General features: G+C 72.6%; 108 protein-coding genes, 1 tRNA gene and 3 pseudogenes (3 of these 112 cut by a window edge). 74 read left to right on the top strand and 38 right to left on the bottom strand.

Going from position 1 to position 112,679, the window contains the following annotated elements; translation table 11 throughout:
- Positions 1-312 carry the 5' end (the start) of a fibronectin type III domain-containing protein gene (locus AQJ30_RS32415; RefSeq protein WP_067241019.1) on the bottom strand. The gene continues 1,725 nt to the left of window position 1, outside the view, so only the first 312 of its 2,037 coding nucleotides appear in the window; it begins with the start codon at positions 310-312; the stop codon falls past the left edge of the window.
- Between the two features lie 296 nt (positions 313-608).
- Between AQJ30_RS32415 and AQJ30_RS32410 the strand changes: the two genes are divergently transcribed.
- Positions 609-1,712, top strand: a complete 1,104-nt coding sequence (locus AQJ30_RS32410; RefSeq protein ID WP_067241017.1) for a sugar ABC transporter substrate-binding protein — start codon at positions 609-611, stop codon at positions 1,710-1,712.
- Positions 1,713-1,859: 147 nt separating this feature from the next.
- Here AQJ30_RS32410 and AQJ30_RS32405 read toward each other — a convergent pair whose 3' ends face one another.
- Entirely contained in the window at positions 1,860-2,441 is a 582-nt protein-coding gene (locus AQJ30_RS32405; RefSeq protein ID WP_159052406.1) for a hypothetical protein, read from the bottom strand.
- Between the two features lie 230 nt (positions 2,442-2,671).
- Here AQJ30_RS32405 and AQJ30_RS32400 point away from each other — a divergent pair, with 230 nt between their 5' ends.
- The gene (locus AQJ30_RS32400) at positions 2,672-3,703 is read left to right on the top strand and encodes a helix-turn-helix transcriptional regulator (protein WP_067241012.1); all 1,032 of its coding nucleotides are present in this window, start codon (positions 2,672-2,674) and stop codon (positions 3,701-3,703) included.
- Positions 3,704-3,892: 189 nt separating this feature from the next.
- Here AQJ30_RS32400 and AQJ30_RS32395 read toward each other — a convergent pair whose 3' ends face one another.
- Positions 3,893-4,903, bottom strand: coding sequence for a helix-turn-helix transcriptional regulator (locus AQJ30_RS32395; protein WP_425424175.1), 1,011 nt, complete (start codon positions 4,901-4,903; stop codon positions 3,893-3,895).
- A gap of 304 nt (positions 4,904-5,207) precedes the next feature.
- Between AQJ30_RS32395 and AQJ30_RS32385 the strand changes: the two genes are divergently transcribed.
- Positions 5,208-5,546, top strand: a complete 339-nt coding sequence (locus AQJ30_RS32385; protein WP_067241006.1) for a Rieske (2Fe-2S) protein — start codon at positions 5,208-5,210, stop codon at positions 5,544-5,546.
- Positions 5,547-5,700: 154 nt separating this feature from the next.
- Here AQJ30_RS32385 and AQJ30_RS32380 read toward each other — a convergent pair whose 3' ends face one another.
- Positions 5,701-6,111 carry a pyridoxamine 5'-phosphate oxidase family protein gene (locus AQJ30_RS32380; protein ID WP_067241005.1) on the bottom strand — a complete coding sequence of 137 codons (411 nt, stop codon included), beginning with the start codon at positions 6,109-6,111 and terminating at the stop codon, positions 5,701-5,703.
- A 157-nt stretch (positions 6,112-6,268) separates the two neighbouring features.
- Here AQJ30_RS32380 and clpB point away from each other — a divergent pair, with 157 nt between their 5' ends.
- Complete coding sequence (clpB, locus tag AQJ30_RS32375) at positions 6,269-8,878, top strand: ATP-dependent chaperone ClpB (protein ID WP_067241001.1); 2,610 nt, start codon at positions 6,269-6,271, stop codon at positions 8,876-8,878.
- 183 nt (positions 8,879-9,061) lie between these two features.
- Entirely contained in the window at positions 9,062-9,595 is a 534-nt protein-coding gene (locus AQJ30_RS32370) for a type III secretion system chaperone family protein (protein ID WP_067240999.1), read from the top strand.
- A 28-nt stretch (positions 9,596-9,623) separates the two neighbouring features.
- On the opposite strand, the gene AQJ30_RS32365 is transcribed toward AQJ30_RS32370, so the two are convergent.
- Positions 9,624-10,811, bottom strand: a complete 1,188-nt coding sequence (locus tag AQJ30_RS32365) for a glycosyltransferase family protein (RefSeq protein ID WP_211279143.1) — start codon at positions 10,809-10,811, stop codon at positions 9,624-9,626.
- A 616-nt stretch (positions 10,812-11,427) separates the two neighbouring features.
- Between AQJ30_RS32365 and AQJ30_RS32360 the strand changes: the two genes are divergently transcribed.
- Positions 11,428-13,182: a cation:proton antiporter gene (locus AQJ30_RS32360; RefSeq protein ID WP_067240995.1), complete on the top strand. Its 1,755-nt coding sequence runs from the start codon at positions 11,428-11,430 to the stop codon at positions 13,180-13,182.
- Between the two features lie 106 nt (positions 13,183-13,288).
- Positions 13,289-13,633 (top strand): hypothetical protein, encoded by a 345-nt coding sequence (locus AQJ30_RS32355; protein WP_067240993.1) that lies wholly within the window; start codon positions 13,289-13,291, stop codon positions 13,631-13,633.
- 29 nt (positions 13,634-13,662) lie between these two features.
- Here AQJ30_RS32355 and AQJ30_RS32350 read toward each other — a convergent pair whose 3' ends face one another.
- Positions 13,663-14,856 (bottom strand): pyridoxal phosphate-dependent aminotransferase, encoded by a 1,194-nt coding sequence (locus tag AQJ30_RS32350; protein ID WP_067240991.1) that lies wholly within the window; start codon positions 14,854-14,856, stop codon positions 13,663-13,665.
- A gap of 140 nt (positions 14,857-14,996) precedes the next feature.
- On the opposite strand from AQJ30_RS32350, the gene AQJ30_RS32345 reads away from it, so the two are divergent.
- The 19 genes from AQJ30_RS32345 to AQJ30_RS32255 all read left to right on the top strand — a co-directional run bounded on the left by AQJ30_RS32345 (position 14,997) and on the right by AQJ30_RS32255 (position 35,155).
- Positions 14,997-15,269, top strand: coding sequence for a hypothetical protein (locus tag AQJ30_RS32345; RefSeq protein WP_067240989.1), 273 nt, complete (start codon positions 14,997-14,999; stop codon positions 15,267-15,269).
- Positions 15,270-15,471: 202 nt separating this feature from the next.
- On the top strand, positions 15,472-16,041 hold the full coding sequence (locus tag AQJ30_RS32340) for a DUF2617 family protein (protein ID WP_067240987.1): 570 nt from the start codon (positions 15,472-15,474) through the stop codon (positions 16,039-16,041).
- Between the two features lie 79 nt (positions 16,042-16,120).
- On the top strand, positions 16,121-17,755 hold the full coding sequence (locus AQJ30_RS32335; RefSeq protein WP_067240986.1) for a polyamine aminopropyltransferase: 1,635 nt from the start codon (positions 16,121-16,123) through the stop codon (positions 17,753-17,755).
- A 52-nt stretch (positions 17,756-17,807) separates the two neighbouring features.
- Entirely contained in the window at positions 17,808-18,632 is an 825-nt protein-coding gene (locus AQJ30_RS32330; RefSeq protein ID WP_079084442.1) for an SRPBCC family protein, read from the top strand.
- Positions 18,633-18,860: 228 nt separating this feature from the next.
- Positions 18,861-19,649, top strand: coding sequence for an aldose epimerase family protein (locus AQJ30_RS32325; protein ID WP_067240982.1), 789 nt, complete (start codon positions 18,861-18,863; stop codon positions 19,647-19,649).
- A 10-nt stretch (positions 19,650-19,659) separates the two neighbouring features.
- On the top strand, positions 19,660-20,232 hold the full coding sequence (gene pyrE, locus AQJ30_RS32320; RefSeq protein WP_067240981.1) for an orotate phosphoribosyltransferase: 573 nt from the start codon (positions 19,660-19,662) through the stop codon (positions 20,230-20,232).
- 146 nt (positions 20,233-20,378) lie between these two features.
- Complete coding sequence (gene fbaA / locus AQJ30_RS32315) at positions 20,379-21,401, top strand: class II fructose-bisphosphate aldolase (protein WP_067240979.1); 1,023 nt, start codon at positions 20,379-20,381, stop codon at positions 21,399-21,401.
- Positions 21,402-21,474: 73 nt separating this feature from the next.
- Complete coding sequence (locus AQJ30_RS32310) at positions 21,475-22,968, top strand: MFS transporter (protein ID WP_067240977.1); 1,494 nt, start codon at positions 21,475-21,477, stop codon at positions 22,966-22,968.
- Positions 22,969-23,248: 280 nt separating this feature from the next.
- Positions 23,249-23,662: a DUF3151 domain-containing protein gene (locus AQJ30_RS32305; protein ID WP_067240975.1), complete on the top strand. Its 414-nt coding sequence runs from the start codon at positions 23,249-23,251 to the stop codon at positions 23,660-23,662.
- Positions 23,663-23,813: 151 nt separating this feature from the next.
- The gene (locus AQJ30_RS32300; protein WP_067240973.1) at positions 23,814-24,653 is read left to right on the top strand and encodes a tryptophan 2,3-dioxygenase family protein; all 840 of its coding nucleotides are present in this window, start codon (positions 23,814-23,816) and stop codon (positions 24,651-24,653) included.
- The gene (kynU, locus tag AQJ30_RS32295) at positions 24,646-25,848 is read left to right on the top strand and encodes a kynureninase (protein ID WP_067240971.1); all 1,203 of its coding nucleotides are present in this window, start codon (positions 24,646-24,648) and stop codon (positions 25,846-25,848) included. Before AQJ30_RS32300 ends, kynU begins: the two co-directional genes overlap by 8 nt.
- 257 nt (positions 25,849-26,105) lie before the next feature.
- On the top strand, positions 26,106-27,038 hold the full coding sequence (locus tag AQJ30_RS32290; RefSeq protein ID WP_067240969.1) for an alpha/beta hydrolase: 933 nt from the start codon (positions 26,106-26,108) through the stop codon (positions 27,036-27,038).
- 333 nt (positions 27,039-27,371) lie between these two features.
- On the top strand, positions 27,372-28,331 hold the full coding sequence (locus tag AQJ30_RS32285; RefSeq protein WP_245727224.1) for an alpha/beta hydrolase: 960 nt from the start codon (positions 27,372-27,374) through the stop codon (positions 28,329-28,331).
- Positions 28,324-29,556, top strand: a complete 1,233-nt coding sequence (locus AQJ30_RS32280; protein ID WP_067240967.1) for an acyltransferase family protein — start codon at positions 28,324-28,326, stop codon at positions 29,554-29,556. Before AQJ30_RS32285 ends, AQJ30_RS32280 begins: the two co-directional genes overlap by 8 nt.
- Positions 29,557-29,566: 10 nt before the next feature.
- Positions 29,567-30,994, top strand: coding sequence for a sensor histidine kinase (locus AQJ30_RS32275; protein ID WP_079084448.1), 1,428 nt, complete (start codon positions 29,567-29,569; stop codon positions 30,992-30,994).
- Positions 30,991-31,761 carry a response regulator gene (locus tag AQJ30_RS32270; protein WP_079084440.1) on the top strand — a complete coding sequence of 257 codons (771 nt, stop codon included), beginning with the start codon at positions 30,991-30,993 and terminating at the stop codon, positions 31,759-31,761. Before AQJ30_RS32275 ends, AQJ30_RS32270 begins: the two co-directional genes overlap by 4 nt.
- A gap of 106 nt (positions 31,762-31,867) precedes the next feature.
- Positions 31,868-33,214, top strand: a complete 1,347-nt coding sequence (locus tag AQJ30_RS32265) for a sensor histidine kinase (RefSeq protein ID WP_067240965.1) — start codon at positions 31,868-31,870, stop codon at positions 33,212-33,214.
- Positions 33,211-33,876, top strand: coding sequence for a response regulator (locus AQJ30_RS32260; protein WP_067240963.1), 666 nt, complete (start codon positions 33,211-33,213; stop codon positions 33,874-33,876). Before AQJ30_RS32265 ends, AQJ30_RS32260 begins: the two co-directional genes overlap by 4 nt.
- Before the next feature lie 73 nt (positions 33,877-33,949).
- Complete coding sequence (locus tag AQJ30_RS32255) at positions 33,950-35,155, top strand: cytochrome P450 (RefSeq protein WP_067240961.1); 1,206 nt, start codon at positions 33,950-33,952, stop codon at positions 35,153-35,155.
- A 58-nt stretch (positions 35,156-35,213) separates the two neighbouring features.
- Here AQJ30_RS32255 and AQJ30_RS32250 read toward each other — a convergent pair whose 3' ends face one another.
- A complete protein-coding gene (locus AQJ30_RS32250; protein ID WP_067240959.1) occupies positions 35,214-36,047 on the bottom strand; it encodes a diacylglycerol kinase family protein in 834 nt (277 codons plus the stop codon).
- A 212-nt stretch (positions 36,048-36,259) separates the two neighbouring features.
- Between AQJ30_RS32250 and AQJ30_RS32245 the strand changes: the two genes are divergently transcribed.
- The 3 genes and pseudogenes from AQJ30_RS32245 (at position 36,260) to AQJ30_RS32235 (ending at position 38,222) form a co-directional block, all read left to right on the top strand.
- The gene (locus AQJ30_RS32245; RefSeq protein WP_067240957.1) at positions 36,260-37,543 is read left to right on the top strand and encodes an adenylosuccinate synthase; all 1,284 of its coding nucleotides are present in this window, start codon (positions 36,260-36,262) and stop codon (positions 37,541-37,543) included.
- Positions 37,544-37,610: 67 nt separating this feature from the next.
- The gene (locus tag AQJ30_RS32240; protein WP_067240955.1) at positions 37,611-37,823 is read left to right on the top strand and encodes a hypothetical protein; all 213 of its coding nucleotides are present in this window, start codon (positions 37,611-37,613) and stop codon (positions 37,821-37,823) included.
- 110 nt (positions 37,824-37,933) lie between these two features.
- Positions 37,934-38,222: pseudogene (locus AQJ30_RS32235) on the top strand (hypothetical protein).
- Between the two features lie 12 nt (positions 38,223-38,234).
- Here AQJ30_RS32235 and AQJ30_RS32230 read toward each other — a convergent pair.
- The 3 genes from AQJ30_RS32230 to AQJ30_RS32220 form a co-directional block, all read right to left on the bottom strand.
- Complete coding sequence (locus AQJ30_RS32230) at positions 38,235-38,885, bottom strand: hypothetical protein (RefSeq protein ID WP_067240954.1); 651 nt, start codon at positions 38,883-38,885, stop codon at positions 38,235-38,237.
- A gap of 129 nt (positions 38,886-39,014) precedes the next feature.
- Positions 39,015-39,716, bottom strand: a complete 702-nt coding sequence (locus AQJ30_RS32225) for a GntR family transcriptional regulator (protein WP_067240952.1) — start codon at positions 39,714-39,716, stop codon at positions 39,015-39,017.
- 124 nt (positions 39,717-39,840) lie between these two features.
- Positions 39,841-41,196, bottom strand: a complete 1,356-nt coding sequence (locus tag AQJ30_RS32220) for an aspartate aminotransferase family protein (protein ID WP_067240950.1) — start codon at positions 41,194-41,196, stop codon at positions 39,841-39,843.
- A gap of 217 nt (positions 41,197-41,413) precedes the next feature.
- On the opposite strand from AQJ30_RS32220, the gene AQJ30_RS32215 reads away from it, so the two are divergent.
- Complete coding sequence (locus AQJ30_RS32215) at positions 41,414-43,231, top strand: serine/threonine-protein kinase (protein WP_067240948.1); 1,818 nt, start codon at positions 41,414-41,416, stop codon at positions 43,229-43,231.
- 13 nt (positions 43,232-43,244) lie between these two features.
- On the opposite strand, the gene AQJ30_RS32210 is transcribed toward AQJ30_RS32215, so the two are convergent.
- Positions 43,245-43,991, bottom strand: coding sequence for an SLATT domain-containing protein (locus AQJ30_RS32210; RefSeq protein ID WP_067240946.1), 747 nt, complete (start codon positions 43,989-43,991; stop codon positions 43,245-43,247).
- A gap of 224 nt (positions 43,992-44,215) precedes the next feature.
- Here AQJ30_RS32210 and AQJ30_RS32205 point away from each other — a divergent pair, with 224 nt between their 5' ends.
- The 7 genes from AQJ30_RS32205 (at position 44,216) to AQJ30_RS32175 (ending at position 50,732) form a co-directional block, all read left to right on the top strand.
- On the top strand, positions 44,216-44,557 hold the full coding sequence (locus AQJ30_RS32205) for a YbaB/EbfC family nucleoid-associated protein (protein ID WP_079084446.1): 342 nt from the start codon (positions 44,216-44,218) through the stop codon (positions 44,555-44,557).
- Positions 44,558-44,668: 111 nt separating this feature from the next.
- Complete coding sequence (gene recR, locus AQJ30_RS32200) at positions 44,669-45,268, top strand: recombination mediator RecR (protein WP_067240942.1); 600 nt, start codon at positions 44,669-44,671, stop codon at positions 45,266-45,268.
- On the top strand, positions 45,261-45,926 hold the full coding sequence (locus AQJ30_RS32195) for a DUF5063 domain-containing protein (protein ID WP_067240941.1): 666 nt from the start codon (positions 45,261-45,263) through the stop codon (positions 45,924-45,926). The genes recR and AQJ30_RS32195 overlap by 8 nt, the downstream gene beginning before the upstream one ends.
- Positions 45,927-46,162: 236 nt before the next feature.
- Positions 46,163-47,434 carry an aspartate kinase gene (locus tag AQJ30_RS32190; RefSeq protein ID WP_067240939.1) on the top strand — a complete coding sequence of 424 codons (1,272 nt, stop codon included), beginning with the start codon at positions 46,163-46,165 and terminating at the stop codon, positions 47,432-47,434.
- A 15-nt stretch (positions 47,435-47,449) separates the two neighbouring features.
- A complete protein-coding gene (locus tag AQJ30_RS32185; protein WP_067240937.1) occupies positions 47,450-48,508 on the top strand; it encodes an aspartate-semialdehyde dehydrogenase in 1,059 nt (352 codons plus the stop codon).
- Positions 48,509-48,894: 386 nt separating this feature from the next.
- A complete protein-coding gene (locus tag AQJ30_RS32180) occupies positions 48,895-49,569 on the top strand; it encodes a SigE family RNA polymerase sigma factor (RefSeq protein ID WP_211279142.1) in 675 nt (224 codons plus the stop codon).
- Between the two features lie 110 nt (positions 49,570-49,679).
- Positions 49,680-50,732 carry a hypothetical protein gene (locus AQJ30_RS32175; RefSeq protein WP_067241072.1) on the top strand — a complete coding sequence of 351 codons (1,053 nt, stop codon included), beginning with the start codon at positions 49,680-49,682 and terminating at the stop codon, positions 50,730-50,732.
- On the opposite strand, the gene AQJ30_RS32170 is transcribed toward AQJ30_RS32175, so the two are convergent.
- On the bottom strand, positions 50,702-51,544 hold the full coding sequence (locus tag AQJ30_RS32170) for an SURF1 family protein (protein WP_067240934.1): 843 nt from the start codon (positions 51,542-51,544) through the stop codon (positions 50,702-50,704). The two genes, AQJ30_RS32175 and AQJ30_RS32170, sit on opposite strands and share 31 nt — an antisense overlap.
- A gap of 268 nt (positions 51,545-51,812) precedes the next feature.
- On the opposite strand from AQJ30_RS32170, the gene AQJ30_RS32165 reads away from it, so the two are divergent.
- Positions 51,813-53,630: a S9 family peptidase gene (locus AQJ30_RS32165; protein WP_067240932.1), complete on the top strand. Its 1,818-nt coding sequence runs from the start codon at positions 51,813-51,815 to the stop codon at positions 53,628-53,630.
- Between the two features lie 73 nt (positions 53,631-53,703).
- Here AQJ30_RS32165 and AQJ30_RS32160 read toward each other — a convergent pair whose 3' ends face one another.
- A complete protein-coding gene (locus AQJ30_RS32160) occupies positions 53,704-55,701 on the bottom strand; it encodes an NAD-binding protein (protein ID WP_067241069.1) in 1,998 nt (665 codons plus the stop codon).
- Between the two features lie 180 nt (positions 55,702-55,881).
- Between AQJ30_RS32160 and AQJ30_RS32155 the strand changes: the two genes are divergently transcribed.
- The gene (locus AQJ30_RS32155) at positions 55,882-56,907 is read left to right on the top strand and encodes a permease (RefSeq protein WP_067240930.1); all 1,026 of its coding nucleotides are present in this window, start codon (positions 55,882-55,884) and stop codon (positions 56,905-56,907) included.
- The gene (locus AQJ30_RS32150; RefSeq protein WP_067240928.1) at positions 56,904-57,680 is read left to right on the top strand and encodes a TIGR03943 family putative permease subunit; all 777 of its coding nucleotides are present in this window, start codon (positions 56,904-56,906) and stop codon (positions 57,678-57,680) included. The genes AQJ30_RS32155 and AQJ30_RS32150 overlap by 4 nt, the downstream gene beginning before the upstream one ends.
- Positions 57,681-57,729: 49 nt before the next feature.
- On the opposite strand, the gene AQJ30_RS32145 is transcribed toward AQJ30_RS32150, so the two are convergent.
- Positions 57,730-58,110, bottom strand: coding sequence for a hypothetical protein (locus AQJ30_RS32145; protein WP_067240926.1), 381 nt, complete (start codon positions 58,108-58,110; stop codon positions 57,730-57,732).
- Between the two features lie 302 nt (positions 58,111-58,412).
- Here AQJ30_RS32145 and AQJ30_RS32140 point away from each other — a divergent pair, with 302 nt between their 5' ends.
- Positions 58,413-59,552, top strand: coding sequence for an MFS transporter (locus AQJ30_RS32140; RefSeq protein ID WP_067241068.1), 1,140 nt, complete (start codon positions 58,413-58,415; stop codon positions 59,550-59,552).
- 22 nt (positions 59,553-59,574) lie between these two features.
- Here AQJ30_RS32140 and AQJ30_RS32135 read toward each other — a convergent pair whose 3' ends face one another.
- Positions 59,575-60,006 carry a VOC family protein gene (locus AQJ30_RS32135; RefSeq protein ID WP_067240924.1) on the bottom strand — a complete coding sequence of 144 codons (432 nt, stop codon included), beginning with the start codon at positions 60,004-60,006 and terminating at the stop codon, positions 59,575-59,577.
- Between the two features lie 119 nt (positions 60,007-60,125).
- Between AQJ30_RS32135 and AQJ30_RS32130 the strand changes: the two genes are divergently transcribed.
- Positions 60,126-61,214 carry a hypothetical protein gene (locus AQJ30_RS32130; RefSeq protein WP_067240922.1) on the top strand — a complete coding sequence of 363 codons (1,089 nt, stop codon included), beginning with the start codon at positions 60,126-60,128 and terminating at the stop codon, positions 61,212-61,214.
- Between the two features lie 186 nt (positions 61,215-61,400).
- Here AQJ30_RS32130 and AQJ30_RS32125 read toward each other — a convergent pair whose 3' ends face one another.
- The 4 genes from AQJ30_RS32125 to AQJ30_RS32110 all read right to left on the bottom strand — a co-directional run bounded on the left by AQJ30_RS32125 (position 61,401) and on the right by AQJ30_RS32110 (position 64,878).
- A complete protein-coding gene (locus AQJ30_RS32125; RefSeq protein WP_067240920.1) occupies positions 61,401-62,234 on the bottom strand; it encodes a PIG-L family deacetylase in 834 nt (277 codons plus the stop codon).
- Positions 62,235-62,441: 207 nt separating this feature from the next.
- Positions 62,442-62,915, bottom strand: coding sequence for a hypothetical protein (locus tag AQJ30_RS32120; protein WP_159052405.1), 474 nt, complete (start codon positions 62,913-62,915; stop codon positions 62,442-62,444).
- A 137-nt stretch (positions 62,916-63,052) separates the two neighbouring features.
- Positions 63,053-63,883: an alpha/beta fold hydrolase gene (locus AQJ30_RS32115; protein WP_067240916.1), complete on the bottom strand. Its 831-nt coding sequence runs from the start codon at positions 63,881-63,883 to the stop codon at positions 63,053-63,055.
- A gap of 575 nt (positions 63,884-64,458) precedes the next feature.
- The gene (locus AQJ30_RS32110) at positions 64,459-64,878 is read right to left on the bottom strand and encodes a DUF6578 domain-containing protein (RefSeq protein ID WP_067240914.1); all 420 of its coding nucleotides are present in this window, start codon (positions 64,876-64,878) and stop codon (positions 64,459-64,461) included.
- 783 nt (positions 64,879-65,661) lie between these two features.
- Here AQJ30_RS32110 and AQJ30_RS32105 point away from each other — a divergent pair.
- Together AQJ30_RS32105 and AQJ30_RS39645 are read left to right on the top strand one after the other, a co-directional pair.
- Positions 65,662-66,924 carry a TerD family protein gene (locus AQJ30_RS32105; RefSeq protein WP_067240912.1) on the top strand — a complete coding sequence of 421 codons (1,263 nt, stop codon included), beginning with the start codon at positions 65,662-65,664 and terminating at the stop codon, positions 66,922-66,924.
- Between the two features lie 548 nt (positions 66,925-67,472).
- On the top strand, positions 67,473-68,459 hold the full coding sequence (locus tag AQJ30_RS39645) for an HNH endonuclease signature motif containing protein (protein ID WP_245727222.1): 987 nt from the start codon (positions 67,473-67,475) through the stop codon (positions 68,457-68,459).
- A gap of 328 nt (positions 68,460-68,787) precedes the next feature.
- On the opposite strand, the gene AQJ30_RS32100 is transcribed toward AQJ30_RS39645, so the two are convergent.
- Positions 68,788-69,165 (bottom strand): hypothetical protein, encoded by a 378-nt coding sequence (locus AQJ30_RS32100; protein ID WP_067241066.1) that lies wholly within the window; start codon positions 69,163-69,165, stop codon positions 68,788-68,790.
- Positions 69,166-69,259: 94 nt separating this feature from the next.
- Positions 69,260-69,673, bottom strand: a complete 414-nt coding sequence (locus tag AQJ30_RS32095) for an ATP-binding protein (RefSeq protein ID WP_245727220.1) — start codon at positions 69,671-69,673, stop codon at positions 69,260-69,262.
- A 213-nt stretch (positions 69,674-69,886) separates the two neighbouring features.
- Between AQJ30_RS32095 and AQJ30_RS32090 the strand changes: the two genes are divergently transcribed.
- The 11 genes from AQJ30_RS32090 (at position 69,887) to AQJ30_RS32035 (ending at position 77,604) form a co-directional block, all read left to right on the top strand.
- Positions 69,887-70,201 carry a putative quinol monooxygenase gene (locus tag AQJ30_RS32090; protein ID WP_067240907.1) on the top strand — a complete coding sequence of 105 codons (315 nt, stop codon included), beginning with the start codon at positions 69,887-69,889 and terminating at the stop codon, positions 70,199-70,201.
- A complete protein-coding gene (locus tag AQJ30_RS32085; RefSeq protein WP_067240905.1) occupies positions 70,191-71,420 on the top strand; it encodes a helix-turn-helix domain-containing protein in 1,230 nt (409 codons plus the stop codon). Before AQJ30_RS32090 ends, AQJ30_RS32085 begins: the two co-directional genes overlap by 11 nt.
- 315 nt (positions 71,421-71,735) lie before the next feature.
- Positions 71,736-72,092 (top strand): SCO3933 family regulatory protein, encoded by a 357-nt coding sequence (locus tag AQJ30_RS32080; protein ID WP_067240903.1) that lies wholly within the window; start codon positions 71,736-71,738, stop codon positions 72,090-72,092.
- Positions 72,092-73,468 carry an FtsK/SpoIIIE domain-containing protein gene (locus AQJ30_RS32075; RefSeq protein WP_067240902.1) on the top strand — a complete coding sequence of 459 codons (1,377 nt, stop codon included), beginning with the start codon at positions 72,092-72,094 and terminating at the stop codon, positions 73,466-73,468. The genes AQJ30_RS32080 and AQJ30_RS32075 overlap by 1 nt, the downstream gene beginning before the upstream one ends.
- A gap of 83 nt (positions 73,469-73,551) precedes the next feature.
- Positions 73,552-74,148 (top strand): DUF2637 domain-containing protein, encoded by a 597-nt coding sequence (locus AQJ30_RS32070; protein WP_067240900.1) that lies wholly within the window; start codon positions 73,552-73,554, stop codon positions 74,146-74,148.
- An 11-nt stretch (positions 74,149-74,159) separates the two neighbouring features.
- Complete coding sequence (locus tag AQJ30_RS32065) at positions 74,160-74,351, top strand: mobile element transfer protein (protein WP_067240898.1); 192 nt, start codon at positions 74,160-74,162, stop codon at positions 74,349-74,351.
- Positions 74,352-74,368: 17 nt separating this feature from the next.
- Positions 74,369-74,563, top strand: coding sequence for a hypothetical protein (locus AQJ30_RS32060; protein WP_067240896.1), 195 nt, complete (start codon positions 74,369-74,371; stop codon positions 74,561-74,563).
- Positions 74,564-74,577: 14 nt separating this feature from the next.
- A complete protein-coding gene (locus AQJ30_RS32055; RefSeq protein ID WP_067240894.1) occupies positions 74,578-74,823 on the top strand; it encodes a SpdD protein in 246 nt (81 codons plus the stop codon).
- A gap of 117 nt (positions 74,824-74,940) precedes the next feature.
- Positions 74,941-76,260, top strand: a complete 1,320-nt coding sequence (locus tag AQJ30_RS37510; protein ID WP_079084437.1) for a replication initiator — start codon at positions 74,941-74,943, stop codon at positions 76,258-76,260.
- Positions 76,253-76,435: a helix-turn-helix domain-containing protein gene (locus AQJ30_RS32040; protein WP_067241065.1), complete on the top strand. Its 183-nt coding sequence runs from the start codon at positions 76,253-76,255 to the stop codon at positions 76,433-76,435. The genes AQJ30_RS37510 and AQJ30_RS32040 overlap by 8 nt, the downstream gene beginning before the upstream one ends.
- Positions 76,435-77,604: a site-specific integrase gene (locus AQJ30_RS32035; RefSeq protein WP_067240888.1), complete on the top strand. Its 1,170-nt coding sequence runs from the start codon at positions 76,435-76,437 to the stop codon at positions 77,602-77,604. Before AQJ30_RS32040 ends, AQJ30_RS32035 begins: the two co-directional genes overlap by 1 nt.
- 96 nt (positions 77,605-77,700) lie before the next feature.
- Here the strand turns inward: AQJ30_RS32035 and AQJ30_RS32030 are convergent.
- From AQJ30_RS32030 to AQJ30_RS32020, 3 genes are all read right to left on the bottom strand, one after another.
- A tRNA-Pro gene (locus tag AQJ30_RS32030) sits at positions 77,701-77,774 on the bottom strand.
- A 33-nt stretch (positions 77,775-77,807) separates the two neighbouring features.
- Positions 77,808-78,614 carry a Pr6Pr family membrane protein gene (locus AQJ30_RS32025; protein ID WP_067240886.1) on the bottom strand — a complete coding sequence of 269 codons (807 nt, stop codon included), beginning with the start codon at positions 78,612-78,614 and terminating at the stop codon, positions 77,808-77,810.
- A gap of 88 nt (positions 78,615-78,702) precedes the next feature.
- Entirely contained in the window at positions 78,703-79,629 is a 927-nt protein-coding gene (locus tag AQJ30_RS32020; protein ID WP_067240885.1) for a metallophosphoesterase, read from the bottom strand.
- Positions 79,630-79,861: 232 nt separating this feature from the next.
- Between AQJ30_RS32020 and AQJ30_RS32015 the strand changes: the two genes are divergently transcribed.
- Entirely contained in the window at positions 79,862-80,326 is a 465-nt protein-coding gene (locus tag AQJ30_RS32015) for a GatB/YqeY domain-containing protein (RefSeq protein ID WP_067240883.1), read from the top strand.
- Positions 80,327-80,540: 214 nt separating this feature from the next.
- Here the strand turns inward: AQJ30_RS32015 and AQJ30_RS32010 are convergent, their stop codons facing one another.
- Complete coding sequence (locus AQJ30_RS32010) at positions 80,541-82,832, bottom strand: transglycosylase domain-containing protein (protein WP_067240882.1); 2,292 nt, start codon at positions 82,830-82,832, stop codon at positions 80,541-80,543.
- A 408-nt stretch (positions 82,833-83,240) separates the two neighbouring features.
- Here AQJ30_RS32010 and wblA point away from each other — a divergent pair, with 408 nt between their 5' ends.
- Entirely contained in the window at positions 83,241-83,579 is a 339-nt protein-coding gene (gene wblA / locus AQJ30_RS32005; RefSeq protein ID WP_067240880.1) for a transcriptional regulator WblA, read from the top strand.
- A 278-nt stretch (positions 83,580-83,857) separates the two neighbouring features.
- On the opposite strand, the gene bagB is transcribed toward wblA, so the two are convergent.
- Positions 83,858-85,249, bottom strand: coding sequence for an ATPase BagB (bagB, locus tag AQJ30_RS32000; protein ID WP_067240878.1), 1,392 nt, complete (start codon positions 85,247-85,249; stop codon positions 83,858-83,860).
- Positions 85,246-86,223 carry an ATPase BagA gene (bagA, locus tag AQJ30_RS31995; protein WP_067240876.1) on the bottom strand — a complete coding sequence of 326 codons (978 nt, stop codon included), beginning with the start codon at positions 86,221-86,223 and terminating at the stop codon, positions 85,246-85,248. Before bagA ends, bagB begins: the two co-directional genes overlap by 4 nt.
- Positions 86,224-86,350: 127 nt before the next feature.
- On the opposite strand from bagA, the gene sp36 reads away from it, so the two are divergent.
- The 5 genes and pseudogenes from sp36 to AQJ30_RS31970 form a co-directional block, all read left to right on the top strand.
- Positions 86,351-86,512 (top strand): Sp36 family protein, encoded by a 162-nt coding sequence (gene sp36, locus AQJ30_RS31990; protein ID WP_003975360.1) that lies wholly within the window; start codon positions 86,351-86,353, stop codon positions 86,510-86,512.
- On the top strand, positions 86,509-86,970 hold the full coding sequence (locus AQJ30_RS31985) for a RidA family protein (RefSeq protein ID WP_067240872.1): 462 nt from the start codon (positions 86,509-86,511) through the stop codon (positions 86,968-86,970). The genes sp36 and AQJ30_RS31985 overlap by 4 nt, the downstream gene beginning before the upstream one ends.
- A gap of 167 nt (positions 86,971-87,137) precedes the next feature.
- Entirely contained in the window at positions 87,138-88,016 is an 879-nt protein-coding gene (locus AQJ30_RS31980; protein WP_067240870.1) for an NUDIX hydrolase, read from the top strand.
- An 85-nt stretch (positions 88,017-88,101) separates the two neighbouring features.
- Positions 88,102-88,932 carry an MBL fold metallo-hydrolase gene (locus tag AQJ30_RS31975; protein ID WP_067240869.1) on the top strand — a complete coding sequence of 277 codons (831 nt, stop codon included), beginning with the start codon at positions 88,102-88,104 and terminating at the stop codon, positions 88,930-88,932.
- A gap of 137 nt (positions 88,933-89,069) precedes the next feature.
- Positions 89,070-89,375, top strand: a pseudogene (locus AQJ30_RS31970) (nucleotidyltransferase); the annotation flags it as partial.
- A 1-nt stretch (position 89,376) separates the two neighbouring features.
- On the opposite strand, the pseudogene AQJ30_RS39635 reads toward AQJ30_RS31970, so the two are convergent.
- Positions 89,377-89,568, bottom strand: a pseudogene (locus AQJ30_RS39635) (nucleotidyltransferase); the annotation flags it as partial.
- A gap of 35 nt (positions 89,569-89,603) precedes the next feature.
- Positions 89,604-90,278: a Crp/Fnr family transcriptional regulator gene (locus AQJ30_RS31965; protein WP_029382547.1), complete on the bottom strand. Its 675-nt coding sequence runs from the start codon at positions 90,276-90,278 to the stop codon at positions 89,604-89,606.
- Between the two features lie 282 nt (positions 90,279-90,560).
- Between AQJ30_RS31965 and nth the strand changes: the two genes are divergently transcribed.
- From nth to AQJ30_RS31950, 3 genes are all read left to right on the top strand, one after another.
- On the top strand, positions 90,561-91,544 hold the full coding sequence (nth, locus tag AQJ30_RS31960; protein ID WP_245727219.1) for an endonuclease III: 984 nt from the start codon (positions 90,561-90,563) through the stop codon (positions 91,542-91,544).
- 56 nt (positions 91,545-91,600) lie between these two features.
- Positions 91,601-92,290 carry an NUDIX hydrolase gene (locus AQJ30_RS31955; protein ID WP_067240866.1) on the top strand — a complete coding sequence of 230 codons (690 nt, stop codon included), beginning with the start codon at positions 91,601-91,603 and terminating at the stop codon, positions 92,288-92,290.
- A gap of 96 nt (positions 92,291-92,386) precedes the next feature.
- A complete protein-coding gene (locus tag AQJ30_RS31950; protein ID WP_067240864.1) occupies positions 92,387-93,586 on the top strand; it encodes a MarP family serine protease in 1,200 nt (399 codons plus the stop codon).
- Between the two features lie 25 nt (positions 93,587-93,611).
- Here AQJ30_RS31950 and AQJ30_RS39630 read toward each other — a convergent pair whose 3' ends face one another.
- The 6 genes from AQJ30_RS39630 to AQJ30_RS31925 all read right to left on the bottom strand — a co-directional run bounded on the left by AQJ30_RS39630 (position 93,612) and on the right by AQJ30_RS31925 (position 102,089).
- Positions 93,612-93,791 (bottom strand): hypothetical protein, encoded by a 180-nt coding sequence (locus AQJ30_RS39630; RefSeq protein ID WP_079084434.1) that lies wholly within the window; start codon positions 93,789-93,791, stop codon positions 93,612-93,614.
- A 128-nt stretch (positions 93,792-93,919) separates the two neighbouring features.
- Entirely contained in the window at positions 93,920-94,861 is a 942-nt protein-coding gene (locus AQJ30_RS31945; RefSeq protein WP_067240862.1) for an alpha/beta fold hydrolase, read from the bottom strand.
- A complete protein-coding gene (locus AQJ30_RS31940) occupies positions 94,858-95,346 on the bottom strand; it encodes a phage holin family protein (protein WP_067240860.1) in 489 nt (162 codons plus the stop codon). The genes AQJ30_RS31945 and AQJ30_RS31940 overlap by 4 nt, the downstream gene beginning before the upstream one ends.
- An 89-nt stretch (positions 95,347-95,435) precedes the next feature.
- Positions 95,436-96,887, bottom strand: a complete 1,452-nt coding sequence (gene nhaA / locus AQJ30_RS31935) for a Na+/H+ antiporter NhaA (RefSeq protein WP_067240859.1) — start codon at positions 96,885-96,887, stop codon at positions 95,436-95,438.
- A 252-nt stretch (positions 96,888-97,139) separates the two neighbouring features.
- Positions 97,140-99,095 (bottom strand): acetate--CoA ligase, encoded by a 1,956-nt coding sequence (gene acs, locus AQJ30_RS31930; RefSeq protein ID WP_067240857.1) that lies wholly within the window; start codon positions 99,093-99,095, stop codon positions 97,140-97,142.
- A 297-nt stretch (positions 99,096-99,392) separates the two neighbouring features.
- Complete coding sequence (locus AQJ30_RS31925; RefSeq protein WP_067240855.1) at positions 99,393-102,089, bottom strand: bifunctional SulP family inorganic anion transporter/carbonic anhydrase; 2,697 nt, start codon at positions 102,087-102,089, stop codon at positions 99,393-99,395.
- Between the two features lie 333 nt (positions 102,090-102,422).
- Here AQJ30_RS31925 and AQJ30_RS31920 point away from each other — a divergent pair, with 333 nt between their 5' ends.
- Positions 102,423-103,703, top strand: coding sequence for a polysaccharide deacetylase family protein (locus AQJ30_RS31920; RefSeq protein ID WP_067240853.1), 1,281 nt, complete (start codon positions 102,423-102,425; stop codon positions 103,701-103,703).
- Here AQJ30_RS31920 and AQJ30_RS31915 read toward each other — a convergent pair whose 3' ends face one another.
- Complete coding sequence (locus tag AQJ30_RS31915; protein ID WP_067240851.1) at positions 103,704-104,684, bottom strand: ATP-binding protein; 981 nt, start codon at positions 104,682-104,684, stop codon at positions 103,704-103,706. It lies immediately after the preceding gene.
- A gap of 101 nt (positions 104,685-104,785) precedes the next feature.
- Between AQJ30_RS31915 and AQJ30_RS31910 the strand changes: the two genes are divergently transcribed.
- Positions 104,786-105,610, top strand: a complete 825-nt coding sequence (locus tag AQJ30_RS31910; protein ID WP_067240850.1) for a Fic family protein — start codon at positions 104,786-104,788, stop codon at positions 105,608-105,610.
- Between the two features lie 365 nt (positions 105,611-105,975).
- Here the strand turns inward: AQJ30_RS31910 and AQJ30_RS31905 are convergent, their stop codons facing one another.
- Positions 105,976-106,812 carry an HAD family hydrolase gene (locus AQJ30_RS31905; RefSeq protein WP_067240848.1) on the bottom strand — a complete coding sequence of 279 codons (837 nt, stop codon included), beginning with the start codon at positions 106,810-106,812 and terminating at the stop codon, positions 105,976-105,978.
- A gap of 606 nt (positions 106,813-107,418) precedes the next feature.
- On the opposite strand from AQJ30_RS31905, the gene ssd reads away from it, so the two are divergent.
- From ssd to AQJ30_RS37480, 7 genes are all read left to right on the top strand, one after another.
- Complete coding sequence (gene ssd / locus AQJ30_RS31900; protein ID WP_067240846.1) at positions 107,419-108,522, top strand: septum site-determining protein Ssd; 1,104 nt, start codon at positions 107,419-107,421, stop codon at positions 108,520-108,522.
- Complete coding sequence (locus AQJ30_RS31895; RefSeq protein ID WP_079084433.1) at positions 108,519-109,838, top strand: TadA family conjugal transfer-associated ATPase; 1,320 nt, start codon at positions 108,519-108,521, stop codon at positions 109,836-109,838. The genes ssd and AQJ30_RS31895 overlap by 4 nt, the downstream gene beginning before the upstream one ends.
- 46 nt (positions 109,839-109,884) lie before the next feature.
- Positions 109,885-110,691 (top strand): type II secretion system F family protein, encoded by an 807-nt coding sequence (locus tag AQJ30_RS31890; RefSeq protein WP_079084445.1) that lies wholly within the window; start codon positions 109,885-109,887, stop codon positions 110,689-110,691.
- Between the two features lie 25 nt (positions 110,692-110,716).
- On the top strand, positions 110,717-111,505 hold the full coding sequence (locus tag AQJ30_RS31885; protein WP_067240842.1) for a type II secretion system F family protein: 789 nt from the start codon (positions 110,717-110,719) through the stop codon (positions 111,503-111,505).
- Between the two features lie 146 nt (positions 111,506-111,651).
- Complete coding sequence (locus tag AQJ30_RS31880) at positions 111,652-111,861, top strand: DUF4244 domain-containing protein (RefSeq protein WP_067240840.1); 210 nt, start codon at positions 111,652-111,654, stop codon at positions 111,859-111,861.
- Positions 111,848-112,225 carry a TadE family type IV pilus minor pilin gene (locus AQJ30_RS38185; protein WP_107119748.1) on the top strand — a complete coding sequence of 126 codons (378 nt, stop codon included), beginning with the start codon at positions 111,848-111,850 and terminating at the stop codon, positions 112,223-112,225. The genes AQJ30_RS31880 and AQJ30_RS38185 overlap by 14 nt, the downstream gene beginning before the upstream one ends.
- A protein-coding gene (locus AQJ30_RS37480) for an Rv3654c family TadE-like protein (protein WP_107119747.1) crosses the window boundary here: on the top strand, positions 112,222-112,679 show its 5' portion. 10 nt of this gene lie beyond the right edge of the window; 458 of the gene's 468 nt are visible here — the first part of the coding sequence; the start codon lies at positions 112,222-112,224; its stop codon lies off the right edge, out of view. Before AQJ30_RS38185 ends, AQJ30_RS37480 begins: the two co-directional genes overlap by 4 nt.
- On the bottom strand, positions 112,577-112,679 hold the end of the coding sequence (locus AQJ30_RS31870) for a DEAD/DEAH box helicase (protein WP_079084431.1). It continues 2,429 nt past the right edge of the window; 103 of the gene's 2,532 nt are visible here — the last part of the coding sequence; its start codon lies off the right edge, out of view; the stop codon is at positions 112,577-112,579. The genes AQJ30_RS37480 and AQJ30_RS31870 overlap by 113 nt on opposite strands.

Genomic DNA, 112,679 nt, shown 5'->3' with positions numbered 1-112,679 from the left:
GCCGTCCAGCCCGGACGCGGACAGGGCGAAGGGGCCGCCGGAGCCGAAGTCGCGGGTGACGGACCAGCGGACGGAGAAGTTGTCCTTCGGCACGCCCGAAGCGGGCGCGCCCGTGCCCCAGTTCTCACTGATCGCGGCATCGCAGCCGGTCTGCTTGGCGGTGCCCGAGAAGGTCGTGTTGGCGTAGATCTGCCGCTTGTAGACCGGTGCGGTGCAGGTCGTGGCGGCGGACGCCGGGCTCGCGGCCACGGAGGTGAGCAGGCCGCCGGCCGTGGCGAGCACCACGGCCGTCGCGAGGCTGACTGGCTTCATTCGTTCCCCTGTCGGACGGTCGGCGGCGGGAACCGCCGTGATCATGACGCGCCGGGAAGGGAATTGGTTGCACGGATTTCTGCCGGGTCGTGAAGTCCCGTCGGTGAAGGGCCCGTAAAGACCGTCAGGAGGCGGTTCCGCTTCGTCTCCATGCGTCTTCACCCGCTGAGCGGAGCGTGATGTTGTCATCTCGTTAAGTAGTTCCGCTTGACGCCGGTACGGCTGGCCGCGTTGTCTTTTCAGACACCTGGGTCGACTTGCCCCATGCCCCGAACGCACTCGAAGTGAGCCCCTTAATGCGTCGAATAGCCATCGCTGTGGTCGCCGCCACGATGACCCTCTCGCTCGCCGGCTGCGGCGTGCTGAACGCGACGGAGGACGGGGCCGACGCAAGTCCCACCAAGGGCAACGGCATCACCGTCGGCGTGCTGATGCCGGAAACGACGAACACCCGTTACGAGCGGTTCGACTACCCCATCATCCAGGCCAAGGTGAAGTCCCTGACCCGGGACGAGGGCAAGACCGTCTACGCCAACGGTGAGGCGGATCCGGACAAGCAGGCCCAGCAGATGGAGAAGATGATCGACGACAAGGTCGACGTCATCCTGCTGGACGCGGTCGACGCCGAGGCGATCGCCGACACCGTCAAGAAGGCCAAGGACGCGGGCATCCCGGTCATCGCCTACGACCGCCTCGCGCAGGGGCCGATCGACGCCTACGTCTCCTTCGACAACGAACTCGTCGGCGAGGTGCAGGGGCGCACCCTGGTCGAGGGCATGGGCTCGCCCGACGCCACCGACAAGATCGTCATGATCAACGGCTCGCCCACCGACCCCAACGCCGGTCAGTTCAAGCAGGGTGCGCTGTCCGAGCTCAACGGCCGCGTGACCATCGCCGCGACCTACGACACGGACAAGTGGAAGCCGGAGCTGGCGAAGAAGGAGATGGCCGAGGCGATCGCCAAGATCGGCAAGGGCAGCATCGCCGGTGTCTACTCCGCCAACGACGCCATGGCGGGCGCGGCCATCGAGGCCCTGAAGGAGGCCGGCGTCAGCGAACTCCCGCCGGTCACCGGCCAGGACGCCGAACTGGAGGCCGTGCAGCGGATCATCTCCGGCGAGCAGTACATGAGCGTGTACAAGCCCTACCCGCAGGAGGCGGAGGCCGCCGCGGAGATGGCCGTCGCCAAGGTCCAGGGCCGTGACATCCAGTTCGACGCGCTCACCCGCGACAAGGTCGACAGCCCGACCGACAAGAACATCCCGGCGCAGCTGGTGACCGTGGTCGCGCTGACCAAGAGCAACATCAAGGACACCGTGGTCGCCGACGGCATCTTCAAGGTGTCCGACATCTGCACCGGCAAGTACAAGACGGCCTGCCAGACCGTCGGCCTGAAGTAGCCGCTCCGGCGGCCGCGAGGGTGCTGGATCCGGACGGCCGACGGCCGACCGGATCCGGACAGCCGTCGAACGGCCGGAAGGTGACGTTCCGGCATTCGGCCGGAACTCGTCGGTCCGCACTCGCCCCCGGGCCCCTCCCCGGTCGCGTCACGGGCCGCTCCGCGGCTCCCGGCGGATCAGCACGCCGTCCGGCGCGTGGTCCGCGGGGCGGGTGCTGAGGTAGCCCGACGGGTCGCGGTCGCCCGTCACCCGCAGGCCCGTGACCCGGGCGTCGCGCGGGACGTCGTACCAGAGCTCGACCTCGACGAGGTCGTGGCCGCCGATCTCGACCTCCTCGTGCTGGCGGCGCACGGCCATGGCGAAGGCGTCGGGCCGGGCGCGGGGGCCGGTCACGCCCGCCAGGCGCTGCCGCGCGGTGACGTAGGTGTGGAAGTTCGGGTCCTGGTTGTCGACCCGCAGCCGCGCCGAGCAGAACTGCCCGTCCGGCTGGGCCTCGCTGTGCGACCCGGCCACCGCGGTCAGCCCGCAGCGCAGGTCGAGCAGGGTGAACGTCAGGTGCCCGTCCCGGTAGGGGCGGGAGGGCCGCTGCGAGGCCGACGCGGACGCCCGCGCCGACTCCCCCTCGGTCCCCGCCCCCGCGGGTCCGTCGCCGCCGCAGCCCGCCGTGCCGGCCAGGACGCCCAGCACGACCGCGCACGTCAACCCCGCCACCACCGGCCTCGTCGCCATGTGCCGATTGTCCGCCGGACCGGGGCGGAAGGGGAGGGGCCGACGCCCCCGGAGCGCCCGGACGACAGCTTGTTGCACGGCGGCGCGCAGGGGTGGGTACGAGGCGGTGCGAAAACCTGTCAAAGCGGCGGTTTCCCCTGGGGCCGCCGGGGGCAGCCGTGTTGCGGAGCTGGTCCGGGCCGCGCATAGTGGCGTCGCGGAACAGGCGCGCAGCGGGGGTGGTATGGGCGATGGCCGGGACCGGGACGGAGGAGCATCCTCACGGTGCCGACCGACTGTGCGAGGCCGGGGATCGCGTGTATTCCCGGGCCGTACGGCGCGGCCGGGTGCCGCGCCGTGACGCCGACCAGGTGCCCTGCCTGCTGGACCTGGCCCTGCTGCACCCCGACCCCGACGACATGGACTGGCTGGTCCCGACCTCCCCGCAGGAGGTCATGACCCGGCTGCTGCGCGGGCTCTACGAGGACGTCAGCGCGAGCCAGCGCCGGGTGGGCACGGCGGTGGCGGCCTACGAGTGGTACGCGGGCCTGGGCGGTTCCGCACCGTCCGGCGAGGGCTCGGCGATCCGCGTCCTGGAGGGGCTGTCCCGGATCCAGGCCGCGATGGACGAGGCCACGGAGGCGTGCACCCGCGAGGTGCTGACCGTCCAGCCCGGCGGCATCCGGCGCGAGGACGAGCTGGCGGAGGGCCTGCACCGGGCGCTCACCCTGCGCGGCCGGGGCGTGCACATGCGCGACCTCTACACCCACGTGGCCCGGCACGGGCAGGGCCTGCTCAACTACCTGGAGCTGATGGGCGACGCGGTCGAGGCGCGCTCGCTGGACGAGGTGATCGACCGGCTGATCCTCTTCGACCGCACGGTCGCCTTCATCCCCGCCAACACCGACCGCACGGTGGCGCTGGAGCTGCGCCACCCGGCGCTGGTCGGCTACCTGGTCACGGTGTTCGAGCGGCTGTGGCGACTGGCGATCCCGCTGACCGCGCCGCTGCCCGACACCCGCATCGAGGGCATCTCCCACCGCGAGCAGTCCATCGCGGCGCTGCTGGCGGAGGGCCACCAGGACGCGGTGATCGCCGAGCGCCTCGGCATCAGCGTCCGCACCTGCCGGGCGCACATCGCCCGGCTCTCGGAGACCCTCGGCGCGGCCAGCCGTACCCAGCTCGGCGTGCGCATCGCCCAGGTGGGCCTGGACGGCCCCCAGGAGCCCGTGGACCTCACCCAGGTCACCGTGCCGGGCCAGGGCTCCCGCACGGGCCGCTAGGGGCCCGTGTGGCCCCTGTGGTCCGGTCCGGCCCCCGTGGCCCGTCCCGCCGTGTGTCAAAAGCTGGCCCCGGGCCCGGTCCGGCACCCGTCACCCGCGGCCCCCGTGTCCCGGTCCGGCACCTGTCACACGCCGGCCGCCGGGGCCCGGTCCGCCGCGTGTCAAAAGCTGGCCCCCCTGGCCCCGCTCCTAGGTGTCCTGCTCCAGGATCCCCGACTGCGCTATCAGGTACCCCAGTTGGGCCCTGCTGCCGCTGCCCAGCGCCGTCGCGAGCTTGGCGATGTGGGCGCGGCAGGTGCGGACGTTCATGCCCAGGCGGCGGGCGATGGCCTCGTCGACGTGGCCCTCGACCAGGAGCTTGGCGATGGAGTGCTGGATCTCCGTGATGCCGTCGGGGGCGGTCTCGTAGGGGGCGCCGGCGCTCAGCGGGACCGCGCGGTTCCACATGAACTCGAAGACCTTGGCCAGGTACTGCACCAGCCCGGGGTGCCGCAGTTCGAGGGCGACCTGACGGTCGTCGCGTATGGGGATGAAGGCGACCGTCTCGTCGCAGATGATCAGCCGCTCGACCAGCTCGTCGATGGTGCGGTACTCCGCCTTGCCGTTGGCGAAGCGGTCGACGTAGGCCAGCCGTTCGGGGCTGTAGCGGGCGGTGTGCTGGTACAGGGTGCGGATGCGCACGCCGCGGTCGATCAGGGTCTGGTCGCGCTCCAGGCCCTCGATGACCCGGCGTTCGGGGTGGCGGGCGCTGGGCTGCACGGTGAGCATCTCGTTGCGGCACTGGTCGGCGGCCAGGTCCAGGGCCGCGTTGATGCGGTCCAGCCCCTCCAGCACGGTGATGGCGTGGGTGGGGGCCGTGTCCTGGGCGCTGAGCGCCATGAACGGCTCGAAGACCCCGGCCAGCTCGATGGAGGTGCGCCGGCGCTCGGTGATCTCCCGTTCGATCGGATTCAGCCGTTGGGCCAGTGCCACCGTCGGGGGAACCGGGCGCAGCCAGCCCGCGTCGTCCGGGTCGGGGTGGAGCAGGGCGAACTCCATGAGACAGGGGGCCGTCTCCACCTCCGCACGGGCGATTCGTCCGGTGCGCAGCGCGTGGGCGTACAGGCGCCCACCCTCCTCGCACAGTTCAGTGATGGCGTGGGGATGTGTCGCTTTAGCCGGATTTGTTGTCAAATCTCCACCCCCCAGGGTCCTGAACATGCAGGAACATGATGCACCGATTGTGTGGTCATGACGTGCCTGAATGAGCCATCGTCTAACGCGACGGGGGAATGAGGGGACCTTCAAGTGAGGACGAAGCCGACTATGCGTAAGAGAATGCTTCGCTCGGTGCTTGTCGCCGCCTTCTCCGCCGTTGTGGCCTTCGGGACTCTGAATGGCCTCTCCACTGCGAAGGGCGACGCACAAGCGGACAGCCGGTGGTCCGTGGTGGTCCAGTCCGCCGGCCCCACCGACGAGGCCGACGGGGTCGTGGCCACCCCCAACGACAGTATTTGGTCCTGACATGACGACACCTCCCGACGACCGCAGCTTCCGCCGCGAGATGGCCACCGCCTACCGCTCCGGCTGGCACTTCATCGACCTGGTCACCGCCATCCCCCACAGCGGCGACTCGTTGATGGTCACCGTGTTCGGCGAGCCGGTCGTCGTCACGCGGGACGAGGACGACGACGTACGGGCGTACCGGTGTCTGCGGCGGCCTCGGGGGGCGCCGCAGCCGGTCCGGTGCGCGATCCGGTACGGCATGATCTTCGTCAACCTCGACCAGCGCGACCACGAGCTGGACGAGCCGGCGGCCCCCACCGCCCCGCGCACCATCTCAGCCACCCCCCGCAGTGCCTGACGCGATTCCCCCGTCGTAACAGATCGCCTCAGGTGCTTCCCCCCGCAGCGGCGTCACCGTGACCTGAACACGGTGACGCCGCTGTGTTGTGCGGGGAAATGTCCCGCTGTCCGCCGATCCCGTCAGTGGCCGGAAAACGACGGGTCGTATCGGGTCAGCCCTGTCCCATCGCCCGGGTCAGGGCGATCTCGATCACCGCGCGGGTGGGGTTGGGGCGCGGGGTGCGCCCGTAGCGCTCGGCGTAGCGCCGTACCGCCTCCGCCACCCGCTCCGGGTCCTCGCTGACCGTCGCGCGGCCCTCCAGCGTCGCCCAGCGGCGCCCGTCGACCTGGCACACCGCGACGCGTGCGCCGTCCGGGCCGGCCGCCAGCACGTTGCGCACCTTCCGGCTCGCCCGGTCCGCGATCACGCGGGCCAGCCGCCGCTCCGGGTCGTAGGTCACGCCCACCGGCACCACGTGCGGGCTGCCGTCGGGGCGCGGGGTCGTCAGCGTGCACAGGTGCCGCTCGCGCCAGAAGGTGAGGTACGGCTCGTCCGGCGCACCCGGGTCCCGTTGGTTCGTCATGACCGCCGAACTTAGCCGCCCCGGCCCTCCCGCATCGACCCTTGAGTGGAATAGACTCAACTTTGTGTACGTTGACTGAGTCAGTACGGGGAACCCGGACGACGTGGCACCCGGACGACGTGGCACCGACCGCTGACGCAAGGAGGAGAAGCAGACCGTGGACGCCGAGCTGACCAACCGGAGCCGGGACGCGATCAACGCGGCCAGCAACCGGGCCGTGACCGAGGGGAACCCGGACCTCACCCCCGCCCACCTGCTGCTGGCCCTGCTCCAGGGTCAAGGCCGCCAGGCAGCAAACGAGAACATCGTCGATCTGCTCGCCGCCGTGGAGGCCGACCAGGCCGCCGTGCGCGCCGGTGCCGAGAAGGTGCTCGACACGCTGCCCCGGGTCGCCGGGTCCACCGTCGCGCCGCCCCAGCCCAACCGCGAGCTGCTCGCCGTGGTCGCCGACGCGCAGAGCCGGGCCCGTGACCTCGGCGACGAGTACCTCTCCACCGAGCACCTGCTCATCGGCCTGGCCGCCAAGGGCGGAGCCGCCGGTGACGTGCTCGTCCAGCAGGGTGCGACCGCCAGGAAGCTGCTGGACGCCTTCCGCAAGGCCCGCGGCGGCCGGCGCGTCACCACCGCCGACCCCGAGGGCTCGTACAAGGCGCTGGAGAAGTTCGGCACCGACTTCACCGAAGCCGCCCGCGAGGGCAAGCTCGACCCCGTCATCGGGCGGGACACCGAGATCCGGCGGGTCGTGCAGGTGCTGTCCCGGCGCACCAAGAACAACCCGGTGCTGATCGGCGAGCCCGGCGTCGGCAAGACCGCCGTCGTGGAGGGCCTCGCCCAGCGCATCGTCAAGGGCGACGTGCCCGAGTCGCTGAAGGACAAGCGGCTGGTGGCGCTCGACCTGGGCGCGATGGTCGCCGGGGCCAAGTACCGCGGCGAGTTCGAGGAGCGGCTGAAGACCGTCCTGGCCGAGATCAAGGACTCGGACGGGCAGGTCATCACCTTCATCGACGAGCTGCACACCGTCGTCGGCGCGGGCGCCGGCGGCGACTCCGCGATGGACGCCGGCAACATGCTCAAGCCGATGCTGGCCCGCGGCGAGCTGCGCATGGTGGGCGCCACCACCCTCGACGAGTACCGCGAGCGGATCGAGAAGGACCCCGCCCTGGAGCGGCGCTTCCAGCAGGTGCTGGTCGCCGAGCCGAGCGTCGAGGACAGCATCGCCATCCTGCGCGGGCTCAAGGGCCGCTACGAAGCCCACCACAAGGTCCAGATCGCCGACAGCGCGCTGGTCGCGGCCGCGACCCTGTCCGACCGCTACATCACCTCCCGCTTCCTGCCGGACAAGGCCATCGACCTGGTCGACGAGGCCGCCTCCCGGCTGCGCATGGAGATCGACTCCTCGCCGGTCGAGATCGACGAGCTCCAGCGCGCCGTCGACCGGCTGAGGATGGAGGAGCTGGCCATCGGCAAGGAGACCGACGCGGCTTCCCGGGAGCGCCTGGAGAAGCTGCGCCGCGACCTCGCCGACAAGGAGGAGGAGCTGCGCGGCCTGACCGCCCGCTGGGAGAAGGAGAAGCAGTCCCTCAACCGGGTCGGTGAGCTCAAGGAGAAGCTGGACGAGCTGCGCGGCCAGGCCGAGCGCGCCCAGCGCGACGGCGACTTCGACACCGCCTCCAAGCTGCTGTACGGCGAGATCCCCACCCTGGAGCGCGACCTGGAGGCCGCCTCCGCCGCCGAGGAGGAGGTCGCCAAGGACACCATGGTCAAGGAGGAGGTCGGCGCCGACGACATCGCCGACGTGGTCGCCTCCTGGACCGGCATCCCGGCCGGCCGCCTCATGGAGGGCGAGACGCAGAAGCTGCTGCGCATGGAGGACGAGATCGGCCGGCGCCTGATCGGCCAGGGCGAGGCCGTGCGGGCGGTGTCGGACGCGGTGCGCCGCTCCCGGGCCGGGATCTCCGACCCCGACCGGCCCACCGGCTCGTTCCTCTTCCTCGGCCCCACGGGCGTGGGCAAGACCGAGCTGGCCAAGGCGCTCGCCGACTTCCTCTTCGACGACGAGCGGGCGATGGTCCGCATCGACATGTCGGAGTACGGCGAGAAGCACAGCGTGGCCCGGCTGGTCGGCGCCCCGCCCGGCTACGTCGGCTACGAGGAGGGCGGCCAGCTCACCGAGGCGGTACGCAGGCGGCCGTACTCCGTGGTGCTGCTGGACGAGGTGGAGAAGGCGCACCCCGAGGTCTTCGACGTCCTGCTCCAGGTGCTCGACGACGGGCGCCTGACGGACGGGCAGGGCCGCACGGTCGACTTCCGCAACACCATCCTGGTGCTGACCTCCAACCTGGGCAGCCAGTTCCTGATGGACCCGCTGACCAGCGAGGAGGAGAAGAAGGAGCAGGTGCTGGAGGTCGTGCGGGCGTCCTTCAAGCCCGAGTTCCTCAACCGGCTCGACGACCTGGTCGTCTTCTCGGCGCTCACCAAGGAGGAGCTGAGCCGCATCGCCCGGCTCCAGATCGACCGGCTCGCCCGGCGCCTCGCCGAGCGCCGGCTCACCCTGGACGTCACGCCGGACGCGCTGGCCTGGCTCGCCGCCGAGGGCATGGACCCGGCGTACGGGGCGCGCCCGCTGCGCCGTCTGGTCCAGTCCGCGATCGGCGACCGGCTGGCCAAGGAGATCCTGTCCGGCGAGGTCAAGGACGGCGACACGGTCCGGGTGGACGCCTTCGGCGACGGCCTGATCGTGGGCCCGGCCACCGGGAAGACCCTCTGACCCGAGCCGCTCCGCACGGGCCCGTCTTCCCCCGGGTGGCGGGCCCGTCGCGCGTCCCGGGCCGCCCCGCGAACGCTCTGAGCTGAATTACGCCAAGCACAGGTGAACCATGGGAGGCGGGGCTTGCCACCCCCCTCCCCGCATGGGGGAGGATGGCGGAATCCGTACGAAGGGAAAATCACGGTGACCATCGACCCGTCCTCGATTCCGAACTTCGGGGGCCAGCCCGAGCCGCAGCCTGAAGGACCGGCGGGCCCCGTCGTCCCGGATCAGGATCTCGTGAAGCAGTTGCTCGACCAGATGGAGCTGAAGTACGTCGTCGACGAAGAGGGTGACCTCGCGGCGCCGTGGGAGGAATTCCGCACGTACTTCATGTTCCGCGGCGACCAGCCCGAACAGATGGTCTACTCGGTGCGGACGTTCTACGACCGGCCCCACCCGATCGAGGACAAGGCGCAGCTGCTGGAGTCCATCGACGACTGGAACCGGCGCACCCTGTGGCCCAAGGTCTACACCCACACCCACGACGACGGCACCGTCCGCCTGATCGGTGAGGCGCAGATGCTGATCGGCGCCGGGGTGAACATCGAGTTCTTCGTCTCCTCCACGGTCAGCTGGGTCCGCGCGGCCATCGAGTTCGACAAGTGGCTCGTCGAGCAGCTGGGCCTGGAGCAGGACGTCAACGACGCCGACGAGCCCGGGGAGGGCGACGCGTAACCGGGGCGCACCCCGGACCCACAGGCATTCACAGCGGTGTGCGGGCGAGGACGACCAGGTACGCGCCGTACGCGTAGGAGAGCCCGGCCAGCGCCGCGACCACCACGGTGGCGTGGACGGGCCGGGCTCTCGCCGTGCGCACCAGCGCCCCCGCGAGCGGCAGCAGCAGCGGGAACGCCGGCAGCAGGAACCGCGGCTTGGACTCGAAGAACCCCGAGCCGCCCAGCGCGATGAGCAGCAGCACCCCGGCGTAGACCTGCAGGGGCAGCGGTGCGCGGTCGGCGAGCAGCAGCGCGTACAGCACGACCGCCGCCGCGACGATCACCAGCACCATCGGGAAGACCATCCGGTCGCCGTGCAGCAGCAGGCGGCGCACGAACCCCAGTGAGCCCCGCCCGAAGTCGAAGCGCGAGCCCCACAGGCGCTGCACCGCGAAGTAGCCGCGCAGCGGGTCACCCGTGCGCGCCCCCACCCACAGCACGTACGACACCCAGCCCAGCGGGGCGAGCGCCACGCCCGTCCACAGCCTGTGGGAAACCCGGCCGCGCGCCCGCCACACCGTCCACGCGGCCGTGACCAGGACGGCGGCGGCCACCGCGAAGCCGTTGGGCCGCGACAGCCCCGCGAGGGCCGCGAGCGCCCCCGCCCACCGCCAGTGGCCGCGCAGCACCGCGTACAGCGCCCACGCGGCGAACGCGGTCAGCACCGGCTCGGTGTACCCCATCGACAGCACGATCGAGTGCGGCAGCAGCCCCCACAGCACGACCAGCGCCGTCGCCACCGCCCGCCCGTGCAGCAGCCGGCCCACCGCGTAGATGCCCCAGGCGGCCACCGCGGCCGCCGTCCACGACACCACCAGGCCGGCCGCGCCGCCGCCCAGCGGGGTCACCGTGGTCACCGTGCGCACCAGCGCCGGGTAGAGCGGGAAGAACGCCAGGTCGCTGTGGACGATGTCGGGCGCGAAGTGCAGGGTGCGGCCGTAGCCGTGGGCGGCGATGCCCAGGTACCACAGCGAGTCCCAGGAGCGGCCGAGCAGGGCGAGCGGCTGCTGCCCGGTCACCTCGGCCGTGAGCGCGAGGAGCGCGACCCCGGTCAGCCGGGCCGCGGTGAACAGGGCGAGCGCGGCCGCCGCCCCCGGCACCCGGCGGGCACGGCGGCCCGCCTCGGCGTGCGGGTGTGTGACTGCGGACGGGGCGAGCGTGCTGGCATGGGTCACACCCGCACGATGCCGTGCCCCTGCCGGGGGCGCGAGCGGGTCTGCGCCAGGCGGGTGGCGGGTCTGACGGGGCGTCGGGCGGGGTCGGGTGGTGTCGCGAGGGGCGGGGCTCGTGGGTGGGGCTTGCGGTGGGCGGCGTGCCTGGCGGGGCGTCGCGCCAGGGCGGTGTCGTCAGGGCCGGGCTCATCGGCGGGTGGGGCGTCTGGCGGGGCGTCGGGCGCGCCGGGCTCATCGGTGGGCGGGGCGTCGGGCGGGCTGGACCCATCGGCGGGCGGGGCGTCGGGCGGGCCGGAGCCGTGTCGTCCGGACGGCCGTCGCGCCGGGGCTCCTGCGTCGGCCACCGCGCCCCGGGCGGCTTCCCGCCGGTCGTGCCGCACCTGGGCCACCGGGGTGACGTCCGTGGCCGAAGCGGACCGGCCGGGCGCGTCGCGCCGGCGTCCGCGGCGCCGATGCACTGTCCTGTCCAGCGGATCTGCCCCTGCCGCAAGGCGGTGCGGGCCCCACCGGCCGCGGCCGGCCGCGGCACATCCCGGTCGCCGCCGTCGCCCCGGCCGGGGAGGCCCGGGGCCGCGCGGGGCGCCCCTCCCCGCTGCCGACCTCGCCCAAGGGATGGCTCGTGACGACGGATGACGTGTTCCTCGGCGTGGGCCTGCTGGTGGTCCTCGCCGTCGGCTCCCAGCTGCTGGCCGGCGTGCTGCGCATCCCCGCGCTCATCGTCCTGCTGCCGGCCGGCTTCACGGCCGGCGCCCTGACCGACGTCGTCGACCCGCGGCAGCTGCTCGGCACGGCGTTCTCCCCGCTGGTGTCCCTCGGCGTCGCCGTGATCCTCTACGACGCCGGGCTCGGCCTGGACCTCGGCCGGCTGAAGGGACACAACCGCCGGGTCGTCAGCCGGCTGATCTGGCTCGGTGTCCCCGTCACCTGCCTCCTCGGCGCCGCCCTCGCCGTCCCGCTGCTGGACATGTCGCGCGGTGCGGCCATCACGCTGGGGGCCGTCCTGGTGGTGTCGGGGCCCACCGTCGTCGGGCCCCTGCTCGCCCTCGTACGGCCCGCCGACCGCCTCCGGCACATCCTCGTGTGGGAGGGGTCCCTCATCGACCCCGTCGGGGGCATCCTCGGCGCGCTCGTCTTCCGGGCCGTCGACGCCAGCACCCAGCCCACGGCGTCCCGCGGCGTCCTGCACTTCCTGGCCAGCCTGGGCACGGGCGTGGCGGGAGGCGTGGCCGGGGCGGCCGTGTTGTGGGCCGTGTTCCGGCTGGCGCGGCCCGGCGAGGTGCTCGGCACCACGGCCCAGCTGGCCGTCGTGATCGGTGTCGCGGCCGCGTGCGACGTCGTCCAGGACGACTCCGGGCTCATCGCCGCCGTGCTGATGGGCCTGGCGGTGGCCAACCTCGCCCGCATCGACGTACCCGTGCGCCGGACGTTCTTCGAGACCCTGGTCAGCCTCGTCATCGGGCTGCTCTTCACCTCGATCTCGGCCACGATCTCCCCCGCGTCGCTGCGGCACGTGGGGCTGCCCGCGCTCGGGCTCGCGGCCTTCCTGGTCGTCGTCGTACGTCCCCTCGTCGTCGCGCTGTGCACCGCCCGCACCGACCTGTCGCGCGTCGAGCGGGGCTTCCTCGGGTGGATGGCGCCCCGCGGGATCGTCGCGGCCGCCACCGCCTCGACCTTCACGTCCGCCCTGGTCGCCCGGCACGTCGGCGGCGCGGCGAGGATCCTCCCGGCGACCTTCGTCGTCATCGTCGCCACCGTCACGCTCTACGGCCTGACGGCCGCCCCCGTGGCCCGGCTGCTGCGCGTGGTGCGCCCGTCCCGTTCGCGCCCCCTCCTGGTCGGCGGGGACCCCTGGGTCGTCGACCTCGCGGCGACCCTGAGGTCCACCGGCATGGAGGTGCTGATGTGGGCGGGCCGGCACGAGCAGCGCGAGCGCATCGAGCGGGCCGGGCTCGAACTCGCGCCGGGGGAGATGCTGGCCGACGCGACCGGTCCCGGCGCCGCGTGGGAGGGCGTGACCGGCGTGTACCTCCTCACCGGGGAGGACGACTTCAACGTGCTGGCGAGCACGATCCTGCGCGGCGGTGTCGAGGGGCCGGTGTACCGCGTCGGCCCCGCGGCCGACAGCCGGGGTGCGGTGGTCCCGTACGGAGACGGCGAGGTGCTGTTCGGGCCGCGGCTGTCGGGCCGCGCCCTGGCCCGCAGGCACCACGACGGCGCCGGCATCGTGGCCGTGCCCGCCCGGGAGCCCGTGCCGAGCGGCAGCGACCTGCTGTTCGTCGTCCGTCCCGGTCACCGGCTGGAGCCCGTGACGCAGGGCGGCCCGCCGCACGTCGATCCCCAGGACACCCTGGTCCTGCTGACGCCGGGCGGCTGACGGTCGGCGGGCGGGTTCGCCGACCGCGGCGGATAGTGGGTGGTGGGGGGAAACCGACGGCGCAGCACGACGGCGCGGCCGTCCCCCCACCCCTACTGGAGGACCGATGCGCGCTCCACGGTCGTCGGCCGCGCTCGCCGGCATCGCCCTGTCCGCCCTGCTCGGCACCGTGCTGACCGGGTGCGCCGACAACGCGTCCGGCCAGCTCATGGCCCGCAACGGCGACCGGCTCGTCGAGACCCTGTCGAACCCGCCGACCGGCACGTGCCACCGGTTCCCGCAGGGCGTGACCCACGTCGACAACCACATGCTGAGCAACATCGTCCTGTACACCACGGAGGACTGCACCGTGCCGGAGGGCGGGGGGAGCACCTACCTCTCGCAGCAGTCCTCGGACGCGGCAGTCCACTCCACCGGGCTGTGGCGCAGCTTCGGCTTCGCCGACGAGTGAAGACGAGTTAACGGACGCGTCGGCGTCGCTCACGCGTGCGCCAGGCCCTTGAGCCGGGTCACCGCATCCTGCAAGACCTCCGTGCGCTTGCAGAACGCGAACCGGACGAACGGCGCGCCCTCCTCGCGGTGGTCGTAGAAGACCGCGTTCGGGATGGCCACCACGCCCGCGCGCTCCGGCAGCGAGCGGCAGAAGGCGACGCCGTCGGTCTCGCCGAGCGGGCGGACGTCGGTGGTGACGAAGTACGTGCCGGACGGGACGTAGACCCCGAAGCCCGCCTCCGCCAGGCCCCCGGCCAGCAGGTCGCGCTTGGCCCGCATGTCGGCGCGGAAGTCCTCGAAGTAGGTCTCCGGCAGTGCCAGGGCCTCCGCGACCGCGTACTGGAACGGGCCCGACGCCACGTACGTCAGGTACTGCTTGGCCGAGCGCACCGCCGTGACCAGCGGCGCGGGCGCCGTCACCCAGCCGACCTTCCAGCCGGTGAACGAGAAGCTCTTGCCGGCGCTGCCCAGCGTCACCGTCCGCTCGCGCATCCCCGGCAGCGTGGCCAGCGGCACGTGCTCGGCGTCGTCGAACACCAGGTGCTCGTACACCTCGTCCGTCACCACCAGCAGATCGCGCTCGACGGCCAGTTCGGCGACGGCGGCCAGCTCCGCGCGGGTGAGGACCGTGCCCGTCGGGTTGTGCGGGGTGTTGAGCAGCAGCAGCCGGGTGCGGTCGGTGACCGCGTCGCGCAGCTCGTCCAGGTCCAGCCGGAAGCGGCCCTCGGAGGGGCGCAGGGTGACCGGCACGCGGCGCGCGCCGGCCATCGCGATGCAGGCCGCGTAGGAGTCGTAGTACGGCTCCAGCGCCACGACCTCGTCGCCCGGCTCCAGCAGCGCCAGCAGCGACGCCGCGATCGCCTCGGTGGCGCCCGCGGTGACCAGCACCTCGGTGTCGGGGTCGTACGCCAGCCCGTAGCGGCGCAGCTGGTGGTCCGCGACGGCGTGGCGCAGCTCGGGCACGCCGGGGCCCGGCGGGTACTGGTTGCCGCGGCCGTCGCGCAGGGCGCGCACCGCCGCCTCCCGGATCTCCTCGGGACCGTCCGTGTCGGGGAAGCCCTGCCCGAGGTTGATCGACCCCGTCCGCAGGGCCAGCGCCGACATCTCGGCGAAGATCGTGGTCCCGAACTCGGCGAGCCGGCGGTTGAGGAAGGGACGTGCGCTGGAGGTCATGGCGGCCATCCTGCGCCGAAGCTCTGGAGTTCCTCAAGTGTGCTTTGGCCGTTCGGGCGGCCGGGCATCCCCCGTGCACGCAAGCGGTCGGGGACCGCACGGGGCGCCCACGGGGGGCCGCTTCGGGGGAACGGAAGGAGGGCGGGGCCATGATCTTCGGCATCAGCCTGGTGGTGGTCGCGGTGGTGCTCGTCGTCGGGCTCACGGCGGTGGCGCGGCGCCCGTCGGCCGGGGTCCGGCGCCCGGCCGGCCGGCGCGGCTGGGGCAGCGGGGACGGCGGCAGCTGGTGGGCCGGCGGCGGTGACGGGGGGTCGTCCTGCGGCTCGGGCGGCCACCACGGGGGAGGGCACTCCTGCGGGGGCGGCCACTCCTGCGGCGGCGGGTCCTCGTGCGGCGGCGGTGGGTGCGGCGGGGGCAACTGACCCCGGCGGCAGGGCCGTCACGTCACCGGCGCGGGCCGGGCGTACGCCGGTGACGTGCGGCGCGCGGGGTGGGTGAACAGGTGAGCTGGGGAGCCCCCTGAGGGATGGAAACCACACGAAGTTGGGTAAAAACGCTGTGGCCGCACCGGCGTTCATGATTCCCTCCGGACTTACCCCTCTTGCGTGCTAGCGGAGCCGATCCATGCTCACGACCCTGAACACCTCCTACACCGACACGCGCGCGGCCGACCTCGCCTGGGCCCTGGGACGCGAGCCGCTCCCCGCGCTGGCCTCGCTCGACCTTGAACTCGCGGGCAGCCGCCTGCAGTTAAGGCTCCTCGGCGCCTCGCACCAGGTGCTCCTCGAGGAGGAACGGGGCCGCTGTTCGGAGACGGTCGCGTGCATCGCGGGCAGCAGCACGCCCCTCCCGCTGGGCGTGGCCAAGCGGGTGGGCGGCTGGGAGTACGAGTTCGCCGCGCGCGTCGAGGCGCTGCCGCCGGACTCCTTCGCGGGCCGTGCGCAGGAACTCCTGGCCCTCGTCTCCGACCACCCGCACGGCCTCGTCGGGGTGTTCCCCGGCAGTCCGCACGCCTTCACCGCCCTGCTGGCGCACCGTCAGGGCACCCACGTGCACTGGCGGACCTGGCACGCGTACCCCCAGGACGGGCAGGTGGTGGCGACCCGGACCCGGGTCGGCGTGCGCGTACCGGCGGCGCGACGCGCGCCGCGCGCGGCGCTCCGGAGTGACGGCGCGCGCGGTGGCGCGGAATAAACCCGAACACCCCACCCTTCTCCCGTTCCACACGTGTGGGTGACCGGGCGTGCCGGACCCGTGACGTAACGTCGCAGTCGTGATCGACCCGCACGCCCCCGCACCGCCCGGCGCCCCACCCCCCTGGCGTGCTCCCGCGCGGCTGCCCGTCCGGCCGGCGACGGGGCGGTTCCTGGTCCTCGCCTGCGTGTTCGTCTGCGCGGCCTGCGGGCTGGTCTACGAGCTCGAACTGGTCGCCCTCGCCTCGTACTTGATGGGCGACTCGGTCACCCAGGCGTCCGTCGTGCTGTCGGTCATGGTGTTCGCCATGGGCATCGGCTCGCTCGCCGCCAAGCGGCTGCGCCGGTTCGCGGCGGCCGGGTTCGCCGCCCTGGAGACGTCCCTCGCGCTGATCGGCGGCTCCAGTGCCATGGCGCTGTACGCGGTCTTCGCCTGGACGGGCGACTGGGGCGGCGTGTGGGCCGACGGACCGCGGCTGCTGCTGGTCGCCTTCTCCCTGGCCATCGGGCTGCTCATCGGCGCCGAGGTGCCACTGCTGATGGAGCTGATCCAGCGCATCCGCCGCCAGGACGCGGGCGGCGCGGTGGCCGACCTGTTCGCCGCGGACTACGTCGGCGCGCTGGTCGGCGGCCTCGCCTTCCCCTTCCTGCTGCTGCCCCTGCTGGGCCAGCTGACCAGCTCCCTGCTCACCGGCGCCGTCAACGTCGTCGCGGGCGGCGCGCTGGTCCTCGGCCTGTTCCGCCGCGACCTCACCCGCCGGGCCCGCCGCGTCCTGCTCGCCGCCACCCTCGGCACGCTCCTGCTGCTGGCCGCCGCGGCCGCCCTCGTCGACGACTTCGAGCAGGCCGCACGCCACGCGGTCTACGGCTCCGACGTCCGCGTGGCCGTGCGCAGCCCCGTCCAGGAGATCGTCCTCACCGGCGGCACCCGCGGCCGGCCCCTCGGCCTCTACCTCGACGGCCGCCTCCGCGTCGGCGCCGACGAACGCCGCTACCACGAGGCCCTGGTCCGCCCCGCCCTCGCCGGCCCCCACGCGCGTGTGCTCGTCCTCGGCGGCGGCGACGGGCTGGCCGCCCGCGAGGTGCTGGCCCGGCCCGGCGTGCGCCGCCTGGACCTCGTCGAGCTGGACCCCGAGGTGGTCCGCCTGGCCCGCACCGACCCCGGCCTCGCCCGCCTCAACGCGCACGCGTACGGCGACCCGCGCCTCCACGTCACCGTCGACGGCGCCTTCCACCGGCTGCGCGTCACCCCGCCCGGCCGTTACGACGTCGTCGTCGCCGACCTGCCCGACCCCGGCCTCACCGAGAGCACCAAGCTCTACTCCCAGGAGTTCTACGGCCTCGTCCGCCGCGCGCTCGCCCCGCACGGGCGGCTCGTCGTGCACGCCGGCCCGGCCGCCGGCCGCTCGCGCGCCTTCTGGACCGTGGAGGCGACGGTCCGCGCCGCCGGCCTGCACACCGCGCCCTACGTCGTCGACGGCCGCCGACCGGGCCCCGCGGCCGGTGCCGACCGGCCGTCCGGCGCCTCCGGGGCGCCCCGCGACTGGGGGTTCGTGCTGGCCTCCGCCGAGCGCGCGCCCGCCCTGCGGCTCCCCGCGGAGGGGCCCCGCCCGCGCACCCTCACCCAGGCCGGTCTGACGGCCGACGGGCGGTCCGCCGAACGGCTCCGGGTGACCGGACTGCGGGCGTCCACCCTGGTGCACCCCCGGTACTGAACCTCGGTCACGGCGGGTGCTTTTCCACGCCCGCTGGGTAGGCTCCAGCGACATGGAGCATGAGGTGTTCGTTCCGGTCCCGCCCGACCGGCTGAGGGCGTCCCTCGCCGACCCCGCGCAGGTGGCCCGTGCGGTTCCCGGGCTCCAGCGGGACGCGGGCGCCGAACAGCCCGTCGCCGGGCGGCTCAGGGTCCGCGTCGGCGGCCACACCATCACCTACCGGGGCGAGCTGCGCGTCTCCCCCGGCGACGACGACGCGTTCACCGTCGAGGGCGACGCGACCGAGGCCCGCGGCACGGGCACGGTCATCCTCGCGCTGACCCTCCGGGTCACGGAGGCCGACGGCGGCAGCACCCTCCACGTCCACGGCACGGCGACGGCCGACGGCCGCATCACCGAACTCGAGCCCGACACCGTGGACGCGACGACCCGCCGCCTGCTGACCCGCTTCGCGGAGAACCTGGGCGACGCGGGGGCCGGGGACCCGGCGGAGCCGGAAGCGTCCGGGACCCCCGGAGAGCCGGACGCCCCCGGAGGGCCGGGGGAGCCCGAAGCGTCCGACGAGCCCGAGCCCGAGCAGGGGAAGCGGGCGTCGGTCTTCGAGGCCGAGGTCCCGCCGCCCGCACTGGACCCGTCGGCCGAGGACGACTTCACCGACTCGCCCGAGCCGCCCGCCGAGGCCGCGCACGCCCGCCGCACGATGATCGGCCGCAGCGCGGAGGAGGTCGACCACGCCCCACCCCGCGGCCGCTACGCCCCCGTCCCGGCCCCCCAGACGGTCGTGCCCACGGAAACACTCCGCTGGGCGGCCCCCGCAGCGGCCCTGGCCCTGGCCTCGGCCATCGTGGTCACCAGAGCCCTACGCCGCCGCCGCTGAGCCCCGCAGCAGCGCGAGGAACCGCGCGCCCAGTCCCCTCAGGGGCGCGGGGAACTGCGCAAAGAACCACGACGCACCCGCACCCGACGACGGACCTCCAGCCACCCCCTCAGGGGCGCGGGGAACTGCGCGAAAACCCCAACGCACCCGCACTCCACCACACCCCCAGCCACCCCAACGGCGCGATGCCCCCTCACCCCCCGACGACCAGCCCAGTAGGGTCGTCCCGTGAGTGACGAAGACATCACGCTGACCGCGGGCGACGCGGAAGCGGTCGTACAGCCGGGCAACGGCGGACGCATCGGCTCCCTCCGCGTGGCCGGCACGGAACTGCTCCGCCAGGGCGACCGCTTCGGCTGCTTCCCGATGGTCCCGTGGTGCGGCCGCATCCGCGACGGCCGCTTCCGCGACGGCGCCACCGTCCACCAGATGCCGCTCAACGCCCCGCCGCACGCCATCCACGGCACCGTCCGCGACGGCGCCTGGCGCGTGGCCCGCCGCTCGCAGGACGAGGCGGTGCTCACGTACGACCTGGTCGACCCGTGGCCCTACCCCGGCCGCGTCACCCAGGTGGTCGCGCTGACCGAGGACGCCCTGACGCTGACGATGGCCGTCGAGACGTACGGCTCGTCGTTCCCGGCGCAGATCGGCTGGCACCCCTGGTTCCACCGCACCCTCGGCGGCGCGGACGTCACGCTCGACTTCACGCCCGCCTGGCAGGAGGAGCGCGGCGCGGACCACCTGCCCACCGGCAACCGCGTCGAGCCGAAGCCCGGCCCGTGGGACGACTGCTTCGGGATGCCCGACGGCGTCGACGTCACCCTCACCTGGCCGGGGCAGCTGGAGCTGAACGTGTCCAGCCGCGAGGAGTGGGTCGTCGTCTACGACGAGCAGGAGGCCGCCGTCTGCGTGGAGCCGCAGACCGGCCCGCCGGACGGGCTGAACACCCTCCCGCGCCTGGTCACACCCCTGGAGCCGCTGGAGGCCGCGACGACCTGGCGCTGGCGGCGCCTCTAAGCTGGTCGGCATGACGGACGTCGACGAAGCAACGCCGCGGGACCCGCGGGGCGCACTGCTCCAGCAGATCAAGGACAAGGCCGTGGTGCACGGCAAGGTGACCCTCTCCTCGGGTCTGGAGGCCGACTACTACGTCGACCTGCGCCGCGTCACCCTCGACGGCGAGGCCGCGCCGCTGGTCGGGCAGGTGCTGCTGGACCTGACGGCGGAGCTGGAGTTCGACGCCGTCGGCGGTCTGACCATGGGCGCCGACCCGGTCGCCGCGGCCATGCTGCACGCCGCCGCGGCGCGCGGGAGGCGGCTGGACGCCTTCGTCGTGCGCAAGGCGGCCAAGGCGCACGGGCTGCAGCGGCGCGTCGAGGGCCCGGACATCGAGGGCCGCCGGGTGCTGGTGGTGGAGGACACCTCCACCACGGGCGGCTCGCCCCTGACGGCCGTGGAGGCCGTGCGGGAGGCCGGTGCCGAGGTCGTCGCGGTCGCCACGATCGTGGACCGCGCGACCGGCGCCGACGCCAAGATCCGGGAGGGTGCCGGGGTGCCGTACCTCTTCGCCTTCTCGAAGGATGAACTGGGTCTGGACTGACGGGCGGCTTTGACCTGGACTTGTCGGGCGCGTGGACCATCTCCCCAGGTCTGGGAAGATGGGCTCGACGATGACGTCGAAGCGCAAGGTCTAGGTCAGGGCCGTAGCACGTAGAACGCCAACCCGCAGACTCAAGGAGCGGACGAATGCCCATCGCAACCCCCGAGGTCTACAACGAGATGCTCGACCGGGCGAAGGCAGGCAAGTTCGCCTACCCGGCCATCAACGTCACCTCGACCCAGACCCTGCACGCGGCCCTGCGCGGCTTCGCCGAGGCGGAGAGCGACGGCATCATCCAGATCTCCACGGGTGGCGCGGAGTTCCTCGGCGGCCAGTACAGCAAGGACATGGTGACGGGCGCCGTGGCCCTCGCCGAGTTCGCGCACATCGTCGCCGAGAAGTACCCGGTCACCGTGGCGCTGCACACCGACCACTGCCCGAAGGACAAGCTCGACGGCTACGTCCGCCCGCTGCTCGCGATCTCCGAGGAGCGCGTCAAGGCCGGCCGCAACCCGCTGTTCCAGTCGCACATGTGGGACGGCTCCGCCGAGACCCTGGCCGACAACCTGGCGATCGCCCAGGAGCTGCTGGCCCGCGCCGCCGCCGCGAAGATCGTCCTCGAGGTGGAGATCACCCCGACCGGTGGCGAGGAGGACGGCGTCTCCCACGAGATCAACGACTCGCTGTACACCACGGTCGACGACGCGATCCGCACCGCCGAGGCCCTGGGCCTGGGCGAGAAGGGCCGCTACCTGCTGGCCGCGTCCTTCGGCAACGTCCACGGCGTGTACAAGCCGGGCAACGTCGTGCTGCGTCCCGAGCTGCTCAAGGAGCTCGCCGAGGGCGTCGCCGCGAAGTTCGGCAAGCAGAACCCGTTCGACTTCGTCTTCCACGGCGGCTCCGGCTCCACCGAGCAGGAGATCGCGACCGCGCTGGAGAACGGCGTGGTCAAGATGAACATCGACACGGACACGCAGTACGCCTTCACGCGTCCGATCGCCGACCACATCCTCAAGAACTACGACGGCGTCCTCAAGGTCGACGGCGAGGTCGGCTCCAAGAAGACGTACGACCCGCGCACCTGGGGCAAGCTGGCCGAGGCGTCGATGGCCGCCCGGGTCCTCGAGGCCACGCAGCACCTGCGCTCCGCGGGCACGAAGATCAAGTAGCAGACGGCCGGCGGACCACTCCGTCGCGGTGGGCCCGGTGCTTCGGCACCGGGCTCGCTGTATACCTGGGGACATGTCCGACGTCCGGCTGGCCTCCCCGCAGGGCAGGTGGATCCTGCTGACCACCGTGCTCGGCTCCAGCATGGCCCTGCTGGACTCCACGGTCGTCAACGTCGCCCTGCCGCGCATCGGCCGCGACCTCGACGCCGACCTGGCGACCCTGCAGTGGACCGTGAACGCGTACATGGTGACCCTGGCCGGGCTGATCCTGCTCGGCGGTTCGCTCGGCGACCGGTACGGCCGGCGCAAGGTGTTCGTCATCGGGGTGGTGTGGTTCGCCGCCGCCTCGCTGCTGTGCGGGCTGGCGCCGAACGCGGGGGTGCTGGTGGCCGCCCGCGCGCTCCAGGGAGCCGGCGGCGCGCTGCTGACGCCGGGCTCGCTGGCCCTGATCCAGGCGTCCTTCCACCCGGACGACCGGGGCCGCGCCGTCGGCCTGTGGTCGGGCTTCGGGGGCATCGGGGCGGCCGTCGGGCCGTTCCTCGGCGGCTGGCTGGTGGACGGGCCCGGCTGGCGCTGGGTGTTCCTGCTGAACGTCCCGCTGGCGCTGCTGTGCGCCCCGATCGCGGTACGGCACGTCCCCGAGTCGGACGCCCGCTCCGGAGCGGGGGAAGGCGGGGCACTAGACGGGGGGCGCGCTCCGCACGGCCACTTCGACGTGCTCGGCGCCGCGCTGGGCGCCCTCGCGCTCGCGCTGGTGACGTACGCGCTGATCGAGGCGCCCGGCGGCTCGCCGTACGTCGCTCCCGTGGCGGTCGCCGGGGTGGCCGCGGGGGTCGCCTTCGTCGTGGTCGAGCGGCGCCGGCCCGACCCGATGATGCCGCCGGACATCTTCGCGTCCCGCCAGTTCACCGCGGTGAACCTGGTGACGCTGTGCGTGTACGCGGCGTTCGGCGGCTTCTTCTTCCTGGCGGCCGTGCATCTCCAGGTGGTGGCCGGCTACTCGGCGCTCGGCGCGGGCACCGCACTGCTGCCGACGACCGTCCTGATGCTGCTGCTGTCCGCCCGGTCCGGGGAGCTGGCCGAGCGCATCGGCCCGCGCCTGCCGCTCACCGTGGGCCCGCTGCTGTGCGCGGCCGGGATGCTGCTGATGCTGCGCGTCGGCGAGGACGCCCGCTACCTCACCGACGTGCTGCCCGCCGTGCTGGTGCTCGGGCTCGGCATGGTCAGCCTGGTCGCGCCCCTGACGGCGACGGTCCTGGCCTCGGTCGACGTGAGCCGGGCCGGCCTGGCCAGCGGCATCAACAACGCGGCGGCCCGCGCGGCCGGCCTGGTCGCGGTGGCCGCGCTGCCGCTGGTGACCGGGATGGGACCGGAGGCGTACCGGTCGGCGCCGGCCTTCGACCACGCCTTCCACCGGGCGATGGTGGTGTGCGCGGGGGTCCTCGTGGTGGGCGCGGGGCTGGCGTGGGCGACGGTGCGGCGGCCGGTGCCGGGGTGCCGGAAACCGGAGTGTCGGCGGCACGGGAGTGTGCTGGCTCCGCCGCTGGAGGGTGGGCGGCGGGGGTAGGGGGTTCCTGCTGTGCTTTGCCGGGTGCGGGTGGGTGCGTGGGGGTGGGCTCGGGTGTGTTGTCGGGTGGGGGTGGGTGGGGGCTGGTTGCGCAGTTCCCCGCGCCCCTGAGGGGGTGGCGGGTGGTTCGTCGTCGGGTGCGGGTGCGTCGTGGTTGGTCGCGCAGTTCCCCGCGCCCCTGACGGGGTGGCGGTGCGTTGTCGGGTGCGGGTGTGGTGGGGGATCGTCGCGCAGTTCCCCGCGCCCCTCAGGGGGCGGTGCCGGTGACAGACTGGGATGCATGACGATTCACGAGAACCTGCTCGGGGGGCCGCCCCCGACCCACCTCCCCGACGACCCCGAGCCCCGCGAGCTGCTCGCGAACGGCACGCCGGCCGCCGACGTCGCCGCGAAGTACCCGACGTCGTCACTCGCCTGGGCGCGCCTCGCCGACGAGGCGTTCGAGCGGGGCAGCGTCGTCGAGTCGTACGCCTACGCCCGTACGGGCTACCACCGCGGCCTGGACTCCCTGCGCCGCAGCGGCTGGAAGGGCCACGGCCCGGTCCCCTGGGAGCACGAGCCGAACCGCGGCTTCCTGCGCGCCCTGCACGCCCTCGCCCGCGCCGCGCAGGCGATCGGCGAGCAGGAGGAGTACGAGCGCTGCAGCCAGTTCCTCAAGGACTCCTCGCCGACCGCCGCCCAGACCCTGGGCTAGGCACGTCGTCGCTGGTCCCCGGCCCGCCTGTGCCACCAGGCGGGCCTTGCCTTTTCGTCGGACCATCGAAGAGGATTCCGGCGGGGACCGGGGCCCCCGTGTCGGTAACGGCAGGGGCGGACCGCTACCCGGAGTAACACAGGAGACAGCGATGTCCCACGAGGCTCACGAGGCCGAAGAGCCCGCGACTCCGCATCTCGACTTCCAGGGCACGACGCCGTACGAGGACTACGTCAAGGCCGACGTCCTCACCCACCTCCAGCACCTCCTCTCCGACGATCCCGGCGAGATGGTCTTCCTGGTCACCACCCAGGTGATGGAGCTGTGGTTCACCGTCGTGGTCCACGAGTGGGAGACCGCGGCCCGCGCCCTGCGCGAGGACGACGTCCCGACCGCGATCGCCGCCCTGAAGCGGTCCGTGCGGGAGCTGGAGGCGCTGAACGCCTCCTGGAAGCCGCTCGGGCAGCTCACCCCGGCGCAGTTCAACTCCTACCGCTCGGCCCTCGGCGACGGCTCGGGCTTCCAGTCGGCGATGTACCGCAGGATGGAGTTCCTGCTCGGCGACAAGTCCGCGTCGATGCTGGTCCCGCACCGCGGCGCGCCGCGCGTCCACGCCGAGCTGGAGAAGGCGCTGCACGAGCCGAGCCTGTACGACGAGGTCGTCCGGCTGCTGGCGCGGCGCGGGTACGACATCCCCGACGACGTGCTGCTGCGCGACGTGTCTCGGCGCTACGAGCCGTCGGACGCGGTCGAGGCGGCCTGGGCGGCCGTGTACGCGGGCGACCAGAACGGCGAACTGGCCCGCCTGGGCGAGGCGTTGACCGACGTCGGCGAACTGGTGTGGCGCTGGCGCAACGACCACCTGGTCGCCACCCGCCGCGCGATGGGCGCCAAGCAGGGCACCGGCGGCTCCGCCGGGGTGGCCTGGCTGGAGAAGCGGGCGCAGAAGAGCGTCTTCCCCGAGCTCTGGACGGCGAGGTCCCATGTCTGACCCCGACCTCGCCCGCCGCGCGGAGAAGCTGGACGGGTCCGACGAACTCGCCGCCAAGCGGAGTGAGTTCGAGCTGGACGACACGGTCTACCTGGACGGCAACTCGCTCGGCGCCCTGCCCGCCGCCGTCCCCGGCCGCATCGAGGACGTCGTCCGCCGGCAGTGGGGCCGGCTGCGCATCCGCTCCTGGGACGAAAGCGGCTGGTGGACCGCGCCCGAGCGGATCGGCGACCGCATCGCCCCGCTGGTCGGCGCCGCGCCCGGACAGATCGTGGTCGGCGACTCGACCAGCGTGAACGTCTTCAAGGCACTCGTGGCCGCCGTGCGGATGGCGGGCCCCGGCCGGGACGAGATCGTCGTCGACGCCTCCACCTTCCCCACCGACGGCTACATCGCCGAGTCGGCCGCCCGCCTGACCGGCAGCACGCTGCGTCCCGTCCCGCCCGCCGAGGTGCCGGGCGCGCTCGGCGCGCGCACCGCCGCGGTGCTGCTCAACCACGTCGACTACCGCACCGGACGGCTGCACGACCTGCCGTCCCTGACCGCCGCCGTCCACGCGGCGGGCGCGCTCGCCGTCTGGGACCTGTGCCACAGCGCGGGCGCCCTGCCGGTCGGGCTCGACGAGCACGGGGTCGACCTGGCGGTCGGCTGCACCTACAAGTACCTCAACGGCGGCCCGGGCGCACCGGCGTACCTGTACGTGCGCCGGGAGCTGCAGGACCGTTTCGACTCGCCGCTGCCCGGCTGGAACTCGCACGCCGACCCGTTCGGGATGAGCCCGGCCTACACGCCCGCGCCCGGTGCGCTGCGCGGACGCGTGGGCACGCCGGACATCCTCTCCCTGCTCGCCCTGGAGGCGGCACTGGAGGTCTGGGACGGCGTCCCGGTCGAGACGGTGCGGGCCAAGTCGCTGGCGCTGACGGACTTCTTCCTGGAGTGCGTGACCGCGTACGTCCCGCCCGGCGCGGTCGAGTGCGTGACCCCGCTCGCCCACGCGGAGCGCGGCAGCCAGGTGGCCCTGCGCTGCGCGGACGCCGGGAACGTCATGAAGCGGCTGATCGACCGCGGGGTGGTCGGCGACTTCCGCCACCCGGACATCCTGCGCTTCGGCTTCACCCCGCTGTACGTCGGGTTCGCGGACGTGGAGCGGGCGGCGCGGGTGTTGGGGGAGGTGCTGGGGGGCGCTGCGGGGTAGAGGCGGTGCCCGCACCGGGTAGGGGGCGGTGCCCGCAGGCGTGCGGGGGTGACGGTCCGTGCGGTGGCGGCACGCGCGCGTGCGGTGACCGTGCGTGCGGGTGCCGCGTCCCGGGACCGCTGCGGCCTCACCCTGCGTGACATCCGCGTGTCCGCGCACGTCACCGGCCTGGTACCGTCCCGGCCAACGGCCGCTCTCCCTGTCGGCCCGTCCTCGCCTGGACCGCCAAGTCCACGTGACCGCTGAGAGGTTGGAGCATGCCGGACGACGTCGCCGCAGCCCGGGCCGCCGCCGAGGAACGGTCGGCCTTCTCGCACCCGCCCGTCGATCCGGACGCCACCGCCCCCTACGGTGACCTGCCCGACCAGGTCATCGACTTCTACGCCCCGCGCGTGCAGGTCGGCCCCGGTGGCCCCGTGCCGCTGGTGGTCGTCCTGCACGGCGGGGCCTGGCGCGCCGCGCACGACAGGCGCCACGTCACCCCGTTCGCGGACTTCCTGGCCCGGCGCGGCTTCGCCGTGGCCAGCGTGGAGTACCGGCGGGGCGGCGACACCCCCGAGGGCACGGCGGGCACGGCGGGCACAGCGGGCACAGCGGGCACGGCGGGCGCGGTGGGCACGGCCCCGGCCGCGGGCCGCTGGCCCGAGACCTTCGACGACGTCGCCGCCGCCCTCGACGCCCTCCCCGCGCTCGTGCGGGAGGTGTTGCCGCAGGGCGACCCCCGCCGGACGGTCCTCGTCGGGCACTCGGCCGGCGGTCACCTGGCGCTGTGGGCGGCGGCCCGGCACCTCCTGCCCGCCGACGCCCCGTGGCGCACGGACCGCCCGGCGCCGCTGCGGGGCGTGGTCGCGCTGGCCCCTATCGCCGACCTCGCCGTCGCGGACAAGCTGGACGTGTGCGGGGGCGCCACGCGCCAACTGCTGGGCGCCGACGACCTCTTCGAGCAGCGGCGGCCGTACGCCGACCCGGCCCTGCTGCTGCCGACCGGCATCGCGACGACGCTCGTCCAGGGGCGCGCCGACCGCGTCGTTCCCCAGGCGGTCGCCGAGGCGTACGCGGACGCCGCGGCCAAGGCGGGCGAGGTCGTGGGGCTCACGCTGCTGGCGGACGTCGGCCACTTCCCGCTGGTCGACCCGGTGGCGGACGCGTGTGCGGTGGTGGCGGAGGAGATCGCCCAGCTGGCGTGGTGACGCGCGGCCTCTTCGCCGTTGGCCCGGGTGCGTGCCCCCTGTCGTACCCGTAGTACCTGAGAGCTACGTCGCGGAAGAGCTCTGCGGTGGGACGCGAACGACGTGCGCTGATCCGTAACTTCCCAGCCAGAGCGGTCCGATGGGCGGACCCGGCGGGCGGGGAGGTCGACGGGCATGGGCGCGGTGACGGGCGCGGGGAGGGGCGGGGCGACGGGTGCGGGGGCGACCCGGGAAGCGGGCCGGGGGACGGGTGCCGTCGGGGGCCGAAACCGGGACGGGGAGGTGCGCGGGGACGCGGCGCGGGACCGGCCCCGCCTGCGACCCCTGCGACCCTTGCGGCCCCTGCGGCCCTTGCGGGCGCTGTTCGCCGCCCTCGTGGTCGCCGCCCTGGTCGTCCCCCTGTCCGGCGCGGCCCGTCCCGGCATCCCCGCTCCCCGTCCGGCCACCCTCGCCCCGGTCACCGCGGCGACACTGACGCAGGCGTACGCCGCCAACCGGGCCAACGCGGCGCTGGCCTCCCGCATGGCCGCGGCCCACGGCGACGGTCACCGCGCGGCGGCGGAGCGCGCGTTGGCGGCCCCGGGCGGCGCCCTGCTGGCCTTCGACGGGCGCGGGCCCGGCCTGGTCACCGAGGTCTTCGGCGACCTGGCCCACGCCGACCGGGTGGCGGTGCTGGTCCCGGGCTCCGACACCTCGCTGGACACCTACGCCCGCCTGCGCACGGCCGCCGCGTCCCTGCACCACCGGCTCACCCGGACGGCGCCGCCCGGCACCGGTACGGCGGTGATCGCCTGGCTCGGCTACCGCACGCCGGGCACGGTCAGCACGGCGGTGACGACCACGGCCCGCGCCGACGAAGCGGCCCCGCGCCTGAGGGACCTGCTGCGCGAACTGCGGGGCGTCACGGGCCCCGGCGCCCGCCTGACGCTGGTGTGCCACTCCTACGGCTCGGTGGTGTGCGCCCGCACGGCGACCGGCGCGGACGTCGGCGACCTGGTCCTGCTCGGCAGTCCGGGCACGGGCGCGGACACCGCGGCCGGCCTGCACACCCGGGCGCGGGTGTGGGCGTCCCGGGGTGCCGACGACTGGGTGGCGCACGTCCCTCACGTCAGCGCGGACCTGTTCGGCACGACCGTCGGCTTCGGCACCGACCCGGTGTCCCCGTCCTTCGGTGCTGACGTCTTCGCCGCCGGACCGGGCGGCCACAGCGACTACTTCGCGCCGGGCTCCGCCTCCCTGGCCAACGTCGCCCGGATCGTCCTCGGCAGCACCACGGAGGTGACCCGTGCGTAGGACGACCCCAGGCACGAAGGCATCCGCGCTGCGGGCGCGGCTACGGCGGGCGGCCGTACGGATCGACGCGGCCACCCCGCCCGGCCGCGACCGCGCGGTGGACGCCCTGCGCGCCTGCGCGATCCTCGGCGTGGTCCTCGGCCACTGGCTGGTCACCGCCCTGGTCGCCGACGGCAGCACCCTGCGCGCCGCCAGCCCGCTGGGGCACCTGCCGTGGCTGGCCCCGGTCTCCTGGGTGTTCCAGACGCTCGCGGTGTTCTTCATGGTCGGCGGGCACGTGGCGACGAAGAGCCTGGCTTCGGCGCGCGCCCGGGGCACGTCGTACGGCGCGTGGCTGCGGGCGCGGCTGGCGCGGCTGTTCGGGCCGGTCGCCGCGGTGCTGGGGGTGTGGGCGGTGGTGGTGCTGGGGCTGCTGCTGACGGGCGCGTCCTTCGTCACCCTGCACACGGTGCTGAAGCTCGCGCTGTCACCCCTGTGGTTCCTGCTGGTCTTCGCGGTGCTGACGGCGGCGACCCCGCTGCTGACCCGGCTGAACCCGCTGTGGCCGCTGGCGGTCGTCCTGCACGTCGACCTGGTGCGCTTCGGCCTCGGGGGCCCCGACCGGCTCGGCTGGGTCAACCTGGCCGCGGGCTGGCTGGTGCCGTACACCCTGGGCGCGGCGTGGACCCGGGGCGAGCTGGAGCGTCCGCGTGCGGGCTGGGTGCTGCTGGCGGGCGGCGCGCTGGCGACGGCGCTGCTGGTTGCCTGCGCGGGCTATCCCGCGTCGATGGTCGGCGTGCCCGGTGCGGCGGTCTCCAACCTGAACCCGCCGACGCTGGCCGCGGTGACGTTCGGCCTGGCCCAGTGCGGGCTGGCGCTGCTGCTGCGGGAGCGGCTGCGGCGGGCGCTGCGCCGGCCCGTGCCGTGGGCGGCGGTCGCGCTGGTGAACCTGTCGGCGATGACGGTGTTCCTGTGGCACCAGACGGCCATGATGGCGACCACGGCCACCGCTCTGGCGGCCGGCCGCCTGCCCGGACTGCACACGGTGCCGGACGGGATGACCTGGGGGGCCGCCCGGCTGCTGTGGCTGCCGGTGTTCGCGCTGGCGCTGGCGGTGTGCTGGGCGGCGTTCCACGGGTTCGAGCGGGGGCGGTCCCGCCGGGCCCGTTCCGCGGGCGGGAGCCGCGTGGTGCGGGTGGGGCGGGCGTCGGACAGGTCCGCCGGGGAGGCGGTGCGCCGTGCATAGGGTGGAGGGGATGGACGGGGTGGACGGGGTGGAGAAGCGGCTGACCCGTGGACTGCGGGTGCTGCGCGAGGACTTGTGGACGCTCCGGGCGGCGCCGCTGCCGCCGTCGGTGTGGCTGCGCTGGCTGCCGCACGGCCTGGTCTGCCTGGTGGCGTTCGGGGTGGCGGTCGCCGACACGGACCAGTTCGTGGAGCGGTACGGCCTCGGCCCGCAGTTCGGGCTGCTGTGCGCGACCGCGCAGGGCGTCGCGGTGGCCCTCGCGCTGTGGCGGCCGGTGCCGGCCTGGTGGCTGTCGACGGTGGTGACCGTGGTGGTGGCGCTGGGCGCCCGGCAGAACATGCTCGGGCCGGCGGGCATCGAACCCCCCTGGCCATGGGGGCCGCCGGGCCTGGTCGCACAGTGCCTGGTGCTGTTCCTGCTGGCGTTGCGCCTGCCCACCCGGGTGTCCGCCGAGGTCCTGGCGGTGACCGCGCTGGTCACGTACGGGCTGGAGGGTGTCCTGGGCGGCGCCTCCTACACGCCGACCGGCGCCCTCGGGGTGGCGCTGTTCGCCGGTGTCACCGTCCTCGGCACCGCCCTGCGCGGCCGCCGCGTGGCCCGCCACCAGCTCGTCGAGCAGGCCGGCATCACCGCCGAGGAGCGCGCCCGGCGCACCCTGCTGGAGGAGCGCAACCGCATCGCGCGTGAGCTGCACGACGTGGTCGCGCACCACATGTCGGTCATCTCCATCCAGGCCCAGGTCGCCCCCCACCTGGTGGAGAACCCGCCGCGGGAACTCCGGGAGAACCTCGACGGCATCCGGCAGAACGCCTTGGAGGCACTGGCCGAACTGCGCCGGGTGCTGGGTGTGTTGCGCTCGGAGAACCCCGACGACCCGTACGGGCTCGGCGCCGGCGGCGGCGCCGCGGCCGACGCCCCGCAGCCCACCCTCGACCGGCTGGACGCGCTGATCGAGAACACCCGGGCCGCCGGCCTGGACGTCGTCAGCGAGGTCAGGGGGCCGGCGCCGGTGTACCCGCCGGGCGTGCAGCTGTCGGCGTACCGGATCGTGCAGGAGGCGCTGAGCAACGCGATGCGGCACGCGCCGGGCGCCCGGGTGCGCGTGGAGCTCACGCACCGCCCGGACGGCCTGTGCCTGGAGATAACGAACTCCCGTCCGCCCCGGCCCGCCGGGCGGCCCAGCAGTGGCGAAGCCGGTGGGGGACTCGGCGCGGGACCCGGCGTGGGGCACGGCCTGCTCGGCATGCGCGAGCGGGCGGCGATGCTCGGCGGCCGGGTCACCGCGCACCCCACGCTGCACGGCGGCTTCTGCGTGCTCGCCTTCCTGCCGCGCGACGGCACCGCCCGGCCCACCGGACCGGAGGAGGACGCCGGACCGCCGGACGGCATGGAACTGTTCTTCCCGGACCCGCCCCCGACAGGAGACGAGACCCCATGACCACCGGCCCGACCACCGACCCCGCCCAGGGCCCCGCCACCGATCCCGCCCGAGGTGCCGCCGGCGGTCCCACCGGCGCTCCCGCCCAAGGCCCCACCGCCGGAACCATCCGTGTGCTGATCGCCGACGACCAGCAGATGGTCCGGCAGGGCTTCACCGTGCTGCTCAACGCCTACCCCGACATCGACGTGATCGGCCAGGCGGTGCACGGCCTGGACGCGGTCGAGCGGGTCGCCGCCCTGCTCCCGGACGTCGTGCTGATGGACATCCGGATGCCCGAGCTCGGCGGCATCGAGGCGACCCGGCGCATCAAGGCGGCCACACCGGACATCAAGGTCCTGGTGCTGACCACCTTCGACCTGGACGAGCACGTGTACGACGCGCTGGGCGCCGGGGCGTCCGGGTTCCTGCTGAAGGACGCCTCCGCCGACCAGCTCGCCGAGGCGGTCCGGGTGATCGCGGCCGGGGACGCGCTGCTCGCGCCGGGGATCACCCGCAAGCTGATCACCGAGTTCTCCCGGCTGAACGGCACGCCCCGCCCGCCGCTGAAGGAACGCGTCGGCGACCTCACCGAGCGCGAGACGGAGGTGCTGACGCTGATCGCGCAGGGCCTGTCGAACGCGGAGATCGCCCGGCACCTGGTCGTGGCCGAGCAGACGGTGAAGACCCACGTGGGCCGCATCCTGGTCAAGCTGGGCCTGCGGGACCGCACCCAGGCGGCGGTGTTCGCGTACGAGTCGGGACTGGTGCGCCCGTCGGGGAACTGAGCCCCCCAGGGCGCCGCCGCAGGACCCGTAGTACCTGAGACGGATGCCGCAGGACCCCTCTCACTGGTGACGCCGGGGACCTCCCGCCGCCTCTACGTTGGGGAGCGTGACCGAGACGACCCACACCCAGACGGCCCCGCCCGCGGCGGGCGGCCGACCGCGCAGCCCGGAGTACCGGCTCGCGGCGGGCGCCCTGCGGGGCCTGCGCCAGGACCTGTTCCACGACGCGTTCGCCTACCGCCCGCTGCCCGCGATGAGCGTGGACGGCCCGATCACCGGCCGCCTCACGCCCCGCCTGCGGCAGCGCGCCCTGTGGACGCCGCACTGGCTGGTGGCGGGCGTGGCCGTGTTCGCCCTGCTGGTGGGGTGGGCCTCGACCGGCGGGGGTGTGGGCTCGACGCTCGCCGGCGTGCTGGTCGCCGTGCCGGTGCTGCTCACCCTGATCCGCCCGGTCGGCGCCTTCTGGCTGTCCTTCGTGGTGACCACGGTCGTGACCGTGCTCAGCGGCTCCCTGCTGGACTGGCCGTGGCTGCCGGGCTCGGGCGTGTCCCACGTGGCGGTGCTGACGATCGTCGCGATACGCACCCGCCCGCGCACGGCGGCCTGGATGTGGGCGCTCACGGGGGCCTACGGCTTCGTCGCGGAGTTCCTGTTCGGCGGCGGCGACGACTACGGCTCCAACACCGCGCCGATGCTGGTCGTCTCCGCGATCGCCCTGCTGGCGGTCACCGTCTGGCACATCCGGCGCGACGCCCGGCAGGAGGTGACCGCCCAGCGCACCGCGACCGCGCACGAGCGGTCCCGCCGGACCCTGCTGGAGGAGCGCACCACGATCGCCCGCGAGCTGCACGACGTGGTCGCCCACCACATGTCGGTGGTCGCCATCCAGGCGGAGGCCGCGCCCTACCGGGTGGAGAACCCGCCGGAGGAGCTGGAGAAGGCGTTCGCCACCATCCGGGAGAACGCGGTGGCGGCCCTGACCGAGCTGCGCCGGGTGCTGGGCGTGGTCCGCGCCGAGGACTACGAGGCGCCGGACGCCCCCCAGCCCACGCTCGCCGACCTGGACGCCCTGCTGGCCAACGTGCGGGAGGCGGGCCTCGACGTCAGCAAGACGGTGACCGGGGCGGTGCGGGAGCTGCCGCAGGGGGTGGAGCTGTCGGCGTACCGGATCGTGCAGGAGGCGCTGAGCAACGCCCTGCGGCACGCGCCGGGCGCGGGCGCCCGGGTGGAGGTGGCCTACGTCCTCGGCGGACTGGGCCTGCGCGTCGTCAACTCCGCGCCCCCCGCGCCGGATCAGGTGCGGCCCTCGCCGGGGGCCGGGCACGGGATCACGGGGATGCGGGAGCGGGTGTCGATGCTGGACGGCGAGATGACGGCCGGTCCGACGCAGGCCGGGGGCTACGAGGTGACGGTGTTCCTGCCGGCGCGGTCCACGGGCGAGGAGGAGGCGTGACGATCCGGGTGCTGGTCGCGGACGACCAGATGATGGTCCGCGAGGGCTTCTCGGTCCTGCTCAACGCGATGCCGGACATCGAGGTCGTCGGCGAGGCGGTGAACGGGCGGGAGGCGGTGCGGCGGGTCCGGGAGCTGGCCCCCGACGTGGTGCTGATGGACATCCGCATGCCCGAGCTGAACGGCATCGAGGCGACCCGGGAGATCGTGGCCTCGGACACCACGGCGAAGGTGCTGGTGCTGACCACGTTCGACCTGGACGAGTACGTCTACCAGGCGCTGCGTGCCGGGGCGTCCGGGTTCCTGCTGAAGGACGCCTCGGCGCGGCAGCTGGCCGACGGGGTGCGGGTGGTGGCGGCGGGAGAGGCCTTGCTGGCGCCCTCGGTCACCAAGCGGCTGATCACCGAGTTCTCCAAGCTCGGGGACACCCCCCGTCTGCCCCCGGCGGCGCAGGCCGCCTACGGCGACCTCACCGAGCGGGAGACGGAGGTGCTGATCCTCATCGCCCAGGGCCTGTCCAACGCGGAGATGGCGGAGCGGCTGGTGGTGGCCGAGTCGACGATCAAGACCCACGTCAGCCGGATCCTCGTGAAGCTGGGGCTGCGGGACCGTACCCAGGCGGCGGTGTTCGCGTACGAGGCGCGGCTGGTGACGCCGGGGTAGCCGGGCGGGACAGCGCAGGTCGGGATGAGGGAACCCCCTGGTCAGTGGGGGGCCGGGCGGGTAGCGTCCCCGCATGGTTGCCTTCGATCCGTGGGACCCGGCGTTCGTGGCCGACCCGTACCCCGCCTATGCCGAGCTGCGTGCCCAGGGGAGGGTGCGGTACTTCGAGGCCACCGACCAGTGGCTCGTGCCGCACCACGCCGACGTGTCGGCGCTGCTGCGGGACCGGCGGCTGGGGCGGACGTACCTGCACCGGTACGCGCACGAGGAGTTCGGGCGGACGGCGCCGCCGCCGGAGCACGAGCCGTTCCACACGCTCAACGACCACGGGATGCTGGACCTGGAGCCCCCGGACCACACCCGGATCAGGCGGCTGGTGTCGAAGGCGTTCACGCCGCGGACCGTGGAGCGGCTGCGGCCCTACGTGGAGCGGCTGGCCGGGGAGCTGGTGGAGGGGCTGCGCGAGCGGGGCGGCGGGGACCTGCTCACCGACGTCGCCGAGCCGCTGCCCGTCGCCGTGATCGCGGAGATGCTGGGCGTCCCGGAGGGGGACCGGCACCTGCTGCGGCCGTGGTCGGCCGCGATCTGCGGGATGTACGAGCTGAACCCGTCCGAGGAGACGGCGGAGCGGGCCGTGCGGGCGTCGGTGGAGTTCTCGGACTACCTGCGCGGGCTCATCGCCGCGCGGCGCGCGGAGCCGGGGGAGGACCTGATCTCCGGGCTCATCGCCGCCCACGACGAGGACGACCGGCTCACCGAGCAGGAGATGATCTCGACGGCCGTGCTGCTGCTCAACGCCGGTCACGAGGCGACCGTCAACGCCACGGTCAACGGCTGGTACGCGCTGTTCCGCCACCCCGGCCAGCTGGCCGCGCTGCGTGCCGACCACGCGCTGGTGCCGTCGGCGGTCGAGGAGCTGATGCGGTACGACACCCCGTTGCAGCTGTTCGAGCGCTGGGTGCTGGAGGACATCGAGATCGACGGCACGACCGTCCCGAAGGGCGCCGAGGTGGCCCTGCTGTTCGGGTCCGCCAACCACGACCCGGCCGTCTTCACCGACCCGGAGCGCCTGGACCTGACCCGCGCGGACAACCCGCACATCTCCTTCAGCGCCGGCATCCACTACTGCATCGGCGCCCCCCTGGCCCGCATCGAACTGGCCGCCTCCATGACCGCCCTGCTCACGAAGACCCCCACCCTCACCCTCGCGGCGAACCCCGCCCGCAAGCCGAACTTCGTGATCCGCGGCCTGGAGGGCCTGCCCGTCGAGCTCCGCTGACCGGCACCCGCCGGCGACCCCACCCCCGGCATAGGGCCCCGGCCCCTTCGACCCGCCCTCACCCCTCCGGCAGCACCAACCCCAACGCCCCCTCCCACACCGTCCACGTGCGGCGGCGGACCGGGCCCGCCTCGGTCGCGTCCGCGCGGTAGCGGAAGTCCGGGCCGGAGACCGTGACCCGGTGGCCCCGGGCCAGCAGCGGGGACGCCTCCGCGCCGACCGACAGGGGCCGGACCTCGACGTGGGCGAGGCCGGCGGCGCCCGGGGTCACCGAGACCGCCTCCAGGGGCAGGCCGAGGTCGACCAGGGTCTCGTCGTCGACCTCGACGCGCAGCCGGGGCGGGGCCGGTGCCGGCGCCGGGGCGACCCGCTGGGGGCGGGCCGGGACCAGGGTGCGGACCAGGGACTGGCAGGTGCGCAGCCAGGGGTGGGACCCGGCGGGCTCACCGGGGCCGTAGGCGGGCGTCAGCGGTACGGACGGTATGCGCAGGGCGCCCAGGACCACCCCGTCGCTGTCGTCGACCAGGACGTCCAGCCGGCGCTCCCTGCCCTCCAGGACCGCCCGGGCCGCGGCGACCGTGCCCGCGGGGACGCCCAGGGAGCGGGCCACGGACAGGCAGGGCCCGACCGGGACGACCGACAGGGCGCACCCGGACAGCTCGCGGCGCCGGTGCAGCAGCGACACCGCGCGCACCAGGGAGCGGTCGTCGCCGATCACCACCGGGCGGCGCGAGCCGCGCCGGGTGAGGGCGCGGGTGAACTCCTCGGCGTCCTCGGGCAGGCACACTTTGGTGGCCGCACCCGCGCTGAGCACGTCTTTCGCGATGCGGACGGACTCTCCGTCGGTCCGCCGGGCGACCGGATCGACGACCACCAGCAACTGTTCGGACATCGCGGAAGTCGCCACCTCGGTCCTGCCTCGCTTCCTCGGGTAGCATCTTTGTGCAAGAGCCCCTTGCGCTATTGCGCCAGGGGCTTCGTCTATTCCGGGGCATCCGGTCCGACGGTTGTGCGGCCAACGACGGTCGCGGTGGCACGCGGCGGTGTACCTTACGCCCACGCCCCTGACCTTGGACATGCCCCGCCCGGAAGGGGTGTACGCGCGTGCCCGCACTTGTGCTGCTCGGTGCTCAGTGGGGTGACGAAGGCAAGGGGAAGGCGACCGACCTGCTCGGTGGCTCCGTGGACTATGTAGTGCGCTACCAGGGCGGCAACAACGCCGGCCACACGGTCGTCGTCGGCGACCAGAAGTACGCACTCCACCTCCTCCCTTCCGGAATCCTCTCGCCCACATGTACGCCGGTCATCGGCAACGGCGTCGTCGTCGACCCGTCGGTCCTGCTCTCCGAGCTGAGCGGTCTGAACGAGCGAGGCGTCGACACGTCCAAGCTCCTGATCAGCGGCAATGCTCACATCATCACGCCGTACAACGTGACGGTGGACAAGGTCACCGAGCGGTTCCTCGGCAAGCGCAAGATCGGCACCACCGGGCGCGGCATCGGCCCGACGTACGCCGACAAGATCAACCGCGTCGGGATCCGTGTGCAGGACCTGTACGACGAGTCGATCCTGACGCAGAAGGTCGAGGCGGCCCTCGACGTCAAGAACCAGATCCTGACCAAGCTCTACAACCGGCGGGCCATCGCCGTCGACCAGGTGGTCGAGGAGCTGGTGGGCTACGCGGAGAAGCTCGCTCCGTACGTCGCCGACACGGTGCTGGTGCTGAACCAGGCGCTGGAGGACGACAAGGTCGTGCTGTTCGAGGGCGGCCAGGGCACGCTCCTGGACATCGACCACGGCACGTACCCCTTCGTGACCTCCAGCAACCCGACCGCGGGCGGCGCCTGCACGGGTGCCGGCGTCGGCCCGACGAAGATCAGCCGGGTCATCGGCATCCTGAAGGCGTACACCACGCGGGTGGGCGCCGGTCCGTTCCCGACCGAGCTGTTCGACGAGGACGGCGAGGCGCTGCGCCGCATCGGTGGCGAGCGGGGTGTCACCACGGGCCGCGACCGCCGCTGCGGCTGGTTCGACGCGGTCATCGCCCGCTACGCGACCCGCGTGAACGGCCTGACCGACTTCTTCCTCACCAAGCTCGACGTGCTCACCGGCTGGGAGCAGATCCCGGTCTGCGTCGCGTACGAGATCGACGGCAAGCGGGTCGAGGAACTGCCGTACTCCCAGTCGGACTTCCACCACGCGAAGCCGGTCTACGAGACGCTGCCGGGCTGGTCCGAGGACATCACCAAGGCGAAGTCGTTCTCCGACCTGCCGAAGAACGCCCAGAACTACGTCAAGGCGCTGGAGGAGATGTCCGGCGCCCCGATCTCCGCGATCGGCGTGGGCCCGGGCCGGGACGAGACGATCGAGATCAACTCGTTCCTGTAGCCGCTGCCCGGAGCAGCACCGGATCGTCCCCCGGGCGGCAGCGCGCCGACCGGGGGACAATCGGTTCATGGGCGTCCACCGGAGCGCATTGTGCCGGGGACCGTACGGCGGTGACGGTGACCGGAGCGACGGCACGGACTGCTCCGACCCGGCCGTCTTCGAGGTCGCCCGCCACGACAGGCCCCCGCTGCGGGTGTGCCCGGTGCACCTCGGCCCCTCGCTGCTGCTGGCGAGCGGCGTGCTGTGGCCCCCGGAGATCACCCTGATCGGCCGCCTGTGAGCCCGCTCGCCGGGCGCGTCCGCCACCCCTTCACCAACCGCGCCGAACGTCTTATTTCTGCATATTCCGACCCCGTACTCGCGTGCGTCGGCCAGAAGAAGGTGATCACGATGCGCGTGCTGATGAAGGCCACCATGGACACGGAGAAGGCCAACGAGGCCATCCGCAGCGGCAAGATGCCCGAGATGATGAGGGAGACCCTCGACATGCTGAAGCCGGAGGCCGCCTACTTCGGCGCCATCGGCGGGAAGCGGACGGCCCTGCTCGTCCTCGACATGCAGGACAGCTCCGAGATGCCGCCCACCGGCGAGCCGTTCTTCATGCAGTTGAACGCCGAGATCGAGGTGTCCCATCATGAACGCGGACGACCTGCAGCGGGGCCTGTCCCAACTGCGCTGATCCCGCCCCGGGTCAGCTGAACACGATCATCGAGCCCTGCGCCAGCGACCGGGTCGCCGCCGCGTGCAGCCCCAGCCAGACGTGGCGTTCACGGGCGAACGGGCTGGGGTCGTACGGCGCCGGTACGGCGGGCTCCTCCAACTCCGTGGGAGCGGTGGGGGCCTGGGGGGCCGCCGGGGGGTTGGCCGGGTCGATGCCGATGGTCGGGGCGACCTGCTCCAGCTCGCGCAGCAGTGCCTGCGAGGAGCCGAGCGGGCCGCCCCCGGCCAGCAGGTCGTCGTTGGACAGCGGGTGGGCGAAGTCCACCGGGACGTAGGCGCCCGCGTGGTCGTAGTGCCACACCAGGTGGGACTGCTGGGCCGTCGTCTCGAACATCTCCAGCAACTGCTCGTAGTCGCCGCCGAGTTCGTCGACCGGCGTCACCGGCAGCCGGCACACCTGGAGCAGGTAGGCGCGGCGCAGGAAGTGCAGTGCGTCGTAGTCGAAGCCGGCCACCGGGGCGACCTCGCCGGACAGGCCCGGCATGTACTGGTACACCGGGACCGGTGGGAGGCCGTTCTCGGCGAGCGCCTTGTCGTACTGCGCGAGTTCCTCGGCGAACGGGTTGTCGGGGGTGTGGCACAACACGTCGACGAGCGGTACCAGCCACAGGTCACAGGCCAACGAGGGCTCCTCATTCGGTGCGTACGGTGCGCAGAACGGTCAGGGAAGCGTAGTCGGTGCCGCCCGGCGGCGGGCACGGTCGTACGGGTCCCCTTCCCCCACGGGATACCCACACCGGGGCCGCCCGTCTCATCCGGCGGCGAGGCGCTCGACCAGCTCGGCGGAATGTGCGTGGTACGCGGTGAGGATCGAGCGGGCCGCGGGAATGTCCTTGGCCATCAGGGCGTCGACCAGTTCGGTGTGCCCGGCCCACAGGTGGCCGCGCAGGTCGGTGGGCCGGCGCAGGTGCTGCACGGTGCACACCCAGGACTGCACGCGCAGCCGGTGCAGGAAGTCGGCCAGGTAGGGGTTGCCGAACAGGGCGCTCAACTCGCGCCAGAAGCGCAGGTCGTAGCCGACGAGGACGGTGAGGTCACCGGCGGAGGCGGCGCGCTGGGCCTCCTCGCCCCGGCGCCGCACGCCCGCGACGGCGGCGGCGGTGCGCGGGTCGTCGAGGTGTTCCAGGCCCGGGTGGCCGTCCTCCAGGGCGAGGAACATGCCGTCGGTGACCAGGCTGCGGGCCTCGACCATGCCCCGGTGGTCGGCCACCGAGTAGGCGTGCACCCGGAAGCCCCGGTGCTGGTCGGCCTCCAGCAGGCCCTGCGCGGAGAGGTCCACCAGGGCCTCGCGGACCGGGGTGGCGGAGACGCCGTACTGGTCGGCGATCTCCTTCACGGTGAACGCCCGGCCCGGCTGGAGGCGCCCCGCCAGCACCTCGTCGCGGAGCGCGTCCGCGATCTGCTGCCGCAGGGTGCTGCGCGTCACGGCACCGGTGCCGCTGCTGCCGGGCATGGGCGGGACGTCTCCCTCGTGGTCGCGGCCGTTCGCCCGCGGGGGGCGTGCTCGTCTGGGTCCTCCGAGCACGCCACCTTACGCGTTCGCACCGGGGGCGGACCTGCCCGTGCGGGCGGTACCGCTACACGGTGTACTCGTCGGCGACCGACAGCGCCGCGTCCAGCGCCGCCAGGCCCTCCTTCAGCTCGGCCTCGCTCACGTTGCAGGGCGGGACCACGTGGGTGCGGTTCATGTTCACGAACGGCCACAGGCCGTGCCGCTTGGCCGCGGCGGCGAAGGCGGCCATCGGCGCGTTCGCCTCGCCGGTCGCGTTGTACGGCACGAGCGGCTCGCGGGTCTCGCGGTCGCGGACCAGTTCGAGGGCCCAGAACATGCCGACGCCGCGCACCTCGCCGACGCTCGGGTGGCGCTCGGCCAGCGCGCGCAGGCCCGGCTCCACCACCGACGCGCCGAGCCGGGCGGCGTTCTCCACGACGCCCTCCTCGTCCATGACGTTGATCGTCGCGACGGCGGCCGCGCAGGCCAGCGGGTGCCCGGAGTACGTCAGGCCGCCGGGGTAGGGCCGCTTGCCGAAGGTCTCCGCGATCTTCCCGGAGATCGCCACGCCGCCGAGCGGGACGTAGCCGGAGTTGACGCCCTTGGCGAAGGTCATCAGGTCGGGCACGACGTCGAACAGGTCGGCCGCGAACCAGGTGCCGGTCCGGCCGAAGCCGGCCATGACCTCGTCCAGCACGAGGACGATGCCGTACCGGTCGCACAGCGCGCGCACCCCGGCCAGGTAGCCGGCCGGCGGGACCATGATGCCCGCGGTGCCCGGGATGCTCTCCAGCAGGACCGCCGCGACGGTGCCGGGCCCCTCGAAGGCGATCGTGGTCTCCAGGTGCTCCAGCGCCCGGGCGCACTCCTGCTCCTCGGTCTCGGCGTAGAAGCGGGAGCGGTACGGGAAGGGCGCCCAGAAGTGCACGACGCCGTTGGTGGCGCTGTCGTTGGCCCAGCGGCGCGGGTCGCCGGTGAGGTTCACGGCCTGCTGGGTGCCGCCGTGGTACGAGCGGTAGGCCGACAGGACCTTGGGGCGGCCGGTGTGCAGCCGGGCCATGCGCACGGCGTGCTCGACGGCGTCGGCGCCGCCGTTGGTGAAGAAGATCTTGTCGAGGTCGCCGGGGGTGCGCTCGGCGATCAGCCGGGCGGCCTCGGAGCGGGCCTCGACGGCGAAGGCGGGCGCGAAGGTGGTCAGGCGGGCGGCCTGCTCCTGGATCGCGGCGACGACCTTGGGGTGCTGGTAGCCGACGTTCGTGTAGACGAGCCCGCTGGTGAAGTCGAGGTAGCGGTTGCCGTCGTAGTCCCAGAAGTACGACCCCTCGGCGCCGGCCACGGCGAGCGGGTCGATGAGTTCCTGCGCGGACCAGGAGTGGAAGACGTGCGCGCGGTCGGCGGCCTTCACGGCGGCGCCGGCCCGGGGGTCGGTCTGAGGGGTCATGCCCGCGAGCGTAGGTGTCCGCGATGCGGAAGCGGTATCGGCGTCCTGTCTGCGGACCCGGGCTTTCCGCGACAGGTTGTCGGGCGTAGGGGCCTGGGGGCGTACGAGAGCGACGGGGCCACCCGTTACGGAACCGTAGACACCGTGCCGCACGACTCCCCGGGCCGCGGGATTATCCTCGCCCCGATCACACGTGTGGGGGGAAGGTGGGGCGGCCATGGAGAAGCTGGGACCGGGGGATCCGCAGCGCATCGGTGGCTACCGGCTGCTCGGGCGGCTGGGGGCCGGCGGCATGGGCCAGGTCTACCTCGCGCGCTCCGACCGCGGGCGGACGGTCGCGGTGAAGCTGGTGCGGGCCGATCTGGCGGCCCGCGAGGAGTTCCGGGCCCGCTTCCGGCAAGAGGTCCGCAACGCCCAGCGGGTCGGCGGCTACTGGACCGCGCCCGTGCTCGACGCCGACACCGAGGCGCGGGTGCCCTGGGTCGCCACCGGCTACGTCGCCGGGCCCAGCCTGGAACAGGTCGTGGGCCGTGACCACGGGCCGCTGCCGGAGCGGTCGGTGCGCATCCTCGCCGCCGGGCTCGCCCACGCGCTCACCAACATCCACGCGGCCGGGATCGTCCACCGCGACCTCAAGCCGTCCAACGTGATGGTCACCATCGAGGGGCCCCGGGTCATCGACTTCGGTGTGGCCCGGGCGCTGGAGACGTCCGGCGCGCCCGGCACCGACGGCCTCACCCGCACCGGCGCGGTGATCGGCTCGCCCGGCTTCATGGCGCCCGAGCAGGTGCGCGGCGAGCGGATCACGCCCGCGTCGGACGTCTTCTGCCTCGGCTCGGTCCTCGTCTACGCGGCCACCGGCAGGCTGCCCTTCGGCTCCGCCGACAGCGGGGCGCACGCCCTGATGTACCGGATCGCCGAGGGCGAGCCCGACCTGACGGGCCTGCCCGAGGGCCTCGCCGACCTGGTCCGGGCCTGTCTGCGCAAGGACCCGGCCGCCCGGCCGACGCTGGAGTGGATCCTGGAGCGCACCGGCGCCGAGGACACCGTCTTCGAGGGCCGCTCCCGCGACCCCTGGCTGCCGGGCGCGCTGGTGGCGCAGCTCGGGCGGCACGCCGTACGGCTGCTCGACACGGAGGACCCGGAGGGGGCGGTGCCCGAGCACGGCTCGCCCGGCCGGGCCGCCCTGGCGCCGGGCCCCGTCGGGGTGCCGCCGCAGCCGGTGGCGCCGGTCCCGCCGCCCGCGTACGGGCACGCCCAGCCGCATCCGCAGCCGGCCTACGGCTACCCGCAGCAGGGCGCCTGGACCGGGCAGCCGGTGCCGGACAACCCGTACGCCGGCGGGACCGCGCCGCAGCCGCCGTACACCGGCCACGGCGGGCCGCCGGTCACGCAGCCGTACGGGTCGTACGACCCGGCCGGACCCGTCGGTCCGGGCGGCCCCCACGGCCCCGGCGGCGACGAGGCCGAGGAGCCGCGGCGCGGCGGGCGGACCGCGCTGCTCGTCGTGATCGCGCTGGTGGTGGCGCTCGCCGCCGGGGGGTCGGTGTACGCCTTCCTCGGGGGCGGGGACGACGGCGGGGGCGGCCAGGCGCACGGCACGACACCCGCTCCGACGCTCACCACGGCCTCGGACGGCCCGGCGCCCTCGGAGTCGGCGTCCGGGTCGCCGTCGCCCTCCGCGAGCACGGACGGGGCGGTCCCGGACGGGTACCTCGGCACGTGGACCACGACGATCGACAACGCGGGCGGGACCAACACGCGGCGGCTCACCCTCGTCCAGGGGGAGGTGGGCGACGCCGTGCTCACGCTGGTCGCGGAGGGGGCGGACTACCACTGCGAGTTCTCCGCGGCCCTGGCGGCGCGGCCCACCGGGAACGGCCCGCTGGAGATCGGGCCCTCGAAGGTCACCACGGGCGAGCCGCGGACCTCGTGCACCCCGGGGGCGCCGACCGAGGTCACGCTGCTGTCGGACGGGCGGCTGCAGCGGGTGAACACGAGCACGGGGGAGAAGCTGACGTACGCCAAGGGCTGAGGACCCCCTCGCCTCACCTGGGCTCCGGCGGGCGCTGCCTCGGCATGTTGGGGCGGCTGCCGTTCGGGTGCGCGGAGAAGCGGACCCGGTCGGGGAGGTCGGCGCCCCGGCCGCCCGCGGTCAGGGCCGACTGGATGCCGAGGGGGGCCGGGCCGGTGCGGAACTCGACCATCCAGTCCGCGGTCTCGGTGCGGACCAGCTCCGTGACGTCCTCCGAGAAGCGCCGCAGCACCGCCAGGCACCGTTCCGCCGCCTCCGCCGCCGTGCCCTCGGCCGGCCCCAGGACCTCGCGCACGCTCTCCGCCGCCCAGTCGAACTGGAGCACCTGGAGCCGCCGCTGCACCGCCTGCGCCGTCGCCACGTCCCGCATCCAGCCGGACGTCACCCCGAGGAACCGGTCCACGCCCACGCACGAGACCGCCACCAGCAGCGCCAGGTACCCCCACCGCGCCGCTCCGTCCAGCACCCCCGTCAGGTCCAGTAACGGCAGCGCCGCCGCGGCCACGGCCCCCGCCGCCGTCCCGGCGCGCAGCGCCCGCGCCCCGCGCCGCTTGCCCGTCCGGTCCGCCAGGTACCAGGCCGCCGTCTCCAGCGCGCCGCGCTCCGCCCACCGGTACAGCTCGTCGAGGCGGGCCGCCGGCTCGCCCCAGTCGCCGAGCGGGAACGCCCGCCCGGACAGGTCGCCCGGCCGCAGCCCGGCCGCGCCGTCGCCCCGCCCCTCCTGAGGGGGACCCTCGGGCTGCATCTCCGGCTGACCCACCCGGCACTCCCTCACGACTCTGCCCTGACCCTGCGCCGGACCCTTCCTACCGCCCCCCGGGCGGCCGGAGGATCGCTTCCGTACCTTTTCCGCCCGGAAGAGGCCCGTGATCAGGTGGCAACCCGCCGGTCGACTCACTCGAAAGAGTGGCGGGGCGAGCGTCACCCGGACCACGTAGGCTCGTGCCGAGCGGGAAACAGCCCGTACGGACGCTAGGAGTGATCGTGATTCCCGGTGGTGGCCAGCCCAACATGCAGCAGCTGCTCCAGCAGGCCCAGAAGATGCAGCAGGACCTCCAGCAGGCCCAGGAGGAACTGGCGCGCACGGAGGTCGAGGGACAGGCGGGCGGCGGCCTGGTGAAGGCCACCGTGACCGGCGCGGGCGAGCTGCGCGCCCTGCGGATCGACCCGAAGGCGGTGGACCCGGAGGACACCGAGACCCTCGCCGACCTGGTCGTCGCGGCCGTCCAGGCGGCCAACGAGAACGCGCAGGCCCTCCAGCAGCAGAAGCTCGGCCCGCTGGCCCAGGGCCTGGGCGGCGGCGGCATCCCGGGCCTGCCCTTCTGACCCGGGTCGTTCCCTTGTTCGCCCCCCGCACGACACTCCCGCCGCCTTCCTAGGAGGGGCGGCGGCCAACTACCGTACGTACTGAAGGAACCCGAGGAAGAAGGCAGTCCGTTGTACGAAGGCGTGGTCCAGGACCTCATCGACGAACTGGGGCGGCTGCCCGGCGTCGGTCCCAAGAGCGCGCAGCGGATCGCCTTCCACATCCTCCAGGCCGAGCCGACCGACGTGCGGCGGCTCGCGCAGGCCCTGATGGAGGTCAAGGCGAAGGTCCGCTTCTGCGCGACCTGCGGCAACGTCGCGCAGGAGGAGCTGTGCGGCATCTGCCGCGACCCCCGCCGCGACGCGTCGGTGATCTGCGTGGTCGAGGAACCGAAGGACGTCGTCGCGATCGAGCGCACGCGTGAGTTCCGCGGCCGGTACCACGTCCTCGGCGGCGCGATCAGCCCCATCGAGGGCGTCGGCCCGGACGACCTGCGCATCAGGGAACTCCTCGCCCGGCTGGCCGACGGCACGGTCACCGAGCTGATCCTCGCCACGGACCCCAACCTCGAGGGCGAGGCGACGGCCACGTACCTCGCCCGGATGATCAAGCCCATGGGCCTGAAGGTCACCCGCCTGGCCAGCGGCCTCCCGGTGGGTGGCGACCTGGAATACGCGGACGAGGTGACCCTCGGCCGCGCCTTCGAGGGGAGACGACTCCTAGATGTCTGACGCCACGCTGCACGCGACCGACCACAACCCGGACGACTTCGCGGTCCAGATCGCGGACCAGGTGGAGAGCTTCCTGGTGGCCGTCACGGAGGTGGCCCGGGGCGACGAGCCCGGCTCCGCCGTCCCGTTCCTCCTGCTGGAGGTCTCCCAGCTGCTCCTGGCCGGCGGCCGGCTCGGCGCGCACGAGGACTTCGTCCCCGACGAGCGCTACGAGCCCGACGCCGGCCCGGACACCGACATGGACGAGCTGCGCGAGAACCTCGTCCGGCTGCTGGAGCCGGTCGACGTCTACTCCGAGGTGTTCGACCCGTACGAGCCCCGCAAGGCGCCCGTGCCGGCCCGGATCTCCGACGACCTCGCCGACGTCATCAGCGACCTGCGCCACGGCATGGCCCACTACCGGGCCGGCCGCACCACCGAGGCCCTGTGGTGGTGGCAGTTCTCCTACTTCTCCAACTGGGGCCCCACGGCGTCCGCCGTCCTGCGCGCCCTGCAGTCGGTCCTCATCCACGTCCGCCTCAACCAGCCCCTGCAGGAGCTGGACGGCCTCGACACCGACCAGTCCGACCTGGGTGACGACACCCTGGAGTTCGAGGCGGGCCGGGTCATGGTGCAGGAGATCGCGGGCCCGCTGGGCCTGCGCCCGGCGAGGAAGTGACCGCCGGCCGCGCCCCGAGCGGCAGGAACGACGGGGTCCCGCGGGCCGGCGGCGCGTGAGCCGGGGCACATTCCGCTTGTCCCCCGGACCGCCTGGGAAGGAGCCCCCGCGGCGTGTGTCCGGGGCATCTCACGATGCGGCACTCCAGGGGCGGGATTCGGGCGCTCGTTAGACTGAGCCGACCCGCAGTACAAGGGCGTACGTGCGGAAACAGACAAACTGAGCGAGGAGCGCACGTGGGCCTTGTCGTGCAGAAGTACGGAGGCTCCTCCGTAGCCGATGCCGAGGGCATCAAGCGCGTCGCCAAGCGGATCGTGGAAGCCAAGAAGAACGGCCACCAGGTGGTCGCCGTGGTTTCCGCGATGGGCGACACGACGGACGAGCTGATCGATCTCGCCGAGCAGGTATCCCCCATCCCTGCCGGGCGCGAGCTCGACATGCTGCTGACCGCCGGAGAGCGGATCTCCATGGCCCTGCTGGCCATGGCGATCAAGAACCTGGGGCACAACGCCCAGTCGTTCACCGGCAGCCAGGCAGGTGTCATCACCGACTCGGTCCACAACAAAGCCCGGATCATCGACGTCACGCCGGGCCGCATCCGTGACTCGCTCGACGTCGGCAACATCGCCATCGTCGCGGGGTTCCAGGGCGTCAGCCAGGACACCAAGGACATCACCACGCTCGGCCGCGGCGGCTCCGACACCACCGCGGTCGCGCTGGCCGCCGCGCTCGACGCCGAGGTGTGCGAGATCTACACCGACGTCGACGGCGTGTTCACCGCCGACCCGCGGGTGGTGAAGAAGGCGAAGAAGATCGACTGGATCTCCTTCGAGGACATGCTGGAGCTCGCGGCCTCCGGCTCCAAGGTGCTGCTCCACCGCTGTGTGGAGTACGCCCGCCGTTACAACATCCCGATCCACGTCCGGTCCAGCTTCAGCGGACTGCAGGGCACGTGGGTCAGCAGTGAGCCGATTGGGGACCAGCAGGTGGAGCAGGCCATCATCTCCGGTGTCGCGCACGACACCTCCGAGGCCAAGATCACGGTCGTCGGCGTGCCCGACAAGCCCGGCGAGGCGGCGTCCATCTTCCGCACGATCGCCGACGCCGAGGTCAACATCGACATGGTCGTGCAGAACGTGTCCGCCGCGGCCACCGGCCTGACGGACATCTCCTTCACGCTGCCGAAGACCGAGGGCCGCAAGGCCATCGACGCGCTGGAGAAGAACAAGTCCGGCATCGGCTTCGACTCCCTGCGCTACGACGACCAGATCGGCAAGATCTCCCTGGTCGGCGCGGGCATGAAGACCAACCCGGGCGTCACGGCCGACTTCTTCACCGCCCTGTCGGAGGCGGGGGTGAACATCGAGCTGATCTCGACCTCCGAGATCCGCATCTCGGTCGTCACGCGCGCCGACGACGTGCCGGAGGCCGTCCGCGCCGTGCACACCGCTTTCGGGCTCGACTCCGACAGCGACGAGGCCGTCGTCTACGGAGGCACCGGGCGCTGACGCCCGGGACCGCAGATGCCCGCATCGCAACGTCCGACGCTGGCGGTCGTGGGGGCGACCGGCGCCGTCGGGACCGTGCTGCTCCAGATCCTGTCCCACCGGGCGGACGTCTGGGGTGAGATCCGTCTCCTCGCCTCGCCGCGCTCGGCCGGCCGCAAGCTGGCCGTGCGCGGCGAGGAGGTCGAGGTGGCCGCGCTGGGCGAGGACGCCCTCGACGGCGTCGACCTCGCGCTGTTCGCCGTGCCCGACGAGGTCGCCGCCCGGTGGGCGCCGGTCGCCGTCGCGCGCGGCGCGGTCGTGGTCGACACCTCCGCCGCGTTCCGCGCGGACCCCGAGGTGCCGCTCGTCGTGCCGGAGGTCAACCCGCACGCCGTACGGATGCGGCCGCGCGGCATCCTGGCCGGCCCGGACGGCACGACCCTGACCATGATCGTGGCCCTGGGCGCCCTGCACGCCGAGTTCGGGCTGCGCGAGCTGGTGGTCTCCTCGTACCAGGCGGTCAGCGGCGCGGGACGGGACGGCGTCGGCACCCTGCGCCGGCAGCTGTCCCTGGTCGCCGGCACCGAACTGGGCACCAGCCCCGGGGACGTGCGGAGGGCCGTGGGGGACGGCACCGGGCCGTTCCCGGAGCCGGTCGCGCTGAACGTCGTGCCGTGGGCCGGGTCGCTGCACGCGGACGGCTGGTCCTCGGACGAGATGGCGGTCCGCGACGGGACCCGCAAGGTCCTCGGCCTGCCCGCCCTGCCGGTGGCCATGACGTGCGTGCGGGTGCCGGTGGTCACCGTGCACTCCCTCACCGTCCACGCCCGCTTCCAGGACGAGGTCACCGTCGGCCGGGCCCGCGAGATCATCGCCACCGCGCCCGGGGTGGTGCTGTGCGACGACCCCGAGGCCGGCGAGTTCCCCACGCCCGCCGACGTGGTGGGCACCGACCCCACCTGGGTGGGCCGGGTGCGCCGCGCCCTGGACGACCCGACCGCCCTGGAGCTCTTCGCCTGCGGCGACAACCTGCGCAAGGGCGCCGCCCTCAACGCCGCGCAGATCGCCGAACTGGTCGTGGCTGAGCGTCAGTGAACGTTTCCCGGCAGGGGGTTGCCGCACGTAACCCCTGGCCAGGGCCGAAAACGTTTGTAGGATTTGCTCACCGGTTGTTTCCTCCCCGCTCTCCGCAACCGTGCGGAGCGCGGGGAGCGTCTTTGCGGTCGCCCTTTCCAGGGTGCGGAGGCAGACGGCCACGGCGCGCAGGGGGCGCCGCGGTCGCGGGCGTGGGGACGCCCGATCGTTGGTGGACACAGGGGAAGAGCGGGACGCATGAGGGCATGGGACACACCGTCGGTTGTGCTGCCCGGCGCCGGAGACGGGCCGGCCGGGGCGTCCGGGGGGAGACGGGTGGTGCCACCCCGCGCAAGAGGGGGGCATCGCGCGTACAACCCCCGAGGGGGTGTGCGTGTCCAACTGGCGTGGCAGAGGTACTCGACTTCCCCGCGACGGCCCGGGGCACCGCTTTGCGGCCGCCCCGCCGGACCGTCCGGCCCCGCGCGGCCGGGGCGCCCGGCGGCATGCCGGTGATCGCCCCCATGCCCGCAGCGCGGCCCGCCCGCATCCCCAGCCCGCGTGACGGCGCCGACGAGACCGTGGCGGCCGGCACCACCGTCGACCACCTCACCGAGACCTACCGGGCGCACTACCGCTCGCTGCTCGGCCTCGCCGCCCTCCTGCTCGACGACACCGCCTCCTGCGAGGACGTCGTCCAGGAGGCCTTCATCCGCGTCCACTCCGCGCGCAAGCGCGTCCGCGACCCGGAGAAGACCCTGGCGTACCTGCGCCAGACCGTCGTCAACCTCTCCCGCTCCGCGCTGCGCCGGCGCATCCTCGGCCTGAAGCTGCTCTCCAAGCCGATGCCCGACATGGCGAGCGCGGAGGAGGGCGCCTACGACCAGCTGGAGCGCGACGCCCTGATCAAGGCGATGAAGGGCCTCCAGCGCCGCCAGCGCGAGGTCCTGGTGCTGCGCTACTTCGCGGACATGACGGAGGCCCAGGTCGCCGAGACCCTCGGCATCTCGCTCGGCTCCGTCAAGGCGTACGGCTCACGCGGCATCGCCGCCCTGCGGGGCGCGATGGGAGCGTCGGCGTGAACCAGGACGGCGAGGGGCGCGACTCCCATGAGCGACACGAACCGTACGCGTGGCACGAGCCGATGGACCCGGCCGGCCACCCGAAGCACACGCACGCTGGGAACGGACACGTGAACCACCACCTCGACGACCAGGGCCCCGACGGGTTCGGCTCGGACGAGCTGGCCCTGCGGCGGATGCTGCAGCAGGCGGTCTCCGACATCGAACCGCGCGACGGCAGCCTCGACCACCTGCGCAAGGCCGTCCCGGCCCGCCGGGCCCGCAAGCGCCAGGCAGCCGTCGGCATGGCCGCCGCGGCACTCTTCGTCGGCACCGCCGTCCCGGCCCTGATCCACGTCTCGAACTCCGGCGGCACCGACGCCAACCCCGCCATCGCCGGCCAGGCCTCCCAGGCTCACGGCGGCACCGGCGAGGGCAAGCAGCCCGACGGCGGCTCCGAGGGCCGGGCCGACTCCGGCGGCCCGACCGGCAGCCAGGGCGACGGCAGCACCAAGGGCAGCGACGAGGGCAAGGGCGACGGCGGCGCGGCCGGCACCGCCGGCGGCGCCGGCCCGTCCGCACCCAGCTCCGCCGAGGCCCCCGCCTGCGCCGCCGACCAGCTCGGCTCCGCCACCGCCGCCGTCCAGGGCGCCGACGCGGCCGGCATCGTCTACGGCGGCTTCCGCGTCACCAACGTCTCCGCCAAGAGCTGCGCCGTCGACGGCGGGGTCGCCCTGACGACCACCCCGCAGGGCGCCGCCGACCCGGCGAAGATCAGCGTCACCGAGCACACCTCCGGCGACGCCGCGGCCGCCCTGCCCGACCCGTCGCTGTACGTCTCCCGGCTGGTCCTCACGCCGGGCTCCGCCTACGACGTGCGGTTCGCCTGGGTGCCGTCGGAGACCTGCCCGACGAACGGCGGCGGCGACTCCGGCGGCTCCTCGTCACCGAGCCCGAGCCCGACCGAGCCGACCGGCGTGGCGAACGGCGGCACGTCCACCGGCGCGTCCGGCGCGTCCGGTACCGACGGCACCTCCCCGCAGCTGTTCACCGAGGACGGCACGGCCGACGGCAGCGTCGCCGTGGCGTACACCCCGGACGGCGGCGGGCCGACCCTCACCGCGACGGTGCCCGACGCGTGCGCCGGGACGGTCTACCGGACGGGCGTGCTGGCGCCGTCGTAGGGAGCGGCCGGGGTGGCGGGCTCCTCGCCCGTCGCCGGTTCCCCGGCCTCCCCCTCCGGGAGCAGGCCGAGGGCCGCGTCGCGCTGGAACTCGACCTCGCGGCGCAGCAGGCGGAACCACATGAACACCACGAAGCCCGCGAAGACGAACCACTCGCCGGTGTAGCCGAGGTTCTGGAACGCCTTCAGGTCCAGGCCGGTCCCGGCGGGCGCGGTCGCGGGCACCGCCGTCATCCCCGAGTCGGCCCGGTCCAGCGTCACCCAGGCGTCGTAGACGTCGAACGGCACCACGTTGACCAGCGAGGCCGCGCTGATCGCGGCGGTCTGCCCGGCCGGCAGCCCGCCCCGGGCGCTCACGCCGTTGTCCCCGGGCGTCTCGGACGCCTGGAGCGCGCCGGTGACGGTCACCTCGCCGGCCGGCGGGGCGGGCGCCGCGGCCGCGTCGGCGGTGCCCGGCAGCCAGCCCCGGACCACGGGGAGCGCCTTGCCGCCGTCGGTGCGCAGCAGGGTCAGCACGTAGAACCCCTTGCGGCCGTCCAGCGTGCGGTCGGGCACGAGCAGCTGGGTGGCGTAGCGGCCGGTCGCGGTGACGCGCTTGCCCGAGGTCGCCTTGTCCACCGGCAGCATGTCGGCGAGCGGGCGGGGGGCCTCGGTGCGGTCCTCGGAGACCTGCGCCTGCGCGGTGCGGTGGTCGTCCACGCGCGCCTCGAACCGGCTCAGCTGCCAGGACCCCATGAAGATGCAGAACGGCACGGCCAGCAGCAGGAAGACGTTGATCCCCCACCAGCGGGGCGTCAGCAGGAACCGGTACACGCCCTCAACGGTACGGGGCCGTCGCGCCGTGCCGGGGCGCGGGGGGCGGGTTCGGGGGCCTGCCGGGTACACGGTGGGGGCGTGCCGGGGACACCGGCAGGGACGCGGTGGGGGCGTGCCGGGGACACCGGCAGGGACGCGGTGGGGGCCCGACGGGGACGCGGTGGGGACCCGGCGGGGAACGCTCCTGGTAAGTACATGACGAAAGTTGTCCACAGGCTGGGGAGCGGACCAGCACACGGGCGGTCCGAGCAGGCACTATGGGGCCATGACTGAGAGCAACGGGCCGGACGCGGCCGAGCGGACCGTGGAGATGCCGGACTGGGAGAAGCGCTTCCGCGCGCCGAGGGTGTCCCTGCCCGACTGGGCGGAGGACGCGCCGGACCGGTCCTTGTTCGTGTCGAACGCGACGGGGACGTACGAGCTGTACGCGTGGGACCGCGCCACCGGCGAGCAGCGCCAGGTGACCGACCGGGCGAACGGCACCACGGACGGCGTGCTCTCCCCGGACGGCGCCTGGATCTGGTGGTTCGACGACAAGGACGGCGACGAGTTCGGCGTGTGGCGCCGCCAGCCCTTCACCGGCGGCGAGGACGAGCTGGCCGCCCCCGGCCTCGACCCGTCCTACCCGGCCGGCCTGGCCCTGAGCCGCGACGGCCGCACCGCGGTGATCGGCCGCTCCACCGACGAGGACGGCACCACCCTCCACCTGGCCCGCGAGGGCGAGGCACCGTTCGAGCTGTACCGGCACCGCGAGTCGGCGGGCGTCGGCGACCTCTCCCACGACGGCTCGCTCATCGCGGTCGAGCACACCGAGCACGGCGACGCCATGCACTCGGCGCTGCGCGTGCTGCGCCCTGACGGCACCACGGTCGCCGAGCTCGACGACACCGACGGCGGCCGCGAGGAGCTCGGCCTGGACGTGCTCGGCTTCGCACCCGTCGACGGCGACAGCCGCCTCCTCGTCGGACACCAGCGCCGGGGCCGCTGGGAGCCGCTGGTGTGGGACGTGCTGACCGGCGAGCAGACCGACCTGGAGCTGGACCTGCCGGGCGACGTGAGCGCCGAGTGGTACCCGGACGGCTCCGCGCTGCTCGTCGTCCACGGCTTCGAGGCCCGCAGCGAGCTGTTCCGCTACGACCTCGCCGACGGCACGCTGACCCGCATCCCCACCCCGCCCGGCACCGTCTCGGGGGCGACGGCCCGCCCGGACGGCAGCGTGGAGTACCTGTGGTCCTCGGCCGCCGAGCCGCCCGTCGTGCGCTCCACCACGGGGGACGTGGTGCTCGACCCGCCCGGCATGAAGTGCCCCGGCTCGGTGCCGGTGGAGGACGTGTGGGTGGACGGCCCCGGCGGCCGCATCCACGCCCTGGTGCAGAGGCCGAGGGGCGCCACGGGTCCGCTGCCCACGGTGTTCGACATCCACGGCGGCCCCACCTGGCACGACAGCGACGCCTTCGCGGCGGCCCCGGCCGCCTGGGTCGACCACGGGTACGCCGTGGTCCGCGTCAACTACCGCGGCTCCACGGGCTACGGCCGCGCCTGGACGGACGCGCTCAAGCACCGCGTCGGCCTGATCGAGCTGGAGGACATCGCGGCGGTGCGCGAGTGGGCGGTGGGTTCGGGGCTCGCCGACCCGGCCCGGCTGGTGCTCACCGGCGGCTCCTGGGGCGGCTACCTCACCCTGCTGGGCCTCGGTGTCCAGCCCGACGCCTGGACGCTGGGCATCGCCGCGGTCCCGGTCGCCGACTACGTCACGGCGTACCACGACGAGATGGAGGCCCTGAAGGCCCTGGACCGCACGCTGCTCGGCGGCACCCCCGAGGAGGTCCCCGAGCGCTTCGCGGCCTCCTCCCCGCTGACCTACGTGGACGAGGTCAAGGCCCCCGTCCACATCTCGGCGGGCGTCAACGACCCACGCTGCCCCATCCGCCAGATCGACAACTACGTCAAGCGCCTGGAGTCCCGCGGCGCGCCCCACGAGGTGTACCGCTACGACGCCGGGCACGGCTCCCTGGTGGTGGACGAGCGCATCAAGCAGGTCAAGCTCGAACTCGACTTCGCGGCACGGCATCTGCCGAAGTAGCCGAGGGCTGGAGGGGCCGGTGACTGGGGGCCGGCCCTTTCAGGGGGCCTGCGGGCGGGGGCGGCCGGCTCCCTCAGGGGACCCGCGGGCGGGGCGCGGCCGTCCGGGCCGTCGTGTCCCGGCCCCGGCGGCGCAGCAGCTCCGCCAGCCCCTGCCGGGTCGCGGCCAGTACCACCCGGTCCCGCCCCCGCAGCACGTAGTCGTCGGGCAGGTCCCACACCAGCCCCGACGCCCCGGCGCCCGTGTCCAGCGCCAGCACCCGCCAGTACCCGGCCCGGAACGCCTCGCCGACCGTCCTGTCCGCCAGCTGCGCGTGCGCCCCGGCCTCCAGCGCCACGAACAGCAGCACCCGCCGCTCGACCGGTATGGCCCCCAGGATCTGCCGGCCCAGCATCGCCCCCGCGAACGCCGGTGCCGCGAGGTGCGACACGCTCCGGCTGCGGGTCTGCGCCCCCGGGTAGGCCACCCGCAGGGTCCGGTACACCGCCGTGGCGAAGTCGTCGTCGTACAGCCGCAGCACCACCCGCAGGTCCGGCCGCACGGACCGCGCGTACAGCACCGCCTCCAGGTTCGTCGTGTCCGAGCTGGTCACCGCGAGGAACGCGTGCGCGCGGTGGATCTTCGCGGCCTCCAGCACCCCCTCCTGCGTCACGTCCCCCAGCACCACCGGCACCCGCAGCCGCCGCGCCACGGCCAGCCCGCGCGCGTCGGCCCCGGCCTCCACGCACACCACCGGGATGCCCAGCTCCCGCAGCCGGACCAGCACCCGTGTGCCGATCTTCCCCAGCCCCAGCAGCACCACGTGCCCGCCCATGCCGCGCGGCGGCCGCCGCAGCGCCCCGGCCCCGCGGAACGTGCCGAGCGCCTCCAGCACCGCCGCGAGCAGCACCGGCAGCAGCAGCAACCCGACCAGTCCGGACAGCAGTTGGAGGACCTGCCGTTCGGTGGACGCGCCGACCGCCGGGTCGTTGATGGAGAACAGGTCGAGCAGGGTCAGGTACAGCGCCCCGAGCGGGTGGATGCCGGTGGCCAGCCACAGCGCCACCGCCAGCGCGACCACGCAGGCCACCAGACCGGCGAGGGACCACCGCAGCTGCCGGGAGAACAGCGAGGCCAGCCGCGACACGACCCCCGACACCAGGCCCAATGGCCCACCGTCCCCGCGCCCCCGACGGCGGGGCCCACCGGAGGAGGCCTCCGGTGCGTACGACACCTGCTCCAGCACGACGGTCCCGCGCCCGGTCGCCGACCGTACGGCGTCGGCGTCGGGGAGGAGGGCGGGGCCCTGGTCGTCGCCCGGGGCCGAAGGGCCGCCCGCTGTGCCTCCGTCGGCCGCCGCGGAGCTTCTGTCGGCCGCCGCTGTGCTTCCGTTGGCCGGCACGGACAGCAGCGCGAGGGTGGCCAGGCTCGGACCGGCCGTCTCGCCCGGTGCCCGCTCGACGGCCCGCAGCAGCAGCCCGTCCGTCTGCACCACCTTGGTCGTGCCCACCACGGCGCTCGCCGCCAGCGCGGGCGCGGCCGTGTCGGCGTCGGACAGCACGGTCGTCGTGGCCGCGTCCGTCCCGGCGGCGTCCGCCCCGGCCGGGTGCCCGGTCGCCAACGCGGCGGCCTGGTCGAGCAGTTCCTCGATGTGCTGGCCCAACCGCCGGTTGTACAGCCGGACGACGAGCCGCAGCCGCGGGTTGAGGCGCCGGGCGGTGAGGGCGGCACGGATGTTGGTCTCGTCGTCCTCGTAGACCAGCGCCAGTGCGGCGGCCCGCTCCACGCCCGCCTCGGCGAGCACGGCCTCGCTCGGCTCGGCCGCCTCCAGCGTCCTCTGGCCCGCGGCCGGCTCCCCGACGGCGGACGCGTCGGGACCTCCCGCGCCGTTGGCGGCACCGCCGGCCCGGTTGACGGCCGCGCTCACCACCCGGTCGAGCAGCGCCGCCGACACCGCGCGGGCGCGCCCCACGACGGGTGGCCGTACCGTGCGCTCGGAGGCCGGTACGACGAGGGTGACCTGCTCCCCGTACACGCCCCGGAGTTCGGCGGCGAGGCGGTGCGCGAGCCCGTCGTCGCCGCACACCACCATGTGGCCGCCGTCGTCCGGCGACCCCGCCCGCACACCCTGGTTCGGAACGCTCCCCACGAGGGAGAAGAGTGCCCCACCGGGACGCGTGGTTCCACCGGCCGGCCGAACGCACGGCTGAACGCAGGGCGGCGCCCGTCCGTACGCAAGGGGAGGCGACGACACGACCGGAGGTACCCGCACGTGGCCCTCACCAAGTCGGCCCCGCAGGAGGGGACTCCGCACGACGAGCCCGGGGAGAGCGCGCCGGCCGGCCCGCAGGGACGGGTCACCTCGCCCCTCGTCCTCACCCTCGTCCTCCTGCTCCTCGTCACCTTCCAGGCCCCCGTCCGCCGGGCCCTGTCGGCGCCGGTGATGCAGAGCTGGACCACGGTGTTCGTGGCGGTGGTGGTGCAGGCACTGCCGTTCCTGGTCCTCGGCGTGCTGCTGTCGGCGGCGATCGCCGTCTACGTCCCGCCGTCGTTCTTCGCCCGCGCCCTGCCCGGCCGCCCGGCGCTGGCGGTGCCCGTGGCGGGCCTCGCGGGAGCGGTGCTGCCCGGCTGCGAGTGCGCGTCGGTCCCGGTGGCCGGGGCGCTGGTGCGGCGGGGCGTGACCCCGGCGGCGGCGCTGGCGTTCCTGCTGTCCGCGCCCGCGATCAACCCGGTCGTCCTGACCGCGACGGCGGTGGCCTTCCCGCGCGAGCCGCGGATGGTGGTGGCCCGGCTGGCCGGCGGCCTGCTGGTGGCGTGCGTGATGGGCTGGCTGTGGCAGCGGCTGGGCCGCACCGACTGGCTGCGCCCGCCCCGGCACGCCCCGCACGAGGGGGCGACCCGGGGGGAGACCTTCTGGAACTCGGTGCGGCACGACGTGATGCACGCGGGCGGCTACCTGGTGCTCGGCGCGATGGCCGCGGCCACGCTGAAGGCGGTGGCCCCGCAGAGCTGGCTGCGCACGGCGGCCGAGAACCCGGTGTTCTCGGTCCTGGCCCTGGCGGTCCTCGCGGTCGTGCTGTCGATCTGCTCGGAGGCGGACGCGTTCGTGGCGGCGTCGCTGACCCAGTTCTCCCTGACGGCACGGCTGGCGTTCCTGGTGGTGGGCCCGATGATCGACCTGAAGCTGTTCGCGATGCAGGCGGGGACGTTCGGCCGCGCCTTCGCGGTACGGTTCGCGCCGGCCACGTTCGTCCTGGCGGTGGCGGTGTCCGTGCTGGTCGGGACGGTGCTGCTGTGAACCGGCAGGCACAGTCCGCGCTGCTGTTCCTGCTGGGTGCGGCGCTGTGGCACGCGGGCACGACCGACCTGTACCTGCGCTACGTCAAGGCGGGCCTGCGGCCCCTGCTGCTGGCGGCGGCGGTGGTGCTGGTCGCGGCGGCGGTGGCGTCGGTGGGGTACGGGTGGCGGAGGGGGCGGCGGGGTGCCGGGTCGGGGGCTGGGCCTGGGTCGGGACTCGGGCACGGGCTCGGCACGGACGGGCCCGGTGCGGACGGGCACGGTCACCACGCCCCGCACGTCTCCTGGCTGCTGCTCCTGCCCCTGCTGGCGCTGATCCTGGTGGCGCCGCCGGCCCTGGGCTCGTACAGCGCGACCCGTACGGGCACGGCCCTGCAACAGCCGCTCGCCTACCCGGCGCTGCCCGCCACCGGCCCCCTGCGGCTGAGCGTGGTGGACTACGCGGGCCGCGCGGTCTACGGCAAGGGCCGCACGCTGGAGGGCCGCCGGATCCAGGTCACCGGCTTCGTGGCGGTGGACCGGAGCGGCACGCCGTACCTGGTGCGTATGGCGCTCAACTGCTGTGCCGCGGACGCCCAGCCGGTGAAGATCGGCCTCACCGGGGCGATCCCGCCGGTCCTGCAGCCGGACACCTGGCTGACGGTCACCGGCACCTACACGCCCCGCACGGAGAAGGACCCGGTGAACGGCGGCCCCGTCCCGTTCCTGCGGGTGACAGAGGCGACACCGGTACCGGTGCCGCACGACCCGTACGACGAGAGCTGGAACACCTGACGGGGGAGCCCACTGGGTCCTCAGTGGACTCCCCTCGACCCTTACTGGCTCACTGGTCCGAGTACCCGATGTCCCCGATGGTCCAGGCGCTCACGTCGGAGAGCGCCACGCGGTACATCCCGCCGGAGTCGGGGATGCCGTAGCTGCCCTGGAGGATGCGGGCGACGTGGAAGTGGAGGTGGGTCGGCGGCCCGTCACGCCGTGGCGCGACGGTGCCCTCGCGGGCGGAGCGGATGAAGACGGAGGCGAAGTCCCCGAGCTGCGCGGAATCCCGCAGGACCTCCGCCACGCGCTCCTTCCACATGGCCTCAGGGGCCAGTCGGCCCGTGATGACGGCCCCGGGGACCACGACGGTCAGGGACATCCGACTGGTGTGCTGCGACTCCACGAGCTCGGCGATGCCGACGAGCAGTTCGTCAGGGTGCGACATGGTGAGGAGCCTAGTAGGGCGCGCCCCCGGCGGACGCTGAAGGGGGGCGGATGCGCCTTGACGGGAGCGGACGGGGGAGCTGATCTGGCAGAGTGCGCCGCGGCCTGCGCCGACCGCGCCGTACGCGCCGTCACCGTTCGACAGAACCACCCGGAGCCCCGATGACCGCACGCGACGACGGCACGGAGGCCGCGCCCGGCCCCTCCCCGGAGGAGCCGGTCTCCTCCCCGGAGGAGCAGGGCGCGGCCCTCGAGGAGCCGGTCTCCTCCCCGGAGAGGCAGGGTGCGGCCCCGCCCCGCCAGATGTGGCCGCTGTACGCCGCCGGCTTCACCACGGCCTTCGGCGCGCACGGCATCGCCGCGAACCTCGGCGGCTTCTCCTCCGACGCGGTCACCTCCCTGCTGGTCCTGGGCGGCCTGCTGGCCCTCTACGACGGCGCGGAGGTCGTCCTCAAGCCGCTCTTCGGCACCCTCGCCGACCGGGTGGGCGCCCGCCCGGTGCTGCTGGGCGGCCTGGTCGCCTTCGCGGCCGCGTCCGCGGTGTACGTCGTGGCGGACAGCCCGGGGTGGCTGTGGGCGGCCCGGCTGGGCCAGGGTGCGGCGGCCTCGGCGTTCTCGCCGTCCGCCTCGGCCCTGGTCGCGCGGCTGAACCCGGCGGCGAAGCGGGGCCGGGCCTTCGGCGGCTACGGCTTCCACAAGTCGATCGGCTACACGCTCGGCCCGCTGCTGGGCGGGGTGCTGGTGTGGGCCGGGGGACTGCGCCTGCTGTTCGGGGTGCTGACGGTGCTGGGCGCGGGGGTGGCGGTGTGGGCGGCGCTGGCCGTGCCGGTCGTACCGCCGCTGCCGAAGGCCCGCCAGACGGTGCTCGACCTGGCGCGCCGCCTGGCCGATCCGTCCTTCCTCGCACCGACGGCGGCACTGGCCGCGGCGACGGCGGCGCTGTCGGTGGGCGTCGGCTTCCTGCCGGTCTCGGGACGCGCGGCGGGCCTGGGCACGGTGGCGACGGGGGCGGCGGTGTCGTTGCTGGCGGCGACCGCGGCAGTGGTCCAGCCGTGGGCGGGCCGCGCCCTGGACGAGGGCCGGGTGTCGACCCGCACGGGCCTGACCGCGGGCCTCGCTCTCACGGCGGCGGGCCTGGCCTGCGCGACGCTCCCCGGACTGACCGGCATCCTCACCGCAGCGGCCCTCACGGGCGCCGGAACGGGCCTGATCACCCCGCTCGGCTTCGCGACCCTGTCCACGCACACCTCACCGGAACGCCTGGGTCAGACGATGGGAGCCGCGGAACTGGGCCGGGAACTGGGCGACGCGGGCGGCCCGCTGCTGGTGGCGGGGGTGGCGTCCGTGTGGACCCTGACGTACGGCTACGTGACGCTGGCGGGACTGATCGGGCTGGCGGCGGTGGCGTCGTGGGCGACCAGGGCGAGGCCCGCCCGCCCCTGAACGACGCCGCCGGGAGGACGCCTCAACCCTGCTCCCCGCCGCCCGCGCTCCCCTCCCCGATGTCGACCATCCAGGGAACCCCGAACCGATCGGTACACGCCCCGTAGACGTCCCCCCACATCTGCTTCTCCAGCGGCACGGACACGGACCCGCCGTCGGACAGCTTCTCCCAGTAGCCCCGCAGCTCGGCGTCGTCGTCCCCGCTGAGGGCGACGGCGAAGTTGGACCCGGCGCTGAACTCGGCCCCGGGCGGCAGATCGCCCCCCATGAGCGTGAACCCGCTGCCCGACTCCAGCATCCCGTGCATGATCCGCTCGGCGTGCGGGGTCCCCTCCAGCCCGAACTCCCCGAACGTGCTGAGCGTGAGACTCCCCCCGAACACCTCCCGGTAGAACTCCATCGCCTCCCGCGCGTCCCCGTCGAACGTCAGGTAGGGATTCAGCCGCGACACCATGACAACCTCCACGAACCGGGACGAACGAACCGACCACTTCGCACGGTAGCGCGGGGCACTGACAGCGGCACGACGGAGATCCGCCACGGAAGGGGGCGCAACCTGCGAGGCTCGGGGCTGTGACGTACATAGTGACGGTGGATGTCGGCCTTCCCGGGGGCGTTCCGGAGCTGGGCCCGCTGCAGCGGGTCGGAGCGGTGGCTCTCCTGGAGGACGGGTTCGGCGCGGTCGACACCGCGAGGGCGCCCGCCGACCTGCGGGTCGACCTCGTGGACAGCGTCGTGGCCGTCCACCCGCGGGGAGCGCTGCTCAAGGTCGTCGTGGACGCCCCCGCACTGGAGGCGGCCGAACGTGCCGTGCGCTTCCTGGTGGAGGGACTGCTGGAGCGGTCCGAGCTGTTGGCCGACTGGCCGATCGAGCGGTGCGAGGTCGTCCTGCATTCGAAGGCCGCCCTGGAGAGCCTGGAGGCGGCGGAGGGCCCGGATGCTCCGCCGGCCGACCCGGCGGCCCGCAAGGCCCGGCACAGCGAGCCCCCTGCCCGGGCCGGCGCGGGGATCGGCTACGACGAGGACGCCGAGGCGCAGGGGGCCCGCCGCCGGATGCTGGGGCTGGCCGGCGAACTGCGCGCGTTCCCCCCGGAGGTGTTCGGCGGGCGGACCGAGGAGGACGCCCGGCTGGCCGCCGGCGCCCTGGTGTGGGCGACGGGCGTCCTGGTCGACCAGCTCTTCGAGGACGTGCAGACCCTGGCGGAGGAGGACACCACGGTCGCCGAGTGCGACAGCCCCCTGTGGCACCTGGAGGCCCTGCCCGCCAGATACGCGCTCCAGTACGACAGCCTGTTCGCGCGCCGCTTCCTGGTGACGGTGATCGCCCTGACCACCCGCTTCACGGACGGCACGTTCGCACGCCTGAGCTGCGTCGCGGAGGAACTCGCCCTGAAGCTGCTGCTGGCCGAGGTGCACGTGACCCTGGAGACCTTCGGCCTCCTGACCGACGACGTCTCGGCCGCGCTGGCGAAGTTCGCCGACACCGTCTACGAGGACATGGACCACGAGTGGCTCTACGACGACTCCATGGACGGCATCGACGAAAGCCCCGCCGGCGACGCCCTGGGGGTGTCCCCGATGCGCTTCGCGGAGTGGTTCACCCCGTTCGACAAGAACCGGCACGTGCATCCGTACGCGACGGGAGAACGTGACGGCGACTGACCATGCTCGTCTTTGGCGGCCTGCTGCTCGGACTCGCAGTGGCGGAGGCCTGGTCCTGGCTCGCGGTAGCCGGCTTCGCCCTCATGACCCCGGTCTACGCAGTACAAGGCACCCGCCGACTGCGGACGCGGCGCCGTCGCCCGACGGCTTGCGCGGAACGACAGGCTTAGCGCTCGACCAAGAGGATCAGCGCAGTCCGGCGAAGAGGTCGTTCTCGGGTACGTCCGCGCCGGTGGTGTCCTGGACCCGCAGGAAGGTCTCCACGCCCATCAACTCGCCGAACCTCTCCTTGCCCATCCGGAGGAAGAAGATGTTCTCGCCCTGACTGGCGTGCGCGGCCAACGCGTCGAACTTCTGGCCGCTGAACGCGGTGGCGTCCACCCAGGTGGTGATCTCGTCGTCGGGCAGGCCGATCTCGCCCATCGCAGCGACCTCGGCGGGATCCGGCTCCGGCATGTCCGGCTGGAACTCCCGCATGAGCTCGCCGAACCGCTGCATCCCCGAGCGGGGCACCGTGGTCCAGTACACCTTCGGGGTCAGCCCGGACATCTCCAGCGCCGCCATGGTGATGCGGTGGGCCTGGATGTGGTCGGGGTGGCCGTAGAAACCGTTCTCGTCGTAGGTGACGACCACATCGGGCCGGTAGTGCCGCATGAGGTCCGCGAGCCGGGCCGCGCCTTCCTCCACGGGGGTCTGCCAGAAGGCCCCGGGGGCATCGTTGCTCGGCCAGCCCATCATCCCGGAGTCGGCGTACTCCAGCAGCTCCAGGTCACTGATCTTCAGGATCTCGCAGCTCGCCTCGAGTTCCTGACGACGCATCAGGGCGACGGCCGCCGGATCGTGCCCGGGCTCGCCCGGCTTGACCCCCCCCGGCCCGTCCCCGCACCCGCCGTCGGTACAGGTCACGAGAACCGTACGGATGCCTTCTGCGGCATACCGCGCGAGAACCCCTCCGGTCCCTGTGGCCTCGTCGTCGGGGTGAGCGTGCACAGCCATGAGCGTCAGGGGCCGGTCGGTCATCTGGCAGTCCTCCTGCGGACGTACGTCCTGGTTCCTCGCGGTTGCCGGATTCCCCGCCCGTGCGGCGCCGGCCTTCCGGCCCATCCAACATCACCGGCCGGACCCGATGTTCCCCACGCGGCTGGGCACGTTCTCCGCTCGCACCTCTGGGGAGACGCTGCTGCCGTTCGTTCCCCATGGGCCGAAGGTGAGGTGCGCCCAGCAGCGTCAGAGTGACCGATCGGGGAACAGCAAGGCGTCCAGAGCCGCTCGGGCCCCGGCGACCCCACGGCGCCACTTCTCACTCCGCAGGGCCGCGACGTCCCACTCCACCACCGGTTCCGCACCGGTCGTGCAGTAGCCGTAAACCTGGTCGGCCACCTGGTCGGTGAGGAGTTCGTCGTAGTGGAACGTCCCCTCGAAAGCCGTCCAGGCCACCGCCCGGGTGTCTGCGCAGACCCGCCGAAGTACCGCTCGTGTGTACTGGCGCAGATCGAGCGAGGTGTCGACGAAGTCGACGTCGTACGACACCAGACCGAGCCGCTCGACAGCCTCGGGCTGTTCCAGCAGGGGGTACGGCAGATAGGCGTCGGGGACCATCCCCGCGAGGTGAAAGGCCTCCTTCGGCAAGGGGACGTTGCCGGCGCCGATGACGAACACGTTCACCGAGAGGGGACCACGCCAACACAGGTACTCGTGCACCCCGCCCGCCGTCATCCTTCTTCCCCTCCCGTCGACAGCACCAGCACGTGCACGGTCGTCCGCCTGCCAGTCACCTGCGGGACCGCCCCGTACCGGGCCATCATGAACGGGGCGGACGCAGGGGCCGGCCGCCGGGGTCAGGAACGGATGAACGCGAGGATGTCCGGGTTGAGGACCTCCGGGTGCGTCGACAGCATCCCGTGCGGATAGCCCTCGTAGGACTTGAGGGTCCCGTTCTTCAGGAGCTTGACCGTCAGGGGTGCCGAGTCGTCGTACGGGACGACCTGGTCGTCGGTTCCGTGCGCGACGAGGACGGGCACGTCGATCTGCTTCAAGTCCTCGGTGAAGTCGGTCTCGGAGAACGCCGCGATGCACTCGTAGTGCGCGTTCGCCGCGCCCATCATGCCCTGCCGCCACCAGTTGTCGATCAGACCCTGCGACACCTGCGCTCCGGGACGGTTGAAGCCGTAGAACGGCCCCGAGGGAATGTCGATGAACGTCTGGGCCCGGTTGCCGGCAACGCCCTCACGGAAGCCGTCGAAGACCTCCTTCGGCAAGCCGCCCGGGTTGGCCTCCGTCTTCAGCATCAACGGTGGCACCGCACCCACGAGGACCGCCTTCGAGACACGGCCGGGCTTTGCACGGGCGACGTAGCGGGCGACCTCGCCACCGCCGGTGGAGTGTCCGATGTGCACGGCTCCGCGCAGGTCGAGCGCGTCGGTCAGGGCGGTCACGTCCGCGGCGTAGGTGTCCATGTCGTGGCCGGTCGCGGTCTGGGTGGAGCGTCCGTGGCCCCGGCGGTCGTGGGCGATGACCCGGTAGCCCTGCGCCAGGAAGAACAACATCTGGTTGTCCCAGTCGTCGGCGCTCAGCGGCCACCCGTGATGGAAGACGATCGGCTCCCCGTCCCGAGGACCCCAGTCCTTGTAGAAGATCGTGGTGCCGTCGCCGGTCGTGACAGTGCCCATCGCAGAATCCTCCGCTCGTCCAGGCGCACCTCGGCCACGGAGCGAAGGGTGGGAGGCACGCGGGACATCACGCCCAGAGGGCGCGGTCCGGGTGTAAGGCCACATTACGCCCGGCGCCTGCGGGCCACATCCGCAGCTGGTCGACGCCCGCCCTATACGTTGGGACAGAAACAGGTGAGGCACCTAGGACCGCGCCTAGGTGCCTCACCTGGTGTTTTGGCTGTCGGGGTGGCGGGATTTGAACCCACGACCTCTTCGTCCCGAAGCAACTCGGGTGAGGGTGCTGCTTGTGGCTGATGCGGCTCTCACCTGCGCAGATGGTCCGCAGACGTTCGCGCTCGTCCGCCGTTGTTCGTCGGCGTTGTCACGCAGTTAGACACTCACTGGTGCTGCGTCCTGCTGGTGCCTATCGCGGAACAACACCTGATGCGTAGCTCTGGCCCGATCGGTCAGCGACGGTCATACCGCCGGCTCCGATGCACCTGAGGGACGTTACCGGACGGGGTCGGCCGTTGAGGTTGCGGTACGGAGTTGCTGTTCAGCGACCGGGCAGGAAGCCTGTCGCGCCAGCTCCTTCATCGACCGCGAGCAGCCGCACCCTGCGGTCCGTCTGTGGCACGCCGGGCCGTGACCAGATAGCCCGCGAAGCTAACATCCGGCCTGGCCGTCGCCCACCCGTCCGCCTCCTTGACCGGAACCAGCACGGTCGTGCCCGGAACGGGGTAGTTCACATTGTCCGTGGAGCCCGGAGGTACCTCGTAACGACAGTGCACCTCGGCTATCGACACCACCTCTACTGAGGCTGGTGCGTGCCCCTCCCCTTGGCCGTGATGCTCCTCGCGGAAGTTGATCTCATTCGCAAGTTCGCTGCCAACGACGTCGGCGTACTCCTCCGGATCGACCTCCAGCAGCGTCCAGGAGACAACATCCCCTGGCGCGAAACTCTTTCCGCAGCACTGGACCTGCCAGTCATCGACCCAAATCGTCAACGTCATCTCGCCATTGTCCGCCGAGCGTCCGGAGCTCATCAGGGGCCTCGCGCATGATCGACGACACCCGCATCAGGAGTTTGGTCTGACCGCCTGTCCACACATGCTGCGCGGGGTGACCGTGGCTGTGTCAGACCGCACCGTGCCACCGCTGTCCGCTGTCGCTGATGTCAACCGGGGATGTCACCTCGCACAGGCTGAGGTCACTTGCGACGCTTGCGTGTCTTCGCCTTGCGTTCGGCTTCCTTGCGTTTCTCGATGGTGTACGACGACCACTCGCCACGGTGCAGGTTGCATCGCGACGCACCGACCATGGCCAGCCGCCGGCAACGAGTGCCCTTCGCCGTGAGCGCTCCACGCCTGGACTGCGTAGCCACCACGTCTCCCACCCCCGGTCTCGGCCGTTGTGCGGACCAGTGCAGAGTTGCCGGGCACATGTCCTCTATGGAAGGCGCACTGCTCCGCGCAGCGGTGCACGGCGACCCAAGGAGGTTGCTCGGGGGCGCACGCTTTCCAACTGTGTTGATCGGGTGACGGGATGCGTGCAGGGGCGTTCACCTGCGTTCAAGGGCGGCTGTCCGTCAGTGTGGAGACAGCGCTAAGTCCCGCCTGAACGGCCGTGAACGGCGCTGAATGAGACGGAAACTGAGACGGGCGGTTGGACTGCCGGCGCGCCTTGCCACCTCAGATGATCACCTGGAGAGTGCTTCACCGCAGGAGATCACTGTTTTGTCCTACACGGACCGGCTGGGGGTACCACGATGTACGCACCACCGTGAGAGGGCACCCATGACTACCACTCTTGCCAAAGGCGGCAACACTGTCTTGTCCGCAGCGGTCTGCCGCGTCACCCTCACCTCGCTCACAACAGGCATCGACGTTTCTGCTGTTCTGCTCGGGCAGGACGGCAAGGTACGGAGTGATGACGATCTGGTCTTCTACAACCACTCGTCGCAAGACGGGGTCGTACTGAACGGGCAGACGATCGTTGCGGATCTGGTCGCGCTCCCTGCGACAGTCGACCGTGTCGCGGTCGTCGCCAGCATTGACCCTGAGCTGCGGGTTACTCACTTCGACGAAAGCAACACTCCTCACGCGGTCATCGAGTGTGGGAGCGCACGGATCACCTTTGCGCCGCCGCCGCTCATGCACCGGGAGACAGTGGTCATCCTCATTGAACTTTACAGGCGGGCAGGCGTCTGGAAGGCAAGGGCAGTAGGCCAGGGGTGGGATACGGGGCTGGCGGGTCTAGCCTCGGACTTCGGCATCGTTGTAGATGACCCCGGGCCGTCCACGGCGCAATCTCCATCTTCGGCGACGGGCGCGCAGACTCGGCCCACGCCTACTGTGCCGCCACGACCCACCTACGCACCGAACATCTCACCGGGTGCGCCAGTGCCGCAGACGCCACCGACGCGCCCTCTCGTCCCGCTGGGCAAAGTCGCCCTCACAAAGGCCGGCCAGGCGACCATCGACATGCGCAAGGACGATCCAAGCCTCGTCGTGACCGCCACACTCGAATGGAACGGCGGGAGCGCAGCCCGAAGGCAAGCCGGTGCTGACCTTGACCTCTACGCCCTCTATGTTCCCGGGAGTCTCGTCACCCCGCTTGGCAAGCGACCGAACAAGTCAGATCAGGTGGTGTACTACCGACAGCTCGGGTCGCCTTTCACGCCGCCCTACATCGCCCTGGATGGCGACTCTCGGGTGCCGGGCCGCGAAACGATTACGATCCGCCGCCCCGACCTCCAGGGCTACGTCCTTCTGTGTGCCTACAGCGCCGTGGAAAACGGGACCGGTTCGTTCAAGTCCTACGGTGCTCGGGCAGTCATTACCGACGGGCGGGGTTCCACAGTGACGGTGCCGCTGTTCAACAACCGCAATTTGTCCTACTGGGTCGCCATCGCTTTGATCGACTTCACCGTTCCGGGCGGTGCCCAGATCCGGCACGTAGAGAAGTACAGCGGCAACCATGTTGAGGCCCGCCCCACCCTTTACTCGAACGGAAACTTTCGCATGAGCACTGGAAAGGTCGAATTCAAAACTAGATAGTCCGAAGAATGATCAGATCCATCTTCAAGTGCAAGGGACACTTGTCCACTTGGGCGTTCATCCCAACGAAAAGGTCGGCGTAACAGCACTGGCGAGGTTCACTGACCGAGTGAAGGCGGCCTGCCGGCGTTCCCCCTCGATACGAACTACGGGCGGGGCGGTCGCTGAGGTCTGTTGGGCAGGTGGCCCAGATGCCTGTGGTCGATGACGACTGGCTACAGTCGCAGTGGTTGCTGTACTCCGCTGCTGTACAGCAGAGCAGCCTCCTCATGCCGGTTCTCCTGGCTTGGGCATGATGCATCCAGTGTCGCAGATCGACTCCGGTGGCCCAGGCCGGAGCGGGTGAAGGCGGTCACCGGTGGGTGTCGGCTGTCAGCCTTGGTCAGCCTCGGACGGCCCAGGGGATAAGCATCGCGGCCCCGGCTGCTAGCGCTTGGCACCCCTCGTGGCCTAGCACTTCAGGTGCAGCTTCAGCTAGTCGACTGCTGGGTGTCAGTGCGGTCTGCCATGCTCCGAGTGCCATATAAGACCGTGGCCTAGGGGGGCTCGTGGCCAAGAAGACGCGACAGCAAGCACAGAAAAAGAAGACCCAAAAGGGCGTAGCGATTTACCATGACATGAAGGTGTACGAGAACTTTGAGCGGAGCGCTATTCGCATTTTCGAGTGCGTCAAGGCAGCCGAAAGGAAATCGCCAGGCGCCCCGCGTTTTCTGTACATCGACATCCAGGGGCACAGGAATGAAGCTGGCGGATACGACCACGACGCCCTTGAATTGATCAAAGATTTCACGCTCGGGTTCCTGGGGGACTACCTAACGGAGATCCACACCCCCCTTTACGGTGCGCGGAACCCGCGTAAACAGTGCAATGATATTCCAGACGTCTTGCGTATCAATCATCCAGATGATGGCAGCAAGTACGGGTACGATGCCGGATCACTAGGGATTCAGCCCCGAGAGAAGGAGCCAGTCAACAGGAAGACGGCACCCACCGTACGGGCGATTACCGAATATCTTGGCATGCAAGAAGCCGCCTGCCTGGTGTGCTGGCGCAAGCCTGTCGAGCGGGCACACGTTGTCCCGACTGCACTCGGGGGCTCGATGGATGTCAGGAATTTTGCGCTGCTGTGTTCAGACCATCACGCCGAGGCTCCGGATGTGGCTGACGCGGAGAGCTTTTGGGCGTGGATTGACTACGCAGGGCTAAGGGATAGTCCGGACATGCTGGCGGGCACACCTGAGGAGATCAATGAACCTCGGAGGCAGAATCTTTCGACCGGAAAGGAACCCCGCGAACCTGTGTCCTTCTTTTCGGCAGTGAAGGAGGAATTGAGATCTCTCTACGGCTGGACGGATGATGATCTCGGTGCAGTAGCCTGGCCGGACCTGATGGATGAGTTCCATCGTGTTCTGGACACGGCAACAGGACGACACTTCTCTATTGATAAAAAAGTCTCCACTTACGCCTGGGCTTATGATATCGCCCTGAGGAGGGTCAAAGGAGACGCTCGCCGTGTCGTACGTGACAGCCCATGACGTAGGTCGGCGGAGCGGCTTTGGGCTGGAGCTGCTTTGGGGCGAGTGATCATGGCCCCGTAAGCTTCCGGCGCGTCGGGCAGTCTGTGGACCTGCCCGGTAAAGCACGACGTTGGGGCCATGATCTTAGAGGCTCGCCCCAAAGTGGCTGCCTAAAGCCGTGGAGCCGACCGCCCCAGCCACAGAGGGTGTCTCCCACTTCATGCCCGCAGCCGCCGAGCGCGCCGCCGGGCGCGGCCAGCCGGGGCGCAGACAGGAGGCAGGCCGCGCCCGGCGGCGCGCGCCCGCGCCGTGCGCGGGCACTTGAACTCGTGAAGAAGGTTGTTACTCAGTCGGACGCCTGGGGCTTGAAGGCATGCGCGCAGATCGGTAGTTCGTTGCTCTGGCGGTGCGCGAGCTCCAGGAAGATCACGGGTCGGATCGTCCACGTGATGCGTATGTCCTCGTGGGTCACTGACACCGTGCAGGACTCGGCGCGCAGAAGTGCTCGCCTGGTTTCGATGCGGCCGTCATACAGCCACTCCCAAGCGGCGTCCGAGGCGTCTGGGTCAAGGGCCGGGGAGATCGTGCGCAGCGTGACTGCTACCCATCGATCGGCCTGGGGCGCCGAGTACGCGTCGAAGGAGGCGAGCAGCGCCGGCCTTCGCTGTTCGGTGAGGTCTTCGGTCCAGCACTCGCACCAATAACCGCGTCGTGGTTGCTTCATCGGCACCCGTGGCCTCCTGCGGCGACCGTGCGCCCGCCGTTGTCGTCATCACTTCTCCTGGGCACGTCGGCCCAGCAGGTGTCCCGCTTGGGCTTCAGACGCACTGCGCTGACTCCTCGATGCCTGCGTGGACGCGCAATTCGGCTGTGACCGTGCGGCCCGAGTCGTCGCCCTGGACCGTGACGCTGTCCGCGACTGCGGTCACCAGAGCTAGCCCGCGGCCGTGGGTGGAGTTGAGGGGCGGCTCCTGGACCTCGGGAGTCGTCTTCGTGTCGCCCGAATCGGTCACCGCGATCGTGATCGTCCGTTCGGACACGGTGAGCGCGACGTGGAAGGTGCCCGCGCCGTCGCCACTGGCGGTGTGGGCGAGCGCGTTGGTGCCGAGTTCCGTGACGATCAGCGCGGCGTCGTCCGTGTGCGGGTGGCCGTCCAGCGTGGCGCGGGTCCAGCGGCGTGCGGTGCTGAGTTCTTGAGGGACCCCGGGGAAGGTTCGTCCGTGGGTGGGCATGGCGTCCTCCATGGCGGTGACCTGCTGCCTTCCGGGCCAGCCGGGCCGACCGGCTGACACGGACCATTCAGAGCCGTACAATTAGTACTAGCACCGTACCGAATGTGCGCGTACCGGGAGTGCGGGTTCGTACTTTTCGTGCGGGCGGTCGGCGCATAGCGTTCGCCGGGTGGTCTGGTGCTGGCCTGGATGCCGATGGAGAGAGGACCTCGCATGTTCGGACTGATGGTGCGTTTCACCTGCAAGGACGAGGCGTCGGCGGCAGCCTTCGACGACCTCGTGGCGCGGACCGGGGAGTTGATCCGCGCGAACGAACCCGGAACGGTGATCTACACCGTGCACCGCGTTGACGGGCGCCCGCTGGAGCGGATCTTCTACGAGCTGTACCGGGACAAGGACGCCTTCGAGGAGCACGAGTCGAAGGACTACGTGCGGGCCTTCCTCTCCGAGCGGGACAAGTACCTTGCGGCGACAGAGGTCGACCGTCTGGACTTCGTGTCCGGCAAGGGCGTGGACGTTGAGCACTGAGTATCAGAAGGCGCTGGGCCGCAAGATCGCCTTTCATCGCAAGCGACGCGGCCTCTCGCAAAAAGAGTTCGCCGGCCTGCTGGAGCGATCCGAGGCGTGGGTGTCCCAGGTCGAGCGGGGCGTACGGCGCATCGACCGCATGACCGTGCTGGAAAAGGTCGCCGAGGTGCTGGAGGTCCCGATCGGCGAGCTGGCGGCCGAGGCGCCCATCGTCGCGTCGGTGGCCGAGGGGGAGTTGCCGGGGGCCAGTCGGCTACGGCTCGTGCTGAGTGCCGCGCACTCACTCAGGGCCGTCCTTGGCCGGCAGGACACGTCCCCTGATGTGTCGGCGCTCCGCTCAGAGGTCGACCGTGCCTGGGAGTTGACGCACCAGGGCAACTACGCCGACTTGGCCGAGCTGCTCGAAGGGCTCGTTCCCCGGCTGGAGGCGGCCACCCGAGCCGTTGCCGAGGCGGAGCGCCCAGAGCTGTTCCGGCTCCTGGCCGTCATGTACCACACGTGCAGCGGAGCGCTTGCGAACATGGGAGAGCCCGAGGCGGCCTGGATCGCCGTCGACCGGGCCGTGGTCGCCGCTGAACGGGCCAATGATCCGCTCCTGATGGCGGCTGGTGAGTTCCGGCTCTCGATCGTGTTCCTCGGGGCACGGCACTTCGAGCAGGCGGCTCAGGCGTCCGGCAGTGCGGCTGACGCGCTGCAACCCTTGGCGGAATCGGGTCAGGCCGAGGCAGTAGCGCTCCGTGGAGCGCTGACCCTGCAACGGGCCGTTGCCGCTGCCCGGCTGAACCTGGCCGACGAGGCGTACGGCTACCTCCGTGACGCTCGTGCCATGGCCGAACAGGTCGGCGACGGACGCAACGACTACAACACCGAGTTCGGTCCGACCAACGTCGGCTTGCACGAGGTGGCCGTGGCGGTTGACCTCGGCGACGCCGGCGTGGCTCTCCGAGCCGCTCAATCGGTCGATGCGTCAGGGCTGTCCGCGGAGCGGCAGACGCGGTTCCAAATCGACGTGGCGAGGGCCTACGCGCAGCGTCGGCAGGTCCCTGACGCCGTAGCGGCGCTGATGAAGGCGCGTGGACTGTCCTCCGAGATGGTGCGGTCCCTGCCGATGGTGAAGCAGATCGTGGCGGACCTGCTGACCATGAGCCAGCCGCCCTCTGAGGAGCTTCGTTCCTTGGCGGGCGAGTTGGGCGTACACGAAGTACGGACTGGTACCTGAAGTACTAGACAGTACTAGGAGTGCGGGTTACTGTGGTTGGCGTCGGCACGCCCCTTCGCGTCCAGCGGAGTTGACGTGCGGGCGTGCGAACGGCCGGAACAGGAAGGCAGACCTGTGCCGGCACGTGAGCGAAAGAGGCCACAGAAAGCAGATGTGGCCTGAGCGGGAGGCAGCCCACTCAGGCCGGGTGCGTCGTTGGCATCAACGCTCTTGGAGCGTATCGCGCCCAGTCGGTATGAGGTCAACCTCCCGTTGCGTAGGCGTTCGTCACTGATTGCACCGTGCGTACGGTGCTGCGCAAGGGAGTTCAGTTCTGTGCGTGTGATCCGTATGGAGACTTCGGCGGCCACAATCCTGCTGACCGAGGCCCCGGAACCCAAGGTCCGCGACCGGCAGACCGGTGAGATCGCCAAGGATGCCGTGAGCGGTGAGGCGCTGATGACCATCGGCGTCGTCTACATCGAGGACGGCGAGTCCTCCCTGATCAAGGTCACCGTCCCGGAAAGCGGCGTCACCGAGGGCCTGACCCTCGGTTCCCCGGTTTCCCTGGTGGGCCTGATGGCCCGGCCGTGGGAGTCCGTGTTCAACGGTCAGCAGCGTCACGGCATCGCCTTCCGTGCGGCTGCGGTCACGCCGGCCGCCTTCCCGGCCGCCGTCGGAGCCACCGCCTGATGTCCGACTGGGCGACATTGGTGGAGGTGGGCGGCCCTCTCGCCACACTCGGTGGTGGGGTCGCCTACACCCGGGCTCGTCACCCGGGGATCTACTGGTCCACGGTCGGCCTGCCGTTGTCGACGGCCCGGCTCCTGGGCTCCTACGGCTCCGTCATGGAGGCGTGCGGGCTCACGGTGCAGCCTTCCCGGCTGCGTGCCCTCGCGGTGAGGGCGACGACTCGACGTGACGTCCGACCGGTGCCGCCTCGACGCGGAATCATCCGGCCCACCTCGACGGGCCTACGGATTCGGCTACGGCTGGCCCCCGGGCAGGAACCCGCCGATGTCACTGCGTCGGCCGAACGGCTCCGCCACGCCTGGGGTGTTCATGCCGTGTACGTGCGGGACGTAAAGCCCGGTGTCGTTGAACTCAGGCTCGTCGGCTACGACGTCTTACGCAGGGTGCGCATGCCGCGTCATGTCGACCACGGGCTTCTCGGCGTGCCGGTGGCGTTACGGGAGGACGCGACCGCGTTCGTCCGCGACTACCGCGCCGTACCGCATGAACTCGTCCTGGGCGCGACGCTGTCCGGCAAGTCCATGTACCTCCGGCACCTCATCTCCGGTCTCGCGGCGCACCCCGTCGCCCTGGTCGGCATCGACTGCAAGCGCGGCGTCGAGCTGGCGCCGTTCGCCTCGCGGCTGTCCGCGCTGGCGACCGACCCGGACGAAGCGGCCGAGCTGCTGCCGGTCCTGGTCCGGGAGATGGAGGACCGGTACGACCTGATCAAAGCCCGGCAGGGCATCGCACCTGGCATCCCGGACGAGGAGATCACCTCGGACATCTGGGGGTTGCCCGCGAGTGAACGCCCGGCCCCCATCGTGCTGTTCGTCGATGAGGTGGCCGAACTCTTCCTCGTTGCCACCCGCAAGGACGAGGAACGGCGGGATGAGATGGTCACCCATCTCATCCGCCTTGCCCAGCTGGGCCGCGCAGCTGGCATCTACCTCGAAGTGTGCGGGCAGCGCTTCGGCGCCGAGCTGGGCAAGGGCGCGACCATGCTGCGAGCCCAGCTGACCGGCCGTGTCTGCCACCGCGTCAACGACGAAGCCTCCGCCAAGATGGCGCTCGGCGACATCGCACCCGAAGCGGTCGACGCGGCCTGTTCCATCGCCCCAGAACTGCCCGGCCTCGCCGTCGTCGGCGACACCTCCGGCGGCTGGTCCCGCATCCGTACTCCGTACCTGTCACTCGCCGATGCTGCGGCCACCTGCCGGGAATCGGCTCACCTCGCCCCCGACGTACCGGCGCTCGCGCCCTACCGCCCGTACGTCCCGCCCGTGCCCGTGGAGACGCCCGGAACGGCGACCGTTCCCCGCCCGGTGACCGAGTAGCCGTACGCCACCCCTCGGCCGGCGCGGCCATACCGCGCCAAGTCCCTACCCCCTCCATGCCCGAAATCGGAAGGAGTGGCGCCGTGCGTGCCCTGCCCGTCCGTCTCGACGCCGTACTCGTCCAAGCGGTGATCGCCGCCGCACTGTCCTTCGCCCACCTGCACGACCTGGCCTCGGCTGCCGGACAGGACGGCTGGAAGGCGTGGGCCTATCCGGTCTCCGTCGACCTGTTGTTGGTGGCGGCCTGGCGGCGACTGCGCTCCGGCGGGGCGAAGGCGGCCGGGTGGTCCTGGTTCCTCGTCGCACTGACCGCGTCGCTCGGCGCCAACGTCGCCACGGCCGGGCTCCTCGACCTGGGCGCCGTACCGGCCTGGCTGCGCATCCTCGTCGCCGGATGGCCCGCGGTCGCCTTCCTCGGCGGCACGCTCCTCGCCCACATCGCACACGAGACGACCGACGCACCCGAAGCGGCCGGCCCCGAGCTGACCGCAGTGGAGCCCGCCCCCCAACCGGTCACCATCCGCCCCGCGGTGCCGGTCCCGGTCGCGCTCGTCACTCATGCCCGCAAGGTCGCGGACGAACACCGCGCCCGGACCGGGACACCCATCGACACCCCCACCCTCCGCGCGCGGCTCGGCGTCCCCGCACCGCTGGCCGAAGCCATCGCCGCACAGCTCTGAAAGGAGCGCTCATGCCCGCCAACCGCCGCTTCCGCCGGGTCGTCCGCATCGGCCCGGTCCAGGTCGGCACCTACTACGACGGCCGGGGCCGTGAGAAGCACGCCGCTGTGTGCACAGCTCCGCGCTGCGGCTTCTCCGTCGACTACGACAGCCGGGCCGCCGCCGAGCTGGCCGCCCGCACCCACCGCTGCCGCGTCCGCTGACCTTCTGAGGAGAACCCGTGACCGTCTCGCTGCCGCTCGTCTTCGTCCTGGGCGTCATCGCCTGGGCCGCGATCAAGTTCCTCGGTGTCCGCCTGTGGGTCGCCGTCGTGATTGCCCTGTTCGGCTTCTGGCTCTCCCACACCTTCCTCGCCCCCGCCATCGAGACCGGCACCCGTACCGGAGTCGGTGTCGTCAACGGCACCGACAAGTGAGAAGGAGGCTCGCCGTGCTATTTCGCCCGCGGCTCCCCGACGTCCCGCACCTGCCCACGACCGTCGTCACGGACCGGAACCGCGATCCCGTGCCCTCCGCCGGCCGCCCGCTCACCCCCTACGTGGGTGCGGTCGCCGCGGTGGTCGTCGTCGGCGTCGTCCTCACCGCGCTCCTAGCCGCGGTCGCCATATCGGCCGTGTCCGTGGCCATCGCCGCCGTGGTCCTGCGCTCCCTCACCAACGAAGCCAAGAGGCGCTGACCGGCCGCCGGGGCGGCAACAACGCCGCCAAGCATCCCGCCGCCCCGGGGCCTTCCCTCCCGACCGACGCATCAGCCGAAAGGAAGTCCCATCATCACCCGGCAGACTCCGCCCCCACTGGCGGAACTCTCCACACTCGCCTCGCTCGGCACCCTGCCCGAGCTGGCTCACCAGCTCTCCGGCCTGGGCAGGTGCACCCATCCCATCCGTCTCGACGGTCACCGCAGCGAATACGCCGTCGACACCCGCACGGGCGAGATCGGCAACGCCCTTCGCCATCTCGACTCGGCCACCCTCCCGGCCGGTCAGCTCCTGGTCCGGTGCAACAACCGCCGCGCCACCCGCTGCCCGGCCTGTGCAGAGGTCTACTGCCGCGACACCTACCACCTGGTCACCGCTGGCTTACGAGGCGGCAAGGGCACCCCCGACCGGGTCGCCTCGCACCCCCGGGTCTTCGCCACCTTCACCGCCCCCGGCTTCGGCCCGGTCCACAACCGACGTACCGACGGCCGTCCCTGCCGCTGCGGCGCCCACCACGACCAGGCCGACACCGCGCTGGGCACGCCCCTCGACGCGGACACCTATGACTACGAAGCGGCCGTTCTCTGGAACGCACACGCGGGCGCCCTATGGCGACGGTTCTCGATCTACCTCCGCCGGGAGGTCGCCAAGCGAGCCGGCCTCACCCAACGGGCATTCCGGAACCACGCCCGGATCTCCTTCGCCAAGGTCGCCGAGTACCAGAAGCGGGGCGCCGTCCATTTCCACGCGGTCATCCGCCTCGACGGCCCGGAAGGCGGCGACACCCCACCCCCGGCCTGGGCCACGGCCGAACTGCTCGCGGACGCCATCGAAGCAGCCGCAGTCCTCGCCCGCATCGCCGGCCCGGAGATCGACGGCTGGGCCCACACGTTCACCTTCGGCCGTCAGCTCGACGTCCGCACGATCCGGTCCGCTGACTTCGACGGCGGCCAGGAGCTGACCGAGCGGGCGGTTGCGGCGTACATCGCCAAGTACGCCACCAAGGGAGCCGAGACAGCGACGGGCACCCTGGACCGGCCGATCCGCTTCCTCGCTGAACTGGCACAGGCCCGGATCACCGACCACGCCCGCCGCATGATCCGAACGGCCTGGACCCTCGGCGCACGCAAGGAGCTGGCAGACCTCCGCCTGCGGGCCTGGGCCCACATGCTCGGGTTCCGCGGCCACTTCTCCACCAAGTCCCGCCGCTACTCCACCACTCTCGGCGCCCTCCGCGACGCTCGCGCCGAATGGCGCCGCTCCCAGACCGCTACCGCCTTGCCGCAGGACGGTGAAACGACTCTGGTCCTTGCCCACTGGGTTTTCGCCGGGACCGGCCTCAGCGCCGGTGAAGCCTGGCTCGCCGCATCGCTCGAACCCGCTCCCGGAACCGAAGGAGAACCAACGCCTGCGTGACGACGAGCTGTTGACCGTGGCCGATGTCATGGCTCGCCTGAAGGTCGGGCGGTCGACGGTCTACGACCTGATCCGTACCCGCCGCCTGCCCTCTGTCGCCATCGGCAGGTGCCGGCGCATCCCGGCCTCCGCCGTGGGCGAGTTCATCGCCGGGCAGTTGGAGCGTGCGGCCTGATGACCAAGCGCCGTAGCCGTGGTGACGGCGGCCTGCACTGGGACGAGAAGCGACAGCGGTGGATCGCCACGGCGAACCTCGGGTTCGATCCGAGCGGTAAGCGGATCGTGAAGCGGGGGAGTGGCAAGACCAAGACGGAGGCGAAGACCAAGCTCAAGGAGGTGCTGAGGGACCACGAGGACGGCCTAGCCATCGCGCCCACCAACTACACGGTCAAGGACGCCGTGGCCGACTGGCTGGAGTTCGGATTGGCGGGCCTCGACCCCAGCACCGTCGAGACCGTCACGCTCCTGAGCCGCAATCACGTCATCCCGTCTCTCGGCGCACGCAAGCTGCGCGACCTGAGTGCGGAGGACGTGGATCGCTGGCTGGCCACCAAGTCGAAGACGCTCAGCACGCGCACGCTCCAGGGCATCCACTCCTGTCTCAACCGTGCGGTCAAGCGGGCCATGGCGCGGGACAAGGTGAAGCGCAACGTCGTCGAGCTGTGCTCGGTGCCGCAGGGACAGGCCGGTCGTCCGTCGAAGGCGCTCACCTTCGCCCAGGCCGAGGCCGTGCTCAAGGGCGCCGAGGGGACCTCGATGTATGCGTACATCGTCGTCGCTCTGCTGACCGGAGCCCGCACCGAGGAACTGCGGGCCCTCACCTGGGATCACGTCTTCCTCAAGGGCCGGCCGGACCTCGACCCGCCGCAGCCTCCGCACATCGCGGTCTGGCGGTCGGTGCGGAGGAGTGGGGACACCAAGACCCGGAAATCTCGGCGCACGCTCGCCCTGCCGGCGCGCTGCGTGGATGCCCTCTGGCAGCAGTTCGAGGATCAGGGCTGGGACCGGCTTGCCGCTGATGAGGAGTGGGAGGAACACGGCCTGGTCTTCTCGTCGGCCGTGGGCAAGCCGCTCGACGCGGCCAACGTCCGCCGCGCCTTCCGCCAGGCGCTCAAGGGCATCGACGGGATCAACGCGGAGGAGTGGACGCCGAGGGAGCTCCGGCACAGCTTCGTGTCCCTGCTCTCCGATCGGGGCGTCCCGTTGGAAGAGATCTCGCGGCTTGTCGGGCACTCCGGGACCGCCGTCACCGAGGAGGTCTACCGGAAGCAGATCCGGCCCGTGATCCAGACCGGCGCGGTGGTCATGGACGGCATCTTCGGCACGCAGGATCGGCGCTCGTAGACACGCAGAAGCGTTAGTCACTCAGATAGACACGCAGGCAAAAACAAGAAGACCACCTAGGAACGTTCCTAGGTGGTCTACCTGCTGTTTCGGCTGTCGGGGTGGCGGGATTTGAACCCACGACCTCTTCGTCCCGAACGAAGCGCGCTGCCAAGCTGCGCTACACCCCGGTGTCGCTGCTCGTCGCGGCGACGTCGTTTACTTTAGCCCACCGGAGGCTGGAGACGAAATCCGGTTTTGGTGTGGTGACGGGTGGGGTTCGGGCGGGCGTGGTCCAGGGCGACCAGGGCGAGGGCCAGGGCGTAGAAGGCCAGGCCGAGGAGGAGGGCGTTGGCCAGGACGTGCCGGTAGCCGTGGGCGGCCACGTCCAGGAACGGGTAGAGGTACCGCGTCCCCTTCTCACCCTTCGCCGCCACCGTGCCCGGCATTCCCAGTGCCCCTCGGGCCAGTGTGAACACCAGGTACACCACCGGGTACACCAGCCACGACGCCGCCTGCCGCAGCCGCAGCGCGCCCGGTGCCGTCAGCAGCAGCCAGTCCAGGACCGCCGCCGCCGGGACCACCGTGTGCAGGAGGACGTCCGCCAGTTGGTGCCAGCCCGTCGGCGCGGCGCCCGGGGTCGTCACCGAGAACGGCGGGGTCCTGTCCGACAGGAGCAGGTGGTCCACCAGCGCCGTCATCACCGTGTAGAGCAGCACCGCTCCCGTCAGCGCCGACGGGAGCGGCTTGCGGGCCGTCCAGGCCCGCCGTGCCGACGTTGCCGTCACCAGCGCCAGCAGGATCGTGCTCTGCACCGCGAAGTGGCTCAGTACCCGTACGGGACTCCCCAGCAGCAGGGTCAGGGCCACCGTCCCCGCCGCCAGACCCGCGATCAGCAGGCGGAACAGCCCCACCAGGGGGCGCCGGACCGGGGCCACCACCGCCGCCGCGGGGACGTAGGAGGGGATCAGCGCGTGCGTGCGGGGGATCGCCGGCAGCTCCGGGATGTCCCTGGGTATCGGTGCCGTCATGCCCTCAAGTTAGGCAAAAGGGGCATGACCTGCTATAGGGGTGCACCGTTCGGGTGGTGAGCAGTGTGGCGAGCGGACCGCCCCGGCGCTACTCCCGCCCCACCAGCGTCAGCAGCGTCGCCTCCGGCGGGCACGCGAACCGTACCGGGGTGTACCGGCTCGTCCCGCAGCCCGCCGAGACGTGCAGGTATGCCGTCCTGCCCTCCGCCGTGTGCTTGGACAGGCCCTTCACCCGGTCCGTGTCCAAATCGCAGTTGGTGACCAGGGCGCCGTAGAAGGGGATGCACAGCTGGCCGCCGTGCGTGTGGCCGGCCAGGACCAACGGGTAGTCGTCCGCCGTGAACGCGTCCAGCGCCCGCAGGTACGGCGCGTGCACCACGCCCATCGAGAAGTCGGCCGAGCCGGACGGGCCGCCCGCGACCCGCTCGTAGCGGTCCCGCTTGATGTGCGGGTCGTCCACGCCCGTGAGCTCCACCGCCACGCCGTCGACCTTCAGCACGCCCCGCGTGTTCGTCAGGTTGAGCCAGCCGCCCGCGTCGAAGCCGTCGCGCAGGTCCTCCCACGGGTTGTGGACGGCGCCGACCACCGGCGGGTTGCCGTTCAGGCCGTGCCGGCCGCTGAGCTTCTCCAGCAGGTAGCGCCCCGGGTTGCGCAGCGTGGGGCCGTAGTAGTCGTTCGAGCCGAAGACGTACGCCCCGGGGAACTCCATCAGCGGGCCGAGCGCGTCCAGCACCTCGGGCACGCCCTCCGGGTCCGACAGGTTGTCGCCCGTGTTGATCACGAAGTCGGGGCGCAGGCCCGCCAGCGAACGCAGCCAGCGCTGCTTCTTGCGCTGGCCGCTCACCATGTGGATGTCGGAGACCTGCAGGACGCGCAGGGGGCGCATGCCCGACGGCAGCACCGGGACCGTCACCCGGCGCAGGCGGAAGGAGCGGGCCTCGAAACCCGCCGCGTACACCAGACCGGCGGCGCCAACCGCCGTGATTCCCAGGGGGATTTTGTATCGCGCGCGCATACGTCCATCGTCTCAGACCCGGGGGGTGGGGCGGCGCGCCGCGGGTCGTGAGTCATTGCCACCCCGCCCCCAACCATCGACACCTCGCCCCCCGAGCCATCGCCACCCGTCACCCAAGCCATCGCCCCCCGCCTCCCGGCCCCCGGCCCCCGGCCCCCGGCCCACCGCCCCCCGTCACCCGCCCCGGAAATCCGCGGGCGGCCCCCCTCCCGCACCTGCGACAATCAACGACATGACCACGCTCAAGTCGAAGCTGCAGGAAGACCTCAACGCCGCGATCAAGGGGCGCGACGAGCTCCGCTCCTCGACGCTCCGGCTGACGCTCGCCGCGATCACCAAGGAGGAGGTCGCGGGCAAGGAGAAGCGCGAGCTCTCCGACGACGAGGTCCTGAAGGTGATCACCAAGGAGGCGAAGAAGCGCCGTGAGGCCGCCGACGCCTTCGCCCAGGGCGGCCGGGCCGAGCAGGCCGAGCGGGAGCAGGCCGAGGGCGAGGTGCTCTCCGCGTACCTGCCCAAGCCGCTGAGCGACGACGAGCTGAACGCGATCGTGGCCCAGGCCGTCGAGGAGGCCAAGGCCGCCGGCGCCGAGGGCCCCCGCGCCATGGGCGCCGTCATGAAGATCGTGAACCCGAAGGTGGCCGGTCAGGCCGAGGGCGGCCGCGTCGCCGCCGCGGTGAAGAAGCACCTCGCCGGCTGACCCCGACGTCGGCGTGCCACCCAACTGACCCCGACGTCGGCGGACCACTCGGCTCGCGTACGACGTCGGCGGGCCACCCGGCTCGCGTACGACGTCGGCGGGCCACCCGACCTGCGTACGACGCCGACCCCGACGCACGAAACGGCCCCTGCTCACCGGAGCAGGGGCCGTTCCCGTCCCACCGATCAGGCGCGGTCACGCCGTCACCGCGACCTCAGCGCCGCCCTCCGCTCCCGTTCCCACGCCCCCCGTTGCCCTGCCCCTGGAACAGGTTGTCCGGGAAGGAGACCGTCGGGGCGGGCCCCCCGCCACCGTTGCCGCCGTCGCCCGTGCCGCCGTTCAGGAAGCCGCCGATGAAGCCGCCGCCGTCACCGTTGCCGTCACCGTTGTCATCGCCGCCGTTGTCGTCGCCGTCGCCCGGGTCGCGGTCCTTCTTGTCGTCCGGGATGTCGACGGTGTGGAAGTCCGGCGAGTCCTTGCCGTCCAGGGCGCCGGTCATGGCGTCCTTCCAGATCGGACCCGGCGTGTCACCGCCGTAGACTTGGGCGTGGTAGCGGCCGCCGATGGTGATGTCGGTCATCTCCACCTTCTGGGTGGCGCTGCCGACCCACACGGCGCCGGAGAGGTTGGGCGTGTAGCCGACGAACCAGGCGTTCTTGCGGGAGTCGGTCGTACCCGTCTTGCCGGCGTTGTCGCGGTCCTTCAGGCCCGCCGCCTGGCCCGTACCGGAGTCGATCACGCCCTGGAGCAGGGTGTTGATGGTGTCCGCGGTCTTCTCGCTCATCGCGCGCGAGCAGGTGGACTTCGGGACCTCCAGCGACTTCTGCTGGTCGCCGACCTTCTGGGTGATCGACTCGATGGCGATCGGCGTGCAGTACATGCCGCGCGAGGCGAAGGCCGCGTAGGCCGAGGCCATGGTCAGCGGCGAGATGCCCTTGGAGCCGAGCGCGATCGCGGGGACCTGGGGGAGCTTGTCGCCGTTGCCCTGCACCACGTGCAGCCCGTCGGTCATGTCCATCACCGGGCACAGGCCGATGTCGGAGATCATCTGCACGAAATAGGTGTTGACCGACTTGGCCATCGCCTCGCGCAGCCGGTAAGGACCGTGCTCCGACTCGCTCTCGTTCTCCAGGCGGGTCCCGTCGGTGTTGACCCACTGCTTGCCGTCGCACGTCCGGACCGGGCTCGGGTACTCCATCTCGTACGGCGAGGAGTACTCCTGGGTGGGCGGGCGGCCCTGCTCCAGCGCGGCCGCGGCCACGAAGGGCTTGAACGTCGAACCGGTCGGGAAGCCGAAGTTCGAGCCGCCCCGGTCGGAGCCCACCGAGTAGTTGATCTCGGTCTCGTTCTTGCCGTAGCCATACGGCTTGGACTGGCCCATCGCCAGGATCTTGCCGGTGCCGGGCTCGACCAGCGTGGCGGCCGCGGCGACCTTGTCCGACTTGTAGACGTGGTCCTTGAGCGAGTCCTGCACCGACGCCTGGGCCTGCGGCTCGAGGGTCGTGCGGATGGTCAGGCCGCCCTGGTTCCAGATCTTGGCCCGCTCCTCCTTGGTCCGGCCGAAGACCGGGTCGCTCAGGAAGACCTTCTCGACGTACTTGCAGAAGAAACTGGCGCCCTTGGTCGCCGTGATGCAGCCGTTCTTCGGCTGGGTGGTCTTCAGGCCCAGCGGGGTCTTCTTCGCCGCGTCCGCCTCCGCTTGGGAGACGTCACCGACCTCGGCCATGCGCTGCAGCACGACGTTGCGCCGCTCGATGGCCTGCTCGGGCTCGTTCATCGGGTCGTAGAAGGTGGGGGACTGGACGATGCCCGCCAGCAGTGCCGCCTCCGGGAGGGTCAGGTCCTTGGCGTGCTTGGAGAAGTAGCGCTGGGAGGCCGCCTCCACGCCGTAGGCCTGCTCACCGAAGAAGGTGATGTTCAGGTAGTTCTCGAGGATCTTCTTCTTGCCCAGCTCCTCCTCGACCTGGATCGCGTACTTCAGTTCGCGGATCTTGCGGCCGATGGTCTGCTGGGTGGCCTCGGCGACCTTCGTCGGGTCGTCGCCGGCCTCCTCGATGAACACGTTCTTCACGTACTGCTGGGTGAGCGTCGAGGCGCCCTGGCTGACGCCGCCGCTCTGGGCGTTCTTGTTCAGCGCGCGCAGGATGCCCTTGAGGTCGACCGCGCCGTGCTCGTAGAAGCGCGAGTCCTCGATCGCGACGATCGCCTTCTGCAGGTACGGCGAGATGCTCTTCAGCGGCACCACCGTGCGGTCGCGCGAGTAGACCGAGGCGATCTGGTGGCCGTCGGCGTCCAGGATCGAGGTGCGCTGGCTCAGCGGCGGGGTCTTGAGGTTGGCGGGGAGTTCGTCGAACGACTCGACGGAACCCTTGGCGACCAGCCCCAGCGCGCCCACCGCGGGCAGCGCGATGCCGGCCAGCACCGCTCCCGCGAGCACACTGACACCGAGGAACTTGGCGGCCTGCTGTGTGGCGGACAGGCCACCGCCCGATCGCTTCTTTGGCATGGGGGCAGCCTACGTTCTCATTCGCCGGACACGCGTATATGCCTTGGCCTAAGCTGCTCTCAACTGTCACAGCAGCAGGGCTACGTATCAATACGTCCGGCGACCCCGAATCGTTCCGGAGGCTCCCCGATTTCTTGGTGGAGGCGTGTCCGAATCCGCCTTCTGTGTCATCAGGCGTCCGGTGTGACGAGCTAAAAATGTCCCGCTTTGCCGGGATGGTCGCGCATGTCGTGGGCTCACTCCCCCGGGTGATCTGCCGCTTACCCATAGTCCGTTCGGGCCATTCAAGATTGGGCCCGGAGGGGGTGTTGCGCTGCGCCCACCTTCCGTAACGTCCTCAACTGGCGGCGGTGAATATGCCGCTTGCCGCCGTGGGGGAGCCTCGATTCGGGAGAGGACGGCGCCGGTATGGGCTGGGTTACCGACTGGAGTGCGCAGGCTGCCTGCCGCACTACCGATCCGGATGAACTGTTCGTTCAGGGAGCAGCGCAGAACAGGGCCAAGGCGGTGTGCACGGGCTGCCCGGTACGCACCGAGTGCCTGGCCGACGCGCTCGACAACCGTGTGGAGTTCGGTGTGTGGGGAGGCATGACGGAGCGCGAGCGCCGCGCTCTGCTGCGCCGGCGGCCGACCGTCACCTCGTGGCGGCGCCTGCTGGAGACGGCGCGTACGGAGTACGAGCGCGGCGTGGGCATCGTGCCGCTCGACGACGACCAGGTGTACGAGAACTACGCGGCCGTGAGCTGAGCCGGGCTGAGCTCAGCTGACACGGCCGCGGCGGGCCCTGCGGCCTCCGCGTCGCCCTGCCGACCGCCCGTCACCTCGGTGACGCCGTGTCACCTCGGTCACGCCGTGCGCCGAGGCGCCGTCCCCAGGGCGCCTCCACGGCCGTCCCGCAGGCGGCCTCCACGGCCGTCTCCCAGGTGTGTCCAGTGACGGCCGACCGGCGTGTATGCCGACGGCCGACCGGCGTGTCCACTGACGGCCCACCGGTGTGTTCACCGACGGTCGCCCGGCATGTCGGGTCAGGCCCCGGCCGGCCCCGGCAGTTCCGGGCGGTTGTCCGCGAGCCGGTTGCCGATGTCCCGCAGGCCCGCCAGGTCGTGCACGTCGCCCGGGAGGGCGGCCACTTCGGCCACCGCCACCTCCGGGTGGAGCGCGGTGAAGCGGTCACGCGTGCGCTGCTCCCGGAAGAGCAGGTGCATGCGCTCGGCGTGCAGCCGCAGCAGACCCGCGGTCAGCCGGTCGACCGGCCGTTCCTCGCCGGAGTCGCCGTCGCCACCGTCACCGCGGTCGCCACCGGGAGCCGGTGTCGTCCCGGACGGGTCGTCGGATGCCGTGGGGGCGGCCCCGGACGCGGACGGGTCGGGCGACCTGGGAGTTCCTGAACTGCCGTACGTTTCGGGAGAGTTACGAAGTCCAGCTTTCCCGTCGTCCTGATCGACAATGCGGGCGTCCACAAGATTTTCCGCGGCGTCCAGCGCCCGCTCGGCCGAGAGCTGCGTGGCCCCGCTGCCGTGGACCCGGTTGAGCACCAGGCCGGCCAGCGGCATGTCCTCCGCGGCCAGCCGCTCCACGAAGTACGCCGCCTCCCGCAGCGCGTCCCGCTCGGGCGCCGCCACCACCAGAAACGCCGTCCCGGGCGCCTGGAGCAGCTTGTAGGTGGCGTCCGCGCGCGTGCGGAAGCCGCCGAACATGGAGTCCATCGCCGCCACGAACGTCTGCACGTCCTTCAGCAGCTGACCGCCCAGCACCTTGCCGAGGACGCCGGCCATCATCGACATCCCGACGTTGAGGAACTTCATCCCCGCGCGGCCGCCCACCTTGGCGGGCGCCAGCAGCACCCGGATCAGCTTGCCGTCCAGGAAGGACCCCAGCCGCTTCGGCGCGTCGAGGAAGTCCAGCGCGGAGCGGGACGGGGGCGTGTCGACCACGATGAGGTCCCACTCCTCCTTGGCCCGCAGCTGCCCCAGCTTCTCCATCGCCATGTACTCCTGCGTGCCCGCGAAGCCCGCCGAGAGCGACTGGTAGAAGGGGTTGCCGAGGATGGCAGCCGCCCGCTCCGGGTCCGCGTGCGCCTCGACGATCTCGTCGAAGGTGCGCTTCATGTCGAGCATCATGGCGTGCAGCTCGCCGTCCCCCTCGACGCCCTTCACCCGGCGCGGAGTGTTGTCCAGGGAGTCGATGCCCATGGACTGGGCGAGCCGGCGGGCCGGGTCGATGGTGAGCACGACGACCTTGCGCCCGCGCTCGGCCGCGCGCAGCCCGAGCGCCGCAGCGGTCGTCGTCTTGCCGACCCCGCCCGAGCCGCAGCACACCACGATCCGGGTGTCCGGGTCGTCGAGCAGCGGGTCGACGTCGAGCACGCGCGCGGGGCCGAGGCGGCGTTCCTGGGTGGCGGCCGGGTCCGGACTCATGCGATCCCCTGCTTCCGCAGCTCGGTGGCCAGTTCGTACAGACCCGCCAGGTCCATGCCCTCGGCGAGGAGCGGCAGCTCGTGCAGCGGCAGGCCCAGCTCGCCCAGCACCGCGCGCTGCTCCTGCTCCAGCGCGTACCGCTCGGCGTACTCCTCGGCCTGGGCCAGCAGCGGGTCCACCAGCTTCTCCGCGGTGCCGCCGCGGCGGGCGCCGCCGAGGCCGGCCGCGGACAGGGAGCGGGCGATCGCCGTGCGCGGCGTGCTGCGCACGAGGTCCAGGTCGGCCGCGTCCAGCAGCTCGGGGCGGACCATGTTGACGACGACCCGGCCCACCGGCAGCCGCGCGGCGCGCAGTTCGGCGATGCCGTCGGCGGTCTCCTGGACCGGCATCTCCTCCAGCAGCGTCACGAGGTGCACGGCCGTCTCGGACGACTTCAGCACCCGCATCACCGCCTGCGCCTGATTGTGTATCGGGCCGATCCTGGCCAGCCCGGCGACCTCGTCGTTGACATTGAGGAAGCGGGTGACGCGGCCGGTCGGGGGCGCGTCCATGACGACGTAGTCGTACACGAAGCGGCCGGCCCGGTCCTTGCGCCGCACGGCCTCGCACGCCTTGCCGGTCAGCAGGACGTCCCGCACGCCCGGCGCGATGGTGGTGGCGAAGTCGATGGCGCCGAGCTTCTTGAGGGCGCGGCCCGCGCCGCCCAGCTTGTAGAACATCTGGAGGTAGTCCAGAAGGGCCAGTTCGGGGTCGATGGCGAGCGCGAAGACCTCGCCGCCCCCCGGGGCCACGGCGATCTTGCGCTCCTCGTAGGGCAACGCCTCCGTTTCGAAGAGCTGTGCGATGCCCTGCCGGCCCTCCACCTCGACGAGAAGCGTCCGCTTCCCCTCCTCGGCGAGGGCCAGCGCGAGGGCCGCGGCGACCGTCGTCTTTCCGGTCCCGCCCTTACCGCTGACGACCTGGAGCCTGCTCACGTCTTCGAGCGTAACCACTCGGCGCCGGGACCAATCAACAGCCTGTGGACAACCGGGCCGACAGTACGACGATCGCGGGGTGCGACCGGGGCACGGCGCGGCCCCGGCCAGCGGCTACAGTCGGCCCATGACCAAGTGGGAATACGCAACCGTGCCGCTGCTCGTCCACGCCACGAAGCAGATCCTGGACACCTGGGGCGAGGACGGCTGGGAGCTCGTCCAGGTCGTGCCCGGGCCGAACAACCCCGAGCAGCTCGTGGCCTACCTGAAGCGGGAGAAGCAGGCGTGAGCGCGGTCGAGGAGAAGCTCGCCGAGCTGGGCCTGACGCTGCCGGCGGTCGTGCCGCCGCTCGCGTCCTACCAGCCGGCCGTGCAGTCGGGTGCGTACGTGTACACCTCCGGCCAGCTGCCCATGGTGGAGGGCAAGCTGCCGGTCACCGGCAAGGTCGGGGCCGAGGTCACTCCGGAGGAGGCCAAGGAGCTGGCCCGCACCTGCGCGCTGAACGCCCTGGCCGCCGTGAAGTCCGTCGCCGGTGACCTGGACCGCATCGCGCGCGTGGTGAAGGTCGTCGGCTTCGTCGCCTCCGCGTCGGACTTCACCGGCCAGCCGGCCGTGGTCAACGGCGCCAGCGAGCTGCTCGGCGAGGTCCTCGGCGACAAGGGCGTGCACGCGCGCAGCGCGGTCGGCGTCGCGGTGCTGCCGCTGGACGCGCCGGTCGAGGTCGAGATCCAGGTGGAACTGGCCTGAGCGCCTGAGCCGTCTGGGGCGCTGAGGCGCCCGGGGCGCTGGGGCGCCTGAGGAGCACGGGGAGGGGCCGGCCGTCCGGCGCGGGCCGCCGGGAGCGGCCTCCGGTCGCCCGGCCCAGGTCGCGGGCCCCTCTCGAACATTCGCTCACCACGGGATAGCCTCCGGCCATGGCGAATGGGCAGTGGTTCCCCCCGGACTGGCCGGAACGCATCCGCGCGCTCGCGGACGGCACGCTCGAGCCGGTCGTGCCCCGGCGCGCCGCCACCGTCATGCTCCTGAAGGACACCGGTGAGGGTCCCGTCGTCCACATGCTGCGCCGGCGCGCCTCCATGGCCTTCGCCGCGGGCGCGTACGCGTACCCGGGCGGCGGTGTCGACCCGCGCGACGACGAGCACCACGTGGGCTGGGCGGGCCCCCCGCGCGCGTGGTGGGCCGAGCGGCTCGGGGTCGACGAGGCGGCCGCCCAGGCGATCGTGTGCGCGGCCGTGCGGGAGACGTACGAGGAGGCCGGCGTCCTGCTCGCCGGGCCGACCGCCGAGACGGTGGTCGGCGACACGACCGGCCCCGACTGGGAGGCCGACCGGGCCGCGCTGGTCGCCCGGGAGCTGTCCTTCGCGGAGTTCCTGGAGCGGCGGGGCCTGGTGCTGCGCTCGGACCTGCTGGGCGCCTGGACGCGCTGGATCACGCCCGAGTTCGAGAGCCGCCGCTACGACACCTGGTTCTTCGTGGCCGCGCTGCCCGAGGGCCAGCGCACCCGCAACGCCTCCACGGAGGCGGACCGCACGGTGTGGATCCGCCCGGCCGAGGCGGCCGCGTCGTACGACCGGGGCGAGCTGGTGATGATGCCGCCGACGATCGCGACCCTGCGCCAGCTCGCGCCGTATGGCTCCGCGGCCGAGGCGCTCGCGGCGGCACCCGCGCGTGACCTGACGCCGGTGCTGGCCCGGGCCCGACTGGAGGGCGACGAGGTCGTGCTGAGCTGGCCGGGCCACGACGAGTTCACGAAGCACGTGCCGACCGCACCGACCGGTGGAGCCCCCGCATGAGCGACGCACCCGCGCATACCCGTACGGGGCGGCCGCCGGCCGGCCGCGCCACCCGGATCCGCCCGCGTCCGGAAGGAGCCCTCCGATGACGGAAGCGGCCGCCCTGCCCGGTCAGCCGCGCGGCGGGGTGCTGTCGGGCCCCGCGACGCCCCGCGCGGTCAACGTCCTCGCGCCCAACGCGTCCGCGATGACGCTGGACGGCACCAACACGTGGATCCTGTCCGAGCCGGACTCCGCGCTCGCCGTGGTCGTCGACCCCGGCCCGCTGGATGACGGCCACCTGCGCCGGGTGATCGACACCGCGGAGGAGGCCGGCAAGCGCGTCGCCCTGACGCTGCTGACGCACGGGCACCCCGACCACGCCGAGGGCGCCGCGCGCTTCGCCGGGCTGACCGGCACCAAGGTGCGGGCGCTGGACCCGGCGCTGCGGCTCGGGGACGAGGGGCTGGCCGCCGGGAACGTGGTCGAGGTGGGCGGCCTGGAGCTGCGGGTCGTCCCGACGCCGGGCCACACGGCCGACTCGCTGTGCTTCCACCTCCCGGCCGACGGGGCGGTGCTGACCGGGGACACGATCCTCGGGCGCGGCACGACGGTCGTGGCGCACCCCGACGGACGTCTGGGCGACTACCTGGACTCGCTGCGCCGCCTGAGGTCGCTGACCGTGGACGACGGCGTGCACACGGTGCTGCCGGGCCACGGTCCCGTCCTGGAGGACGCGCAGGGCGCCGTCGAGTTCTACCTCGCCCACCGCGCCCACCGCCTCGCCCAGGTCGAGACGGCCGTCGAGGACGGCATCCGCACCCCGGAGGAGGTCGTCGCCCACGTCTACGCCGACGTCGACCGCTCCCTGTGGCCCGCGGCGGAACTCTCGGTCCGGGCCCAGCTGGAGTACCTGCGGGAACACGGCCTGATCTGAACCCCTGCCCTTGCGGCCGGCCGGGACGTCACGGACCGTCGGGCCGGGGTGCCTTCACCCCGTGCACGCGCGCGTACTCCCGTGCCAGCCAGGGGCCGAGGTCATCGACGTAGGAGCGCAGCACGTCCGGATCGCCGATGGGCTCCCGTCGCGTGGGACGCAGTGGCCTGGACCTGCTGGTCGCCCTCCACGAGGAGCCGACGGACACGGACCGGGAGGGCCTACGGGAGTTCGAGCGGGCCCTCGACACGGAGTTCGAGCAGGTCGACGGCGTGGCGACGCTCCTCTACAGCCGGGCACGCGTGCTCAGCGAGCCAGAGCGGTACGACCTGGCGTGGTTCGTCGCGTGCCTGCGCACGCCGCTCCTCGGTGACGACCTCGCCGCGTACCTTCCGCGGTACCGGCCCGACAGCCTCCTCGCCCGCGAGACCAACGGCGACCTCGTGCGGAGCCGCGGGGGACCGAGCCGTAGAGGTACGCGCTGTGCAGCCGCGCGCCGAGGACGTCGCGCAGGCGCTCGCGGGCCGCGGTGACCACCGGGCGGAAGGCCGGTGGCACCCGCGTCAGAGCGCCTTCGCGAGCGATGTGACCCTGGGGATCCAGACCGCGGGCGGTCCGGTGCGGTGTTTCGGACATGCGGGTGGGGGCCGTTGCCCGACCCCCTGTGCGCGCTATCGCGACCGCTTGGCCAGGCGTTCCACGTCCAGGAGGATCACCGCGCGGGCCTCCAGGCGCAGCCAGCCGCGCTGGGCGAAGTCGGCGAGGGCCTTGTTGACCGTCTCGCGGGAGGCGCCGACGAGCTGGGCCAGCTCCTCCTGGGTGAGGTCGTGGACGACGTGGATGCCCTCCTCGGACTGCACGCCGAAGCGGCGCGACAGGTCGAGCAGGGCGCGGGCCACGCGCCCGGGGACGTCCGAGAAGACCAGGTCGGACATGGCGTCGTTGGTCTTGCGCAGGCGCCGGGCGACCGCGCGCAGCAGCGCCGCTGCCACCTCGGGGCGGGCGTTCAGCCAGGGCTGGAGGTCGCCGTGGCCGAGGCCGAGCAGCTTGACCTCGGTGAGGGCGGTCGCCGTCGCCGTACGGGGGCCCGGGTCGAACAGCGACAGCTCGCCGATGAGCTCGCCGGGGCCCACGACGGCCAGCATGTTCTCCCGGCCGTCGGGGGACGTGCGGTGGAGCTTGACCTTGCCCTCGGTGACGACGTAGAGCCGGTCTCCCGGGTCTCCCTCGTGGAACAGGGAGTCGCCACGCGCGAGGGTCACCTCACTCATGGAGGCGCGCAGCTCCGCGGCCTGCTCGTCGTCGAGAGCCGCGAAGAGCGGGTTGCGCCGCAGAACGTCGTCCACGAGTTCTCTCCTTGTCGACCTGCTCAGGGGATCTTGCCCCCCGTGTACCCGTGTACCAGGGGTCCGTGGTGCCCATTTTGCCGGACGGTCCAAACAGTGTGATCTGTCACAAGGATGCCGTACACGTGTCCGGGGGTACGCGGCAGGGGTCCAATCGGGGGCCGATCCTTCGGCCCCACGGCGGATGTCGGTGCCGGGCCCTAGGCTGGCCGGGTGTCCAAATCGCCGGTGAGAGCACAGGCCAAGGGGGCTGGGCGGGTGGCTGTACGTCGTGATTCCGCTGTGGGCGAACAGACTCCGGGCGGTGATGAAAAAACGACAAAAGCAACAAAAGCGGCGAAGGCCGCTCCGGTCAAGCCGAAGGCCGCTCCGGTCAAGAAGGCGGCCGCCAAGAAGGTGAGGGCCGCCGCGAAGAAGGCCGCGCCCGCGAAGGCGGCCGCCCCGGTGAAGAAGGCCGGCGCCCCCAGGACGGTCGAGGTGCGCCCGCCGAGCGGCGAGTCCCGCACGGCCCTCGTCCGCCGCGCCCGGCGCATCAACCGCGAACTCGCCGAGGTGTACCCGTACGCCCATCCGGAGCTGGACTTCGAAAGCCCCTTCCAGCTGATCGTGGCCACGGTGCTGTCGGCGCAGACCACCGACCTGCGGGTGAACCAGACGACGCCCGCCCTCTTCGCCAAGTACCCGACCCCCGAGGACCTGGCCGCGGCCAACCCCGAGGAGGTGGAGGAGATCCTCCGCCCCACCGGGTTCTTCCGGGCCAAGACCAAGTCGGTGATAGGGCTGTCCAAGGCCCTCGTGGAGGACTTCGGCGGCGAGGTGCCCGGCCGGCTCGAGGACCTGGTCAAGCTGCCCGGCGTCGGCCGCAAGACCGCCTTCGTCGTCCTCGGCAACGCCTTCGGGCGCCCCGGGATCACCGTGGACACCCACTTCCAGCGGCTGGTGCGGCGCTTCGGGTGGACCGACGAGACCGACCCCGACAAGATCGAGGCCGCGATCGGCGCGCTGTTCCCCAAGAGCGACTGGACGGACCTGTCCCACCACGTCATCTGGCACGGCCGCCGCATCTGCCACGCCCGCAAGCCGGCCTGCGGCGCCTGCCCCATCGCCCCGCTCTGCCCGGCCTACGGCGAGGGGGAGACGGACCCGGAGAAGGCGAAGAAGCTGCTGAAGTACGAGAAGGGCGGCTTCCCCGGCCAGCGGCTCAACCCGCCCCAGGCCTACCTGGACGCGGGCGGCCGGCCGGCACCGCCGCTGGGGGCCGGATGAGGAACGATCTCGGGGGCGTCGGGCGTTGTGCCGGGTGAACGGGGGGTGGTGCGCAGATGACGCGGGCGAGTGACATCCAGGACGTGACGCTGGGCAAGGAGGGCCTGCCGGACTGGCTGGACCCGGTGGTGCGGGCCGTGGAGACGGTCGAGCCGCTCCAGCTGAGCCGCTTCCTGCCGCCGCGCGACGGCACCGGACGGCAGTCGGCGGTGCTGATCCTGTTCGGCGAGGGCCCGCGCGGGCCCGAGCTGCTGCTGATGGAGCGGGCCAGTTCCCTGCGCTCGCACGCCGGCCAGCCGTCGTTCCCGGGCGGCGCGCTCGACCCGGAGGACGGCGACCCCGAGGGGGACGGACCGCTGCGGGCCGCCCTGCGCGAGGCCGAGGAGGAGACCGGCCTCGACCCGTCCGGCGTCCAGCTCTTCGGCGTGCTGCCGAAGCTGTACATCCCGGTGAGCCGGTTCGTGGTGACCCCGGTGCTGGGCTGGTGGCGGGAGCCCACCCCGGTCGGGGTGGTGGACCCCAACGAGACCGCGCGGGTCTTCACCGTCCCCGTGGCGGATCTCACGGACCCCGCCCACCGCGCCACCACCGTGCACCCCAGCGGCCACCGCGGCCCGGCATTCCTGGTCGAATCGGCCCTCGTGTGGGGCTTCACGGCCGGCCTCATCGACCGCCTGCTGCACTACGCGGGCTGGGAGCAGCCCTGGGACCGGGACAAGCAGGTCCCGCTCGACTGGAGGTCATGACAGGGTGTCCCCCGTGCCGTGTCAGCCCGGGGGGCGCCTCCGGGGGCCACGGCCGACCGGAACCGACGGCGAGACGACGAGGCGAGGCCCCAAGCGGTGAACGTGCTGGACATCCTGTTGCTGGTCGCTGCCGTGTGGTTCGCGGTCGTCGGCTATCGCCAGGGCTTCGTCGTCGGCATCCTGTCGGTCATCGGCTTCCTCGGCGGCGGACTCGTCGCCGTCTACCTCCTGCCGGTCGCCTGGGACGCCCTCACCGACAACTCCGAGGTGAGCACCACCGCCGCCGTGGTCGCGGTCGTCGTCGTGATCGTCTGCGCCTCCGTCGGCCAGGCCCTGACCACCCACCTGGGCAACAAGCTGCGCCGCTACATCACCTGGTCACCGGCCCGCGCCCTGGACGCCACCGGCGGCGCCCTGGTCAACGTGGTCGCGATGCTGCTGGTGGCCTGGCTGATCGGCTCCGCCCTGGCCGGCACCACCCTGCCCACGCTGGGCAAGGAGGTCCGCAGTTCCAAGGTGCTGCTGGGGGTCTCCCGGGCGCTGCCCGACCAGGCCGACACCTGGTTCGCCGACTTCTCCTCCGTACTCGCGCAGAACGGCTTCCCGCAGGTCTTCAGCCCGTTCTCCAACGAGCCGATCACCGACGTCCAGCCGCCCGACCCGGCCCTCGCGAACAGCCCGGTGGCCACGCGCGCGCAGCGCTCCATCGTCAAGGTGATGGGCACCGCCGAAAGCTGCGGCAAGGTCCTGGAGGGCACCGGCTTCGTCTTCGGCGAGCGCCGCGTGATGACCAACGCGCACGTGGTCGGCGGCGTCGACGAGCCCACCGTCCAGATAGGCGGCGAGGGCCGGCGCTACGACGCGACCGTCGTCCTCTACGACTGGAAGCGCGACATCGCCGTCCTGGACGTGCCCGACCTCCACGCGCCCGTGCTCCGCTTCGCGACCAAGGACGCCGCGAGCGGGGACGGCGCGATCGTCGCCGGCTTCCCGGAGAACGGCGCGTACGACGTGCGCGCGGCCCGGGTGCGCGGCCGGATCACGGCCAACGGTCCCGACATCTACCACCGCAGCACCGTGCGCCGTGACGTGTACTCGCTGTACGCGACCGTCCGCCAGGGCAACTCTGGCGGCCCGCTGCTGACGCCCGACGGCCGGGTGTACGGCGTGGTCTTCGCCAAGTCGCTCGACGACGCCGACACCGGCTACGCGCTCACCGCGGACGAGATCCAGCGGGACATCGCCAAGGGCCGCGCCGCGAACCAGCAGGTGGACAGCGACAGCTGCGCCCTGTAGCGCACGCCCCGTGCCCGCGCGGGTGTCAGGGGCGGGGGTGACGCAGGCGTACCGAGACCCAGCGGGCCCGGCGGCGCAGGATGACCGGAATGCCCACCCGGAGGTCGCTTCCCGACTGTGGGGAGCCGTCCCGCTGGTGGGTGCTCAGGCCCGAGGCCGAGCGACGGTTGCGTGCTGCGTCACTGTAGTCGTGCGTCCAGCCCATACCTCGACGTCTGCCCCCGCCCCAAGGTCCATAACCGCCTGGGAGACGGCCAATTGGCCTATGCGGCGGGCATGTGGCCGTTCATAGGACAGTAGGTTCGGCCGCGGGTGCCGAACGCTTTCGAACGGTCACCGGTCGGGTTCGGGATCCTTCAGCCAATCGACCAGTTCGGAGGAGAAGGCGACCGGGTCCTCCTCGTGCGGGAAGTGCCCCAGGCCGTCGAACAGCCGCCACCGGTACGGCGCCTCGACGTACTCCCCGGAGCCAGCCGCACTGCGCGTGCGGGTCACCGGGTCGAGTGAACCGTGCAGGTGCAGCGTCGGCACCCGCAGCGGGCGCTTCATCCGGCGGTAGAACTGCACGCCGTCCGGCCGGGCCAGCGAGCGCACCAGCCACCGGTACGGCTCGACCGAGCAGTGCGCCGTGGAGGGGATGCACATCGCCCGCTGGTAGGTCTCGATCGCCTTGTCGTCCAGCGGGTTCGGGCCGGACCACTGCCGGATCAGCTCGCCGACCAGCGCGCCGTCGTCCGCGGTGAGCCGGCGCTCCGGGATCCACGGCCGCTGGAAGCCCCAGATGTGGGAGCTCGCCGCCGACTGCCGGTAGTCGGCGAGCATCGCCGAGCGCCAGCGCCGCGGGTGCGGCATCGAGGCCACCACGAGCCGCCGCACGAGCTTGGGGCGCATCACGGCCGCCGTCCACGCCAGGTAGCCGCCGAGGTCGTGACCGACCAGCGCGGCGTCCGGCTCGCCCAGCGAGCGGATCACGCCGGTGATGTCCAGGGCGAGGTTGGCCGGGTCGTAGCCGCGCGGGGTGCGGTCGCTGCCGCCGACGCCCCGCAGGTCGACCGCGACCGCGCGGAAACCGGCGTCGGCGAGCGCCGTCAGCTGCTCCCGCCACGTCCACCAGAACTGCGGGAAGCCGTGCACCAGGAGGACCAGCGGCCCGTCGCCGGCCTCCGCGATGTGGAAGCGGGCGCCGTTGGCCGCCACGTCCCGGTGGGTCCAGGGACCGTCGGGTCGTACGACCGAAGCGGGTTGCGCCGAAGGGGTGGGGGCCGGGTCCGTCATGAGGACGAGCGTGCCACAGCCTCGATGGCCTGCGGGGCGCGGTCCACGTCCAGCTCCGGCCGCGGGTGCGGCTTGGCGTTCTGCAGCACGCCCGCCGTCTCCTTCACCGACGCGGCCACCTTCTGCGGGCCCTTGCCCTGCTTGGCCTTCTTCGCGAACACCACGCCGATCAGCGCGAGCACGCCGGCGACCAGGACGTTCGCCGCGAAGGAGAGCAGGAAGCAGACCGCCAGGTTCCAGTGGCTCCAGGTGCGGATGCCGTACGCCAGGGCGAAGTTGAGCATCGGCAGGGAGAACACCAGCAGCGCGCCGGCCAGCGAGAACGCGCCGCCGCTCGTCGCCCCGCGCTTCACGTCCTGCTTCAGCTGCGCCTTCGCCAGCGCGATCTCGTCGTGCACCAGCGCCGACATCTCGGTCGTCGCCGAGGCGAACAGCTGGCCGATGCTGCGTTCCACGCCGACCGGGCTGCCGTCGGGTGCGCTCATCGCGGTCTCCCTCGTTCTCCTCGGGGGCGCGCCGCCCGGCCGCTCGGCCGGACCGCACACGGTCCCGTGTTTTGTACCGTCCCGTCAGATCATGCCGGACGGTCGCCCTCCTCGCCCGCCCCGCCCGGCACTTCGGCGCGTGCGCGCCGCGCCGCGGCCATCTCCGCGGCGATCCGGCGGTGCTCGGCGGCCTTGCGGTCGTGGATCGCGGCCATCCGCAGGTGGTACTCCGGCTGGTCCTCCTCGTAGACGTCCGGGATGCCGTCCTCGTCGTCGTCGCGCTCCTCCGCCTCGCAGAGCCTGCGGTACCTGGCGTTCCGTACCTTCAGCAGCACCGTCGACCAGCCCGCGGCGATCAGCGAGCCGACGAGCACGGCCGCCTTCACCTCGTCGGTCAGGACCGCGTCGCCCTCGAAGGCGAGTTCGCCGATCAGCAGCGACACGGTGAAGCCGATGCCGGCCAGCGAGGCGACCGCGAAGACGTCCGGCCACGCCAGGTCGTCGCTGAGCGAGGCGCGGGTGAAGCGGGCGGTCAGCCAGGTGCCGCCGAAGATGCCGACTGTCTTGCCGACGACCAGACCGAGCACCACCCCGAGGGTCTCCGGCCGGGTGAAGATGTCGCCCAGCGCCCCGCCCGAGACGGTGACACCCGCGCTGAACAGCGCGAACAGCGGCACCGCGAGCCCCGCCGACAGGGGACGCACCAGGTGCTCGACGCGCTCGCCGGGGGAGCACCGCTCGCCCTCGCGGGTCGTGCAGCGCAGCATCAGGCCCATCGCGACGCCGGCGATGGTGGCGTGGACGCCGCTGTTGTACATCAGCGCCCAGATCACGACCCCGAGCGGGACGTAGACGTACCAGCCGTGCACGCCCTTGCGCAGCAGCAGCCAGAACACCCCGAGGCCGACGGCGGCGCCGCCGAGGGCCGCGAAGTGGATGGTGTCGGTGAAGAACACCGCGATGATCAGGATCGCGAACAGGTCGTCGACGACGGCGAGGGTGAGCAGGAAGGCCCGCAGCGCGCTCGGCAGGGAGGTGCCGATCACGGCGAGCACGGCCAGCGCGAATGCGATGTCCGTGGCGGTGGGCACCGCCCAGCCCGCCAGGGAACCCGCCTCGGCCGTGTTGGTCAGCGTGTACACCAGCGCCGGTACGGCCATCCCGCAGAGCGCCGCCACGACGGGCAGGGCGGCCGCCCTCGGGTCGCGCAGGTCACCGGCGACCAGTTCCCGCTTGAGCTCGATGCCGGCCACGAAGAAGAAGACCGCGAGCAGCCCGTCCGCCGCCCAGTGCGCGACCGACAGGTGCAGGCCGAGGGCCTCGGGGCCGAAGTGGAAGTCGCTGACGCTCTCGTAACTGTCATGCAGCGCGGGGACGTTCGCCCACACGAGGGCCGACACTGCGGCCAGCAGGAGCAGCACACCGCCGACCGTCTCCGTACGCAGGGCGTCCCCGACGAGGGTCCGCTCCGGCAGGGACAGACGGCCGAAGAGCTTGCGGGACGAGCTCTGGCGGGTGGCGGGGGAGCGGGGCGCGGCCACGGGGGGAACCTCCGGTCGGTGGGCAGGACTGAACACCTGCCGACCAGACTTCCCGGCACACCGTGGTCTTCTCGTGTTGCGTTCGTCGCGTGTTGCGGTCTTCGCGTGGTGCGTGCCGCTCCGTTCAGGTTACCCAAGCGGGGCGGCGTACACCCGACGGGACCTGCGCGGCGTTCGGCCGCCGCTCCGGGTGCCGGGGCGGGTTGCCCCCGCACCCGGAGCGGATCTCCTCGGAACTGTTCGGGCCGGCTGTCAGTCCTCGGAAGGCGCCACGGGCAGCTTCGCCTGGATCAGGTCCATCACCGTGGAGTCGGTGAGGGTCGTGACGTCGCCGAGCTGCCGGTTCTCCGCGACGTCCCGCAGGAGGCGCCGCATGATCTTGCCGGAGCGGGTCTTCGGCAGCTCCGCCACCGGCAGGATCCGCTTGGGCTTGGCGATCGGGCCGAGCGTCGCGCCGACGTGGTTGCGCAGCTCGTCGACCAGCCCCTCGCTCTCCGCGGCCGTACCGCGCAGGATGACGAACGCCACGATCGCCTGGCCGGTCGTCTCGTCCGCCGCACCCACGACCGCCGCCTCGGCGACGGAGGGGTGCGACACCAGCGCGGACTCCACCTCGGTGGTGGAGATGTTGTGGCCCGAGACGAGCATGACGTCGTCGACCCGGCCCAGCAGCCAGATGTCGCCGTCGTCGTCCTTCTTCGCGCCGTCACCGGCGAAGTACTTGCCCGCGAAGCGCGACCAGTACGTGTCGATGAACCGCTGGTCGTCGCCCCAGATGGTGCGCAGCATCGACGGCCACGGCTCGGTGAGCACCAGGTAGCCGCCCCCGCCGTTGGGCACCTCGTTCGCCTCGTCGTCGACGACCGTGGCGGAGATGCCCGGCAGCGGACGCTGCGCCGACCCCGGCTTGGCCTCCGTGACGCCCGGCAGCGGGGAGATCATCATCGCGCCGGTCTCGGTCTGCCACCAGGTGTCCACGACGGGCGTGCGGTCCGCGCCGATGTTCTTGCGGTACCAGACCCACGCCTCGGGGTTGATCGGCTCACCGACCGAACCCAGGACCCGCAGGCTCGACAGGTCGAACTTCGCGGGGATGTCGTCGCCCCACTTCATGAACGTCCGGATCGCCGTCGGCGCGGTGTAGAGGATCGTGACCCCGTACTTCTGCACGATCTCCCAGAAGCGGCCCTGGTGCGGGGTGTCCGGGGTGCCCTCGTACATCACCTGGGTGGCGCCGTTGGCCAGCGGCCCGTACACGATGTACGAGTGACCGGTCACCCAGCCGACGTCGGCCGTGCACCAGTAGACGTCGGTCTCCGGCTTGAGGTCGAAGACCGCGTGGTGGGTGTAGGCGGCCTGGGTGAGGTAGCCCCCGGAGGTGTGCAGGATGCCCTTCGGCTTCCCGGTCGTGCCCGAGGTGTAGAGGATGAACAGCGGGTGCTCCGCGCCGAACGCCTCCGGCGTGTGCTCGGCCGACTGGCGCCCGACCAGGTCGTGCCACCACACGTCCCGCTCGTCGCTCCACGCCACGTCTTGTCCGGTACGGCGGACCACCAGCACGTGCTCGACGTTGTCGACCTTGGCCACCGCCTCGTCGACGGCCGGCTTGAGCGCGGACGGCTTGCCGCGCCGGTAGCCGCCGTCCGAGGTGATCACGACGCGCGCGTCGGCGTCCTGGATGCGGGTGGCCAGCGCGTCCGCCGAGAAGCCGCCGAAGACCACGGAGTGCGCGGCGCCGATCCGGGCGCAGGCCAGCATGGCGATGGCCGTCTCGGGGATCATCGGCATGTAGACGGCGACCCGGTCGCCCTTCTGCACACCCAGCTCCAGCAGGGCGTTCGCCGCCCGGGAGACCTCGTCCTTCAGCTCGGCGTAGGTGAGGGAGCGGCTGTCGCCGGGCTCGCCCTCGAAGTGGATCGCCACGCGGTCGCCGTGCCCGGCCTCCACGTGACGGTCGACGCAGTTGTACGCGACGTTCAGCTCGCCGTCCGCGAACCACTTGGCGAACGGCGGGTTCGACCAGTCGAGCGTCTCGGTCGGTTCCTTGGCCCAGGTCAGTCGGCGGGCCTGCTCGGCCCAGAAACCGAGCCTGTCAGCCTTGGCCTGCTCGTACGCCTCTGCCGTGACGTTGGCGTTGGCGGCCAGGTCAGCGGGCGGCGCGAAGCGTCGCTCCTCCTTCAAGAGGTTGGCCAGGCTTTCGTTGCTCACGACATCTCCCTTTCCCAGGGTGTCCGTTGTGTCCCGGGCCACAGCTCATCAGACCCGGGAGCCGGTGACAAGGGCAGCCCGGGAATTGGTTTAGACCTGTGCTGTGGGGTGTGGGGTGAGGTGTGCTGCGGGGTGGGCACGGCCGGGCTGTCGTCGGTAGGCACGGACCCCGGTGGGGGAGAGTTCAGCAGTTCAGCGGGTGTAACCCCTTTCACAGTCGCCCGGCTCCTCCCGCGCGGCCGCCGGGTGCGGGGCGGTGCGGCGCGGCCGCCCGGGTGGGGGCGGCCGCGCGGGTCGTCAGGCCGGGACGTCGACCGGTCGTACGTGGTCGAAGACCTTGCCCTCAGTGAGCAGGTACGCCTGCGCCTCACCCACGTGGAAGTACATCCCGTGCAGCTCCAACGCACCGGCCCGCAGCGCCCGGTCCACGGACGCGTGGGCCCGCAGGTGATCCAGCTGCTGGACCACGTTGGTCAGGCACAGCTGCTCCACCGCGTCCGCGGCGGCGCGCCCGGCGAGCCGGGCCCACGGCCGGCCGTCGTCGGCCATCCGCTCCAGGCTGGGCAGCCCGTGCCGCAGCCACCGCTTCAGCGGGGTGTGCGCCTCACCGGGCTCGGCACTCAGCAGAGCTTGCATGGCCCCGCACCCGGAGTGCCCGCACACCGTGATGGACCGCACCTCCAGTACGTCCACCGCGTACTCGATCGCGGCGGCCACCGAGTCGTCCCCGCTGTCCTCGCCGGGCAGGGGCACGAGGTTGCCCACGTTGCGCACCACGAACAGGTCGCCCGGACCGCTGGACGTGATCATCGAGGTGACCAGCCGCGAGTCCGCGCAGGTGAGGAACAGCTGCGAGGGCCGCTGCCCCTCCCGCGCCAGCCGCTCCAGCTCGTCCCGCACCAGGGGGGCGGTGTTGCGCTGGAAGGCGCTGATGCCTCGGACGAGCTGGTGGGCGGTGGGTGGGGGGTCGGTCTCCTTCCGGTCGGTGTCCCTGTTGCTGCCTTCGTCCGTGTCGTCGGGCGGGAGGTCCGCGCTCTCGGCGCCCGCGCTTTCGGGGGTCGCGCTCTGGGCGGCCGTAGTGCCGGTACGGGTGGGGGTGGGGGCATGGTTGCCGGTGCCGGTGCCGGTGCCGGTGCCGGTGCCGGTGCCGGTGCCGGTGGCGGTCTCGGTGCTGGTGCTGGTGGCGATGACGGTGTCCGTGCGGCGGCTGTCCGCGTCGCCCGTGGTCGCCCGCGCGAGGCTCGTCAGGTCGCACTGGTGGTTGCGCCACGGTGTCCAGGGTCCGCAGCGGCAGTCGGCGTCCTCGTCGGCGTGCGGGATCACCGGCTCGGCGATCCGCAGACCCGGGCGCCGGCCACCGAACTCGACCGTGCCTCCGTGCGCGGTGTGCGTCTTCTGCCAGTCCTGGAGGGTCTCGTACGCCGCGTGGTCCATGAACGAACCGTCCAACTCCACGACGGCGGGGGCGCCGTGGGGCACGAGGTGCAGGGCCCGGCTGAGGCGAGGGACCGCTAGGAAGGTCAACTGACCCCGGACGCGTACGTGGTGGACTCCTTCCTTCTCGTCATGGGTGATGCGGGTGTGGGCGAGGCGGTGCAGGGCGGTGGCCACGGCGACGGCGATGCCGAGTGCCACGCCCTGGAGGACGCCGAGGAAGACCACGCCGAGGGTGGTGACGGCGTACACCAGCACCTCGCGGTGGCGGGTCACCGTGCGGATGTGGTGCAGGGACACCATCTGGATGCCGACGGCCATCACCAGGGCGGCGAGGGAGGCGAGCGGGATGAGCTCCAGGATCGGAACCATCAGCAGCGCGGCGACTACTACCAGAACGCCGTGGAGCATCGTGGAGTTCCGGCTCACCGCCCCGGCTCGCACGTTCGCCGAACTCCGCACCGCGACGCCGGCGATGGGCAGCCCCCCGAGCGCTCCGGAGACGATGTTGGCGGCGCCCTGACCGAGCAGCTCACGGTCGAGGTCGGAGCGGGCGACGCGGGGCGCCGAGGGGACGGTCGCCTGGGAGGCGGTGGCGGTGGTCGAGCCGGTGGGGGAGGCCGAGCCGATGGCGGCCGAGCCCGTGCCGTCAGTCGGTTCCGCTCCGTCGGGGGACGCGGCCCGGGCGGCCACCAGCTTGTCCACGGCGACCGCGCCGAGCAGCGACTGCACGCTGCACACCAGGGTGATGGTGAGGACGGCGGCGACCAGGCCCAGGGCCGGGCCCTCGGGCAGTCCGGCCAGGGCGTGGCTGCTCCAGGACGGCAACTCGACGCGGGGCAGGGTGAGTCCGGTGAGGGAGGCGACCGCGGTCGCGCCGGAGACGGCGACGAGCGCGGCGGGCACCTTGCGGAGCAGACGGCCCGCGCGGCCGGGCAGCCGTGGCCAGAGGAGCAGCAGGGTGAGGGTCAGGGCGCTCACCACGAGGGCGGCCGGGCGCCCCGCGGCCACCTGCGCGGGAAGGGCCAGCAGGTTGGCCAGGACGGAGCTCTGCGGCGTGCCGCCCAGAACGATGTGCAGCTGGGCCACGGCGATGGTCACGCCGATGCCGGCGAGCATGCCGTGCACGATGGCGGGGCTCACCGCGAGCGCGGTGCGGGCCACGCGCAGGCAGCCGAGGCCGAGTTGGGCGAGGCCGGCGAGGACGGTGATCGCGCACGTCGTGCGCCAGCCGTAGCGGTGGATGAGGTCGGCGGTGACCACGGTGAGCCCTGCGGCGGGTCCGCTGACCTGCAGCGCGGAGCCCCCGAACCGGCCGGCGACCAGGCCTCCGACGGCCGCGGCCACGAGGCCGGCCTGGAGTGGCGCGCCGGTGGCCAGGGCGATGCCGAGGGACAGGGGCAGGGCGATCAGGAAGACCGCGATGGACGCGGACACGTCGGCGCCCGCGAGGTGGAAGCGGCGGCGCGGGGCCGGTGGCGGGCTGTGGGGCTGGTGCAGGCGCTCGGGCGTGGCCGAGTCGGTCGGTTGGGTGGCGCGTGTGGGGACGCAGGCTGACATGTTCCCGTCTCCTCCGGGGCAGCGCGGTCGCGGAACTCGGTCTTCCCCCGGCGGTGGCGGGGGTGGTCGCGGCCGTGGGTCACGGCGTACAAGCGGCGGGATGGATCAACGCTTGGTAAATGGATCGTAATGCAGAGTAAAGGACGAGCATGGATATTCATGGCAAATGGCCCACGTAACCCTCCCAAAGAGTGAAGTGAGCTTTTTATCGGCTTGTCGTATTAATTCCTTCTCGGCCTCCGTGCGACGTTGACGGCGCCGTCGGCTGGTCGGCGGCGCACCAGAACGCCGTGGTCGGCGTTGGCCTGAGAGAAGGAAGAAGGTGGGCGGAACATGACCGCCACCCAGAGGATCGCCACGGGGACCGTGGTCGCCGCGGCCGTCGCCGCGTCACTGGCCGGTTGCTCGACGGGGACCACCGGTTCTCACGCAGCGGGCGCGGCCGCGTCCGGGCCCGGGAGGCAGCAGGCGGCTCCCGCGCCCAAGAGCATGGTCCGCCTGATCGGCGACGGCTCGACCGCGTACACGGGGGCCCAGCCGCACCTGCCCCGGCCCGAGCGCCTGAAGCCGGGGCAGAAGCCGCCGCAGTTCGTCGTGTTCTCCTGGGACGGCGCCGGCGAGGACAGCCAGAGGCTGTTCTCGCACTTCCGCGAGGTCGCCAGGGCCAACAACGCGACGATGACGTTCTTCCTCAGCGGCGTCTACATGCTGCCCGAGGAGAAGCGCGACCTGTACAGGCCGCCGCAGCACTCGCCCGGCCGCTCCGACATCGGCTTCAACGACGAGCAGGGCATCGCCGACACCGCCCGGCAGCTGCGCCTCGCGTGGCAGGAGGGCAACGAGATCGGCACCCACTTCAACGGCCACTTCTGCGGCAAGGACGGCGGCGTCGGCCAGTGGTCGGTGGAGGACTGGAAGGACGAGATCACCCAGGCCAAGCAGTTCGTGAAGACCTGGAAGACCAACACCGGCATGACCAAGGCCGCCCCGCTGCCCTTCGACTACGACAAGGAGCTGATCGGCGCCCGCACCCCGTGTCTCGAGGGCCAGAAGAACTTCATGAAGGCCGCCCGGGACATGGGCTTCCGCTACGACACCAGCGGCGTCAACAACCAGGTCTGGCCCGGCAAGAAGGAAGGGCTGTGGGACCTGTCGATGCAGCTCGTGCCCTTCCACGGCCACTCCTACGAGCAGCTGACCATGGACTACAACTTCATGGTCAACCAGTCCGGGACCGCCACCCAGGGCGACCCGGCCAAGCGTGCGTTCTGGGGGCACCAGATGCGCGACAGCCTGCTCGCCGGCTTCCAGCGGGCGTACGACGGCAACCGCGCGCCCCTGGTCATCGGCAACCACTTCGAGTCCTGGAACGGCGGCGTGTACATGCGCGCCGTCCAGGACGTCGTCGAGGCGGTCTGCAACAAGCCCGACGTGCGCTGCGTCTCCTTCCACCAGCTGGCCGACTGGCTGGACGCCCAGGATCCGGAGGTCCTGGCCAAGCTGCGCACCCTCGAGGTGGGTGAGGCGCCGCGCGAGGGCTGGGAGCAGTTCCTGTCGGACCGGCCCGCCCCGGCCCCCAAGGGGGTCCCGGGAGCACCGGCGGCCAAGCCGTAGCTACGCGGGGGCCGTGACGCCCTCGTGGAGCACGAACCCGGGGTCGACCTGCGCGGCCAGGTCGGCCCCGGTGCGCTCGTTCCCCCACGACTGGGCGTTCTTGAGGTGGAAGTGGACCATCTGGCGGGTGTAGCGCTCCCAGTCGCGCCGTGCGTACGTCGCGTCCGCGGCCGACCGCAGCCGGCGCAGGGCCTCGTGCTGGGGCTGCTCCAGGAGGTCGAACCGGGGCGGGCGGCCCTTCTCCATGGCGCGCACCCAGTCCGAGTGCCCGACCGTCACGAGCAGGTCGTCACCGACCTCCGCGCGGAGGAAGTCGATGTCGTCCTGACCCTGCACCTTGTTGCCGACGACCTTCAGCTCGACGCCGTAGTCGCGGGCGTACTCCTTGTACTGGCGATGGACGGAGACCCCCTTCCGGGTCGGCTCGGCGACGAGGAACGTCATGTCGAAGCGGGTGAACATGCCCGAGGCGAAGGAGTCCGAGCCCGCCGTCATGTCGACCACGACGTACTCGTCGGGGCCGTCCACCAAGTGGTTCAGACACAGCTCCACCGCTCCGGTCTTGGAGTGGTAGCAGGCGACCCCCAGGTCGGCGTCCGTGAAGGGTCCCGTGACCATCAAACGGACGGCACCGCCGTCGAGTTCCACCGGTCGGGCGCAGGCGTCGTAGACCGGGTTGTCCTCTTGTACCCGCAGCAGCCGGGAGCCCTCGCCGGGCGGGGTCGTCTTGATCATCGTCCCGGCGGAGGCGATGCGGGGGTTGGAACCGCGCAGGTAGTCCTTGATCAGGGGCAGGTGCTCGCCCAGCGCGGGGAGTGCGGCGGCGTCCGCCTCCTCCAGGCCGAGGGCGGCCCCCAGGTGCTGGTTGATGTCGGCGTCGACGGCGATCACTGGTGCGCCGCTCGCCGCGAGGTGACGGACGAACAGGGAGGAGAGGGTGGTCTTGCCGCTGCCGCCCTTCCCGACGAAAGCAATTTTCATGTTCACCAAGAGTAGTCGCATGATTGCTGTGCGTGGCAGGGGTGCGTGAAGAAGACCACTCCATCGTGGGGTCACGGCCGGGGGTGCGTAGGGTCGTACGCATGAGTACGACAGGCGCCACCGCCGATCCGCTCGCGGCCCTGGGTTCGCTGCCCGGCGTGCCCGCATCCGTGGAGTCCGTCCGCAAGGCCGTGGACCGGGTCTACGGGCACCGCATCATGCGTCGCCGCAGTACCGAGATCACCTCCGAGGCCGCTCTGCGCGCCTCCCGCGGCTCCGCCGCGCTGTCCGGCGCGGACTGGGCCCTGGAGGAGGTGCGCCGGCGCAGCGACTTCGGCGCGGACGACGAGGCGCGGACCGTGGGTGCCGCGCTGCGGCTGACCGCGGAGGCAGGCCAGCTGCTGTCGATCTGGCGGCAGTCGCCCCTGCGGGTGCTGGCGAGGCTGCACGTGGTGGCCGCCGCGGAGGCGGACGACGCGGTGGGACGGCCGCGGCGGGCCGGTGAAGCGGTGCGCGAGCCGCTGATCGAGCTGCCGGCGCCGGGCGCCGACGAGGTGTCCGGGCGGCTGGACGGTCTGGCCGAGCTGATCGTCGCGGGCAGCTCCGCGCCCGCCCTGGTGACGGCCGCCGTCGTGCACGGCGAGCTCCTCGCCCTGCGGCCCTTCGTCTCGCACAACGCGCTGGTCGCGCGCGCGGCCGAGCGCATCGTGCTGATCGGCAGCGGTCTCGACCCCAAGGCCGTCTGTCCGTCCGAGGTGGGCCACGCCGAACTGGGCCGTGCGGCCTACCTCGCGGCCCTGGACGGCTACGTCTCCGGCACGCCCGACGGCATGGCGGCCTGGATCGCCCACTGCGGCCGGGCCGTGGAACTGGGCGCCCGCGAGTCGACGGCCGTGTGCGAGGCCCTGCAGCGCGGAGCGGCGTAGCCGACGGGAAGGAAAAATGCGGCGGTACGAGGGCTCGTACCGCCGCTGGCATGTCCACCGGGTTACCAAGCGTCCTCGATATGTGCCCATCAGGTCGGGGACTTTGCCCGCCACCTGGTGCGGCTGGCCCGTAATCGACGGGTCGACGTCGCGTGGGTGCCCGGTGTTCATGCTCGGTCCGTGGGGCCAATGCGTTGAAGAAGGGGATCCTCGCGGATGTCCTTTTGGTCTCGCGGGCCGCTGAATCCTTTGTACTCCAAGCCCCCGGCGAGCGAAAGCCCTGGTTCGAGTTCTTTACTTTTGCGCTCAAACAGGGCGTAAGCGGGCGGGTAGGCCCGACAGCTGGGGCCGCCGGGCCGGACTGCTCAGGCGGGAGCGGCCGCCCGGCGTCGGCTGGCGTACCAGACCACGCCCGCGGTGGCCGCCGCCGCACCCACGGCCGCCGCGACGACCAGGGCCGGGCGCGGCGGTACCGAGAAGCGGGGCATCCGCTTCTTGAGGCGCACCGGGCGGTGGAAGTCGAGGATCGGCCACCCGCGCGCGACGGCCTCGCGGCGCAATGCCCGGTCCGGGTTCACCGCGTGCGGGTGCCCCACCGCCTCCAGCATCGGCAGGTCGGTCGCCGAGTCGCTGTAGGCGTAGCAGCGGTCGAGGTCGTAGTTCTCGGACTGCGCCAGCCCGCGGATCGCCTCCGCCTTGGTCGGGCCGTACGCGTAGTACTCCACCTCGCCGGTGAAGCAGCCGTCGTCGCCCACGACCATCCGGGTCGCCACCACCCGGTCCGCGCCGAGCAGTTCGCCGATCGGTTCGACGACCTCGGCGCCGGACGTGGAGACGATCACGACGTCGCGGCCGGCCCGGTGGTGCTCCTCGATGAGGGAGGCGGCCTCGTCGTAGATGATCGGGTCGATCAGCTGGTGCAGGGTCTCGGCCACGATCTCCTTCACCTGCTGGACGTTCCACCCGCGCACCATGGCGGACAGGTACTCGCGGGTGCGTTCCATCTGCTCGTGGTCCATACCGCCCACGAGGAAGACGAACTGGGCGTACGCGGTACGCAAGGCGGCCCTGCGGTTGATCAGACCGCCTTGGTAGAACGACTTGCTGAAGGTGAGCGTGCTCGACTTCGCAATGACCGTCTTGTCCAGATCGAAGAAGGCGGCCGTGCGGGGCAGGGAGTGGTTTTCCACGCCCCTGAGCATAGGGGCAGCCCATTCGGCGTAAGGTGGGCGCGTGGGTTTGCCTGACAGGGCTGTCGGGTACACCATGGAAGTCACGGATCGTTCGCGACCGTGCTAACCCGGCCCGACTCCTCCCCCCCCGAGTCGGCCGTGGAGACGACCCCCGCTCTCCCCCCCGGCGGGGGTCGTCGCATGTCCGGGTGCATTTTCCTCTTATCATCACGGCACGGCCCCCTCTCCTGCGCGTAGCGCATCACTCGCGCCGTGCACCCCAGCGTAGTCACTCTGTGTAGCCGTTGCGCTGCGCTGTGGAAGCCGCACAGGAGTTGCCGCAGGGCTCACCGGTATGGGTGACGGCGATATTCACAAGCCCTGACTCGTCCACAGAAATCGACCAAGATCCACACGATTTCCGGCTTCGCTGCACGGTGATTCCCAGGCGTCCCGCTCGGGCCGAGTTCATGTCCCGTTCCGTTTGTCGGACGCCCACGGCCGGATTCCGCCGGCCGTTCAAGGCGGCTGTTCCTCACGGCCGTTCAAAGGGGGACCGGTTGCCGGTTCTTCACACATTCGGGAATCGCGGGGCCGCAGGGGCTCGGCGAGACGCAGCGAAGGGGGACGGAAACCGTGACCGGAACCGTCACACACGACCCGCCACCCGCGGCCCCGGGCGGCCAGGGAAGGCCGTTGATCGTCACCGAGGACACCGAGCTCCTCGACGACCTGCTGCGGCTGTGCGCCGCCGCCGGCGCCACACCCGAGGTCCGCCACTCCCTCCCGAGGAGGAGGGGGAGCTGGGAGTCCGCACCGCTCGTCCTGGTCGGCGACGACGCCGCCCGGCGGGTCCGGGGGGCCACCCGACGGCGCGGCGTGGTCCTCGTCGGACGCGACCAGGACGACTCCGGCGTCTGGCGCCGGGCCGTCGAGATCGGCGCCGACCACGTCCTGGTGCTGCCCGACGGCGAGCAGTGGCTGGTCGACCGGATCGCCGATGTTGCCGAGGGCGTCGGACGACCCGCCCTCACCGTCGGCGTCATCGGCGGCCGCGGTGGGGCCGGAGCCTCCACGCTCGCGTGTGCCCTCGCCGTCACCTCCGCGCGCGAGGGACTGCGCACCCTGCTCGTGGACGCCGATCCCCTGGGCGGCGGACTCGACGTACTCCTCGGCGGCGAGACCGCCCAGGGCCTGCGCTGGCCCGCGTTCGCCGCCTCGCGCGGACGCGTCGGCGGGGGCGCCCTGGAGGAGTCACTGCCCGAGCTGCACGCCCTGCGGGTGCTCAGCTGGGACCGCGGTGACCGGGTCGCCGTCCCTCCACAGGCCGTCCGCGCCGTCCTCGCCGCGGCCCGCCGACGGGGCGGCACGGTCGTCGTCGACCTGCCGCGCCGCGTCGACGACGGTGTCGCCGAGGTCCTGGCCCAGCTCGACGTCGGTCTGCTCGTGGTGCCGGCCGAACTGCGCGCCGTCGCGGCGGCCGGACGGGTGGCCTCCGCCGTCGGCATGGTGCTGAAGGACGTCAGGGTGGCCGTCCGCGGGCCGTACGCGCCCGGCCTTGACGACCGCGAGGTGGCCCGCCTGCTCGGTCTGCCGCTGGTGGGCGAGGTGCCCGTGGAGCCGGTGCTGCTCCGCCCGGACGGCGGCCGGACCCCTCCGGGAGCGGCGGTGCGCGGACCGCTCGCGCGCTTCTGCAAGGAGTTCTGGGAGCGGGCGCTGGCGGAGGTGGGGAGCGGATGAGCGCGGCATTCGACGAGGGGGGCGCTCCGGCGCTGCTGGACGGGGTGCGCCGGTGGCTCGCCGAGAGCGGGGCCGAGCCGACGCCCGCGCGCGTGGCGCAGGCGCTGCGGGAACAGGGCAGGGTGCTCGGGGACGCGGAAGTCCTGGGCGCGGCGGAGCGGTTGCGCTCGGAGCTGGTCGGCAGCGGGCCGCTGGAGCCGCTGCTCGCCGATCCGTGGGTCACCGACGTCCTGGTGTCCGCGCCCGACCGGGTCTGGGTGGACCGGGGCGGCGGCCTGGAGCGGGCCGACGTGTCCTTCCCGGACGCGGCGGCGGTACGACGCCTCGCGCAGCGCCTGGCCGCGGTGGCCGGACGGCGCCTGGACGACGCCCGGCCGTGGGTGGACGCCCGGCTGCCCGACGGGACCCGGCTGCACGCGGTCCTGCCACCGGTGGCCGTCGGCTGCACGTGTCTGGCGCTGCGGGTCGTACGCCCCCGCGCGTTCACCCTCGACGAGCTGGTGGCCGCCGGCACGGTGCCGCCCGGCGGTGACCGGGTGTTGCGGGCCCTGCTGGAGGCGCGGCTGTCCTTCCTGGTCAGCGGGGGCACCGGCAGTGGCAAGACGACCCTGCTGAGCGCGCTGCTCGGGCTGGTCGGGTCCGGGGAGCGGATCGTGCTCGCGGAGGACTCGGCCGAGCTGCGGCCGGACCACCCGCACGTGGTGCGGCTGGAGACCAGACCCGCCAACCAGGAGGGCGTCGGGCTCGTCACGCTCGAGGACCTCGTGCGACAGGCCCTGCGGATGCGGCCCGACCGGCTGGTCGTCGGCGAGGTCCGCGGCGCGGAGGTCGTGCACCTGCTGGCCGCGCTCAACACCGGCCACGAGGGCGGCTGCGGGACGGTCCACGCCAACGCGGCGGCGGACGTGCCGGCTCGCCTCGAGGCGCTCGGCACGGCGGCCGGGCTGGACCGGGCCGCGCTGCACAGCCAGTTGGCGGCGGCGCTGTCGGTCGTGATCCACCTGGTGCGGGACCGGACGGGGCAGCGGCGCATCGCCGAGGTGCACGTGCTGGAACGGGACCCCGCGGGGCTGGTGCGGACCGTGCCGGCGCTGCGGTGGGAGGCGGGGGCGTTCGTGGAGGAGGCCGGGTGGGGGCGGCTGCGGGGGTTGTTGGGCGCGGGTGGGGCGCTGGGCTCGGTGGGTGCAGAGGACGGGGCGGACCCGGTGCGGGTGGGTCCGCTGCCGGTGGGTCCGGTGGCTGTGGAGGGTGCGGGTCCGGCGGTCCGCAGCCGCACGCAGGAAGCGACGGGAGGGTCCGGTGAGCGGGTTGCGTGAGGTGGCGACGGTGGCGGCGGTGGCGTGGCTCGCGGTCGCGGCGTGGATGTCGAGCCGGTGGCACGCCGGGGCCCGGCGGGCCCGACTGGTGCTGACCGGTGGTGGAACGGTGGGCGTCGGGCCGCCGACGTGGCACGACTGGGCCGAGGAGGTGCGGCGGATCCGGCGCCGGTGGCGGCCGGAGTGGTGGTCGCTCGTGGCCGGGCTGGCGCTCTCGGTGCTGGGGGCGTCGGTGTTGCCGGTCGTCGCGGGGGCGCTCGGGGTGCCGGTGCTCCGCCGGGTGTGGCGGGCCGGGACGCGGCGGCGGGCCCGCGAGCGCCGGGGGGACGCGGTGATCGCGCTGTGCGCCGCGCTCGCCGGTGAGGTGCGGGCGGGACGGCAGCCCGGGGAGGCGCTGCTGGTGGCGGCGCGGCACTCCGGAGGGCTGGGCGGGGCGCAGGCGGGGGTGTTGGCGGCGGCCCGGTTCGGCGGGGACGTGCCCGGAGCGCTCGCGGCGGCGGCTCGGCGACCGGGGGCGGAGGGACTGCTGGGGCTGGCGGCGTGCTGGCGCGTGGCCGTGGACCAGGGCGCCGGCCTGGCCGACGGACTGGACCGCCTGGAAGGGGCCCTGCGGGCCGAGCGGGACCAGCGGGCCGACCTGCGGGCCCAGTTGGCGGGGCCGCGGTCCACGGCGGTGATGCTCGCCGGATTGCCGGTCCTCGGCCTGCTCCTCGGTGCGGCGTTGGGCGCCGATCCGCTGCACGTCCTGCTGCACACCGGCGCGGGACTCGGTTGCCTGGCGGCCGGGGCGGTGCTGGAGGGCGCCGGGTTGTGGTGGGCGCTGCGGGTCGTGAAGGGGGCCGATGCGGCATGAGCCGGAGCGGGATCGGAGGCGTGCGGTGAGCGCGGAGTTCGTCCACAGGCTGGGGGTGGCCGTGGGGATGGTGCTGGCCCTCGCGTGGTTGGTGCGGTGGGCGGAGGGCGTGCGGCACCGGCGACGGGCGCGCCAGCGGGCCGCGGAGCTGTTGGCGGTGGCGGTGGTGCGGCGGGCCCCGGGATTCGTGCTCGGAGACCGTGCGCGGCGGTGGCTGCCCGAGGTCGGGGTCGTGGGCATCGGCTGGGCGCTGGTCGGCGGTGCCACCGGGGTCGTGGTCGGCCTGTGCGGCGCGGCGGCGCTGTGGCGGTGGCGTCGGGGGCAGGAGGCGTCCGGTGCGGCTCAGGAAGCCGAGCAACAGGCCGAGGCGGCCCGCCAACTGCCCTTGGCGGCGGACCTGCTGGCTGCCTGCATCGCGGCGGGGGCGGGGCCGGTGGTGGCTGCGGCGGCCGTGGGGGAGGCGCTCGGTGGTCCGGTGGGCGAAGGGCTGGCGCGCGGGGCGGCGGAGGTGCGGCTCGGGGGTGAACCGGCCGACGCCTGGCAGCGGTTGGCGTCGGCGCCGGGAGCGGCACCCCTGGCCGCGCTGTTGGAGCGGGCGGACGTGTCCGGGCTTCCGGCGGCCGGACCGGTCGCGCGGCTCGCCGCCGATGCCCGCGCGGAGTGGGTGCGCGCGGCGACGGCACGCGCCCGGCGGGCGGCCGTCGTGGTCACCGCGCCGGTCGGGCTGTGCTTCCTGCCCGCCTTCATCGCGGTGGGCGTGCTGCCCGTGGTGATCGGGCTGGCGGGCGGCGTGCTGGGAGGAGGTGGGCCATGACGGGGTGAGGGCGCACGAGTGGGCGGCGGATCAGCGGAACGCCGCGGATCACTGAAGCAACAGAAGCGCAGGACAACGACAGCGGTGCAGGACAACGACAGCGGTGCAGGGCACCGGCAACGGAACGAGACCTCACGGGGGTTCACATGTTCAAGGCGGTACGGGCGCGGCTGCGCGCCCTGGTGTGCAGGGTCCGGGCGGCGCGGGGGGACGCCGGGATGGTCACCTCCGAGTACGCGATGGGGATCGTCGCGGCGGTGGCGTTCGCGGTGCTGCTCTACAAGGTGGTGACGTCTCCGGCCGTGGCCGAGCAGCTGCAGGCCATCGTGAAACGAGCGCTCAGTGCGCGGATGTGAGCGGGGGCGCCGGTGCCGTTCGGACCAGGGGTTCGTGACGGCGGAGGCGGCCGTGGTGCTGCCGGTCCTGGTGGCGTTCGCGATGGCGCTGGTGTGGGGGCTGCTCGTGGCCGCCGCCCAGATCCAGTGCGTGGACGCGGCCAGGGCCGGCGCCCGGGCGGCGGCTCGGCAGGAGGCCCCGGACGCCGTGGTCGAGATGGCCCGGTCGGCCGCGCCCAAGGGCGCCGAGGTGACGGTCGGCCGCGAGGGGGACCAGGTCCGCGTGGTGGTCGTGGCGCGGCCGCCGTTGCTGCGCGGGCTGCCCTTCGAGGTGCGGGAGGAGGCCGTGGCGACGGCGGAGGACGCGGAGGTGGGGTCGCCGTGAACGCACGTGTCGGGCGCGACCGGGGCTCCGCCTCCGTCTGGGCCGTGGCGGTGATCGCCGTGCTGTGCGTGGTGTTCGGCGTGGTGCTCTCGCTCGGGCACGCCGTGGTGGTCCGGCACCGGGCCGCCGGCGGCGCCGACCTCGCGGCCCTGACGGCGGCCGACCACTGGACCGACGGCGAGGAGGCGGCGTGCGACCGGGCGGAGCGGGTGGCCCGGGAGCAGGGGGCCCGGCTGGTGCGGTGTGCGGTCGTGGGCGAGGTGTCGGACGTGACGGCGAGATCGGGAGGAGGCCCGTTCACGGCGGAGGCGAGGGCACGGGCGGGGCCGGCGGGGGTGGATTCTCCTTCGGCTATGGGCCCTCCGCCCCCGGTTCCTCCGCCTTCGCGTCCTCCGCCCCCGGTTCCTCCGCCTTCGCGTCCTCCACCTCCACCTCCCCCGGCGCCCCCCGCAGC

This window comes from Streptomyces longwoodensis, from assembly GCF_001514125.1.
In the GTDB taxonomy this organism is placed as follows: domain Bacteria; phylum Actinomycetota; class Actinomycetes; order Streptomycetales; family Streptomycetaceae; genus Streptomyces; species Streptomyces longwoodensis.
The sequence above is the reverse complement of the archived record's forward strand: the minus strand, read 5'-3'. Positions and strand labels throughout refer to the sequence as shown.

Bases quoted from the DNA above. Each gene is read 5' to 3' on its own strand.
- AQJ30_RS32410 (WP_067241017.1), top strand. From the start codon at position 609: ATGCGTCGAATAGCCATCGCTGTGGTCGCCGCCACGATGACCCTCTCG.
- AQJ30_RS32405 (WP_159052406.1), bottom strand. From the start codon at position 2,441: ATGGCGACGAGGCCGGTGGTGGCGGGGTTGACGTGCGCGGTCGTGCTG.
- AQJ30_RS32400 (WP_067241012.1), top strand. From the start codon at position 2,672: ATGGCCGGGACCGGGACGGAGGAGCATCCTCACGGTGCCGACCGACTG.
- AQJ30_RS32395 (WP_425424175.1), bottom strand. From the start codon at position 4,903: ATGTTCAGGACCCTGGGGGGTGGAGATTTGACAACAAATCCGGCTAAA.
- AQJ30_RS32385 (WP_067241006.1), top strand. From the start codon at position 5,208: ATGACGACACCTCCCGACGACCGCAGCTTCCGCCGCGAGATGGCCACC.
- AQJ30_RS32380 (WP_067241005.1), bottom strand. From the start codon at position 6,111: ATGACGAACCAACGGGACCCGGGTGCGCCGGACGAGCCGTACCTCACC.
- AQJ30_RS32355 (WP_067240993.1), top strand. From the start codon at position 13,289: ATGCGCGCTCCACGGTCGTCGGCCGCGCTCGCCGGCATCGCCCTGTCC.
- AQJ30_RS32350 (WP_067240991.1), bottom strand. From the start codon at position 14,856: ATGGCCGCCATGACCTCCAGCGCACGTCCCTTCCTCAACCGCCGGCTC.
- AQJ30_RS32345 (WP_067240989.1), top strand. From the start codon at position 14,997: ATGATCTTCGGCATCAGCCTGGTGGTGGTCGCGGTGGTGCTCGTCGTC.
- AQJ30_RS32340 (WP_067240987.1), top strand. From the start codon at position 15,472: ATGCTCACGACCCTGAACACCTCCTACACCGACACGCGCGCGGCCGAC.
- AQJ30_RS32330 (WP_079084442.1), top strand. From the start codon at position 17,808: ATGGAGCATGAGGTGTTCGTTCCGGTCCCGCCCGACCGGCTGAGGGCG.
- pyrE (WP_067240981.1), top strand. From the start codon at position 19,660: ATGACGGACGTCGACGAAGCAACGCCGCGGGACCCGCGGGGCGCACTG.
- fbaA (WP_067240979.1), top strand. From the start codon at position 20,379: ATGCCCATCGCAACCCCCGAGGTCTACAACGAGATGCTCGACCGGGCG.
- AQJ30_RS32310 (WP_067240977.1), top strand. From the start codon at position 21,475: ATGTCCGACGTCCGGCTGGCCTCCCCGCAGGGCAGGTGGATCCTGCTG.
- AQJ30_RS32305 (WP_067240975.1), top strand. From the start codon at position 23,249: ATGACGATTCACGAGAACCTGCTCGGGGGGCCGCCCCCGACCCACCTC.
- AQJ30_RS32300 (WP_067240973.1), top strand. From the start codon at position 23,814: ATGTCCCACGAGGCTCACGAGGCCGAAGAGCCCGCGACTCCGCATCTC.
- kynU (WP_067240971.1), top strand. From the start codon at position 24,646: ATGTCTGACCCCGACCTCGCCCGCCGCGCGGAGAAGCTGGACGGGTCC.
- AQJ30_RS32290 (WP_067240969.1), top strand. From the start codon at position 26,106: ATGCCGGACGACGTCGCCGCAGCCCGGGCCGCCGCCGAGGAACGGTCG.
- AQJ30_RS32275 (WP_079084448.1), top strand. From the start codon at position 29,567: ATGGACGGGGTGGACGGGGTGGAGAAGCGGCTGACCCGTGGACTGCGG.
- AQJ30_RS32270 (WP_079084440.1), top strand. From the start codon at position 30,991: ATGACCACCGGCCCGACCACCGACCCCGCCCAGGGCCCCGCCACCGAT.
- AQJ30_RS32255 (WP_067240961.1), top strand. From the start codon at position 33,950: ATGGTTGCCTTCGATCCGTGGGACCCGGCGTTCGTGGCCGACCCGTAC.
- AQJ30_RS32250 (WP_067240959.1), bottom strand. From the start codon at position 36,047: ATGTCCGAACAGTTGCTGGTGGTCGTCGATCCGGTCGCCCGGCGGACC.
- AQJ30_RS32240 (WP_067240955.1), top strand. From the start codon at position 37,611: ATGGGCGTCCACCGGAGCGCATTGTGCCGGGGACCGTACGGCGGTGAC.
- AQJ30_RS32225 (WP_067240952.1), bottom strand. From the start codon at position 39,716: ATGCCCGGCAGCAGCGGCACCGGTGCCGTGACGCGCAGCACCCTGCGG.
- AQJ30_RS32220 (WP_067240950.1), bottom strand. From the start codon at position 41,196: ATGACCCCTCAGACCGACCCCCGGGCCGGCGCCGCCGTGAAGGCCGCC.
- AQJ30_RS32215 (WP_067240948.1), top strand. From the start codon at position 41,414: ATGGAGAAGCTGGGACCGGGGGATCCGCAGCGCATCGGTGGCTACCGG.
- AQJ30_RS32195 (WP_067240941.1), top strand. From the start codon at position 45,261: ATGTCTGACGCCACGCTGCACGCGACCGACCACAACCCGGACGACTTC.
- AQJ30_RS32185 (WP_067240937.1), top strand. From the start codon at position 47,450: ATGCCCGCATCGCAACGTCCGACGCTGGCGGTCGTGGGGGCGACCGGC.
- AQJ30_RS32165 (WP_067240932.1), top strand. From the start codon at position 51,813: ATGACTGAGAGCAACGGGCCGGACGCGGCCGAGCGGACCGTGGAGATG.
- AQJ30_RS32160 (WP_067241069.1), bottom strand. From the start codon at position 55,701: ATGGTGGTGTGCGGCGACGACGGGCTCGCGCACCGCCTCGCCGCCGAA.
- AQJ30_RS32145 (WP_067240926.1), bottom strand. From the start codon at position 58,110: ATGTCGCACCCTGACGAACTGCTCGTCGGCATCGCCGAGCTCGTGGAG.
- AQJ30_RS32140 (WP_067241068.1), top strand. From the start codon at position 58,413: ATGTGGCCGCTGTACGCCGCCGGCTTCACCACGGCCTTCGGCGCGCAC.
- AQJ30_RS32135 (WP_067240924.1), bottom strand. From the start codon at position 60,006: ATGGTGTCGCGGCTGAATCCCTACCTGACGTTCGACGGGGACGCGCGG.
- AQJ30_RS32125 (WP_067240920.1), bottom strand. From the start codon at position 62,234: ATGACCGACCGGCCCCTGACGCTCATGGCTGTGCACGCTCACCCCGAC.
- AQJ30_RS32115 (WP_067240916.1), bottom strand. From the start codon at position 63,883: ATGGGCACTGTCACGACCGGCGACGGCACCACGATCTTCTACAAGGAC.
- AQJ30_RS32110 (WP_067240914.1), bottom strand. From the start codon at position 64,878: ATGACGTTGACGATTTGGGTCGATGACTGGCAGGTCCAGTGCTGCGGA.
- AQJ30_RS32105 (WP_067240912.1), top strand. From the start codon at position 65,662: ATGACTACCACTCTTGCCAAAGGCGGCAACACTGTCTTGTCCGCAGCG.
- AQJ30_RS32100 (WP_067241066.1), bottom strand. From the start codon at position 69,165: ATGAAGCAACCACGACGCGGTTATTGGTGCGAGTGCTGGACCGAAGAC.
- AQJ30_RS32095 (WP_245727220.1), bottom strand. From the start codon at position 69,673: ATGCCCACCCACGGACGAACCTTCCCCGGGGTCCCTCAAGAACTCAGC.
- AQJ30_RS32090 (WP_067240907.1), top strand. From the start codon at position 69,887: ATGTTCGGACTGATGGTGCGTTTCACCTGCAAGGACGAGGCGTCGGCG.
- AQJ30_RS32075 (WP_067240902.1), top strand. From the start codon at position 72,092: ATGTCCGACTGGGCGACATTGGTGGAGGTGGGCGGCCCTCTCGCCACA.
- AQJ30_RS32065 (WP_067240898.1), top strand. From the start codon at position 74,160: ATGCCCGCCAACCGCCGCTTCCGCCGGGTCGTCCGCATCGGCCCGGTC.
- AQJ30_RS32035 (WP_067240888.1), top strand. From the start codon at position 76,435: ATGACCAAGCGCCGTAGCCGTGGTGACGGCGGCCTGCACTGGGACGAG.
- AQJ30_RS32025 (WP_067240886.1), bottom strand. From the start codon at position 78,614: ATGACGGCACCGATACCCAGGGACATCCCGGAGCTGCCGGCGATCCCC.
- AQJ30_RS32020 (WP_067240885.1), bottom strand. From the start codon at position 79,629: ATGCGCGCGCGATACAAAATCCCCCTGGGAATCACGGCGGTTGGCGCC.
- AQJ30_RS32015 (WP_067240883.1), top strand. From the start codon at position 79,862: ATGACCACGCTCAAGTCGAAGCTGCAGGAAGACCTCAACGCCGCGATC.
- AQJ30_RS32010 (WP_067240882.1), bottom strand. From the start codon at position 82,832: ATGCCAAAGAAGCGATCGGGCGGTGGCCTGTCCGCCACACAGCAGGCC.
- wblA (WP_067240880.1), top strand. From the start codon at position 83,241: ATGGGCTGGGTTACCGACTGGAGTGCGCAGGCTGCCTGCCGCACTACC.
- bagB (WP_067240878.1), bottom strand. From the start codon at position 85,249: ATGAGTCCGGACCCGGCCGCCACCCAGGAACGCCGCCTCGGCCCCGCG.
- sp36 (WP_003975360.1), top strand. From the start codon at position 86,351: ATGACCAAGTGGGAATACGCAACCGTGCCGCTGCTCGTCCACGCCACG.
- AQJ30_RS31980 (WP_067240870.1), top strand. From the start codon at position 87,138: ATGGCGAATGGGCAGTGGTTCCCCCCGGACTGGCCGGAACGCATCCGC.
- AQJ30_RS31975 (WP_067240869.1), top strand. From the start codon at position 88,102: ATGACGGAAGCGGCCGCCCTGCCCGGTCAGCCGCGCGGCGGGGTGCTG.
- AQJ30_RS31955 (WP_067240866.1), top strand. From the start codon at position 91,601: ATGACGCGGGCGAGTGACATCCAGGACGTGACGCTGGGCAAGGAGGGC.
- AQJ30_RS39630 (WP_079084434.1), bottom strand. From the start codon at position 93,791: ATGGGCTGGACGCACGACTACAGTGACGCAGCACGCAACCGTCGCTCG.
- AQJ30_RS31945 (WP_067240862.1), bottom strand. From the start codon at position 94,861: ATGACGGACCCGGCCCCCACCCCTTCGGCGCAACCCGCTTCGGTCGTA.
- AQJ30_RS31940 (WP_067240860.1), bottom strand. From the start codon at position 95,346: ATGAGCGCACCCGACGGCAGCCCGGTCGGCGTGGAACGCAGCATCGGC.
- AQJ30_RS31925 (WP_067240855.1), bottom strand. From the start codon at position 102,089: ATGTCAGCCTGCGTCCCCACACGCGCCACCCAACCGACCGACTCGGCC.
- AQJ30_RS31920 (WP_067240853.1), top strand. From the start codon at position 102,423: ATGACCGCCACCCAGAGGATCGCCACGGGGACCGTGGTCGCCGCGGCC.
- AQJ30_RS31915 (WP_067240851.1), bottom strand. From the start codon at position 104,684: ATGAAAATTGCTTTCGTCGGGAAGGGCGGCAGCGGCAAGACCACCCTC.
- AQJ30_RS31910 (WP_067240850.1), top strand. From the start codon at position 104,786: ATGAGTACGACAGGCGCCACCGCCGATCCGCTCGCGGCCCTGGGTTCG.
- AQJ30_RS31905 (WP_067240848.1), bottom strand. From the start codon at position 106,812: ATGCTCAGGGGCGTGGAAAACCACTCCCTGCCCCGCACGGCCGCCTTC.
- AQJ30_RS31895 (WP_079084433.1), top strand. From the start codon at position 108,519: ATGAGCGCGGCATTCGACGAGGGGGGCGCTCCGGCGCTGCTGGACGGG.
- AQJ30_RS31890 (WP_079084445.1), top strand. From the start codon at position 109,885: ATGTCGAGCCGGTGGCACGCCGGGGCCCGGCGGGCCCGACTGGTGCTG.
- AQJ30_RS31880 (WP_067240840.1), top strand. From the start codon at position 111,652: ATGTTCAAGGCGGTACGGGCGCGGCTGCGCGCCCTGGTGTGCAGGGTC.